Here is a 111685-nt window from a genome sequence, read left to right as displayed (position 1 = left end):
CGGTCAGGGTCTTGCCCTCACCGGTGCGCATTTCGGAGATCTTGCCGTTGTGCAGCGCCATGCCGCCGAGCAGCTGCACGTCGAAGTGCCGCATCTTCATGATGCGCTTGGAGCCCTCGCGCACGGTGGCGAAGGCTTCGGGCAGCAGGTCGTCCAAAGATTCGCCCTTGGCGGCGCGGTCCTTGAACTCCTGCGTCTTGGCGCGCAGCCCGTCGTCGCTGAGCTTCTCGAACTCGGGTTCGAGCGCATTGATGCGTTCCACCGTCTTGCGATACTGCTTGAGGAGCCGATCGTTGCGACTGCCGAAAATCTGGGTCAGGAAGTTGGTTGCCATGGGTGGAGATGGGCGGGCACCTGAGACGACAGGCACTACGACCGGATTCCCTAAGATATGGTGAGAGCAGTTGGGCGCGCCCTCTTCAAAAACAAGTTTTGAAAGCGAGCAGCCTTTTTTCCGGCGCGAACGCCGGCAAACCGGGCATTTTAGCTGTCTTGTTTCTAACCCCTGGATTACCCATGTATCGCCGCACGCCCCCCCCCATTTCGCTGCAGCAGGCAGCGGAAGGCTCGCCCACCCTGGGCAGCCTGATGGCGCGTGCCCGCGACACCGCCGAGCGGCTGAAGGCGGTGGAAGGCCTGATTCCCCCCGCCATGCGCGCCGCCATCCTGCCCGGCCCGGCGGAGGGCGACGTCTGGTGCCTGCTGGTCAAGGGCAGCGCCGCGGCGGCCAAGCTGCGTCAGCTGTCTCCCATGCTGGTGACCCGGCTGAAGAACAAGGGCTGGGACGTGGCGACGATCCGCATCAAGGTGTACACGGGCGGACGCTGACCCTGCATCGCCTTGTTTTTATTTTTCGTCTGGAAGTAGATAATATTTCCAAATGACACCTTCGCCCCTCTCGACACTTTCGACACTCCCCACGGCGCCCGCCGACGCCCAACTCTTGCTGCTCGACAAGCACCAGGTCGACGCCCTCCTCTCTCCCGACGACGTGCTCCAGGCCGTGCGCGAGGCCTTCGTGCTGCACAGCGACCGCGAAGGCCGCGTGTTTCCGGTGGTGCGCGAGCCGCTGCGCACGGGCGGCGTGTTCGGCATCAAGTCGGGTGACGTGCAGGCACAGGGCCTGCTCGGCTTCAAGGCGGCCGGCTTCTGGCCCGCCAACCGGCAGCGCGGCGGCGAGCCGCACCAGGCCACGGTGCTGCTGATCGACCCCGCCACCGGCCGGCCGCTGTGCGTGATCGACGGCAACACCGTGACCACGGTGCGCACCGGCGCCGCCGGCGGGCTCGGCCTGCGGCAGCTCGCGCGGCCCGACAGCACGCGGCTGTGCCTGTTCGGCACCGGCGTGCAGGCGCGCATTCAGCTCGACTTCGCGCTGCGCCTGATGCCCTCGCTGCGCGAGGTTCTTTATGTGAGCGCCGACGGCCGGCGCAACGCCGCCTTCGAGGCGCATTTCGCCGGCCGTTGCGCCATTGGCCCCGCAAGCGACCGCAATGCGGCCGTCGCCCAGAGCGACGTTGTCGTCACCGCCACCCCGGGCGGCGGCGCGCTGTTCGACCTGGACGCCGTGCAACCCGGCACCCACCTGAACTGCGTGGGCGCCGACACGCGCGGCAAGCGCGAACTGCCAGAGGGCCTCTTGCAGCGCGTGCGCCTGGTCGTGGACGACCGCACGCAGGCGCAGCAAATCGGCGAGACGCAGTGGGCGCCGGACACGCAGAGCCTGGAGCTCGGCGACCTGCTGAGCGGCAAGGTGCCTTTCGAGCGCGCGCCCGGCGACATCACGGTGTTCGACATGACCGGCCTCGCGCTGCAGGACCTGACCGTTGCGCGCCAGCTGCATGCGCGCGCGCTGGAGACCGGCGCGGGCACACGCATCGCGTGGCCCTGGTAAGTTGGGCGACATGAAAAAGCAGCCGAACAAGCAGTCCAACGCGCAGCTCCTTGAGATGCTGCGCACCATGGCCCAAGGCCTGGGCGAAACCTTTGCGCCCTTCTGCGAGGTGGTGGTGCACGACCTGAGCAACCCCGAGAACGCGATCTACGCCATCGAGAACAGCCTGAGCGGCCGCGAGGTCGGCCAGTCGGCCACCGAGCTGGGCCTGGCGCGCATCCGCGACCCGGAGTTTCCGGCGGTGATCGCGAACTACGCCAACACCTTTCCCGACGGACGCAAGGTCAAGAGCACGTCGATCGGCGTGAAGGACGAAAGCGGCGAGTACGTGGCCGCGCTGTGCCTGAACGTCGACCTCACGCTGTTCCAGAGCTTCCAGGGCGCCATCTCGCAGTTCACGCGCATCGACGACAAGGAGGTGCACGAGCACCTGGATGTTGGCGGCGCGCACGCGCAACGCATCCATGCGCGCATCGACGAATTCGCGGCCACGCGCGCCACCACCTCGCGCTCGCTCAGGCCGGCCGACCGCAAGCAGCTGGTGCAGGAGCTGAAGAAGGCGGGCCTGCTGGAGGTGCGCCGCGGCGCAGAGATAGCGGCGGCGCACATGGGCGTGTCGCGCGCCACCGTTTACAGCGACGCGAAGTAGCGCACGCCCCTTCGCCGAAAAAACTCAGCTGGCGCGATCAGGCCAGCTCGGGTCGCCGGCCGCGTTGGCGGTCAGCATCAGCACCACGTGCGCGTCGGGTGCAATGGCGTTGCTCTCGCGCAGCTGCTGCAGCGCGGCCAGGCCGCCGGCCGCGCACAGCTCGGCGCTGACGCCGGCCGCGGTGAGCAGCCTGCGCGCGTCACGCGCCTGCTCGTCGTTCACCACCACCGCGCCGCCGGCGGTTGCGGTGGCCGCCTGCCACTGCAGGTAGGTGACGGTGGCGCCCGCGGTGGAAAACTGCGCGGTGTGGCCCGGGTAGCTGCCGTTGATGGCACCGCCCGCGAACACGCGCGACAGCCGCGGAAACGGCTCCACCAGCCAGAGCCTGGGCAGACGCGGAATGCGCCCGGCCGCCAGCAGGTCCCGAAAGCCCGCGTAGATGCCCCAGGCCAGGTCGCCCCGTGCGGTCGGAACCACGATGTGGTCGGGCAGGCCGCCGTCGGTCACGCATTCGAGCGCAATGGGCTTGTAGCCCTCGATGGCCAGCGGCGCGCTGCCCAGCGCGGGCAGATGGTAATTGGTCAGCGCGAAGTAGCCCGGGTGCTGCGCGCGGTCGCGCACGAAGGCCCAGCGGCCCGCGTTGTCGGCAAACACGTAGCGCCGCGCGCCCAGCGCGTCCAGCTGGCGGGTGTAGGTGGCCGGCATGCCTTCGTAGGCGGCCACTTCGCAGCCCAGGCCCGCGGCCCAGGCGTAGTGCGCCGCCGACACCGCCGCATTGCCCGAGGAGGCCAGCACCACCGTGTGCGCGTCGAATTCCAGCGCCTGCGCCACGCCCATCGCGGTCATGCGGTCCTTGTGCGAGCCGGTCGGGTTGCACGACTCGTCCTTCAGCGACAGGCGCGCCACGCCGAACTGCCGGGCCAGCTCGGGCATGTCCTGCAGCGGCGTGCGGCCCTCGCCCAGCGCAAAGCCCGCGTTGTAGGGCATCGGCATCGTCTGGGCGCTGTCGGGCAGGTAGCTGGCGCGCAGGGCCACGTGAAAGCCGGCGCGCCGACAGGCCGGGCAGCCGTCGTGCGTGAGCGTGACCGGGTAGAGCGCGTCGCAGCGCAGGCACTGCAGGCCGCGCAGCAGCGGGTTGCGCAGCGGCTTGGGGGTGCGGTCCCGCACCACGCCCAGGGGATTTGCCGCAGGGTGCGCAAGCAAATCCGAAGGCGGAACGGCGAACTTGAAGTCCAGAACGGGCGATGTCGTCACAGGGTGGGTGCGGTGAGGGATTTGCCCAAATCTTAAGCAATTGCAAATAATATTCAGACGGTACAAATACTCAACCGATAAAGAAACTTATCGATGCGGTTCACAGAAATCGAAACCTTCCGGGCCTTGATGCGCGCCAGCTCCACGCGCAAGGCTGCGGCCTTGCTGCATGTGACGCAGCCGGCCATCAGCCAGTCGCTCAAGCGGCTCGAGGCGCAGGCCGGCATGCTGCTGTTCCAGCGCACCGGCGGGCGGCTGGTGCCCACGCCCGAGGCGCGCGCGCTGTGGGTGGAGGTGGAGCGGGTGTTCATCGGCATGGACGCCATCGAGCACCGCGTGCGCAGCCTGCGCGACTTCGGCGTGAGCCAGCTGGAGCTCAGCTGCTTTCCCGCCTACGGCCTGGGCTTCATGCCGCGCGCGCTGGCGCGGCTGAAGGCGCACCGCGGCGCGAGCCCCTGGCCGCAGGTGTCGCTGCAGTTGCTGAGCTCCAAGGACGTGCGCGACCGGGTGGCCATGGGCATCTCCGACTTCGGCCTGATGGCCGACGAGCTCTCGCTCGAGGGCATCGACCACTCGACCTTCTCGCGCATGAGCGGCGTGATCGTCATGCCACCCGACCACGCGCTGGCCCGCTTCAAGACCATCAAGCCCGAACAGCTGGCGGAGGCGCCCTTTCTGGCGCTCAACCCCGAAGACCCCTCGCAGCAGCGGCTGGAGGCGGCCCTGGCCCCGCATGGCGTGGCGCTGCGGGTTCTGGTGCAAACGCCCTACGGGGCCAGCGTGTGCGAGATGGCGCTGCGCGGGCTGGGGGTGGGGGTGGTCAACCCGATCACCGCGCTCGACTACGCGGAGCGCGGGCTGGTGGTGCGCAAGTTTTCAGTGGACGTGTACTTCACCTGCCTGCTGGCGCTGCCCGCGGGCAAGGCGCTGTCGGCCACGGCGCGCGACTTCATTTCGCTCATGCGCCAGCAGCTGGCCGATGACGAGAAGCGGATGCAGCACCACCTGCGCTAGCCAGCCAGCGCCCCGGCCGCTTCACTTCCAGCTGAACTCGTGGTTCAGCCCGACCACGAAGCCGCGCACGCCCTGCGGCCCGGTGCGCGAGGTGCTCAGGTCCACGCTGATCAGCGGCGTAAGGCTGAAGCGCCCGCCGATGCGCGAGGTCCACACATTCGATGCGCGGTTGCGCTCCGCAATGAGGGAGACGGTGTCGTTCAGCGCCCACTCCAGCGCCGCGCCCATGCGTGCTGTGCGCGCGCCGGTGCCGTTGGCCCAGTCGGCACCCAGGTTGGCATGGACCTGCAGGCTGTCGAAGGGCCGCCAGGTCAGGGGCACGACAAACTGCCCGCCCGCGCGCCCGCCGTGCTTCAGGTCGAACACCGCGCCCATCGACACGGCGGCGCTGAAGGGCGCGTCGGGTGCCTGTCCGTAGAAGTTCCACTTGAGCTGCGGCCCGCCGGTGACCCCATGCACGCCAGCCACCGCGGTGCGGTCGAGGTTCAAGCCCAACTCCACCGGGCCCACGCGGCAGGCGGGCCCAAAGTGAAAGCCCGTGACGGGCTCCACGCCGGTGCGGCCCCACCAGGTCTCGTACTGACACTGGCCGGGGTCGAGCGTGCTGGCATCGTCGACGTCGAAGTGCCCCGCAGCCTGCGCGCCGGTGCCCAGCAACAGACTCGCCGCGCAGCAAGCCGCTAGCACCCAGCCAGGGACTGGCGGTTTGTTTCTTGTTGTCTGTCTGTTCTTCATCGCACGCGTCCCGGGGCTCGAAACATTCTAGGGACGCGGAAAGTCGGCGCCATGACGCCACCACCAACCACCAGCCGCCCTGTCGGCGTCAGATCTCGAACTGCGGCTGCAACTCCCGGATGCGCTTGATGGCCACGCCGGCCGCGGCGGTGCGCGTTTCCACGCCCAGCTTCACGTACACCCGCTCCAGGTGCTTCTTGGCGGTGGCCGGGCTGCTGCCCAGGATCTCGCCGATGTCCTTGTTGGTCTTGCCCTTGACCACCCAGTACAGCACCTCGGCCTCGCGCGCCGTGAGCTTCAGGCTCAGGCTCATGGCCTCGATCACGCCGGTGTCTGACACCTCGCGCATGATGATCATCCACTCGTCGCCGTCGTCGTCGCTGCTGGTCTGCTGGTGCAGCCGCAGCGTGAGGCTGCCGGCGCCGTGCGCAATAGACAGTGCCGGCGGCTCGATGCCACGCTGCCGCGCGTCGGGCGTGTGGCTGCGCAGCCAGTCGAGCACCGCCGGTGGCGTCTCGGGCGCGCGCGTGTCGCAGTAGCGCTGCAGCAGGTCGCGCGCCAGCGCCGTCTGCCAGATGAGCCGCCCCTCGGGCAGGCGCACGGTGATGCTCGCGTAGCCGAAGGCGTCGAGCGCATTGCGCGCCTGGCCGGCCTGGCGCGCGTCCTGCCGCGCGCGGCGCGCGCCCTGCAGGTGCACGTTCATGCGCGCCAGCACTTCCTTCGGCTTGATGGGCTTGGTGACGTAGTCGACACCGCCGGCCTCCAGCGCGGCCACCAGGTGCTCGGTCTCGGTAAGGCCGGTCATGAACACGATGGGAATGTGCGCCGTGGCCGCGTCGGCCTTCAGCCGGCGCGCCACCTCGAAGCCGTCGATGCCCGGCATCATCGCGTCGAGCAGCACGATGTCGGGGCGGGCCTGCGCGGCGCGCTGCAGCGCCTGCTCGCCGTTGGTGGCAATGAGCACGGTGTAGCCCGACTCATCGAGCGCGTCGTGCAGCACGGCAAGGTTGTCGGGCACGTCGTCGACGATCAGCACCAGGTCGCTGTTGGCGCCCTGCTGCTCACGCAGCGTGCGGGCCAGCGGCGAGGTGTCGATGGGCGTAGGCGTCTGGGGCATCTGGGGTATCTCAGGCATTGGCGTCACGCGGCGCTTTCAACGGCCTGGGCCAGCGCGCGGCTCATGGCTTCGAACTGGAACTGGCGGGCCAGCACGCGCTGACCCTCGGACCAGCCCGCGCATTCCGGCTGCGCCGCGTCGATGGCGTCGAGCTGGTTCATGATGCCGCGGAAATACCCCAGGCTCACCGCCTCCTCGAGCGCGCGCAGGCGCTGCAGCGAAGGCGCCTGCAGAACCTTCGGCGCAGACGGAGCCGCATTGGCAGCGGTGTCGGTCCATTGCAGGCCGAGCCGGCGCTCCAGCCAGTCGAGCAGCTCGGTGTGGCGCACCGGCTTGACGAAGAAATCTTCCGGCGCAATGCCCACGTCGTTGTCGAGCCCCTTGTCGAAGGCGTTGGCCGAGACGATGGCCACCGACGCGTCGGTCAGCCCCAGCTTGCGCGCGCGGCGAATGGTTTCCCAGCCGTCGATGCCCGGCATGGCAAGGTCGACGAACATCGCGTCGGGCCGGTAGCCGGCGGCAATCAGGTCCAGCGCGTCGTGGCCGCTGGCCGCGCTGCGCAGCTCGAAGCCCAGGGGGGCGAGCACATGGCCCAGCAGGTCGCGGTCGGCCTCCTCGTTGTCGACCACCAGCAGGCGGCGGCGCGTGCCTTCGTAGCCGCGCCGCGCACGCTGCACCGGCGCCGCGCGGCGCGCGCCCGGCACGGCGTCGTGCACGCGCGGCAGGAACAGGCGCACGCAAAACAGCGAGCCCACGCCGGGCGTGCTGCTCACCTTCATTTCGCCGCCCATCAGGTCGGTCAGCATCTTGGCGATGGTCAGGCCCAGCCCCGCGCCGGGCGCAGCCGAGGCACCGGCCGAATTGCCGCGCGTGCCACGTGCGAAAGGCTCGAAGATGCGCTCGATCTCCTCGGCCGGCATGCCGGGGCCCGTGTCCTCTATTTCCACCGACGCGAACTCGCGCGCATAGGCCAGCCGCAGCGTGACCTGCCCCGCCGCCGTGAACTTGATGGCATTGCCCAGCAGGTTGATGAGAATCTGCAGCACGCGCTTTTCGTCCGCGCGCACCACCTCTGGCAGCGCACCCGCGGCCTCGAAGCGAAACTGCAGCCCCTTCTCGGCCGCCTGCAGCTCGAACATGTCGGCCAGCTCGCGCAGCGTGTCGGCAAAGCGCATCGGCTGCGCATGCAGCGTGAGCTTGCCGGCCTCGATGTGCGCAATGGCCAGCGTGCCTTCGATGAGCGACAGCAGGTGCTCCCCGCCGCGCTTGATGACCGCCACCGCCTGCCGGCGGTGCGGCGGCACCGAAGGGTCTTCGCCCATTAGCTGCGCGTAGCCCAGGATGCTGTTGAGCGGCGTGCGCAGCTCATGGCTGATGGCGCTGATGTAGCGGCTCTTGGCCTGGTTGGCCTGGTCGGCGGCCTGCTTGGCCTGCTCCGCGGCAAGCTTTGCCTGCTCCGCGATCTCGCGGGCTTCGTCCGCGCTCTGCTTGGCGGCCTGCAGCGCGCGGTCGGTCTCGTGGTGCAGCGCAATCTCGCGCACCAGCAGGTGGGTCTGGCGGTTCGACTCTTCCTGCGCCACCTTGCGGCTCTGGTGCGCCAGCACCAGCCACCACGCGACGATGCCGGCAATGACCAGCAGCGCCATGTAGGCCTTGAGAAAGCCCGAGCGCAATGCAACCTTCTGCACGCCCGCCAGAGCCGCGGCCACGTCGGCCTGCGAGGCCAGCTCCAACGCGCCTTCGCCGAAGGCACGCAGCTCCTGCTGGTAGAGCACGCCGAACACCACGGCCAGCAGCGGCACGATGACCAGCATCAGCAGCAGAAAATGCCCCAGCCCCGTGTCGAGGTAGCGCCAGCTGCGCCGCGGCAGCAGCCAGCGCAGCACGCCCGACCACTGCACCGACAGGCTTGCATGCGGCTTGCACAAGTCGCCGCAGCGCGCGTCGAGCGTGCAGCACAGCGAGCAGATCGCGCCCTGGTAGGCCGGGCAGTGGGCCATGTCGGGCCCTTCGTACTCGCGCTCGCAGATCACGCAGTGCTGCACCTTCAGGCGCTGGTAGCTGCCGGTTTCCACGCGCGCCCAGCGCACCGCGCGCGGGCCCTCGGCCGGCGCGAAGGCGACCGCGCCGTGCGCCTCGTCGGAGCCGCGCGCCAGGTAGTACTTGCCGCCCGTGGCCCAGGCCAGCAGCGGCGAAGCCACCAGCGCCGTGCCCAGCGCAATGAGTGCGGAGAACGCCTGCGCCAGTGGCCCGAACACACCCAGGTGCGCGGTGATCGACAGCACCGACGCCAGCGCCATCGCGCCCACGCCCACTGGGTTGATGTCCCACAGGTGCGCGCGCTTGAACTCGATGCCCGGCGGCGACAGCCCCAGCGGCTTGTTGATGACCAGGTCGGCCACCACGGCCATCATCCAGGCGATGGCGATGTTGGCGAACAGGCCCAGCACGTCGCCCAGCGCCTCGAACACGTTCATCTCCATCAGCATGAAGGCGATGAGCGCGTTGAACACCACCCACACCACGCGCCCCGGATGGCTGTGCGCCACGCGCGAGAAAAAGTTGCTCCAGGCCAGCGAGCCGGCATAGGCGTTGGTCACGTTGATCTTGAGCTGAGAGATCACCACGAACAGCGCCGTGGCCGCCACCGCCCAGCCGTAGTTGGGAAACACGTACTCGTAGGCCGCAAGGTACATCTGGTTCGGGTCGACCGCGCGGTCGGCCGGCACCATGTGGGTGAGCGCCAGGTAGGCCAGCAGCGCGCCGCCCAGCATCTTCAGCACGCCCAGCACCACCCAGCCCGGCCCGCCGGCCAACACCCCGGCCCACCAGCGGCGCGCGGTGGCGGGCGTGCGCGCGGGCATGAAGCGCAGGTAGTCGGCCTGCTCGCCCATCTGCGTGATCAGCGCAATGCCGACCGTCAAGGCTGCGCCAAAGAGGTGCAAATTGAAGCCCTGTGTGCCCGCACGAACCCCGTTGTAGTGCGTAATGCCGGCAAACGCACCAGGATCGCGCACCAGCACATAGCCGAACGGCACCACCAGCATCAGCAGCCACAGCGGCTGCGTCCACAGCTGCAGCCGGCTGATGGCTGACACCCCGTGCGTGACCAGCGGAATCACCACCAGCGCGCACACCAGGTAGCCCCAGACCGGCGGAATGCCCAGCGCCAGCTCCAGCGCATAGGCCATCACCGCCGCCTCCAGCGCGAAGAAGATGAAGGTGAAGCTCGCGTAGATCAGCGAGGTGAGCGTGGAGCCGATGTAGCCGAAGCCCGCGCCGCGCGTGAGCAGGTCCATGTCCACGCCGTAGCGCGCCGCGTACACGCTGATGGGCACGCCCGCCAGAAAGATGATGAGCCCGGTCGCCAGGATCGCCCAGAAGGCGTTGGCAAAGCCGTACTGCACCAGCAGCGTGGCGCCCACCGCCTCCAGGATCAGGAACGACGCCGCCCCGAAAGCCGTGTTGGCCACCCGCCATTCGGACCATTTGCGAAAGCGCTGCGGGGTGTAGCGCAGGGCGTAGTCTTCCAGCGTTTCGCTGGCCACCCAGCTGTTGTAGTCACGCCGGACCTTGACGATGCGCTGCGGGGCGTCGTCCTGGGGGGTCGGCGTGTCGGGGGGGTTCACACCGTTTCGGTGCAGCTTTCGTGCCATCCGTCGGCCCTGGAGGGGCCGAAGGCTCAAGGCAGCTTGGCGAGAAGGTTGTCCAGACGGGTAGGCGGTAGTTGAATTTCGCCGCCGAGGTAGGAATCGTCGGAGGTGTCGTAGATCAGCCACCCATCCTGCGACCAACGAAGCGCCACACCGTGCTCGGTGAACGTGCGCTGCGCGAGCAGCGTCGGGTCGCCCGTGCGGTAGAGCTTGAGCAACACCGTTTGTCCTCGGGTGAAAGCGGTCTTCGCCGTATAGGAAACACCTTCAACGGTAGCAACGTCGGTGCGCCACCTGTAGGGAGGTTCACCGGCGCGGGCCCGGTCCTGCACGTCGATGCAGTAGCTGACGCAGGAAAGAGTGACCGCGATCCCAAGCATCAAGCGAACGAGGCGGGCGCCCCCTCGTCGCACCGGGCGAACGTCGGGCATCACAAAGCCACCCGGATCGGCGTGTCGAGCTTCATCGTCAGCCTGTCGGTGTAGATGACGAAATCGCCGCCCTGGTTGTGCTTTTTTTGCCAGGCACGGAAGTCCGAGTTCTTGACCGGATAAAGCACCGCGTCTTTTGCATACAGGCTGCCCTGCACCACCGCGTAGTCGATCCATCCGATGTTCGCCAGTGCCGCTGCTTCGTGGGCTGCGACGATTGCCACGTGGTTGCGGTTCCAATGCCCGAGGTACTGCGACGCTTTTCGGATTTCGTCCGTGAATGTGAAGTTGTCTTTCACGTAAATGGAAATATGGGTGACAACGGCCGACTTGTTGCTGTGATCGAACCAGGCATAGGAGATCGCCACGTAGAGATTGAACGACCCCAGGGCGCACGTCAGATCATCCGGGAGGCCTTCGTTGAAGAGCGACTGCGTGAAGAATTGCGTCAGCTTCTGGCTCAGGGTTCCCTCGACAGGTGTTTGCTGGAACTGAAACTCCTTGTGAAAGCGAACGATGTCGCCTTGACATTCCAGCCAAGGCCAGATGTGTCGCCGGTTGCCGTAGGGGCGCAGCGCATTGGCAATCTCTCTTCGTGCGGCCGTCGTCTCAAGCTGAAGCATCAGACGGTTCAAACCTCTTTGGGCCCGGGCAAACTTCAACACCCAATCGATCTTGACGGAGGTGGTGTCGAACATGCTTGGCGGATAGGGAATGCCGTTCTGGTTCAGACCGTCGCGCTCGTCATCCGACGTCGGCGGATAGTTCAACGCCCCCGCAAACCACTTGTCCATCAAGTCCGCTCCCACTGGCGCGCCGATCTTTCGCATGGCCCCGGGAATGTCCTGGATGTCGAACGGCGGCACGGTTTGCACAGGCTTCGACTTCTCTTTCAGCGGCGGCGGCGGTGGCGGCGGTGACTTGAGCCAGCGCTGCAGGCTGGTCGCAGCACCAGCCATCGCTTCCACCGCCTTGATCGCGCCAAGCACCGTGTTGACATACGGATCTTCCTTGGCCTTCTTCCTCGCAGGCACCTCCACCGATTTCCGCTCTCCATGCGCGACGGGCTTGCCAAGCATCGACGGAGGCGCCCGACCCGTGGACAGCGCGATGTCCTCCCTGCAGATTTCACCGGTCTGAGGCGACCATGAACGCATGAAATTGTTGGACCGGTGGAAGTCGATCTTCCCGATGGCCTGTGGCTGCATTTTTTCCTCCCCTGTGTTCGAACACCGGCTCGGAGTATTTGCGCGGCGGGTGCGGGTTCAGGGCTGGCCGAGGTTCAAGCGGACGAGCGCCGCGGCCGTTTCAGTGCACTTTTTTGCCATCCGTACGACTTTTGGCGAACACGGCACGACTGTTGCAAAGAAGCCTGCCTGCCCATAATGGCCGCCTCCACCCGCCACCCGATGCCGATCCCATGGAACTGACCCCGCGCGAAAAAGACAAGCTGCTGATCTTCACCGCGGCGCTGCTGGCCGAACGCCGCAAGGCGCGCGGTCTCAAGCTCAACTACCCCGAAGCCATCGCGCTGATTTCCGCCGCCGTGATGGAAGGCGCCCGCGACGGCAAGAGCGTGGCCGAGCTCATGAGCGACGGGCGCGCCGTGCTGACCCGCGCCGACGTGATGGACGGCATCGCCGAGATGATTCCGGACATCCAGGTCGAAGCCACCTTCCCCGACGGCACCAAGCTCGTGACCGTGCACCAGCCCATCGTCTGACCTGAACCCAGAAGAAGAAAGACCTTTCATGCGCCACATCAACGTCGCCAAGACCCTGGCCCTCCCCGCCGCCTTCCTTGCCGCCGTGCTGCCCCTGGCTGCCAGCGCCCACACCGGCGTGGACGGCGGCATGCACCACGGCTTTGCCACCGGCTTTCTGCACCCGCTGACCGGCGCGGACCACCTGGCCGCCATGGTCGCGGTCGGCCTGTGGAGCGCGCTGACCGCGCGCCGCGGCACCGACCTGCTGTGGGCGCCGCTGGCCTTCGCCGGCATGCTGCTGGTGGGCGCGCTGATGGGCCTTGCCGGCATTCAACTGCCGGCCGTCGAGCCGATGATCGCGGCCTCTTTGCTGGTGCTGGGCCTGCTGGTGGTCACGCGCGTGCACCTGCCGGCTGGTGTTGCCATGGCGGTGGTCGGCGTGTTTGCCGTGTTCCACGGCGTGGCGCACGGCCACGAACTGGCGAGCGAAGACGGCGCGGCCCTTACGCTGGCCGGCATGGTCGGCGCCACGGTGCTGCTGCACGTGGCGGGCATTGCACTGGGCTGGTCGCTGCGCCATGCCAACGCCTGGCTGCCGCGCGTGGCCGGTGCCGCCGTGGTTGCGCTGGGCGCAACGCTGCTGGCCCAGGCGGTCTGAACGCCATGATTCCCGGCGAACTCTTCACCGACGACGGCGAACACACGCTCAACCCGGGCCGCCGCACCCTCACGCTGGTGGTGCAGAACACCGCCGACCGGCCGATCCAGGTCGGCTCGCACTACCACTTCGCAGAGACCAACGGCGCACTCGGCTTCGACCGCGAGGCCGCGCGCGGCATGCGGCTGAACATTGCCTCGGGCGCCGCGGTGCGCTTCGAGCCGGGCCAGCAGCGCACGGTCGAGCTGGTCGACTATTCAGGCGATCGCATCGTCTACGGCTTTCGCGGCCTCGTTCAAGGAAAGCTCTAAACATGGCCACCATCGGGCGACGCGCCTATGCGGAAATCTTCGGCCCCACGGTGGGCGACCGGGTTCGCCTGGCGGACACCGAGCTGCTGATCGAAGTAGAGGCCGACTACACCCTGCGCGCCGGCGGCTACGGGGAAGAAGTGAAGTTCGGCGGCGGCAAGACCATTCGCGACGGCATGGCGCAGTCGCAGCGCACCCGGGCGCAAGGCGCCGTCGACACGGTGCTGACCAACGCGCTCATCCTCGACCACTGGGGCATCGTGAAAGCCGACATCGGCCTGAAGGACGGGCGCATCGCCGCCATCGGCAAGGCCGGCAACCCCGACGTGCAACCGGGCGTGGACATCGTCATCGGCCCGGGCACCGAAATCATCAGCTGCGAGGGCAACATCGTCACCGCCGGCGGCATCGACAGCCACATCCACTTCATCTGCCCGCAGCAGATCGAAGAGGCGCTGTCTTCCGGCGTCACCACCATGCTGGGCGGCGGCACCGGCCCCGCCACCGGCACCTTCGCGACCACCGCCACGCCCGGCCCGTGGCACATCGAGCGCATGTTGCAGGCGGCCGACGCGTTCCCCATGAACCTGGGCTTCCTGGGCAAGGGCAATGCGAGCCTGCCCGACGCGCTGCACGAGCAGATCGACGCCGGCGTCATCGGCCTGAAGCTGCATGAAGACTGGGGCACCACGCCCGCGGCCATCAGCAACTGCCTGGACGTGGCCGACGCCACCGACACGCAGGTGGCCATTCACAGCGACACGCTGAACGAATCGGGCTTCGTGGAGAACACCATCGCGGCCGTGGGCGGGCGCGCCATCTGCGCCTTCCACACCGAAGGCGCGGGCGGCGGCCATGCGCCCGACATCCTGCGCGTGGTGGGCGAGGCCAACTTTCTGCCGTCGTCCACCAACCCCACGATGCCCTACACCGTGAACACGCTCGACGAGCACGTCGACATGCTCATGGTGTGCCACCACCTGGACGCCGGCATTGCCGAGGACCTGGCCTTTGCCGAGTCGCGCATCCGCAAGGAAACCATTGCCGCCGAAGACGTGCTGCACGACCTGGGCGCCATCAGCATGTTCAGCTCCGACAGCCAAGCCATGGGCCGTGTGGGCGAGGTCATCATCCGCACCTGGCAGACGGCGCACAAGATGAAAGTGCAACGCGGCACGCTGCCGGAGGACAGCGAGCGCAACGACAACTTCCGCGCCAGGCGCTACATCGCCAAGTACACGATCAACCCGGCCATTGCGCACGGCATTGCGCACGAGGTGGGTTCGCTCGAGGTCGGCAAGTGGGCCGACATCGTGATCTGGAAGCCGGCCTTCTTCGGCGTGAAGCCTTTCACCATTTTGAAGGGCGGCACCATCGCCATGGCTGCGATGGGCGACCCGAGCGCGTCGATACCCACGCCGCAGCCGGTGCACTTTCGTCCGATGTTCGGTGCGTATGGCGGGTCGCTCGCCCGGAGTTCGCTGACCTTCGTGTCGCAGGCCGGCCTGGCCTCGGGCATCAAGGAGCGTTACGGCCTGAGCAAGACCCTCAGCGCGGTGAAGAACATCCGCAATGTGCGCAAGCGGCACATGGTGCACAACGGCTACACGCCGAAGATGGAGATCGATGCGCAGACCTATGCGGTGCGCGCCGACGGGCACCTGCTGACCTGCGAGCCGGCGAAGTTGCTGCCGATGGCGCAGCGGTATTTTTTGTTCTAGATTGCTGCCGTCAACCGGAGCGAGCCTTCAGATGTTCGCGAATCCAGACGGCAAAGCTGCTTTCATCGATGCCACTGGCCGCGACGTCCAGCATCACGAGGGTTGCTTCGGTTTGCGTCGCCACCAGCCGCTGACCGTTCAAGGCCAAAAACAAACCTACCGCCAGAAAGGCCGCACGTTTGTTCCCGTCGACAAAGGGATGGTTCTTGGCCAGTCCGATGCCGTAGGCCGCTGCAAGGTCCGCAATATCGGGCGTTCCGTAGGCGACGAGATTGAGCGGCCGCGCCAGCGCAGACTGAAGCAGCCCTTCGTCGCGCAGACCCGGTGCTCCGCCGTGTTCAGCCAGACTTTCGTCATGCAGCAGGATCAGCGTTCGCCGGTCGATCCAGCGCCACTCGCTCATTTGGCAAGTTGGTGGAAAGTGTCCCGATACTCGCGCATGAACTCGCGACCCAGCTTGAGTTGCTCGTCCACAACCGGGTCATACGGCGTCAAGGTCACGCCGTTGGCTGCCTCGGTCAAGAACAAGGTGTCGCCCTTTTCCAGTTTCAGGCGAGCCAGCACTTCCTTGGGCAGGATCACCCCCACGGAGTTGCCGATCTGGGTCAGTTTGAGTGCCGACATTGTCGCCCTCCAAGTTATAACGATTGTTATATTATCGACGTCCCCCTGCTGAAATCAAGCCCCGCCATGCTCACCGCCAACAAACTCATGCCCCAGGGCCGCGGCCTCGCGCCCGTGTTGCTCAAGCGCGCCGCCACCATCGAGCTCGACTGGGACGTCCGCCAGAAAAGCCGTTTCGACGTCACCGACTCGCAGGGCCGCCAGATCGGCGTGTTCCTGCCGCGCGGCACGGCGGTGAGGGGTGGCGATGTGCTGGTGGCCGAAGACGGTTCGCTGGTGCGCGTGATTGCGGCGCCGCAGGCGGTGTTGCGCATCACGCATTGCACGGCCCATGGCACGCCGTTCGACCTGACGCGTGCGGCCTATCACCTGGGCAACCGGCACGTACCGATCGAGCTCAAGCCCGACCACCTGAAGATCGAGCCCGATCATGTGCTGGCCGACATGCTGCGCTCGATGCACCTGATCGTCGTGGCGGTCGACGAAGCCTTCGAGCCCGAGGGCGGTGCGTATGGTTCCCACGGCGGCGGCCACGGTCACGACCATGCGCACGACCACGGCCCTTCGCACGGCAGCAGCAAAGGGCCGAAGCCGTTGGTGCTTGCGCCTGAGCTGCTCGACGACCATGACCATTCGCACGGTCATGACCATGGGCATCACGGTCACTCGCACTGAGATGCGAGCGAATTTCTGCGTTGTGCTTGGGGTGCGCCGCTGTTCAGGGCGCGCACACGCCGACGGGGTACCTTGCTCCGCGAATGTCCCCCGGCCTGCGGCCTCCTCCTTTATTTCGCTGCGCAAGGCACCCCATCGGCGTGTGCGTTATTCGGAGCAGTCGTTGATCGTGCGAGCACTCAGAGCGTGCCCCCGTGCACAGGGCGTCGGGTACTCCCCGCAGCGAAATAAAGGAGGAGGCGAAGCCGGGGGACATTCGCGGAGGGGAGTACCCGGCGGCCTGTGCACGCGCCCTGAACAAAGCACCCCCGAACACAAGCGCCCCGAAAAGCACCGCGCAACCAACGCCTGACATGCAAGAAGCCCCAAGCCTTTTGCAGCTCATCTGGCTGGCCTCCCCCGCCCTGCCCGTAGGCGGCTTCTCGTACTCCGAAGGGGTAGAGGCCGCGGTCGAATGGGCCGGCATCGACTCCGAATCGCGCGCCGCCGAATGGCTCTCCGACCAATTGCAGCTGAGCTTCGCGCGCGGCGACCTCGCGCTCTTCGCGCAGGCCGTCGCCGCCTGGCGCGCCAACGACACACAGCGCGTGCGCCAGCTCAACCAGTGGGTCATGACCACCCGCGAATCCGCCGAATTCTTCCTGCAGACCGAACAAATGGGCCGCTCCTTCGTCGAGTGGCTCAAGCTGCACCATGCCGACACCGCCGAAGTGTTCGCCGGACTGCCCGCCACCTACCCCGTCGCCTTTGCCTTTGCAGTGAGCCGCACCGGCGCCAGCGTGCACGACGGCTGCCTGGCCTTTGCCTTCGGCTGGGCCGAGAACATGGTCGCCGCCGCCGTCAAGGCCGTGCCGCTGGGCCAGAGCGCGGGGCAACGCATTCTGGGCCGTCTCGCGGGTGAAATTCCCGACGCCGTGACCCGCGCCATGGCCCTGTCCGACGACGAACGCCAGGCGTTCGCCCCGCTGCTGGCCGTGCTTTCGGCGCGGCACGAAACGCAATACTCTCGCCTCTTCCGCAGCTGACACGCACGCGCGCGCAAGGTCTTCACAGATGCCGATGTTTCCCAAGTCCGTCGAATGGCCACCCGCAGGCACGCTGCAGGGCAAAGGCCGCTCGAAGGTATGGGAAGGCCGCATCGCGATAGCGCCGTTCGGCGAGTTCGACCTGCGCGTGCACGGGACTGCCGAAGGACCGACGCCCGCGCAAACCGGCGCGATGCAGAAAGTGCTCGCTAACACCGCCGCGCTGCGCGACACAGCAGGCGCGCCCATGGTCGAGGTGATCGTAGAAGGCGGCATCCTCCCCGACGGGCTGGCGCTCGACACCGCCTCGCTCTGGTCGCAGCTGAAGCCTTCGTTCGTGGAGGTGGCCCAGCCCGACTACGACCCGAGCGGCGCCATCGCCATCTCGCTGGGCTTCGAGATGCCTTGGTGGGACGAGCACCTGCTGCACATTCGCACCCTCGAAGGCGAATTCGACGAGGCCTATCCCGAGTAGCCCCTTCGCATCGAACCACACACGCACACACGCACTTTTTTCCGGAACCGAACCATGACCTCCGCCCTGCACCACATCCCCCATCGCACCAAAAGACTCCCCCCGCTGCGCGTGGGCATCGGCGGCCCGGTGGGCTCGGGCAAGACCACGCTGCTGGAAATGCTCTGCAAGGCGATGCGCGACAAATACGACCTGATCGCCATCACCAACGACATCTACACCAAGGAAGACCAGCGCCTGCTGACCGTGGCCGGCGCGCTGCCGGCGGAACGCATCATGGGCGTGGAAACCGGCGGCTGCCCGCACACCGCCATTCGTGAAGACGCCTCGATCAACCTCGAGGCCATCGACCGCATGCTGGGGGACTTTCCCAACGCCGACATCGTGTTCGTCGAGTCGGGCGGCGACAACCTCGCGGCCACGTTCAGTCCCGAGCTGTCGGACCTCACGATCTACGTGATCGACGTGGCTGCCGGCGAAAAAATTCCGCGCAAGGGCGGCCCCGGCATCACCAAGAGCGACCTGTTCGTCATCAACAAGATCGACCTGGCCCCCTACGTGGGCGCCAGCCTCGAAGTGATGGAACAAGACACGCAGCGCATGCGCCGCCAGCGCCCCTACGTGATGACCAACCTCAAGACCCACACCGGCGTGGCCGAGGTGGTGGCGTTCATCGAGGCACGCGGAATGCTGCTGGAAGCTTGAGGCAGGTCGAACCCGCCGCCCCCGCTCAGGGCAGCCCGAGGTAGACGCGCAGATCGTCCTTCACCGTGCCGGCAGAGGCGACGGCGGTGCGCAAGCGCTCTTCGCTCACGCCGAACCAGTGGGTCCAGTAGTCGACCTCCTTGAGGTCGGTGACATCGATGCGCTCATCGTCCTGAGGAATACGAATGTCATTGCTGTGTTCGCGCATCGTCTTCTCCTGAAGAACTGAAAGGGGATGAAGAAAAAAGAGGGGTACCGGTTGAAGCTGTGAGTCGCGGCGGAAGGGCAGTTTCCACGGCCGCCGCCCCCCGCCCGCCGGACGATTCCGACGCGCCGTGCAGGACAATTTCCATGGTGCGGCGCCACCGAAGCCACCGCAGCAACTTCCGCCAGCCTTTGGCGGCGCCGTCCTGCAAGCCCCGCCCACCCTTCGATGTTTGAATTCGAGTCACTCATATTCGATACACGGAGAAGAACATGGCGCAAGACCACCATGACCGCCAACCCCAGCTGAGCGTGGGCGTACCGGGCCTGAACGACGTGCTCGGCGGCGGCCTGGAGCCCAACCGCCTGTACCTCGTGGAAGGCTCGCCCGGCGCGGGCAAGACGACCATTGCCATGCAGTTTCTGCTCGAAGGCGTGCGCCGGGGGGAGTCGGTGCTGTACGTCACGCTGTCCGAAACCGAGGCCGAGCTGCGCGGCGTGGCCGCCTCGCACGGCTGGGACGTGGGGCCGATCCACGTGCGCGAAATGCTGCCCACGCAAGACAGCCTGCAGCCCGACGAGCAATACACCATGTTCCACCCCTCGGAGGTGGAATTGAGCGAGACCACGCTGCGCATCCTCAGCGACGTGGAACTGCTCAAGCCCTCGCGCATCGTGTTCGATTCGCTGTCGGAACTGCGGCTGCTCTCGGGCAGCTCGCTGCGTTACCGGCGTCAGATTCTTGCGCTCAAGCAGTTCTTCGCGGGGCGCCAGTGCACCGTGCTGCTGCTGGACGACATGACGGCCACCTCGCACGACCTGCAGGTGCAGAGCATCGCGCACGCCGTGTTGCGGCTGGAGCAGTCGAACTCCGACTACGGCGCCTCGCGCCGGCGCCTGGTGGTGGTGAAGTACCGCGGCCAGTCGTTTCGCGGCGGCTACCACGACTACAAGATCCATCGTGGCGGCCTGCAGGTGTTTCCGCGCCTGGTGGCGGCCGAGCACGTCAACGACATCGAGCTGGTCAAGCTGCCCAGCGGCATCACGGCGCTGGACGCGCTGCTCGGCGGCGGGCTCGAGAAGGGCACCAGCACCCTGCTGGTGGGCGCGCCCGGCACGGGCAAATCTTCCGTGGCGGCGCAGTTCGCCATTGCGGCGGCCGAACGCGGCGAAACGGCGTCGCTTTTTATCTTCGACGAAAGCGTCAACACGCTGCGCACGCGCTGCACGGGCATGGGCATGACGCTCGACCCGCATCTGCAGTCGGGCCGCATCCGCATCAAGCAGGTCGATCCGGCGGAGCTGTCGCCCGGCGAACTGGTGCACGAGATTCGCCTTGCGGTGACCGAGCACGGCGCCAAGGTGATCGTCATCGACAGCCTGAACGGCTACCTCAACGCGATGCCCGACGAGCGCTTCTTGATCGTGCAGTTGCATGAGCTGCTCACCTACCTGGGCCAGTCCGGCGTGGCCACCATTCTGGTGGGCGCGCAGCACGGCCTCATCGGCATGCAGATGCAGACCCCCGTCGACGCCAGCTACCTGGCGGACGCCGTGGTGCTGCTGCGCTACTTCGAGGCCGAGGGCGAGGTGCGCCAGGCCATCTCGGTGCTCAAGAAGCGCGGCGGCGCGCACGAGCGCTCCATCCGCGCCTTCTCGATGGACAGCGACGGCCTGCACGTGGGCGAACCGCTGCGCCACTTCCGCGGCATCCTGACCGGCGTGCCGGTGCCCGTCGACGGTGTGGCAACGCCTCCGCCATGAGCGACACCGCCGTCAACCCCCTCCCCACCGCGCCGGACCCGCAACTGCGGGTGCTGATGCGAACGGCAACGCCGCGCGACGCCGTCATGGCCTCCGCCGTGCTGTCGCACGCCGGCATCGACACCGAGGTGTGCGCCAACCTGCCCCAGCTGCTGCGCGAGATGGCACAGGGCGCCGGTGCCCTGCTGGTGTCGGAAGAAATGCTGTCGGGCAGCGGCGCCGCCGAGCTGGCCGCGGCCATTGCGGCGCAGCCCCCGTGGTCCGACCTGCCGGTGTTGATTCTTGCGCGCCAGGGTGCGGACTCGAGCGCCATCAGCTCCGCCATGGAAGGCATGGCCAACGTCACCGTGCTGGAGCGTCCGATTCGCGTGGCCTCGCTCGTGAGCGCGCTGCGCAGCGCCCTGCGCGCGCGGCGGCGGCAGTACGAGCTGCGCCGCATCCTCGAAGACCTGAACGAGGCCGACAAGCGCAAGACAGAGTTTTTGGCCACCCTGGCGCACGAGCTGCGCAACCCGATGGCACCGCTCAGCACCGCGCTGGCCATCCTCAAGCGCAAGGCGCTGGCGCCCGAGGCGGCCCTGCCCTACTACGAGCTGATGGGCCGGCAGCTGGACCACATGGTGCGGCTGGTCAGCGACCTGATGGAGGTGTCGCGCATCACGCGCGGAAAGATCGAACTGCAGCTGGGCGAGCTGGTGCTCGACCAGGTGATCCGTGGCGCGGTCGAGCTCAGCCGCCCGCTGATGGACGCGGGCAAGCACACCCTTTCGCTGCACATCGCCGACGCCTCTCTGGCGGTGAAGGGCGACGGCGTGCGGCTCACGCAGGTGTTCGCCAACCTGCTGAACAACGCCGCCAAGTACACGCCCGAGGGCGGGCGCATCGATGTGTTCCTGGAGCGCGACGACAGCGGCCATGCGGTGGTGCGCGTGAAGGACAGCGGCGCTGGCATTCCGCAGGCCATGCTGGGTGCGATCTTCGACATGTTCGTGCAGGTCAGCGGCACGGCACGCGCCGCGCAGGGCGGCCTGGGCATCGGCCTCACGCTGGTGAAGAGCCTGGTCGAGCTGCATGGCGGCACGGTCGGCGCGAAGAGCGAGGGCCAGAACCGGGGCAGCGAATTCACCGTGTCGCTGCCGCTGCTGCGGCACGAATTGCACGCGACCACCAAGGCCGACGCGCTGGAAGATTCACTCTCCGCGCAGCACCGCATCCTGGTGGTGGACGACAACCGGGACGCGGCGGAATCGCTCGCGGCGCTGCTGGGCCTGCTGGGCGCGCAGACCGCCGTGGCGTTCAGCGGGTCCGACGCACTGAACAAGGCCGAAGACTTCAGCCCCACCTTCGGCGTGCTGGACATCGGCATGCCCGGCATGGACGGCTGCGAGCTGGCGCGCCGGCTGCGCGCGCACCCGCGGCTGCACGGCATGGGGCTGATCGCGCTCACCGGATGGGGACAGGCCGACGACCGGCTGCGCATTGCGCGGGCAGGGTTCGACCACCATCTGCTGAAGCCGGTCGACGTGGTGGAGCTGTCGGCCGCATTGCGCAAGCTCGCGCTGCGCGGCACTGCATGAAGGCATGAAAGCGACGAACTGAACGAAAGGGCTGCAGGAGCCCTTCGTTCAGAGCTCGCTGCCGTCGCGCAACTGCCGCGCCTTGTACACCAGCCGCACGCTGGCGCGCCGCGGGTCGCTGACCTGCTGCACGTACACATCGGTGTCGTTGCTCACCCAGGCGGCATAGGCGCTGCCCGGGTCGCGCGAGGCAAGCTCGGTGCCGAACGATGCGCGGCCCCACTGCACCAGCGCGGCGAAGGCCGATGCGCCGTTGTCCGGCGTGGCCTGCGTGGCCTGCAAATTGGCCACGTACTCGACGCGGCGCAACTCCGAGGCGGCAAAGAAGAAGGTGGGCTCGAACAGCAGCCCGGCCATTTCGACCGGTGCGGCGCGCCAGTTGCCGACCAGGCCACCGCCCAGGCGCTGCGGCCGCGGCACGCGTTCGGCGGCGGGCAGCACTGCGTGCAGTTGCTCGGCCGACATGCCCAGGCGCACGCCCGGTGGCAGGGCCTGCGCATGCAATGCACCAGCGGCAAGAAGGGCGGCGCTCGCGGCGAGCGCGCGGAGAAAAGTCAGCAAGGCAGGGGGTCGCACGTTCGGCATCGGGAGGAAAGCGGCGGAACCATGGGACCGCGAGTATGACGCGGAGTTCCCTTGCGCCGCCGTGCATGGACTTTCTTCCAGGTGCTTTCTCCGAGCCTCATGCTTCAGCGAAAACCTCTTCCCGCTGGGCCTTGCCGAAGATCGCGGCCGGGCGCACGTCGAGAAGGTCGTTTGCCCGTGGTCGGCCGATGCCGCGCCCGGCTCTACGCCTGCAAAAGTGGCAGCCGCAACGTGAGGCCCAGCGCGCCGCCCGCGTGCGGCGCCGAATAGATGCGCCCGCCATGGTGGCCGGCAATGCGTTCGCAAGCCCGCGCACTGGCGCCTGCCGCGCTGGCGGTCGCGCTCGCGCTTGGGTTTGCGTTCGCGCTGTCGAAGAACTGCGAGAGCGGCGGCCGTGCATCCACCGCATCGAGGTCGCGCCAGTGGATCACCGCCTGCTCGCCCTCCGCATGCGCGGACACCTGCAGCGTCGCGCCCGCGCGCATCACGCTGGCCGCATAGGCCGTGACTTTGGCGACCAGCTCGCGCAGCTCGGCCTCGATGGCCAGCACAGGCACCGCGTGCTGCGGCAGTTGAATGTCGAGCCGAATGGCCTGCGCGGCCGGCTCGCCCGAAGCGGCGTCCAGCAGCGGCCGCAGGTCTTGCACGCGGCTAGCGACCAGCCGCTGGCGCTCGTCGTGCCGGGCCTGCGCGGCCAGCTCGCGCGCCTTCGCGCCCTGGCGCAGGTTGGCGATGAACAGCGAGCCCATCATGCAGACCACGCCGCCCAGCCCGAGCAGGATGACGCCCGCAATGACGGCGCCCAGATTGCCCGACTGCAGTTGGCCGCCGGTCATCAGCGGGCTCTCTGCGGTGGGGCGTCGGGTGCGCCGCGCGCGCAGCCGTTGCGCGGGCCTGCGCCAAGTTCGCCCGGTTCGCCGCGTGCATCGCGTGCATCACACATGTCCGCGCCAGGCGGGGGCCTGCGGGCGCCGTCGAAGGGCATCGGTGCGCCTTCCCCGCGAAAGCCTGGCGGCGGGCGGTGGAACATGGGCGGGGGCGGCGGCAGCACGATGCAGCCACCGAGGCTGGCGGCCATCAAGGCACCCGCGAAGAGTCTGGTTCGGTTCATTGAAAAACTCACTGCTGGAGGAACAGGCTGCGCGACGGAAAGGGGCAGTCGCCCTCTTCCTCTTTGATTTGCCGCGCAGTGCGCGCCCCGCGTCAGAACGCGTGGCGAATGCCGAAGTCGTAGCCGGTCGACGAGCGCGGCACGCCCGCAAAGCCCACGCCCGCGCTGCCGTAACCGGTGGTGCTGTCCGACACCAGGCTGCCCGTGTAGTTGGCGTCGTTGCGGTTGTTCACGCGCGCCACCGTGGCATACAGCGCGGTGCGCTTCGACAGGTTGTGCACATAGCCGATGGCCAGCTTTTGCGCGCGCGGGTCTTCACCCGTCACACCGGCGGCGCCTTCGTTGTAGCGAACCACCGAGTACGAAGCGCGGATCAGGCCCGCGCCCACCGGCACGCTCGCACCGATCAGGTAGCCGTTGTAGGTGTCGTGCGAGTTGCCCAGCGCCGTGTCGAACTTGTTCTTCACGTTCGACAGCTCACCGAACAGCTTCACCGGGCCGAAGTCGTAAGAGGCACCCAGGTTGATGGTCTGCACCTTGCGCTCCAGCGTGGTGGTGTCCACCGCCACGTTCTGGCCCACGGCCAGTGCCACGTCCAGCGGACCGTTGGCATAGCCGAAGCGCCCGCCCACGTAGCGGCCCGCGCTGCTGCTGCTGGCGGCCGTGGTGCTGGTGGCGTCGGTGGTGGTGTTCTCGTGCAGGCTGTACTGCACCTGGCCATAGAAGCCGCCCAGGTTCGGTGGCAGGAAGTAGCCCACCGAGTTGCTGGCGCGCACGTAGTTGGCGTTGTTCAGGCCGGTGCTGCTGCTCACGGTGCTGATCACGTTGGTGCCGGAGCCGTTGGTGCCGAACGGGTCGAACACGGTGTCGTTCCAGAAGGTGGCGGTGTAGTCGCGGCCCAGGCGCACTTCACCGAAGTTGCCCGACAGGCTCACGGTGGAGCGGCGCGCAAAGGTGCTGATGCCGGTGGCGCCGTCGTCGTTGGTGATGGGCGCTTCGAGCCAGAAGCTCGCGGCCAGGCCGCCGCCCAGGTCTTCGGTGCCGCGAAAGCCGATGCGGCTGGAGTTGTAGCCGGAGTTGCTCAGGCTGGTCTTGCTGGTCTTGACCGACGCACCGGTGAGGGCGTCGCGCGCGGTGGCCGATTGGTAGGTGACGCCGGCGTCGACGACACCGAACAGCGTGACGGACGATTGCGCGGCGGCCAGGCCGCTGCCGGTCAGCGCGGCAAGGGCAGCGAGTGCGGTGAGGGATTTCTTCATTGAGGGTTCTCCAGTTTCAGGCCTGATACGGCCGCTGTTCATCAAGCAGCCGACCCGCATGGTCTCGTTCAAATTCGGAGGAATCTTGTGAATGGCGTGTCTTTGCACGGGATGTTGTTTGCGTGCACGTGACCGGGTGCGCCATGCGCGGCGTATGGACACACCTCGTACGAAAAGTCTCCCAAAAGCGGCGCGATGCTCGGCGACCGAAGGAGTCGTTCATGACCATTGCCATGCAAAGCAACATCGCCTCGACGCTGGGCGTGCAGCAGCTCGCCAGCGCGTTCAGTCCTGCGTTTTCGCACTTGCGCATTCTTCGCAATCTGGTGATTCCGATGCCCGAGGGGCATGCGGCGCGCACGGCGTGCATTGATGCGGTGCTGGTGTGCGAGACGGGCATTTATCTGTTCGAGATCAAGGCGTGGCGCAATGCATTCGTCTACCGAAAAAAGTCGGACGAGTCGCCACCGCGCTGGTTCCTGCGCATGCATGGTTGCAAGAACGCGCGGGAGGTGAAGGACCCGGCGTGGCAAGGCGGGCGCAAAACGACGCAGTTGCGCAGCTTGTTGCCGGACGATCTGCGGCTGCAGTACTTCGTGCTGCTGCCGTGTGAAGGGATCGAGCTGGAGGGCGTGATGCCGGCGGCTGTCGTCACGCAGCAAGACTTGCCCTACATCGCACGGTTGGTACGCAACCATGGGCGGACTGCGCGCACGTATCGGCTGCTGGATGCACAAGGCGTTGAGCGCACTGTGGAACGGTTGCTCGAGATTCAAGGGACTACTGCGGATGTGCTGTTGCAGTAGCTGTTCTGGGCGCTCTTGTTCTTGGCGCTGTTGTTCTTGGCGCTCTTGTTCAGGGCGCTCTTGTTCAGGGCGTGTGCAAAGGCCGCCGGGTACTCCCCTCCGCGAATGTCCCCCGGGCTTCGCCCTCCTCCTTTATTTCGCTGCGGGGAGCACCCGACGCCCTTTGCACCTGGGCACGCTGCTCGTGTTCCGCTGATCAACGACTGCGCTGAACACGCTCACGCCGATGGTGGGCTTCTTTTCGCGAAACAAAGGAGGAGGTGCGGTAGCCCGAAGGCCGGGGGACATTCGAGAAAAGAAGCACACCGTCGGAGTGAGCGTCGCCCTGAACAAGAGCGCCAAAAAAGCCAAAACAAACAACGCAACGTAAAGACACAACACAGCCCCGACCCCCACAGGGAAGTCCCAAATTTCTCCGACATTGGCGAAGACCATGCGGCGATGCACTTACCGAAGTCCCTCGCAGCGGCCGCCGTGCTGCTTGCCTCGCTGGCTGCCCTCCCCGCATGGGCCACCGATCCGTTCACCGTCAGAGACATCCGCCTGGAAGGCCTGCAGCGCGTCGAACCCGGCACCGTGTTTGCCACCATCGGCCTGAAGGCCGGCGACACATACAACGACGAACGCGGCACCAACGCCATTCGCGAACTGTTCAAGCTCGGACTTTTCAAGGACGTGCGCATCGACGTCAACGGCAACGTGCTGGTGGTGGTGGTCGAAGAACGCCCCACCGTGGCCGACGTCGACTTTGTCGGCACCAAGGAGTTCGACAAGGTCGCGCTGCAAAAAGCCCTGCGCGACATCGGCCTGACCGACGGACAGGCCTACGACAAGGCGCTGGCCGACCGCGCCGAACAAGAACTCAAGCGCCAGTACATCAGCCGCAGCATGTACAACGCCCAGGTGGTCACCACCGTCACGCCGCTGGAGAACAACCGCGTGAACCTCACGTTCACCGTGACCGAAGGCGAGCCCGCGCGCATCACCGCAGTGCATGTGGTGGGCAACAAGGCCTTCAGCGAAAGCACGCTGCTCGACCTGTTCGACCAGGACAGCGGCGGCTGGCTGGCCTGGTACACCAAGTCCAACCAGTATTCGCGCACCAAGTTCAACGGCGACATGGAAACACTGCGCTCGTACTACCTCACGCGCGGCTACCTGGAGTTCCGCATCGACTCCACACAGGTGGCCATCTCACCCGACCGCCAGACGATCACGCTCACCGTGAACATCACCGAAGGCCAGAAGTTCGTGGTGGCCGGCGTGAAGCTCACGGGCGACTACATGGGCCGCGAGGACGAGTTCAAGACGCTGGTCACCATCCGCCCCGGCGCACCGTACAACGGCGAAGAGGTGGCGGCCACCACCAAGGCCTTTGCCGACTACTTCGGCACCTTCGGCTACGCCTTCGCGCGCGTGAAGGCCGAGCCGGAGATCGACCGGGAGAACAACCGCGTCACGCTGGTGCTGAAGGCCGAGGCCTCGCGCCGCGCGTATGTGCGGCGCATCAACATCGGCGGCAACGCCAAGACGCGCGACGAGGTGATTCGGCGCGAGTTCCGCCAGTACGAAGGCGCGTGGTACGACGGCAACAAGATCCGCGCCTCGCGCGACCGCATCGACCGGCTGGGCTTTTTCACCGACGTGAACGTCGACACCATCGACGTGCCCGGCTCGCCCGACCAGGTCGACCTGGCGGTAACGCTCACCGAAAAACCCACCGGCTCGCTGCAGCTGGGTGCGGGCTATTCGTCGACCGACAAGGTGTCGCTGACCTTCGGCATCACGCAGGAGAACGTGTTCGGCAGCGGCAACTACCTGGGGCTGAACGTGAACACCAGCTCGTACAACCGCACCATTTCGCTCACGGCCACCGACCCGTACTTCACCAAGGACGGCATCTCGCGCACGCTGAATGTGTTCCACACCACCACGCGGCCCTACTACCAGGCTGACGGCAACTACAAGCTGGCGAGCGACGGCGGCTCGGTGCGCTTCGGCTTTCCGGTGGGCGAGCAGGACACGGTGTACCTGGGCATCGGCGTGGAGCGCTATTCGTTCACGCCGGGCACCAACGGCTCTTACGCGCTGGTCGACGGCTCGTACGTGTACACGGCCACGCCGCAGGCCTACCTGGACTACTTTCAATGCACGGGCACCGCGCCCAGCGTGACCTGCGCCAAGTCGAGCATCGTGGGCATTCCGGCCACGCTGGGCTGGTCGCGCGACGACCGCGACAGCGCGCTGGTGCCCTCGCGCGGCAAGCTGCAAAGCGCCAGCCTGGAAGTGGGCGTGGGCAGCGAGCTGCGCTACCTCAAGTCGAACTACCAGTACCAGCAGTACTTTCCGCTGTCCAAGCAGTACACGCTGGCCATCAACGGCCAGCTGGGTTATGCGCGGGCGCTGGGCAACAGCACGTACCCGATCTTCAAGAACTTCTATGCCGGCGGGCTGGGCTCGATTCGCGGCTTCGAACAGAACTCGCTGGGGCCCACCGACGCCGTGACGGCCGGCGCGCTGGGCGGCACGCGCAAGGCGATCTTCAACATGGAATTCAGCACGCCCTTTCCCGGCGCGGGCAACGACAAGACGCTGCGCATGTACACCTTCATGGACGCGGGCAACGTGTTCGCCGACCGCACGGCCAGCATGAGCGACGCGCAATGGAAGGCGCAGAACAAGCTGCGCGCGTCGGCCGGCATCGGCATCAGCTGGATCTCCCCGCTGGGGCCACTGCGCCTGGCGTACGCGGTGCCACTGCTCTACCAGAAGGCGGACACGGCCAACAACATTGCGGCCGACCGCACGCAGCGCTTTCAGTTTCAGATCGGCACTTCTTTCTGAGCGGGAGGGCTGCAAACCATGGCGCGCATCCTGCTGGTGGAAGACGGGCGCGACAGCGCATCGCAATTGCTCGCGCACCTGCACGGCGCGGGCCACGAGGTGGAGCAAATCGGCGACGGCGCCGCGGCGCTCGAACGCATCCTGACGGCACCGCCCTCGCTCACGCTGCTGGACATCGTGCTGCCGCGCGCGGCGCACGCGCAGGGCGCGGTGCAGGACGGCATCGACGTGCTGCAACAGGTGCGCTCGCACAGCAACCACCCGATCATCATGCTGACGGCGCGCACGCAGGAGTGCGACCGGCTGCTCGCGCTGGACATGGGCGCGGACGACTATGTGTGCAAGCCCTTCTCGCCGCGCGAAGTGGTGGCGCGGGTGAACACCGTGCTGCGCCGGCACGCGCAGCGCCTGGGTGCCGAGCGGCCGTCGGGCACGGTGGACTTCGTCGGCACGCCGGGCATGCGCGGCAACGTCAGCCTGGAAGGCCGGCCGCTGGCGCTCACGCGGCGCGAGTTGCTGCTGCTGCGCGCGCTGTCGAATGACCCGGGGCGGGTGTTCACACGCTCCAAGCTGCTGGAGGCTGCGTTTCCCAAGGCGCTGGACGTGAACGAGCGCGCGGTGGACGGGCACATCAAGAACCTGCGCAAGAAGCTGGCGAACGTCGCGCCCACGCACGACTGGATCCGCTCGGTCTACGGCGTCGGCTTCAGCTTCGCGGAGCGGCCGGCGGGCTGAGCGGGCGGGCTGAGCGGGCGGATCAGCCGCCGCATCAGCCGGCCGGGCGCGGGGGCACCAGCGCCTTGACGCGCGCGGTGCCTTCCAGTGCGCGGGCATGGGGCGGGCCGCCGCCCATGGGCATGCCGGCCATGGGCATGCCACCCTGCAAGGGCCCACGCGGCAGCATGGCGCCCGGTGGCAGGCTGCCTTGCGGCGGCATGGCGCCCGGTGGCATGCCACCGAAGCGCGGCGGCCTGTCGACCACGGGCGTGGCCAGCGGGTCGACCACCAGCGCCAGCGTGGCCACATAGCGCTGGCGCTCTTCGCGCACCGCGCCCAGCACGGTGTCGCCGGCCTTCAGCGCAATGCCGTCCAGGCTGTTGAGCGTGTCGCGCAGCCGCGCGCGCTGGTAGAGCGAAACCTGGGTGTAGAGGAACTCGCTGAGCGCGTCGGGCAAGAAGAACTGCGAGGTGAGCACAGCGCGCGTGCCGTTCAGCACCTTCATGTGGATGTGCGTGGTGCGCCCCGCGTACCAGCCCGGGTAGACGGTGGCGAACGCGGCCACGCCCTCGCGGTCGGTGAACTGGCTGCCGCGAAGAAAGGTCTTGCCCTCGAAGGCGCCCGCGCCATCGTCGCCCTGCCCGCCAAAGCCCGAGTAGCGCCCCAGCGTGTCGCAATGCCAGAGGTCCACGCGCAGCCTGGGCAGCGGCTTGCCCGCCGTGTCGCACACGGTGAAGCGCACGTCCAGCGGCACGCCCTGCAGGCCTTCGGTGATGTCGCGACGAACTTGCGAAGCGTCCAGGTAGAACGGGCCTTCGGTGGTCTGGGCGGTCAGCGGCAGCGTGGGCGCGGCGGCCTGGGCCGGGCGCGCGGAGGCGGTGGCCAGGGCCGCTGCCCCAAGGGTGGTCAGCAGGCCGCGGCGGCCGATGGCGGGGGAATTCGGTGGGGTCATGGTTGCGTGTTCTCCTCGTTCGGTTCCGTGCGGGCAGTGCTGGCCGGGCCGGTTACGTGGCCCTCGGCCCACAGCACCAGCAGCGTCCAGGCCTGGGCGACGAGCCAGAAGAACACGGTGATCGCACCCAGCAACGCAAAGCTCAGTTCGGGTTTCATGGAAGGCCATGCTGCGCAGGCATCGGGGAGAAAAGATGGAGAAAGCAGTCTCCGCTCCGTCTCCCAATTTCCTCCACATTCCGACCACATCATCTGTTCTCGCCCCGGTTCCACCCCGTTTTGACCGTCCGTTCCGCCCCGGTTTCACTCCCCGTTCGCCTCCCATGCATGTCGCAGAATGCGGCCATGCCTGCCCCGTGCCCATGCCGCAACTGACCCTTTCCCGCAAGATCTTCCTGGCGCTGGCCGCGCTGCTGATCGTGCTGCTCATCAGCTTTGCGGGCCTGTCGATCATTGCGCTGCAGCGGGGCCTGGGCTCCTACGTGGCCGAAATCGAGATCCGGCGCATGGACTGGCTCGCGCAGCTGGTGCTGAAAAATTACGTGGCTCATGGCGACTGGAAGAACCTGCGCGACAACGACGACGCATGGCAGCGCCTGCAGATGGGCCGCTTTGCCAACGTGCTGGACAGCGCCGCCGCCAACGGCGAAGAGCGCCGGCTGCCGCCCTGGTACGAATACCGCGCGATGCACGCCGCGCCGCCGGACGGCGTGGCCGATGGCAGCCCGCCACCCCTGCCTGCCATACCGCCCATGCCACCCTCGGCGCAGCTCGACCTGCTGCCGCGCCGCGCGCCGGGCTTTCCCGGCATGCCGCCGCCCTGGGTGTTCCCCGACCCGCGTGGCATGCACGACGCCATCTACCAGCGCTTGGCCGTGCTCGACGCCAGCGGCGCGCGCGTGGTGGGTGCCGACATGGACCTGGCCAATGCCGCGCGCATGCCGATACGGCACAACAAGTCGGTCGTCGGCTACCTCGCGCTCGCGCCGTTGCAGGGGCTGGAGAGCGAGGCCGACCGCGCCTTCATCGCGCGCCAGTCGGGCGTGATCGTGCTCACCGGGCTGTGCGGCCTGGGCTTTGCGCTGGTGCTGTCGTGGTTGCTGGCGCGCCGCTGGTTCAAGCCCATCGACGAGCTCACGCAGGCCGCGCAGGACGTGGCGCGCGGGCGGCTGTCCACCCGCGTGGCGGTGCAGGGCACCGACGAGCTGGCGCTGCTGGGCAAGACCTTCAACGACATGGCGCAGCGCCTGGACACGGTGGAGGCCACGCGCCGCGCCTGGCTGGCCGATGCGGCGCACGAGCTGCGCACGCCGCTTGCCGCCATGCGCGCCGAAATAGAAGCGCTGCAGGACGGCGTGCGCACCTTCGACGAACGCACCGCGCTGCGGCTGCACCGCCAGGTGATCCGCCTGGGCCAACTGGTGGACGACCTGCGCAGCAGCATGCGCGAGCCGCAGAGCGACCTGCTCACGGCCACCGTGTTCCCGCTGTCGCTGCTGAAAGAAGCGCTGGATCACACGCGCGACCGCTTCGCCAAGCGCGGCGTGAAGGTCGACCGCGAGGCCGTCGACCGCATCGACAGCTTCTCGCAGCCGACCGTGGACGGCGACGCGCACCGGCTGCACCAGGTGTTCATGAACCTGCTGGAAAACACGCTGGCCTACACCGACGAAGGCGGCACGCTGCGCATCGACGTGACGGTGGAAGGCGCGTGGACCGGCAACTGCCTCACGCTGCTGTTCGACGACAGCGCGCCCGGCGTACCCGAGAGCGAACTGCCGCGCCTGTTCGACCGGCTGTTCCGCGGGGAGTCTTCGCGCAGCCGCGAACACGGCGGCTCCGGGCTGGGCCTGTCGATCTGCCGCGCCACGCTCGAGGCGCACGGCGGCACCATCGACGCGTCGGCTTCGCCGCTGGGCGGGCTGCGCGTGACCCTTACCCTTCCACTGGCCACACCGCAATGACACGCATCGTCATCGTCGAAGACGAGATCGACATCGCCTCGGTGGTGCAAGACTATTTGCGCCACGCGGGCTACGAGACCACGCATTTCACCGACGGGCAAAGCGCGCTGCAAGGCATCGTGGCCGCGCCGCCAGACCTCACGCTGCTGGACATCATGCTGCCGCGGCTGGACGGCATCGAGGTGCTGCGCCGCGCGCGCGAGCACACGGCGCACCCGATCATCATGCTCACCGCGCGCATCGAAGAGGTCGACCGCCTGCTCGGCCTGGAGCTGGGCGCGGACGACTACGTGTGCAAGCCCTTTTCGCCGCGCGAGCTGGTGGCGCGGGTGCGTGCCGTGCTGCGGCGCACCGCCGGCCCGGCGCTGGGCGGGCAGGGCAACGGCACGGCCTCGTCCGACGAAGCTCCGGGCCTGGTGCTTGACGACGTGCACTGGCGCGCGTCGCTCGAAGGCACGCCGCTGAACCTCACGCGGCGCGAGTTCGGGCTGCTGCAGGTGCTGTCGCGGCACCCGGGGCGCATCTTCTCGCGCGCCCGCCTGCTGGAGCTGGCCTACGACGACACGGTGGACGTGACGGAGCGCGCCATCGACAGCCATGTGAAGAACCTGCGCCGCAAGCTGGGCGCGGTGACGCCGGCGCACGACTGGATACGGTCGGTGTACGGCGTGGGCTTTGCGTGGGAAGCGCCGGTGCCGGCGTAGCGGCCACCCCCGGGTTGCTTCAGGGCACCGCGGGTTTCTTCTTCAGCCCCAGCGCGCCTTCGAGCATGCGCATGACGGTCTCGCGCGCCTGCTCGAAGTCTTCGGGCTCCAGCGTGGGCTTGCCCAGCAGCATGCGCATCTGCCAGGCGAAGTCGGCATAGGTCTGGGTCATGGCCCACAGCGTGAACAGCAGGTGCGCCACCGGCAGCGGCTGCACGTCGCCCTGGGCCATCCACCGGTGCAGCACGGCGGCCTCGGCGCGGAACGCGGGCACCAGCTTGGCCTGAATGTCGTCGGCGCACTGCGGCGCCTGCGAAATGATTTCCTGCGCGAACAGGCGCGAGCCCGAGGGGTGGTCGTACGAGAACTGCAGCTTCTGCGTGACGTAGCGCTCCAGCGCCGCACAGGGGTCGAGGTCGGCCGCGGCCAGGCTGTCGAGGTTGGACAGCCACGCGTCGAGCACGTCGTTGAACACGCGCCGGTACAGCGCCTTCTTCGACGGAAAGTAATACAGCAGGCTCTGCTTGGAGAGGCCTGCATCGGCCGCGATGTCGTCCACCGACACGCCGCCGTAGCCGTGCACTGCAAAGCGCTCTTGCGCCACGGCGAGGATGGCGCTCTCCAGGCTCTGGCGGCGGGCCTGGCGCTTGACGGCGGGGGGGCGCGCGGCGCTCATGCAGCAACCTCCACGCTGCGCGTTGCGGTGCGTGGAGGTTGCTTGCGGCCCGGCGCGGCGCTCATGAGCACTTCATCCGCGCGAGAAAGCGCACCAGCCGGTCGTCCCCGCACTGCGTGACGTTGAAGCGGTACCAGGCCAGGGGCTGCGGCGTGGCGCCGAAGTCGGTCGCCGCCGCCAACGGCAGGCCTTGCTTGCGCGCCTCCTGCAGCACGGCGTCGACTGTCGGGCGCGGCGCGCTGTCAGCAGGCCAGCCGGCACACAGGAACGGGCCGCCGTCGGGCACATGCAGCGCCTGCAGGCCGGCACCGGTGAGCAGCGACAGCGTGCGTTCGCCGGCCATCTTCAGCGCGGTGTTGAGCTTGAGCAGAAAGCGCGGGTAGCCCGCATCGGACAGCACCTCGCTGGCCACGCGCTCCTCGAACTCGCTCGGGCCCAGCGTGGTGTGCAGGCAGCGCAGCGCGGCATCGTCGACCCAGCGCTGCGGCAGCAGCACATGCGCGAGCCGCAGCGTGGCCGACAGCGTGGTCGACACGCCACCGATCTGCGCCACGCGCTGCAGCCCGTCCATGGCCGCGAGGCTGGGCGCCTGCACCGGCGAGAGGCCGCGCCAGGTGTCGAGCTCGATCACGCGCAGGTCGTGCCGCTCGGCCGCCTGCAAGGCTTGGTGCGCGCCTTGCGGGCTCATGCAGATGCCCAGCGGGTTGGACACGGCGGTCGACAGAAACAGCAGGCGCTGGCGGCCTTCGCACGGCAGCAGCGGCGCCAGGCCGTCGAGCGTGGGGATGTCGAGGCAGCCGCCGCGCCGAGGCACTTCGCGAATGCGCCGCCCGAGCGTGAGCACCAGGTTGCGCAGCTGGCGCGAAGCGGGCGACTCGAGCAGCACCGCGTCGCCCGGCGCGGTCCAGGCCTGCAGCAGGCACATGGCCGCGCCCAGGCTGCCGGCGGCCGTCATCACCTGCTGCGGTGCCAGCCCGGGCAGCTCGGCGCGGTGGCGCGCCGCAATGAGTTCGCGCAGGCGCGGCAGGCCGAAGCTGGGGCGTGCGCCGCCGTCCCACTCGGGCGCGGCGCGCGCCACGCGGCGCAGGGCTTCGCGCACCAGTTCGTCGCCGCGGTATTCGGCAGGGGGCGGCCGCTCCGGAGCGCACGGCGGCTCGGCGATGCGCGGCACCGCGTCGTCGGCCATGCGCGCGGGCCGGTGCAGCACGTAGTAGCCGCTGCCCGGGCGCGAGGCCAGCACGGAGCGCGCGCGCAAGGCGCTGTACGACTCGGTGACGGTGAAGGTGCTGATGCCCAGCTTGCCCGCCAGCGCGCGCACCGACGGCATCTTGGTGCCCGGTGCCAGGCGCCCGTCGCTCACACGCAATTCCACGCCCAGCACCAGGCGCTGCGCGAGGCCCAGGCCGGGGGCGGCCTCTTGCATGTCGCCCATCAGGCCTTGCATCCAGCCCTGCATCCAGCCGGCGCCGAGCGCCGCTGGTGGATGCGACGCCAGCGGATGGGGCGCAAGCGGATGCGGCGCCGGGACGTTGCTTGAACTCTGCATCGCGGTGTCTCCTTCGAAGCTCGAACGGCCCGGGTCGGCAAAAGACAGGGTTTGCCCGCAAGAACCGTGCTGGCCGGTGCACCAGACAGCACGGGCGGCGGCGGCAAACACTTTCTCGCGCGCCGCGCCAACTGTGTATGGGCGGCACCCCTTGTTTGCTGAATCATCGCGACATTCGACCACTTGGTCAAACTTCACGAGGGCTCGCTCCCTGGTGTCGCAACAGATCCCCACCACGATCCTGGAGCCTGAACGCCCATGAACAGCACGATGAATTCCGTCGCGCCCACCGCCGCCATCACCTCCGATGTGCGCGCCGGCCGCCTAGCCCCCGCGCAGTACGCCAAGAACTTCTGCGACGCCCACCCGCCGCTGAACGTGGTGCAGGCCAACATCGAGGCGGAGCGTTGCTACTACTGCTACGACGCGCCTTGCCAGACGGCCTGCCCCACGGGCATCGACATTCCCACCTTCATCCGCCGCATTGCCGACGGCAACCTGCGCGGCGCGGCGCGCACCATCCTCGAAGAGAACCCGCTGGGCGGCATGTGCGCACGCGTGTGCCCCACCGAGGTGCTGTGCGAGCAGGCCTGCGTGCGCAACACCAACGAGAGCAAGCCGGTGGAAATAGGCCTGCTGCAGCGCCACGCGACCGATGCCTTCTTCGATGCGCCCGGCAAGCCGCTGTTCGTGCGCGCGGCCGACACCGGGAGGCGCGTGGCGGTGGTGGGCGCAGGCCCCGCGGGCCTGGCGTGCGCGCACCGGCTCGCAGTGCTCGGCCACCAGGTGGTGCTGTTCGACGCGCGGCCCAAGCTGGGCGGCCTGAACGAGTACGGCCTGGCCAGCTACAAGACCGTGGACGGCTTCGCGCAGCGCGAGATCGAATGGCTGCTGTCGGTCGGCGGCATCGAAGTGCGCAACAACCACGCACTGGGCCGCGAGCTGCAGCTGGACACGCTGGCCGCCGAACACGACGCTGTGTTTCTCGGCCTCGGCCTGGCCGGCGTGAACGCGCTGGGCCTGGGCGAGCAGGCCGGCGTGCGCGACGCGGTCGACTTCATCGCCGAGCTGCGCCAGGCCGCGTCGCCGGCGGACGTGGCCATCGGCCGGCACGTGGTGGTGATCGGTGGCGGCATGACGGCGGTGGACGCCGCGGTGCAGTCGCGCAAGCTGGGCGCGGAGGACGTGAGCATCGTCTACCGGCGCGGCGCCGAAGCCATGGGCGCCTCGGTCGACGAACAGAGCTGGGCCAAGGAGAACGGCGTGCGCATCGTCCACTGGGCCGCGCCGAAAGCGCTGCGTGCCACGGGCAGCGTGCTGCGCGGCATCGACTTTGCGCGCACCGCGCTGGTCGACGGCAGGCTGGTGGAAACCGGCGAGGGCCTGGCGCTGCAGGCCGACATGGTGCTGTGCGCCATCGGCCAGAGCTTTGTGGCTACCGCGCTGGAAGACAGCGGCGTGCAACTGCAGGGCGGGCGCATCAGCACCGATGCGGAATGCCGCAGCTCGCGGCCCAAGGTGTGGGCCGGCGGGGACGCGCGCTTTGGTGGGCGCGACCTCACGGTCGAGGCGGTGGAAGACGGCAAGCAGGCCGCGCTGTCCATCGACAGGCACCTGCGCGCCGCGGCGTAGCGCAGCAAGCGCTGCGAATCCCTCCCTCTTCTTCACACATCCCCCCGTTCGCGCACCGACGCGACAGGAGCAATTCACATGGCAGACCTGAGCACCGACTTCGTGGGCATCCGCAGCCCCAACCCCTTCTGGCTTGCATCCGCGCCCCCGACCGACAAAGAGGTCAACGTGGTGCGCGCCTTCGAGGCCGGCTGGGGCGGCGTGGTGTGGAAGACCGTGGGCGAAGACCCGAACGTGGTCAACGTGCACGGCCCGCGCTACGCCGTGTCCTACGCGGCCGACCGCCGCGTGACCGGCTTCAACAACATCGAGCTGATTTCCGACCGGCCGCTGCGCACCAACCTCGAGGAAATGACCCGCGTGAAGCGCAACTGGCCCGACCGCGCGCTGGTCGCCTCGGTGATGGTGCCGTGCACCGAAGAGGCCTGGAAGGCCATCCTGCCGATGGTGGAAGACACCGGCTGCGACGGGCTGGAGCTGAACTTCGGCTGCCCGCACGGCATGAGCGAACGCGGCATGGGCGCGGCCGTGGGCCAGGTGCCCGCGTACATCCAGATGGTGGCCGAGTGGTGCAAGCACTACTCCCGGCTGCCGCTGATCGTGAAGCTCACGCCCAACGTGGCCGACATCCGCCCGGCCGCGCGCGCCGCCAAAAAGGGCGGTGCAGACGCGGTGAGCCTCATCAACACCATCAACTCGATCATGGGCGTCGACCTGGACGCCATGGCCATGATCCCCAACACCGGCGGCATGGGCTCGCACGGCGGCTACTGCGGCCCCGGCGCGAAGCCCATCGCGCTGCACATGGTGGCCGAGATTGCGCGCGACCCCGAGACCGCGGGGCTGCCCATTTCGGGCATTGGCGGCGTGTCGACCTGGCGCGACGCGGCGGAGTTCATTGCGTTGGGCAGCGGCTCGGTGCAGGTGTGCACCGCCGCCATGGTGTACGGCTTCAAGATCGTGCAGGACCTGTGCGACGGCCTGTCCAACTTCATGGACCAGAAGGGCTACGACAGCCTCGCGCAGTTGCAGGGCCGCGCCATCGGCAGCATCACCGACTGGAAGCAGCTCAACCTGAACCACGTCGACAAGGCCGTGATTCACCAGGACGCCTGCATCCAGTGCGGTCGATGCCACGTGGTGTGCGAAGACACCTCGCACCAGGCCATTACCGCCACCAAGGACGGCATGCGCTTCTTCGAGGTGAAGGAAGAAGAGTGCGTGGGCTGCAACCTGTGCGTGTCGATCTGCCCGGTGCCCGGCGCGCTCTCCATGCGCACGCTCCAGCCGGGCGAAATGGACGCGCGCACCGGCCACCCCGTGGTCGCCCACTACGCCAACTGGACCACCCACCCCAACAACCCGATGCGCGCCGACAGCCATGCCTGACCCGATGACCGAATGACCGAATGACCCAACCCGGCGCAGACCGGGCCCGCGACAGGAGGGGACCAACAACACAGCCCACGCAGGAGAAAAGCTACATGACGACCCCATCGCAGCACGGCGGCGGCCCCGCCGCCAACCTCTGGAACGAGGACCTCGCGCCCACCACGCTCGCGCAGCGAACGTGGCGCTGGTACCACTTCGCGGCCCTGTGGGTGGGCATGGTGATGTGCATTCCGGCCTACACGCTGGCGGCCAGCCTGATCGAGGGTGGCATGTCGTGGAGCCAGGCGGTGCTCACGGTGTTTCTGGGCAACGCCATCGTGCTGGTGCCGATGCTGCTCATCGGGCATGCGGGGGCGAAGTACGGCATTCCTTATGCGGTGATGGCGCGCGCCTCGTTCGGCACGCGCGGCGCGCGGCTGCCCGCGTTGCTGCGCGCCGTCGTGGCCTGCGGCTGGTACGGCATTCAGACCTGGTTTGGCGGCGAGATGATCTACACGCTGGCCGGCGTGCTCATCGGCCATCCTCTGGGTGGAGACAAGCTGCCGGTGCTGGGCATCAACGGCGCGCAGCTGGTGTGCTTTCTGCTGTTCTGGGCGATTCAGCTGTACTTTGTGGTGCACGGCATCGAGTCGATCCGCCGGCTCGAGACCTACACCGCGCCGCTGAAAATTCTGGTGTGCATCGCGCTGCTCTACTGGGCCGTGCAGCGCGCGGGCGGGCTCGGTCCCATCTTCGAGCAGCCCTCGCAGTTCGAGCCCGGCGGCAAAAAGGCGGGCTTGTTCTGGGCGGTGTTCTGGCCCTCGCTCACGGCCATGGTCGGCTTCTGGGCCACGCTGGCGCTGAACATTCCGGACTTCACGCGGTTCTCGCGCTCGCAGCGCGACCAGGTGGTGGGCCAGGTCATCGGCCTGCCCGCGCCCATGGGTCTGCTCGCGATGATGGCGGTGATGGTCACTTCCGCCACCGTGGTGATCTACGGCAAGGCGCTGTGGGACCCGGTGGACCTGGCCAGCCGCATGACGGGCGCGGCGGTGCTGATTGCGCTGCTCATTCTGCTGATCGACACCGTGAGCGTGAACCTGGCGGCCAACCTGGTGGGGCCGGCCTACGACTTCTCGGCCCTCAACCCCGAAAAAATCTCCTACCGCAAGGGCGGCTACATCACCGCCGGCATTGCCATCGTGATGATGCCGTGGAAGGTGCTGGAGACCACGCAGGGCTACATCTTCACCTGGCTCATCGGCTACTCGGCGCTGCTGGGCCCGGTGGCGGGCATCCTGATTGCCGACTACTACTTCGTGCGCCGCAAGGAGCTCGACGTCGATGCGCTGTACCGCGGCACCGGCCCCTACACCTACCGCAACGGCTGGAACATGGCGGCGGTGGCGGCCTTTGTGGTGGGCGTGCTGCCCAACATTCCGGGCTTTCTCAACGCGGCCTTTCCGCAGGCCGTGCCCTCGACGCCGGAGATCTTCAAGACGATCTACACCTATGCGTGGTTCGTCGGCGTCGCGCTGTCGGCCGTGGTGTACCTGGGGCTGATGAAAATGCACGCCCCTCGGCACCAGGGCCTGGCCACGCCCATCAAACATCTCAGCTGAAAAAAGGAACTCACGCCATGACCGTACTCATTCGCGGTGGCACGGTGGTCAACGCCGATGCCGAACACCGGGCCGACGTGCTCTGCGAAGGCGACAAGGTGGTGCAGGTCGGCACCGACCTGCAGGCCCCCGCTGGCGCGCAGGTGATCGACGCAGGCGGCGCCTACGTGATGCCCGGCGGTATCGACCCGCACACCCACATGCAGTTGCCCTTCATGGGCACGGTGGCGGCCGACGACTTCTTCAGCGGCACGGCGGCGGGGCTGGGCGGGGGCACCACCAGCATCATCGACTTCGTGATTCCCGACCCGCAGCAGTCGCTGATGGACGCCTTTCGCATGTGGCGCGGCTGGGCCGAAAAGTCGGCCGGCGACTACAGCTTTCACGTGGCCGTGACCTGGTGGAACGACAGCGTGCACCAGGACATGGGGGAGCTGGTGCGCGAGCACGGCGTGAACAGCTTCAAGCACTTCATGGCCTACAAGAACGCCATCATGGCCGACGACGAGATTCTGGTGAAGAGCTTCCAGCGCTCGCTGGAGCTTGGCGCCATGCCCACGGTGCACGCGGAAAACGGCGAGCTGGTGGCGATGCTGCAGCAGCAGTTGCTGGCGCAGGGCATCCGTGGGCCCGAAGGCCATCCGCTGTCGCGCCCGCCGATGGTGGAGGCCGAAGCGGCCAACCGCGCCATTGCCATCGCCGACGTGCTGGGCGTGCCCATCTACGTGGTGCATGTGTCGTGCGGCGAGGCGCTGGAGGCCATCACCCGCGCCCGCGCCCGCGGCCAGCGCGTGTACGGCGAGGTGCTGGCCGGCCACCTGGTGGTCGACGAAAGCGTGTACCGCGACCCCGACTTCGCGCGCGCCGCCGCCCACGTGATGAGCCCGCCCTTTCGCTCGCGCGAGAACCAGGCCATGCTGTGGCGCGGCCTGCAGGGCGGCAACCTGCACACCACGGCCACCGACCACTGCACCTTCTGCGCCGAGCAGAAGGCGGCGGGCCGCAACGACTTCACCAAAATTCCCAACGGCTGCGGCGGCGTGGAAGAACGCATGGCCGTGCTGTGGGACGCGGGCGTGAACACCGGGCGGCTCACGCCCTCGGAGTTCGTGCGCGTCACCTCCACCAACGCGGCCCAGCTGTTCAACCTGTACCCGCGCAAGGGCGTGGTTCAGGCGGGGGCCGATGCCGACATCGTGGTGTGGGACCCGACCGCCACCAAGACCCTGTCGGTGAAAACACAGCACTCGAAGAGCGACTTCAACATCTTCGAAGGCCGCCAGGTCACCGGCGTGCCCAAACACACCGTGGCCGCGGGCCGCTGGGTGTACCGCGACGGCGACCTGCGCGCCGAGCCGGGCACCGGCCGCTACCTGAAGCGCCCGCCCTTCGCGCCGATGTTCACCGCGCTGGAACGCTTCAAAAGCCAGCATGCGCCCACGGCCGTGGCGCGCTGAACCCCCAAGGAGTCATGCAGATGAATGCAGCAGTGGACAAGCAGGTACTGGCGATCGACGGCAAGCGGCTGTGGAGCGCGCTGATGGAACTCGCGCGCATCGGCGCCACGCCCAAGGGCGGCGTGAAGCGCCTGGCGCTGACCGACCTCGACAAGCAGGGCCGCGACCTCGTGGTGGCGTGGGGCAAGGAGGCGGGCCTGTCGATCACCGTCGACCAGATCGGCAATGTCTTCATGCGCCGCGAAGGCACCAACCCCGCGCTGGCGCCGGTGGTGTCGGGCAGCCACATCGACACGCAGCCCACCGGCGGCAAGTTCGACGGCAACTACGGCGTGCTGGCCGCGCTGGAGGTGGTGCGCACGCTGAACGACCGGGGCATTCGCACCGAGGCGCCGATCGAGGTGGCCTTCTGGACCAACGAGGAAGGCTCGCGCTTCGTGCCGGTGATGATGGGCTCGGGCGTGTTCTGCGGCGCCTTCAGCCTCGAACACGCCTATGCCGCGACCGACACCGAGGGCCACACGGTGCGCGACGAGCTGCAGCGCATCGGCTACGTGGGCACGCAGACGCCGGGCGACCACCCCATGGGCGCCTACTTCGAGGCGCACATCGAGCAGGGGCCGGTGCTGGAGGACGCGGGCAAGGTGATCGGCGTGGTGCCGGCCGTGCTCGGGCTTTCCTGGTACGACTGCGTGGTGACCGGCATGGAGGCCCACGCGGGCCCGACGCCCATGCACCTGCGCCGCGACGCGCTGCAGGTGGCCACGCGCATCATGCAGGAGGTGGTGGCCATCGCGCACAGCCATCCGCCCTACGGGCGCGGCACGGTCGGCATGGTGCAGGTGCACCCGAACAGCCGCAACGTGATTCCGGGGCAGGTGAAGTTCTCCATCGACCTGCGCAACGTGAACGACGAGCTGCTCGACCTGATGCATGCCGAGATCACCGCCTTCATCGATCGCACGCGGCGCGAGACCGGGCTGGGCGTGACCCTGGAGCGGGTGTCTTACATACCGCCCTGCCCGTTCCACCCCGACTGCGTGGACGCGGTGCGCCGTGCGACCGAGCGGCTGGTCTACTCGACCATGGACGTGGTGTCGGGCGCGGGGCACGACGCGATCTATGCCGCACGGCTCGCGCCGGCCGGAATGATCTTCGTGCCATGCAAGGACGGCATCAGCCACAACGAGATCGAGGACGCGCAGCCCGACCACCTCACGGCGGGCTGCAACGTGCTGCTGCACGCGATGCTCGAAAGCGCGAAGCGCGTGGACTGAGGCGCTGCTTGGGCCCCTGCCTGCGCCTGCTTGCGGCTGCTTACTGGTACGCCGCCAGCTCGTGCTTGGCAATGGCGTTGCGGTGCACCTCGTCGGGGCCGTCCGCCACGCGCAGGTGGCGCTCGTAGGCGTAGAAGTGCGTGAGCAGCGTGTCCTGGCTCAGGCCCATGGCACCGAAGGCCTGCATGGCCCAGTCGATCACCTTCACGCAGTTGTTGGGCGTGAGCACCTTGATCATCGCGATCTCCTTCGCGGCCACCTTGTTGCCCACGGTGTCCATGCGGTAGGCCGCGTTGAGCACCATCCAGCGCGACTGCTCGATCAGCATGCGCGACTCGGCAATGCGCTCGCGCCACACGCCCTGCTCCGACAGCGGCTTGTGGAACGCGGTGCGCGACACCAGCCGCTGGCACATCATCTCCAGCGCCGACTCGGCCATGCCGATGGCGCGCATGCAGTGGTGAATGCGCCCGGGGCCGAGGCGGCCCTGCGCAATCTCGAAGCCGCGGCCTTCGCCCAGCAGAATGTTCTCGACCGGCACGCGCACGTTGTCGAACACGATCTCCGGGTGGCCGAAGGGCGGGTCGTACATGCCCAGCAACTGCATGTCGCGCACGATGGTCACGCCGGGCGTGTTCTTGGGCACCAGCACCATCGACTGCTGCTTGTGGCGGTCGGCGTTGTCGGGGTCGGTCTTGCCCATGAGGATGAAGATTTCGCAGCGCTCGTTCATGGCGCCGGTGATGTACCACTTGCGCCCGTTGATGACGTACTCGTTGCCTTCGCGGCGGATGCTGCAGCGGATGTTGGTGGCGTCGCTGGAGGCCACCTCGGGCTCTGTCATGGCGAACGACGAGCGAATGTCGCCCGCCAGCAGCGGCGTGAGCCAGCGCTCCTGCTGCGCCTTGGTGCCGTAGCGCGCAAGCACTTCCATGTTGCCGGTGTCGGGCGCGGAGCAGTTGAAGATTTCAGCGCACCAGTAGCGCCGGCCCATGATTTCGCACAGCGGCGCGTACTCGACGTTGGTGAGGCCGGGGCCGTGCTCGGCCTCGGGCAGAAAGAGGTTCCACAGCCCGCGCTCGCGCGCCTTGGCCTTCAGGCCAGCCATCATGGGCAGCTCGGCGTAGGGGTGGCCGGCGCGGGCGTTGGCGGCCAGCTCTTCCTCGCGGCGCTTCTCGTTCGGGTAGACGTGTTCGTCCATGAACTTGAGCAGCTCGTCGCGCAGCGCGATCACCTTGGGTGTGAATTCGAAATGCATGTGTCTCGTCCTTCTTGTCTTTGGGTGTGCCGTGCACGATACGTCGCGATGCGTGGCGGCGCGGTCGTTCGCGCGACACGCGGCGGCGTGCGCTGTCACCTGCGCGAATCTCGCACCCGCATGCTCGGGTACGGCATCGGCCTCACACTGCAGGGTTGCACGCTAGGAAGCGCAGGAGAAAAACCATGTCACACGACGACATTCCCACGAGGGAAGACGCTTCATCGCCGCGCGGCGCGCCCGCGGGGCTCACACGGCGCGACGCCGTTCTGGCCGCTGCGGCAGTGGCCGCGCAGACCGCGCTGTTCGGCTGGCCCGGCACGGGCGGGGCGCAGACGGCACCGGCCGCTGCCACCGGTGCAGCGGCTGGCACTGCAGTTGCGACCACTGCCACCACCGCTGCAACCGGCACCGTCGATGGCGAAGCCATCGCCCGGTTCTTCGCGTTCTCCAAGGCCATCACCGGCCATGACGACATCGACCCCATCACCGCGGCGCGCATCAGAGAAGCCATGCTGCAGGGCGACGCCGCCTTCGCGCAGCAGGCCGCGTCGCTCGCGGGGCTGGTGCAGCCCGGCATCGCGCCCGACGCGCTGCTGGGCGCGGCCACCAGCGCCGGGCTGCGCGAGGCAGCGCTGTCGGTGGTCACGGCCTGGTACACGGGCACCGTGGTCGCCGGCCAGAAGACCACCGTGGTGGCCTACGAGCAAGCCCTGATGTACCGCCCCGTGGCCGACGCGCTCACGGTGCCCACCTATTGCAACGAAGGCCCGATGTGGTGGACCGCTGCGCCGCCCGAGGTGGGCGTACCCACGCCGAAGGAGGCTGAGGCGGTTCGCCCCAAGCCCCCGGCGCCGCCGGTGATGCGCACCCAATAGGCAGCAGCCGCAAGGCGCTCCCCTTTCCTTCAACGGCAACGACAACACACAGAGATCCCGATGAAGAAAGCAGTATTCGATTCCGATGGCAACGCGACCGCCGATGTGGTGGTCGTGGGCTCCGGCGTGGTCGGCGCCATGATTGCCGACCAGCTCGCGGGCCAGGGCCATGCCGTGCTCATGCTCGAGGCCGGCCCGCGCATCCAGCGCGCGCAGGCCGTGGAGAACTGGCGCAACATGCCGTTCGCCAACCGCGTGGGCTCCGACTTTCAGGGCCTGTTTCCGCAGTCGCCATTGGCGCCCGCGCCCTTGTACTTTCCGCCTAACGACTATGTCGGCCTTTCGGGGCCCGACGGCAAGGGCTTTCAGCAGGGCTACCTGCGCGTGGTGGGCGGCACCACCTGGCACTGGGCCGCGTCGAGCTGGCGCCATCTGCCGGTGGACCTGCGCATGAAGTCGACCTACGGCGTGGGCCGCGACTGGCCCATCGGCTACGACGAGCTGGAGCCGTTCTACTGCCGCGCCGAGGAGCAGATGGGCGTGGCCGGGCCGAACGATCCGGCGCAGCAGTCGCCTGCCGAACGCAGCAAGCCCTACCCGATGGACATGGTGCCGTGGAGCTACGGCGACAAGCGCTTTGCCGAGGTGGTGAACGCGCACGGCTACAACTCGGTGCCCATTCCACAGGGCCGCAGCACGCGGCCGTGGAACGGGCGGCCGACCTGCTGCGGCAACAACAACTGCCAGCCGATCTGCCCCATTGGTGCGATGTACAACGGCATTCACCATGTGCAGACGGCAGAGGCCAAGGGCACGACGCTGTTGCCCGAGGCGGTGGTCTACCGCATCGACACCGACGCCAACAACCGCATCACCGCCGTGCATTGGTACGACACGAACAAGAAGTCGCACAAGGCCACCGGCCGCCAGTTCGTGATTGCGTGCAACAGCCTGGAAACGCCGCGCCTGCTGCTGCTGGCGGCGAACGACCGCAACCCCACGGGCATTGCCAACAGCTCCGACCAGGTGGGGCGCAACATGATGGACCACTCGGGCTTTCACTGCACCTTTCTGGCCAACGAGCCGCTATGGATCGGCCGCGGGCCGGCGCAGAGCAGCTGCCTGGTGGGGCCGCGCGACGGCGCGTTCCGCAGCGAGTATTCGTCGAACAAGATGATTTTGAACAACATCACGCGCGTGGGGCCGGCCACGCAGCAGGCGCTCAAGCTCGGGCTGGTGGGCAAGGCGCTGGACGAAGAAATTCGCCGCCGCGCGGCCTTTGGCGTGGACCTGTCGATCAGCCTGGAGCCGCTGCCCGACCCCAACAACAGGCTCACGCTGAGCGCCACGCGCAAAGACCCGCTGGGCCTGGCCTGCCCGGAGATTCACTACGACGTGGGCGACTACGTGCGCAAGGGCGCGGCGGCGGCGCACAAGCAGCTGGAACACATCGGCACGCTGTTCGGCGCGACCGAGTTCAACATCACGACCGCGCTGAACGCCAACAACCACATCATGGGCGGCACCATCATGGGCGCCGACCGCAAGGACTCGGTGGTGAACGGCGACTGCCGCACCCACGACCACGACAACCTGTGGCTGCCCGGCGGCGGGCCCATTCCCTCGGCCAGCGTGGTGAACAGCACGCTGACCATGGCCGCGCTGGGGCTGAAGTCGGCCGACGCCATCGGCCGCGCACTGGCGAAGGGTTGAACGCATGAACATCGCACGTGCATGGGCGGCGGTGCTGCTCGTACTGGGAGGTGCCATCGGCAGCGGATTCGGCAGCGTGGCCATGGCGCAGAACGCGCCGGGTTCCGCGACAGTTTCTGCATCGGGTTCGCCGCCGGCCGCGCTCATCGACAAGGGCCGCCAGCTCGCCATTGCAGCCGACTGCATGGCCTGCCACACCGCGCCCGCCTCGCTCGGGCTGCCTGGCGGGGGCAAGCCGTTCGCGGGCGGCTATGCCATCGAGTCGCCTCTGGGCGCCATCTATGCGACCAACATCACGCCATCGAAAGTGGCCGGCATCGGCGACTACACCGAGGCCGAGTTTGCGCGCGCCCTGCGCCAGGGCGTGCGGCGCGACGGCAGCCACCTGTACCCGGCCATGCCGTACACCTCGTACACGCAGCTGAGCGACGACGACACCGGCGCGCTGTACGCCTACTTCATGCACGGCGTGGCGGCAGTGGATGCCGACGCCGAAAAGACCGAGCTGCCCTTTCCCTTCAGCCAGCGCTGGTCGATGGCCATCTGGAACCTGCTGTTCCTGGACAACCAGCGCTTCGTGCCCGACGCGACAAAAAGCGCCGAGTGGAACCGCGGCGCCTACCTGGCCGGCGCATTGGGCCACTGCAGCGCCTGCCACACGCCGCGCAACGCGCTGATGGCCGAGCGCGGCGGCCAGGCGTTGGCGGGCGGCGCGGTCGGTCCCTGGTACGCGCCCAACATCACGTCCGACCCGGTGAGCGGCATCGGCGCATGGAGCGAGCAGGAGCTGGTGCAGTACCTGCGCACCGGCCGCGTCGAGGGCAAGGCCCAGGCCGCGGGCGGCATGGCGGAGGCGGTGCAGAACAGCCTGCAGCATTTGCCCGAACCCGACCTGCGCGCCATTGCGGTGTACCTGAAGGGCACGCCGCCAATCCGCGACAAGGCGGACACCGGCGCGGGCGTGGGCGCTGACGGCAAACCCGCGCACGCATGGGGCGCCGCGTCGAGCACCGAGGCCACGCTGCGTGGCAGCCAGCCGTTCAACAGCGTGGCGCGGCTCAACAGCGGCGAGCATCTCTACAACGGCTACTGCGCTAGCTGCCACCAGTCCAACGGCGCGGGCAGCCGCAACCAGGCGTACCCCAGCCTGTTCCACAACACGGCCACGGGGCTGTCGAACCCGGCCAACCTGGTGGCGGCCATCCTCTATGGCGTGGACCGGCAGGTGGGCGACACGCATGTGCTGATGCCGCGCTTCGACACGCTGTCGTATGTCGACCCGCTGACCGACGTGCAGATTGCCGACATCGCCAACTACGTGCTGGGGCGCTACGGCAACGGCAGCGCGCATGTGAGCGAGGCCGACGTAGCGCTGGCGCGCGCCGGCGGGCCCCGGCCGCTGCTGGCGCAGGTGCAGCCGTACATCCTGCCGGCGATGGGTGTGGCCGTGCTGTTGTTGATTTGGCTGATGGGCGCCTGGTGGGCGCGGCGGCGGCGCGCAAAGCCGGCGGGCTGAGCCGCGTTTGCCGCGGCCGCGGCCCATGCAGCTCAGCGTGGCGTGGCATGCATCGTGCAAGATCGGGGGCATGCTTCCCCTGTCTCCCGACGCGCTGCGCCAGCGGCTGCGGTCTTTCGCTTCCCGCGCGCAGCCCGTGCGCATTCTTCTCACGCTCGGCAGCCTCATGGCGATGTGCGGCGCCACCGGCCACCCCGACGCGGTGATCCCGCTTTTTCTGGGCGCCATCGCCAGCGCGCTCGCTGAAACCGACGACAGCTGGCGCGGACGGCTGCGCGCGCAACTGGTCACGCTCGCATGCTTCGCGGCCATCGCGTTCGCGGTGGAGGCGGCCTTCGGCCTGCCGCTGCTGTTCATCGCCGGGCTGGCGCTGGCGGCCTTCGCGCTCACCATGCTGGGTGCGGTGGAGGCGCGCTACAAGGCCATTGCGTACGCCACGCTCATCCTGGCGATGTACGCCACGCTGGGCATCGAGAGCACGGCGGCGCATGGCGACAGCGCCGCACGCGGGCGCGAGCCCCTGCTGCTGCTGGCGGGCGCTGCGTGGTACGGCGTGTTCTCGGTGCTGTGGTGCGCCATGTTTCCGGCACAGCCGGTGCAGGCGCGGCTGGTGCAGCTCTTCACGGTGCTGGGCAACTTCGTGCGCTTCAAGGCCTCGCTGTTCGAGCCGCTGCGCGGCATCGACATCGAGCGCAAGCGGCTCGCGCTGGCGCAGCTCAATGCCGAGGTGGTGACGGAGCTGAACGCCGCCAAGGAAAGCATCTTCCGGCGCATTGGCGCGCGTGCGCCCACGGGGCGCCTGTCGCGCTACCGCGGCCTGTACCTCATTGCGCAGGACGTGCACGAGCGCGCCAGTTCGTCGCACGACGACTACAACGCGCTGGCCGACGCCTTCTTCCACAGCGACCTGCTGTACCGCTGCCAGCGCGTGCTGGGCCTGCAGGGGCTGGCATGCCAGCGGCTGGCCGACTCGATCGCGCGGCGCGAGCCCTTCGACGCGGGCGCGGAGACGGTGCAGGCGCTGGCCGATCTGCAGAACGCCATTGCGCACGAACGCGCCCGGGCCGCCTCGCCTGAGCGGCTGGCGCTGCTGGCGTCGGTCGAGGCGCTGGCACGCAACCTGGCGCAGCTCGACGGGCAATTGGTGGGCGCCAGCCAGCCTTCGGCGCGCGCCGGCCGCACGGAAATGGGTTTGTTCGACCGCTCGCCGCGCTCGTGGCGCGATGCGGTGGAGCGCGTGCGGCGCCAACTCACGGCGCGCTCGCCGCTGTTCCGGCATGCGCTGCGGCTGTCGCTGGCGCTGGTGGCGGGGTACGGGGTGATGCAGGTCATTCACCCGGCGCAGGGCTACTGGATCTTGCTGACCACGCTGTTCGTGTGCCAGCAGAGCTATGGCGACACCATCGCGCGCATGGGCCAGCGCATCACGGGCACCGCGCTGGGCGTGGTGGCGGGCTGGGCGCTGCTGCAGCTGTTTCCGCAGCCGCTGGTGCAGTCGGTGATCGCGGTGGCGGCCGGCGTGCTGTTCTTCGCCACACGCGCCACGCGCTACCTGCTGGCCACCGCCTCCATGACGCTGCTGGTGCTGATGTGTTTCAACCAGGTGGGCGACAGCGGCGTGCTGCTGGTGCCACGGCTGGTCGACACCGCCATCGGCAGCGTGATCGCCGGGCTGGCGGTGCTGCTGGTGCTGCCGCACTGGCAGGCCAGGCGCATCAACGAACTGGCGGCGGCGGCGCTGCGCGGCCATGCGGGCTACCTGCGGCAGATCGTCGCGCAGTACCGCACCGGCGCGCGCGACCACCTCGACTACCGGCTGGCCCGGCGCAACGACCACAACGCGGACGCGGCGCTGTCCACCGCGGTGTCGGACATGTTTCGCGAGCCGGGCTATGTGCGGCCGCGCGCGGGGGTGGCGCTGCGCTTTCTGATTCGGTCGCACACGCTGCTGAGCTACCTGTCGGCGCTGGGCGCCCACCGTTCCGCGCTGCCCGACTCGGCGCAGATGGCGGTGCTGCGCACGGCGGCCGAAGGCGCCATCGCGGCGCTGGAGGGGCTGGCCGCGGGGCTGGAAAAAGGCGATGTCGGTGGTTCTGTCGACCGTCCGGTGTATGCCGAAGCCGAAGCAAGCGCACGCGCCGCGTTGTTGCAGGCCATTGCCGACAACGGCCTGAACGGTGACAACAGCGACCCGCAGGCGCGAACTTTTCACACCGAGCTCGGTCTCATCTGGCTGCAGATAGACGCCTTGCGCACCCACGCCGGCGAATGGCTGCAGCCCCCAGGCAGCGTTTCCTCGACCGCGCCAGCCTGAGCGAAGACCCCGAGATTCGGTCGATTTGAAAAGGTTGAATTGGCGCGCGCCGGATTTGCCGCCGCGCGCCGGGTAAAATTAACCCTCATGTCCCGCTGGTTTACCGCCACTGTCCTTGCCTTCATGTTGTCCTGCTACGGCTTTGCCGTGCTCGCGCACAGCATGCTGGGTGCCGGGCATGTGCAAAGTGACCCGCAAACCAGCCAGGCCGCACATTTGCCCGTGAGCAGCGTTGCCGTCTCCGACGCGTCGCTGGCCGGCACCGATGCCGATGGCATTGCCGATGTCATTGCCGATGCCGACGCCGACGCCGCATCGGACGACTCCCTCTCCGTCGACGAAGCCGGCTCCGAACACGCCGAGCTGGTCGACGCACGCAACGGCGCACCCGCGCTGTTGCGCTTCACCGAACAGCCGCCCAAGCTGGGCCTGACCACCACCGTCGCGCCGTTCCTCGCGCGGCCCAAGCGCCCACCCCGGGCCGCTTCCTTCGTCGCCTAGGCCTTCAAAAGCCTTCGCGACCGGGAGCCGCCCTGGCTCCCGCCCCCTCGATGCAGGCCTGCCGGCCCTCCGGCCGCACCCGCATCGACACCAGCCGACAACACCCCCATTTCGGGCCGTTTGCCATCTGAACGCGTCATTCCGTCCAGCCGGTGCCGGTCCACCCCTCAAGGAATCATCACAATGAACAACAGCCCTACCGCCTTCAACCCCGCATTCGAGGCGCCCATTGCCTCGGTGCAGGAACGCAACCGCGTGTTGCGCAACACCTACTGGCTGCTCGCCCTGTCGATGGTGCCCACCGTGCTGGGCGCCTGGATCGGCGTGTCGACCGGCTTCTCGCGTGCCATGTCGCCCGGCATCGGCCTGATGGTGTTCCTCGGCGGCGCCTTCGGCTTCATGTACGCCATCGAGAAAACCAAGGAATCGGCCGCCGGCGTGCCGGTGCTGCTGGCCTTTACCTTCTTCATGGGCCTGATGCTGTCGCGCCTGGTCGGCACCGTGCTCGGCCTGCAGAACGGCGCGAGCCTGGTGATGACGGCGTTTGCCGGCACCGGCGCCATCTTCTTCGGCATGGCCACGCTGTCGTCGGTCATCAAGCGCGACCTGTCGGCCATGGGCAAGTGGCTGTTCATCGGCGCCATCCTGCTGCTGGTGGCCGGCATTGCCAACTTCTTCATCCAGTCGAGCGCGCTGATGATGACGCTGTCGGTCGCGGCCATCGGCATCTTCTCGGCCTTCATCCTGCACGACCTGAAGCGCGTGAAGGACGGCCTGGAAACCAACTACATCTCCGCCACGCTGGGCGTGTACCTCAGCATCTACAACGTCTTCCAGTCGCTGCTGGCCCTGCTGGGCATTGCCGGCGGCCGCGACGAGTAATCCCCACGAAGGAATATTTCCATGCGCCTCACCACCAAAGGCCGCTTTGCGGTCACCGCGATGATCGACATCGCCCTGCACGGCCGTTCGGGCCCCGTCACGCTGGCCTCGATCAGCCTGCGCCAGCGCGTGTCGCTGTCTTACCTGGAGCTGCTGTTCGGCAAGCTGCGCCGCGCCGACCTGGTCGAATCGACCCGCGGCCCGGGCGGCGGCTACTCGCTCAGCCGCCGCGCGGCCGACATTTCCGTGGCGGACATCGTGCTGTCGATCGAAGAGCACGACACCGACGCGCGCAACCGTGAAGCCGGCGAGCCGGGCGAAGCCGGGCGCTGCCAGATCGACGACCTGTGGGCCACCGTGAACCTGCGCGCGGTCGAGTTTTTGAAGTCGATTTCGCTGCAGACGCTGGTCGACGAGCAAAAGGCCAAGGGCGTGCAGGCCGCGACCCGGCCCGAGCCGCGCCGCGCCGCGGCCGGCGCACCGGTGCGCAAGCCCTTCATCGTCGACGCGCCGAACTCGGTGTTTGCGCTGGGACGGCGCCACCAGCAAGGCGCCAGCTAGGTCCGCGGGCGGCGCTGTCGGGTCGTTTCCACGACCCCGGCCGGCACCCCCTGCACTCCCCGCCAGCCCATGCGGCCGGGTCTGCCGCCACGCTTCGACGTGGCTGCAAACCCGCCCCCGCATGGGCTTTTTCGTTGTCGCGCGGCGGCGGCTTCAACAAGGCCTCGGCGTGGCCTCAGCGCAGCCTCAGTGCAGTCTCAGCGCGGCACCTCGAAACTCAGCGTCGCCGTGTGGCGCACTTCGTCGTACTTCTTGCCGTCGACGGTGACCGCGCCGTTCACCCGGGCCGTCACCTCCAGCACGTAGAGACCGGGGAACGGCGTGGCGAGCGACACGGTGCCGTCTTTCGCGGGCTTGAGCACGCGGCGCCAGCCTTCGGAGGTGTCGACGTTGACCTGCGTGGCCGGCACCGCATTGCCCTTCCACACCAGCTTGAAGGTGCTGCCGCCGGGCTCGGTGGGCACCAGCTCCAGGTCGTTCATGGCCTTGGTTTCGGCGCGGCCGAAGCGGGCTTGAAACTGGGTCAGCGTGGCCTTGCCGTCCTCGGTGCCGGGACGGCTGGCCACGGCGCGCAGGTCGGCTGTGGCTGGCGATGCGACGGCGACCACGGCGCGGTCGGCCTCGGGGGTCAGCGGCAGGTCTTTGCCGTCGGCCAGAAAGGCGCGTGGCGCGGTGATGCTGGCCAGTGGCAGCGGTGTCTTGTCGAGCGCGCCCACGCGCGCGATGACCGCACCGGCCGCACCGGTTGCCCCGGCAGGTGCGCCGTCGCGCGACAGCCAGAGGTAGTCGGCCTGGGCCGTGCCAGCGGCAACAAGGCAGGCAGCAGCAAAAGACAGCGAGCGAAGGCGGAACGAAAAAAGCATGTGCGAGTAAAGGATCTGTGAGGTGAAAGGTGCCCGCTCAGCGCGGCGAGCCGGTGAACGCCAAGGCCAGGCCCAGGCAGCCCGCAAGCGCGGCGCAAGCAGCGAGCCCCGCCATGCCGCGCGGGCGGTAAGGTAACAGCAGCGCGACCGGCAACGCACCGGCCGACAGCAAGCCCAGCCACGCGACCGTGCCCACGGTGGCGCCCCACGCCATCACGCACGGCACGATGGCCGCCGCCAGCAGCACGGCACCGGCCACACGCAGCGTCAAGCGATGACGCACCGGTGCTTCGCGCAGGCGCGTCAGCTGGTCGTAGTGCCGGTCCATGGCAAGGCTCAGGCCGGCCATGCCGGCGAAGGCCAGCGCCAGGCCGAGCAGCGCGGCGTACCCGGTGCTCACGCGGCGGCTCTCTTGTTCAGATGGCGCAGATGGCGCACTGCGCCAATGGCCGCAAGACCGAAGGCCACCACGCCCAGCTCGACGCCCACGCTTTCCCAGTCGCCGCGCAGCAGTTGCGCCGGCAGGTGGTCGCCCGTGGTCAGCAGGTTGAGCACCGGCAGCAGCAGGCACAGCGCGGCCAGCGCGCCCATCTGCTCGCGCCAGGCCCGCGCCGGTGAACGCACGAAGGCATGCAGCAGCGACAGCGCCCACAGCGTGAAGAACACATGCAGCTCGCGGTCGGCGCGATGCTCCAGCGCCACCGGCAGCAGCCGGTTGGCCCACAGGTAGCCCACGCAGGCCACGGCCAGCCCGGCGATGGCCGCGACGTTCAGCGCCTCCACCAGCCGGTAGACCCGCGCGGTGGCGCCGCCGAACTCGCCCAGGTGCCTGTGCCGCCGCTTGACGATGAACAGCACCGCGCCCGAGCCCATCATCGCGGTGCCCGCCAGCCCGCACAGAAAGTACAGCCACTTCATGCCCCAGCCGCCGAAGGTGGCCATGTGCAGCCCGCCCATGGCCGACTGCGCAAGCAGGGCCGCGCCGCCGTCCGCAGCACCGGGCAGGCGCACGCGCTGCACCGCACCGGTGGCGGCCGAGAACATGGCCATGCCGGTGGTGGCGCTCAGGCGGCGCGCGGATTCTTCTTCGCCGTTCCAGCCGTACACGCCGATGCGCGCGGCCGCGTCGCCCGGGTGGTCGATGACCACTGCGCGCACCGGCTGGCCCATGAGCTGCTGGCCGCGCGCGACGAAGGGTTCCAGCGCGGGCACGTCCATGGCGCGGCCGGTGCGCGCGGGCTTGTCACCGTCGCTCAGCTCGGACGCAAACCGCACCTGTGCCGCGTCGCCCGTGCCGTAGTGCAGCAGCTTGCCGGCCGGCATGAAGCTGGTGCCCGAGATCACGAGGCCGGTGTAGGCGATCATGAATTGAAAGGGCAGCGTGAGCACCGCCACCGCGTTGTGCGCGTCGAGCCAGCTGCGCTGGCCCTTCCTGGGGCGGAAGGTGAAGAAGTCCTTGAAGATGCGCTTGTGCGTGATGACGCCCGACACCAGCGCCACCAGCATCGCCATGGCGGCGATGCCCACGATCCACAGGCCGACGGTGCCCGCGTGCAGCTCGTAGTGAAAGTCGACGAAGTGGTGACCGCCCAGCGTGGCGCGCGCGGCCTGCCCGCCCTTGGCCACCAGCGGCTGGCCGGTGAACGCGTCGAGCGTGGCCGCCGCGTACTGGTTGTTGGCGTCGAACCAGTACACCTTGAGCTCGCCGCCGCCTTGGGCGTCGGACGGCCACAGCTCCCACATCGTCGCGCCGGGGTGGTGCTCTGCCATGTAGGCCATGCCCAAGGCCAGGCGCTGCGCGCGGCTGGCCGTGGACGCACCGTTTGCCGCAGCCTGCGCGGCGGCTTCCTCGGCGTGGTGCTCGGGCGTCATCCAGTGGGTGATCGGCTCGTCGAACACCGCGAGCGTGCCCGTGAGAAACACGGCGAACAGCAGCCACGAGAACCACAGCCCGCACCAGGTGTGCAGCCAGGCCTGGGCCTGGCGAAAGCCGCCCTGGGCCTTGGTTGTCTTGTCTTTCGTGGCCATGGTCAGGCACCCGCGCCGCGCAGCGCCCACCCCAGCCCGCCCAGCACCACGGTCGGCAGCAGCAGCCCGAGCACCACGCGCAGCAGCGGCACGGGCGAGAACGCCCAGATCACCGCGGCGGTGTAGACGACAAAGCTGAGCTGCATGCCCCCGATCACGGCCTCGGCGCGGCCGGTCGGCAACACCACGGGGAGAAAGGCGGCGAGAAAGACGGCCGCGGCGGCGGCCAGCGCATAGCCGCCGAACACGGCGGCCACCACGCGGCACAGAAGCAGCAGGCCCGGAGGCGGGGAAGAAAGTCGGGAGTTCATCGGGGGAAGAAAAACGGAGCGCAAAAAAACGGGGCGCAAAACGCGCCCCTTCCCCTACATGACAAACGAGATCGAAAAAAGGGTCAGGCCGGGCGCCTGATTCAGACCTTTTCAGCCCCCTTTTTTGTCAGAACTTGTAGCCCAGCGTGGCCACCGCGTTGCGCGGCGTTCCGAAGTAGGCCTGGCCGTCGATGTTGCTGTAGTACTTCTTGTCGAACAGGTTCTCGATGTTCAGCTGCAGCGACAGCCTGGGCGTGAACGCATAGCGCGCCATCAGGCTCACGACCGCGCGCGCGCCTTGCGTGTAGCGCAGGTCGACGTCGCCCACGGCGTACGGGTAGTACACGCGGTTCTGCCAGTTCACGCCGCCGCCGATGGTGAGCTGCTGCCAGCGGCCCGGCAGCCGGTAGGTGGTGAACAGCGTGGCCTGGGTGGTCGGCATGGCGGGGTTGATGCGCTTGCCGTCGCCATCGCGGCCTAGGGTGCGCGCAATGCCGGCACTCATTTGCCAGCCCTCGGCAAGTTCGCCGGACACCTGCAGCTCGATGCCCTTGCTGGTCACGCCGCGCGCGCCGTAGTAGGCGCCTTCGGCGGAGTTGGGCACAAGCAGCGTGCCGTCGCGCTGGGCCACGTTCTCCTGCCTGGCGCGGTACACGGCAATGGAGGTGTTGAGCTTGCCGTTCAGGTGCTCGCCCTTCACGCCGATTTCGTAGCTCTTGCCGGTCACCGGGTCGAGGTAGGCGCCGCTCGCGTCGCGGTAGTCCTGCGGCTGCGCCCCAGGTCGGCTCGGCGTACGAACCGTTCCACTCGTAGAAATTGCCGGTGCTCGGCAGTGCGCTGGTGCGCAGGTGGCTCGCCTCCACATAGCGCGACTGACTGTCGGTGATGCCCACCACCAGCTCGTGCTTGCGGCCCAGCAGCTCGAAGGGGCCGGTGGCCTGCAGGTCGAGGCTGTTCTGGCGGAACTCATGCTCGAAGTAGCCCGGCAACGAGCCCAGGCCGGTGCCGGTGAGGCGGTCGAGGCTGCCGTACAGGTACAGCAGCTTGGCGTTCTGCTTGCTCTCGCGGTGCGAGGCGTTGGCCTTGAGCTTCCAGCCGTTGTCCAGGCGGTGCGTGAGGTTGGCAAACACGGTGGTGCTGGTCGTGTCCCAGTGGGTCCACGGCGTGCCGATGGTCTTGGACGCATCCCAGCGGGTGGCGGTGCCGTCACTGAAGGTCAGCGGCAGGCCACCCCAGGTGGACGAGGTGGGCCGGTTGGCCTGCGAATCGATGCCCACGCTCAGCGTGGTGTCGCTCGTGAGGTCGGCGTCGACCACGACGTACAGCACGTGCTTGCGGCCGTGGTACAGGTCGACGAAGGAATCGCGGTCTTCCGTCATGCCGATGACGCGGGCGCGCACGCGCCCGTCCGCGGTGAGCGGGGTCTGCAGGTCGACCGTGGCGCGGCGCAGGTTCCACGAGCCCAGCGCCAAAGACGCGCTGCCGGCAAACACCTTGCTGTCGGCATGCTTGCGCACCAGGTTGACCGAGGCCGACGGGTTGCCCGCGCCGGTCAGCAACCCGGTGGAGCCGCGCACCACCTCGATGCGGTCGTACAGCACCGGGTCGTTGGTGGAGGCGCCGAAGAAGTCGTTGGTGACGGTGGTGGGCACGCCGTCGTACTGGTAGTTGTCGATGTAGAAGCCGCGCGCATACAGGTCGGTGCGGTCGGTGTCGGAGCTCACGGCAAACACGCCGGGCACGCTCTGCATGGCCTGGCCGAGCGACATGAGGTTCTGGTCGTCGATCTGCTGGCGCGTGACCACCGTGACCGACTGCGGCGTGTCGCGCGGCGACAGCGACAGGCCCGTGGCCGCCGCCGTGGCGCGCGTGGTGTACGCGCCGGTGCCTTCGGTGGTGCCGCTGCGGTCGGCGCCGGCCGTGACGGTGACGGGCAGCAGCGTGTCGACACCGGCCTGCGCGCCGGTGTTCGCATTCGAATCGCGGCGGCTCAGCGTGTAGCTGCCGTCGCTGCGCGCCACCACCTGCAGGCCGCTGCCGGCCAGCAGCCTGTCGATCACCTCGCGCGCGGTGTAGCGCCCCGCAACGGCCGGGCTGTTGCGCCCTTGCGTGAGCGCGGGGTCGAACGACAGCGCAATGCCGCTGCCCACGGCAAAGCCGGCGAGCGTGCGCCCGAGCGGGCCGGCAGGAATGTCGCAGGCCTTGGCGACCGGCGCGTCCAGCGAGGAGGCATCGGCCGCCAAAACAGGCAAAGTCGCGCCGGCCAGCCCGCCCAGGGCAAGCACCATCAAGGCATGGCGAAGGGCGGTGTTCAGGCGGCGCTCTGCGGGCGGGCGCGCGGCGGACGGACGGGGTGCGGACATGGAAACGGGCCTTTCGGTTGGGCAACGGTGAGTTCTTCACCTTCCTTGCCAGCCGAAACGAAAAAAAGTCTCACCCCTTGGCGGAAATATTTTTCGAGGGGGCCCGACTGTCTTGCGTGCGCTGCGTGCCTTGTGCGCTCTCGGGAGCGCGCGGCACCAGCGTGGTCCAGTAGCCGCGCAGGCGCATCACCGCGTCCACCGGGTAGGTCGACACCAGCATGCGCAGCACGCGGTCGGTGTCGTCGACAGGAAACGCGCCGGAGATGCGCAGGTCGCCCACGGCCGCGTCGCAGTTCAGCGCGCCCGGCCGGTAGCGCGACAGCTCGGCCGCAAAGTCGGCCAGGCGCATGCCATCGGCCAGCAGCATGCCCTGGGCCCTCGCTGCGCCGGCCTCGTCCGCCGGCGTAAAAGCGCCGATGCCGTCGCCGGAAAAGAGCGCCTGCTGCCCCGCCGGCAGCACGCGCGAAGCGGCTGCTCGCGGCGCGATGCGCACCGCGCCTTCGAGCACCGCGACGCGCGTGGCAGCGGCCTCCTTGCGCACGTTGAAGCGCGTGCCCAGCGCTTCCATGGTGCCGCTGGCGGTGGTCACGCGGAACGGCCGGTGCACGGCGGCCGTGTCGGGCGCGGTGCTGATCAGAATTTCGCCCGCGTGCAGCACCACCAGGCGCTGCGTGGCATCGAAGCGCACGTCGACTGCACTCGCGGTGTTGAGCGTGAGGCGGGTGCCGTCGGCCAGGCGCAGCTCGCGGCGCTCGCCGGTGGCGGTGCGGTGGTCGGCCGTCCAGCCGTGTTCGCTGGCCGACTGCCACCCTTGCCAGCCCAGCCACCCCGCCGGCACCGCGGCCAGCAGCGCGGCCAGGCGGCCGACGGCGGCGCGGCGCCCTGCATTGGGCGACGGTCTCGTGGATCTCGCGAGCGAAGGCATCGCCAGCGCCGACGGCAAGCCGCCCAGCTTGTTCATGAGCAGCTCGGCGCGCGCCCAGGCGCGGGCATGGTCGGGGTGGCTCTGGCGCCAGCGCTCGAAGGCGCGGCGGTCGGCGTCGGTCACGGCGCTGTCGTTCAGCCGCATGAGCCATTCGGCGGCGTCGTCGAGCACGCGCGGGGCGAGCGGCGGTGACTGTGGTGCCGCCGCGGCGCCCGTCATCGATGTGGTCGCGCTCATTCCATCAACGCCAGGCAACCGCGAAAGCCCTGCTGCATGTAGCGCTTGACGCTGACCAGCGACACGCCCAGTTCACGCGCAATGTCTTCGTACTTCATGCCGTCGAGCTGCGACAGCAAAAAGGCGCGTCGCGCGAGCGGCTTGAGGGCATCGAGCATGGCGTCGACTTCGTGCAGCGTCTGCAGGATGAGCAGGCGCTGCTCGGGCGACGGCGCCTCGGGCTCGGGCATGAGGGCCAGCGCCTCCAGGTAGGCACGCTCCAGCGCCTGGCGCTGATACCAGTTCACCAGAATGTTCTTGGCCACGCTCGTGAGGTAGGCGCGCGGCTGCGCAATGACCTCGGGGTTGCGCGCCGTCAGCAGTCGGGTGAAGGTGTCTTGCGCCAGGTCGGCCGCGTCGCAGGAATTGCCGAGCTTCTTGCGCAGCCACGACTGGAGCCAGCCGTGGTGGTCGCTGTAGAGGGTATGGACTTGCTGGAAGGCGGCTTCGCCGGACATGGAAGGCGGCACGGCAGCCGGGCAGCTGCTCACAAATAAGAATTATTCTCATTTTAAGCAAAGACTGCATCGGCCTTTTCCTGGCTCTGCGCCTCAAAGCTTCGGCGTGTACTTCACCGTGAACATCACGTTGCGCGGATCGCCGTAGTTGTTGTTGCCGTTGGTCTCGTTGAACGCCGGAATGTAGTAGCGCTTGTCGAAGATGTTGTTGATGTTCACCGCCAGGCTCACCTCGGGCGTGGCCTGGTAGGCCAGGCGCGCGCCCCACACCGTGAAGCCCGGCACCTTGAACGAGCGGTCATAGCCCAGCGTATGGCTCTGCACCGTGAAGCCGCCGCCCACGCTCAGCCGGCGCCATTCGCCCGGCAGCTGGTAGCTGGTCCACACGCGCAGCATGTGCCGGGGCGTCCACTGGCTGAAGACCTGGCCCTTGTTGTCCGGGTCGTCCAGGAACTTGGTGGTGTTGTAGGTGTAGCCGGCCGTGAGCTGCACGCGGGGCGCGACCTCGCCGCTGAGCTCGGCCTCGAAGCCTTCGCTGCGCACCTTGCCCGAGGACTTGTAGCAGTACCAGTCGGCGCAGGCATAGCCGTTGTCGTAGTCGGTCACGGCGCGGTTGGTGTGGTCGTAGCGAAAGACAGCCATCGACGCATTCAGCCGCCCGTCCATCAGCTCGCCCTTCAGGCCCAGCTCCAGGTTGCGCCCGGTGATGGGCTTGAGCGGCCGGTTGTCGATGGCAATTTCCGTTTGCGGCTCGAACACTTCACTCATGCTGCCGTAGGCCGACCACTGCTTGTTCAGCGCGAACACCAGGCCCAGGTAGGGCGTGACTTTGCCGTTGGTGGTCACGGTGCTGCGGGTGTCGCGCGTGAGGTCCGCGTAGAGGTAGTCGTACCAGCTCACGCGCGCGCCCACGATGGCCGTCAGCGGCTCCGCCAGCTTGGCGCGCCAGGTGCCGTACAGGCCCGACTGGCTGATGTCGTAGGAGGTGCGGCTGCTGGTGCCGCCGGCCGCAATGATGGTGTCGTAGCTCTGCGCGGGACGGTCGTGGTCGATGGCGAAGATGTTGCCCCCACCGCTGAAGCGCCGCCCGAAGCGGTCGGCCGAGGTGTACTTGGCGTAGTTCGCGCCCACCGTCACGTCGTGTTCCATCGACAGCGCCTCGAAGCGCCCGCGCAGGTACACGTCCACGCCGGCCTTTTTGGCGTCGAACAGGTTGTCCCAGTCGGCAAAGCTCAGCCCGCTGCCGTCGGGCTGCACGTCGCCGTGCATGCGCTGGTGCTGCGAGGTGTTCTTCTCGTTCATGCGCAGCACCGAGGCCTTGAGCTTCCAGTTCGCGTTGAAGCGGTGCTCCAGGTCGGCATACACCGTGGTCTGGTCGCTCTCGTGGTGGTTCCACCAGGCGCCGGTGTACACCGAGCGCGGCAGGCCGATGTCGGTGCCGTCCGGAAAGCGCGGAAACCCGCGCAGCATCGGCCGCCCGCGCCCTTCCACCCGGCTCACGCCGAAGCCGACGGTGGTGTCGGGCGACACGTCGTAGTCGATGGCACCGTAGAGCTTGCGCGTCTTGCTCCACACGTAGTCGGTGAACGAGTGGCTGTGGTCTTCGTCGATCACCACGCGCCCGCGCAGCGTGCCTTCGGCATTGAGCGGACCGCCCGCGTCGAGCTGCGCGCCGTAGTGGTCCCACGAGCCGGCCTTGCCGGTGAGCGTGAGCGTCTTCTCGGCCTGGCCGCGCTTGCGCACCATGTTCACCGCGCCGCCCGGGCTGCCCGTGCCCTGCAGCAGGCCCGCGGCGCCGCGCAGCACTTCGAGGCGGTCGTAGATCACCAGGTTCTCGGTGGCCCAGTTGCCCAGCGAATACCAGTTGCGCGGCACCGGCACGCCGTCGTACTGCCAGGCGTCGATCTGAAAGCCCCGCGCCGACAGGACCATGCCCGGCCCCACACCCTTCACGCCCACCAGGCCGGTGACGGCATTGGCCGCGTCGCGCAGGTCGACCAGGCCCTGGTCGTCCAGGCGCTGGCGCGTGAGCACGCTGACCGACTGCGGAATGTCCTTCAGCGCCTGCTCGCCCTTGCCCAGCGTGACCGCGCGCGCGGTGTACGAGCGCGAGCCTTCGGTGGTGGCGTTGCGCTCGGCCTCGGCCGTCACGGTGACGGGCGCGAGCGTGCTGCCGTCGGCGCCGCGGTCGCTATCGCCGCCACCCACGGCGGACGGGCGCAATGCATAGGCGCCGCCCGTGCCGCCGGCCGCCTCGAGCCCCGAACCAGCGAGGAGGCGCGCGAAGCCTTCGCGCACCGCATGGCTGCCCTGCAGGCCCGACGACTTGCGGCCCTGCACCAGCGCGGAGGGCATCGTGATGCTCACGCCCGCGCTGGCGGCGAAGCTGGAGAGCGCTTCGTCCAGCGGGCCCGGCGCAATGCTGTAGGCCTTGCGCGGGCCGGCTTGCGTGGCCGATGCATCGCCGGCGGCGGGCGCCTGGGCATGGGCCGTACCGGCTGCGCAGGCCATGGCCAGCAGCGCGCCATGCACCGCGCGAGAAATCTGGGAATCGAAGGGAAGCGGTCGGCGACGGGCCATGGAGTGTTCTCTCGAGAAGGGTGTGAAGTTGCTGTTCCTCAAGGCTTCACACGCGAGAAAACAAAAGGGGACACGGCAGGGCAAAAAAATGCGCGCCCGCCGCTAGCAGCGGATAACGCAGCCCGACAAAACCTCAACCGCCGGGGGCCACCACCGTCACCCAGTAGCGCGTGCGAAAGAGCACGTCCACCGGCAGCGCCTGCGGCAGGCTGTCGAGCACCGGGCCGGTGTCGCCGAGCTGAAACACGCCCGACACGCGCAGCTCGGCCACCGCCGGGTCGCAGCGCAGCACGCCCGGCCGGTAGCGACCGAGCTCGGCCAAAAAGTCGTGCAGCCGCATGTTCTTTGCGCGCAGCACGCCGCGCGACCAGTCGTCGGCCTCCGGGCCCACGGGCGTGACCTGGCCAACCGCCAGTGCCGAGAAGCCGGCCTGCTCGCCCGCGCGCAGCACCACGGCCTGGCCGCGCGCAGCGTCGGGCCGCACCTCCACCGCGCCGTCGAGCACCGCGACATGGCTGCGCCGGTCTTCCTGCTGGCGCACGACGAAGCGCGTGCCCAGCGCCCGCAGCCGGCCTTGCGCGGTCTCGACCATGAAGGGGCGGTAAGCCGGGTCGCCGGAAGCAACGCCGTCGGTCGCGGTGTCGATCAGGATCTCGCCCGCGCGCAGGCGCACCAGGCGCTGCGAGGCGTCATAGGCCACGTCGATGGCGCTGGCGGTGTTGAGCTGAATGCGCGTGCCGTCCGGCAGGCGCAGCGCGCGGCGCTCGCCGGTGGCGGTGCGGTGGTCGGCCAGCCACTCGCGCGCCGGGAACTCGGACCAGGCACGCCAGGCCAGCCAGCCCGCGGGCGCGGCCGTCAGCAGCACCGCCAGCGTCTTGACGGCGGCGCGGCGGTCGGCACGCACCGTGCGGCCCAGCGCGGGCATCGCCAGGCCGCCGGGCAGCATGCCGAACTTGCGGCTCACCTGCTCGGCCCGCTGCCAGGCCACTTCGTGCGACGGGTCGGCCGCGCGCCAGTGCGTCCAGCGCGAGCGTTCGGCGGGCGTGGCTTCGCCCGACTGAATCAGAAAGAACCACTGCGCCGCCTGCATGGCAACGCCTTCGTCCACCGCGGCGGGCAGCTGCGCGCTCATGCCATCAACAGAATGCAGCGCGCCATCGCCTCGGCCATGTAGCGCTTGACGGTGCGCTCGCTCACCGACAGCTTGAGCGCGATTTCCGCATAGCCCAGCCCTTCGAGCTGCGCCATAAGGAAGGCCTGGCGCACGGGTGCGCACAGGCCGTCGAGCATCGTGTCGATTTCTTGCAGCGTCTCCAGAATGATGGCCTGCTGCTCGGGCGAAGGTGCCTGCGGCTCGGGCCAAGCGCCCAGGGCATCCAGATAAGCCTGCTCCAGCGAGCGCCGACGGTACAGGTTGGCCAGCAGCCGCTTGGCGACCACCGTGAGGTAGGCGCGCGGCTCTTGCAACTGCCAGTGGCCCTGCTTCTCGGGCGTGTCGTCCGGCGCGCTGAGGATGCGCACGAAGGTGTCCTGCGCCAGGTCCGCCGCGTCGAAGGCATTGCCGAGCTTCTTGCGCAGCCAGCCCTGCAGCCAGCCGTGGTGGTCGCTGTAGAGGGTGTGGACGTGCGGGTGGTGAAGAGCGGAATCGGCGGCCATGGCGGACGTTGCTGAGATTGCAGAAAGTGCATTGGGGGGCAAAGCCACCCAAATAAGAACGGTTCTCATTTTAGGGGCACGGCGGTCGCGCCGCATCGGCTCGGTGCGGCCCGGCCCGGCCCGGCCTTGCCGCGCTTTGCAGGCACGCTCCGATAGCATTCCTGCCACCTCCTCGCATTCAGCCAACCGAAGGACCTCCATGCCAGACCATCCAACCGTGTCTACCCGCACCCTCACCCTCGGCACCCAGCGCATCGCCGTGCGCGAAAGCGCGGGCCGGGGCCCCGCCATCCTGCTGGTGCACGGCAACTCGTCGTCGTTGCGCGTGTGGCTGCCCACGCTGGAAGGCCCGCTCGGCAGCAAGTACCGCATCGTCGCCATCGACCTGCCCGGCCATGGGCAGTCCAGCGATGCCGGCGAGGCCGAGCGCGCCACCACGTACAGCATTCCCGGCTATGCCGATGTCATCCGCCAGGTGGTCGCGCAGCTGTCGCTGCAGCAGGCCGTGGTGGTCGGCTGGAGCCTGGGCGGCCACGCCGCGCTGGAGGCCAGCGCTCACCTGCCGCAGGCCGCGGGCTTCATGGTGTTCGGCACGCCGCCGCTGCCCTTTCCGTTGCCGGCCGACCTGGGCGGCGCGTTCCTCAAGCTCGGCCTGGGCTTCGAGAAAGACTGGACCGAGGCACAGGCCCGCGAGTACGTCGCCGACTTTCTGGTGCCCGGCGCGCAGGCCCCTGCCTTCCTGCTGGAAGACGCCGTGCGCACCGACGGCCATGCGCGCGCGCTGCTGGGCGCGAGCATCGGCACCGTCGGCTACCGCGACGAGCCCGGCATTGCCGCGACCCTTGCGCGCCCGTTGGCCATTCTTCATGGCGCGCAGGAGCAGATCGTCGGCCTGCCCTACCTGCAGGCCCTGGCGCCGTCGATGCCCACGCTGTGGCGCGGCCAAGTGCAGGTGCTCGACAACGCAGGGCATGCGCTGCAATGGGAGCAGCGCGCGGCGTTCGAGCAACTGCTCGATGCGTTCGTGCAGGACTGCCAGCGCTGATCAGCGCTGACAACTGCTGATCAGCGCCGGCGTGCAGGCCGCGCGGCCTGCGCCGCAATCAGGTCGTACAGCGCCTGCGCCGCCGGAGACAACCGCGCCGTGCGGCGCGTCATGAGCACCAGCGTGCGCGACACCCGCGGCTCCACCAGCTCGATGGTCTTCAGCCCCGGGTGTGCCCCCTTCTGCAGTGCCAGCCGCGGCACCACCGCGGCCGCCACGCGCTCGGCCACCAGCCCCACGGCCGTCGAGCTGCGCTGCACCTCGTAGAAGGCCTGCAGGCTTGCGGCGGCACTGCCCAGCGCCACGTCGAGCAGCGGCCGGTTCTCGCTCGCCTGGCCGGCAAAAATCAGCGGGTGCGCCTGCAGCTGCCGCCAGGCCACGCGCTTGCGCCCGGCCAGCGGATGCGAGGCATGGCAGATCAGCACGTAGTCGTCTTCGATCAGCGGCACGCTCGTGAGCTCGGGCGAATGCGCGCCGGCCATGCCGATGCCGAACTCCACCTCCCGGTGCAGCACCGCATGCGCCACCGCCGACGAAGAATGGTCGAGGATCTTGATGCGGTTGTGCGGATGCTTCGCCGAATAGGCCTGCATGATGCGCGGCAAAAACTGCACCCCCGCCGTCGGCACGCAGGCCATCGACACATCGCCGCGCTCGGCCTTGCCGGTCTCTCGAATCTCCAGCAGCGAATCGGCCAGCTCCACCAGCAGGCGCCGCGCGCGCGGCACAAAGTCGCGCCCAATGGTGGTGAGCGCCACCGAGCGCGTGGTGCGCTCCACCAGCGCCACGCCCAGAAACTCTTCGAGCTTGCGCAGCCGCTGCGTGATGGCGGTCTGCGTGACGTGCAGCGCATCGGCCGCGGCCTGGAAGCTGCCTTCGTCGGCAATGGCCACAAAAGCCTGGATTCCGAGGATGTCGATTTTCATCAGATTTATGAATCAATTCGAAGAATAAATTCATTTTACGAAGGCGCCCCTGCTCGGCAAACTGCGGCCACTACAGCAAAGAAAGCCCCGCGATGACCTGGTCCGCCAAGCAATACTCGACCTTCGAAGAAGAACGCACACGGCCGGTTCGCGACCTGGTCGCGGCCGTGCCACCTGGCATGCGCGCGGTGCGCTTCGCCATCGACCTGGGCTGCGGCCCGGGCAACTCCACCGAGGTGCTGGCGCAGCACTTCCCCGAAGCCGACGTGCGCGGCATCGACAGCTCCGACGACATGATCGACGCCGCCCAAAAACGCATGCCAGGCGTGGCCTTCGAGGTGGCCGACATCGCCACATGGCGCGCGGCGCAGCCGATGGATGTGATCCTTGCGAACGCGTCGCTGCAATGGCTGCCCGACCACGCCACGCTGTACCCGCACCTTGCGAGCCAGCTCGCGCCCGGCGGCCACCTGGCCATTCAGACGCCCGACAACCTGGAGGAACCCTCGCACCGGCTGGCCCGCGAGGTGGCGGCGCAAGGGCCCTGGGCCGAGCGCATCGGCGCGGTGCGCCATCCGGTGCGGCACAGCGCCATCGCGTACTACGCCATGCTGCGCCCCCACTGCAGCCGCGTGGACGTGTGGCGCACCACCTACCACCACCCGCTGGCGGGCGGCGCGGCGGCGGTGGTCGAGTGGTTCAAGGGCTCGGCGCTGCGGCCGTACCTGGCACCGCTGGATGCGGCGCAGCAGGCGGGGTTTCTTGCGCGCTACCAGGCAGCCGTTGCAGAGGCCTACCCGGCGCAGCCGGACGGCAGCGTGCTGCTGCCGTTCCCGCGGCTGTTCATCGTGGCCACGCGCTGAGGGCACGCGCGAACGAGCGACCGCACCCACGCCCTTCTTTTCTCCCAGATCGCTGCCGATCATCGGGGCCTTCCCACACACGGCCCCACCATGTCCCAGCCTCCCAAAGCCATCTACGTCGACGACCTGCACGCACCGCAGGTGTTCGCGGACGAAGTCTCGGGCTACTGGGTCAACGCGGGCTGCGTCCACATCACCCTGGATGCCAGCCGCGTCGACCACAGTTCCGACAACTGCCCCGTCAACCGCGCCGCCGTGCTGCGGCTCACGCTGCCCATTCCCATCGCGCAGGTGCTTGCCGTGAGCCTGTACGACTTTCTGAAACAGCGCGGCCTTGCGCCTGCGCCGGGCAACGGTCACTGACGCACACACCACCGCAGCAGGCCGCGGGGCCGGCGTCCCAGATTCCTCCGAGATTCACCTTGAAGATGAGAGCCATTCTTATCTACAGAGTGAGTCACTGTTGAACTCCAGACGCTACAAAACCCCCACCGGCACAGGCACCGGCACCCCATCGCTCTCCTTCAGGCGCGTCGCGTTCGGCCCCTACGCACGCGCCACCTTCCTCGTGCTGTGGGCCGCCACGCAAGCCGCCCGCGCCTCCGCGCAAGACACGCCGGCCGCGCCGGCAAAGAGCAACACCGCGCTGCCCACGGTGACCGTCACCTCCGACACGCCCGACGACACGCCGCAGCACCTCAATGCCCGCGTGAACAGCGGCGCGCTCGGTGCGCGCTCGCAGCTGGAGACACCCTTCTCCACCACCGTCGTGCGCAGCGAGGACATCGCCGAGCGCCAGGTGTCCAAGCTGGGCGACGTGTTCGCGCTCGACGCCTCGGTGTCCGACAACAGCGGCGCCTACAGCAGCTGGGCCAGCTACATCACGGTGCGCGGCCTGCCGCTGGACTGGCAGAACGGCTACCGCATCAATGGCCAGCCCTTTCTGAGCTACGCCATTACCCTGCCCTACGAGCAGTTCGAGCAGATCGAGCTGTTGAAGGGCTCCTCCGGCTTCATGTACGGCTTCGGCTCGCCGGGCGGCATCGTCAACTACGTGACCAAGAAGCCGACCGACCAGCCCGTGCGCAGCATCGAGGTCGGCTACAAAACCGCCGGCGTGTGGAGCGAGCACATCGACCTGGGCGGGCGCTTTGGCACGGACGACCGCTTCGGCTACCGGCTGAACGCCACGCATGAAGAAGGCAAGACCTACAACGACGGCAACGTGCGCCGTGATGCGGTGTCGCTCGGGCTCGACGCCAGACTCACCGACAAGCTCAGCTGGAGCTTCGATTCGCTCTACCAGAAGCGCACCTCCACCGGCCAGACGCCGTCGATCTATACCGGCGGCTACACCGGCACCCGCCTGCCCTCGACCGTGAGCGCCGACAACGCCAACCTGGTCGGCCCGGGCCAGCACCTGGCCACCGACTTCAGGTTCGTCTCGACCGGCCTGCAGTACCAGCTGTCGCCCGACTGGACGCTGGCCACCAGCTACAGCCACAGCACCGCCACGCGCAGCCGCAACGAAAGCATCGCCTACCTGCAGGACGCGAGCGGCGCCTACGACGACTACCGCTACGACGGCACCGAGAGCCACCGCTTCAACCAGTGGCAGGCCATGGCCACCGGCAAGCTGCGCACCGGCGCCTTCGAGCACCAGGTGACGCTGGGCGCGTCGTGGCAGAAACAGGTGAACGACTACAGCGCCAACAGCGTCTACCAGTTCATCGGCACCGGCAACCTGTTCGCGCAGAACACCAACGCCTACGACAGCACAACCGCCTTCACGCGCTACCGCCCCAGCGACATCACGCAGCGCGCGGTGTTCGCGAGCGACACGCTGAAGCTGTCCGACAGGTGGTCGGTACTGGGCGGCCTGCGCAGCACCAGCTACGAGCAGAACGGCTACGACACCACCGGCCTGCAAACCTCCACCTACCGCAAGAGCGGCGTGCTCACGCCCACGCTGGCACTCATGTTCAAGCCCGCGCCCGACACCACGCTGTACACCAGCTACGTGGAGTCGCTGGAGCCCGGCAGCACGGTGAGCAACCTGTACGCCAACGACGGCCAGTTGCTAAAGCCGCTGAAGAGCCGCCAGTACGAGCTGGGCCTGAAGACCGAGCGCGAGCGCTGGAGCGCCACGGCCGCGCTGTTTCGCATCGAGCGCGGCGCGGAGTACGCCAACAGCGCCAACGTGCTGGTGCAGGACGGCCAGTCGATCTACCAGGGCGCGGAGCTGGGGGCGTCCACGCGGCTGGGGTCGCAATGGCAGGTGGGTGGCAACCTGATGCTGCTCGATTCGTCTTACCAGCGCGGCAGCAGCTACGTGGGCAACCGCGTGGCCGGCGCGCCCAAGCTGGTGGCGACCGCGCAGGTGTCTTACGACGTGGCGCAGGTGCCGGGCCTGAAGCTGTCGGCCGACATGAAGTACACGGGCGGCACCATGCTCGATGCATCGAACCAGCTGAGCCTGCCGGGCTACACCATCGCCAACATCGGCGCGAGCTACACCACGCGCATCGGCGGGCGCAACACCACCTTTCGCGCGGCCATCAACAACCTGGCGAACCGGCGCTACTGGGAGTACCAGTACGACAACTACATCAAGCCCGGCGACCCGCGCACCTTCAGCCTGAGCGCCAAGCTCGATTTCTAGGGGCTTGCATGCGCTCTCTTCTTCGTTGCACTGCCGCGGGTGCGCTCTGTCTGGGCCTCGGCCTTGGAATGGGCCTTGGCTGCGCAACGGCCAGCGCGGCTGCGCAGGCCCGGGTGGTCTCCAGCACCTGGCTGCCCGGTGGCAAGTACGCGCTGGTGTACGAGTTCGAGGGCGCCGAGTACATGGCGCTCAGCGCGGATCCGCCCGGTGCGTGGGTCGCCGTGTCGCAGCCCGAGGCCATGGCACCGGCCGCTCCGCAGACAGCGCCATCAACAGCGCCATCGGCAGCGCCACCCACAGCGCCCATGGTGTCGCACGCCGACCCCTTCCCGACGTCGTCGAGCTACGTCGGCGGCTTCTTCATCGACCCGCTGTCAGCGGCCCTGCGCGCCAGCGGACTGGGCCTGCTGCTGAGCGGCAACTGGCCGCATGGCCCGCGCCGTTTCGAGCGCTGAAGTGTGCGACGACCGATGCGGCCATCGTCCATTTTTTCTCCCGTTTTGACGTTCACCATGCAGACATGAAAAGCCCTTGGCATCGCAACACATCCGGCGCTTCGCAGGCGCTGCGCTTCAACGGCCTGCGGGCCACGGCCGCTGCTGACGGCCACGTACCAGGGCTTGCAATGCACGCACGATGGAACCCGGCACGCACCGCGCAGGCTGCGCGTCCCGTGCACACGGCACTGCCCGCGCAGCCGGCATCGCACCCGCACTCGCACTCGCATGCCGAGCGTCGCGGCGCGCGCCGTTCCGCATGGAAGCCACGCCTGGCGGGCCTGCTGGCCGCGGGTGCGCTCGCCCTTGGCGTGCTGGCCGCGGGCAGCGACACGTGCGTGGCGAGTGAGAGCTCTGGCATGGGCAACTACAGCCAGTCGACCCTTGCGCCGATCACCGCTTCGCGTGCCGAGATGGTGGCCTCGGCGCGTGGCGGTGCATGCAGGCACCGGCACAAGACGGGGCGCTTCGCCCAACCGAAGACGGTGCTCTGAACGCGCGGCCCGTGCAGTCGCCAGCGCCTTTCTTCAGTGCCCTGGTCGTGCAACGCGACCTGGCAGTGAACACGTGCATGCGGCGCTACCGCAAGCGCGCGCTCAGGTCCCGGACCCAGGTGATGCTGGAGGCAGCGCGCCACGGTCTGCGCGGCTGATGTGCCCGGGCTGGCGCATGTGCCCGGGCTCGCGCATGTCCCGGGCTCGCGCGTGCGCAGCATCAGAAACGCCAGGTGCTTTGCGTCCCACGCCAAGAACATGACCAGCAGCACGGCGTCGCCCACGGCCAGCGCGATCAGGGTGCGCCAGTCCCACAGCCAGTCGAAGGGTGTCATGGGTCGGTAGGGGTAATGAATGCGAGGCGGCCAGCTTGCGACGCGCGCATTGCTCGAAGATTTCAGCATGTTGCGGCGCGCCTGCCACGCCAAGGGCCACGCGGGCTCAGGCCCGTCCCTCGCGCGGGCAGCGCGGGCTCAGGCTTCGCGTGTGCGCGTGACGGCGGGCACGAACATGTAGCCCTCGTTGCGCACGGTGCGAATCAGGTCGGCGCGCACCTCGCCCGATGCCAGCTTGCGGCGCAGGCGGCTGATCTGCACGTCGATGGCGCGGTCGTACGAGTCGCTCTCCGCACCCAGTGCGTACTGCACCAGCTGGTCGCGCGTGAGCACGCGCCGCGGGTGCTGCACCAGCGCGCGCAGCAAACGGAACTCGCCGTCGGACAGGTCCACGGGCTGGCCCTGCGGGTCGTGCAGCACGCGGGTGTCGAGGTCGATGCACCAGCCCGCGAAATACAGCAAGGTGGCCGCCGCTTCGGGCACTGCGGCCGGCGCATTCGGCGCAGCCCTGGCAGCCGGCGTGGCAGCCACGGCGGCCGCATTGGCCGTGCGCCGCAGCACGGTGCGAATGCGCGCCAGCAGCTCGCGCGGATTGCAGGGCTTGGCCAGGTAGTCTTCCGCGCCAATCTCCAGGCCCACGATGCGGTCGATGTCGGTGCCCACTGCCGACAGCATGATTACCGGCGGACCGCCCACGCGCTGCAGTTCGCGCAGCGCGCTCAGGCCGTCTTCGCCGGGCATCATCACGTCGAGGACGATGAGCGCGTAGTCGGCCTGCGCCAGGCGCTCGCGCATTTGCGCGGGGTGGCCGGCGGCGTCGACCTGGAAGCCGTGCTTTTCCAGAAAGGACGCCACCAGGCTGCGGATGCCGGCGTCGTCGTCGACGATGAGGATGCGGGTGGACAGGTTCACGTTGCGGCGGATCGGGTAGCGGATCATAGGCCGCGCATTGCCCACACCTGCGGTTGCGCGCACGCTGAAATGAACTGCAATGCGCTGCAATTCGACCGCAACATGCGCGCGCCAGACTGGGTCGCTCGCCTGCACACACAGCTGACAGCTGGCCGCCAACAATGACCACGCACAGAGGGCACCGCGCCGGCGTGACATCGCATGGCGTCCGTGCCAGCATCGCCCCATGAACACCCAAGGTAGCGCGCGCCGCTGGCCGGGCCCGCCGCTGGCTCTGCAGATCATGGGCCTGCTGCTGGGCGGCCTGGTGGTGGCACAGGGCGTCACCCTGGCGCTGACCATGCTGCTGCCGCCGCAGCCGCAGCGCCAGTGGGAGCTGGGCGACATTGCGCGCGTGCTGTCGGGCCGCGCCGCCGAAGGCCGCAACGCCGACCTGTTGCAACGCACGCTGCAGGCCCGCGCGCCAGAGCCCAAGGGCCAAGGCTGGCTCACCTCCGAACGCTCGCGGCACGACCTGGCCCAACTGCTGGCGCGTGACGAGGCCGAGGTGCGGCTGTTCTTCTTCACACCGCTGCCGTTCGCAGGCACCACCGGGCCCGTGGCCGATGCGCAAGGCACCCCGCAAGACGGGCTGCAAGACGGGCCGCAAGACAGACAGCAAGCCGGCACGCGCCGGACCGCTACGGCGGCCCTGCACGGCGGCTTCATGCGCGTGCAGGCTGGAGGCGGGGGTGCGCCCTCGATGCCTGCCATGCCATCGGGTCCGGCGGGCGCAGGGGCCGGCGGCCCGGGCTTCCCCGGCGGCATGGGCGGCTGGAATGGCGGCTTCGGCGTGGGCCGCGGATCGGGCGGCAGCCTCAGCGGCTTTCCCCAGCCGTCGCAGCCGGGCGGCGTGACCAACCCCGGCGCGGGCAACGCGCCGGCCGGTGCCTCCGCACCCACTCCGGCGCCAGGAGGCGCACCCGGTAACCCGGCGACAGCGCCTGGTGCGCCTGCAGCAGGCGCAGCCGGGCCTTCAGGTGCCGCGGGTGCGCCCGGGGTGGTGGCACCGAGTGCCGCTCCCTCGCCTGGCGCACAAGGGCAGGCAATCTCCGGCACGCCAGGCACGCTGGGCGGCCCCGGTGCCGCCACAGCCAACGCACCGGGCGCCATCGCCCACCCAGGCCCTTCGCCTGCTGGCACCGCTCCCACAGGCCCGGGCCCGCTCGCCGGCCCCGGCATGCATGCAGCACCGTCGACCTGGCCGGCCCCTGCACTCCCGCCCGCATTCGAAGCGCCCGTGCCGCGTCCGGCCCCCGGCACGACAGAGGCGCCTGCCAAGCGCTTGCCCTCGGTACCGCCGCAGCACGCCACGCCCACCTCACCGACCTTGCCCAAGGCACCTGCCGCAACGACCACGCCACCGCGCCCCATCACCGAAGCCCCACACCAGCCACGCAGCACCGACACCACGCAAGCACCCCTGGCCACCGACACCACCGCCGATGTCGAGCGCCCCGCCGCGCGCGGCCTCTTCGGCCTGGCACCGGCGCCGTTCGTCGAGGGCGACTTCATCGCCGCCGTCTACACGCGTGAAGGCAGCTGGGTGGTGGTGCAGCCGGTGCCCGAGTCGTTTCCCAACGCGTGGCAGCGCCGCGTGCTGCTGTGGTTTCTGATGGCCGCGGCCATCGTCGCGCCTGCGGGCTGGCTGTTCTCGCGCCGGCTGGTGCGCCCCATCACCGGCTTTGCGCGTGCCGCCGACCAGCTGGGCCGCGACCCCTCGGCGCCGGTACTCGCGCTGGAAGGCCCGGCAGAAATCGGCCGCGCGGCGCAGGCCTTCAACCGCATGCAGGCGCGGCTGCGCAGCTTTGTCGACGACCGCACGGTGATGATCGGCGCCATCAGCCACGATCTGCGCACGCCCCTCACGCGGCTGCGCTTTCGCATCGAGGACGTGCCCGACGACGTGCGCGCCGGCATGCTGGAAGACGTGGAAGAGATGGAGCGAATGATCGGCTCCGTTCTCAGCTTCATCCGCGACGCCTCGGTGGTCAGCGCGCGCGAGCGCATGGACTTTGCGAGCCTGGTGGAAGACGTGGTCGAGCAGGCCGTGTTCGTGGGCAAGAACGTGCTGCTGCAGCGCACCGAGCCCGCGCGCGTGGAGGTCGACGCCATGGGCATGCGCCGCGTGCTCGACAACCTGGTGGAGAACGCCGTCAAGTACGGCCACCAGGCGCGCGTGCGCCTGTTCACCGACGGCGCCGACGCGGTGGTCGAGATCAGCGACCGCGGGCCGGGCCTGCCCGCCGACGAACTGGAGCGCGTGTTCAAGCCCTTCTACCGCTCGCCGCAAGCGCTGGCGTCGCGCGCGGCGGGCAGCGGCCTGGGGCTGGCCGTGTGCCGCTCTATTGCGCGTGCGCACGGCGGCGACGTGGTGCTGAAGTCGGGCCCGCACGGCCTGCTTGCGCAGGTGCGCGTGCCGCTGGCGCTGGAGCCGGAGGCCAAGCGCCTGCTGGCACCGGCACCGGCACCTTGGCCTTCGGCTGCCGTGCACTGAAGCCCGCGCTCAGCGCATCGCAGTCCGGTCGGTGATCATCTTCGGCGTGATGAACACCAGCAGCTCGGTCTTGTTGAGGGTGCGCGTGCGCGAGCGAAACAATGCGCCCACCACCGGCAGCTCACCCAGCACCGGCACGCGCGACTCGTCGGTGTTGTCGGTCAGCTCGAAGATGCCGCCAATGACCACCGTGCCCCCGTTCTCCACCAGCACCTCGGTCTGCACATGCTTGGTGTTGATGGCGTACCCGGCGCTGGTCGACTGCCCCACCGAGTCCTTGTTCACGTCCAGCGTGAGGATGATGTTGCCTTCGGGCGTGATCTGCGGCGTCACTTCGAGCTTCAGGTTGGCCTTGCGGAACGACACCGAGGTGGCACCGCTCGAAGTGGCCGACTGGTAGGGCAGCTCGGTGCCCTGCTCTATCAATGCCTTGGTCTGGTCCGCCGTGACCACGCGCGGGCTGGCCACCACCTTGCCCTTGCCCTCGTCTTCCAGCGCGGAAATTTCCAGGTTCAGCATCTTCGACAGGCTGGAGTTGTAGAGCGACACGGAGAACGCCCCCACGCTGGAGCCGCTCGAACTGCTTGCCGGCAAATTGACGAAGTTGCTGGTCGAGTTGGCCGAGAAGGTGGTGGTGCCGTCGGTGGACGTGGGCTGCGTACCCACCGAGCTGTTGCTGCCCTTCACCGAGCCGCCCAGCTTCACACCCAGCGAGCGGCTGAAGGTGTCCGATGCCTCCACGATCCGCGCCTCGATCAGCACCTGCCGCACCGACACGTCGAGCTTCTGTATCAGCTCGGCCACCTGCGACAGGCGCGAGGGAATGTCGGTCACAAAGAGCTGGTTGGTGCGCACCTCGGCCAGCACGCTGCCGCGCGCGCTCAGCAAGCGGGTGGCGCTGCCCGAGCCACCGCCGCCACCACCGCTGCTCCCGCTGCCGGTAAGGCCCTGCGCCACCGTGGCGGCCTTCGCGTAGTTGAGCTGAAAGGACTGCGTGCGCAACTGCTCCAGCCCCTGCAGCGTGGCCTGCGCCTCGTAGCGGATCTTTTCCTTGGCATTGAGCTCGTCTTCCGGCGCAATGCGCAGCACGCTGCCGCTCTTGCGCATGCCCAGGTTCTTCGCCTCCAGAATGATCTCCAGCGCCTGGTCCCAGGGCACGTCTTTCAGCCGCAGGGTGAGCGTGCCGCTGACCGAGTCGGAGGTCACGATGTTGAAGTTGGTGAAGTCCGCAATCACCTGCAGCAGCGAGCGGATCTCGATGTTCTGAAAGTTCAGCGACAGCCGCTCGCCGTTGTAGCCGGTGCCCTGCGTGAGCTTGTCGGGGTTGTCCTTGCGCGGGCGCACCTCCACCACGAACTGGTTGTTGCTCTGGTAGGCGCTGTGCTCCCATTCGCCGCGCGGCTCGATCAGCATGCGCACGCGGTCGCCGGCCTGCTGCAGCGCCACCGTCTGCACCGGCGTGCCGAAGTCGGCCACGTCGAGCCGGCGCGCCAGGCCCTCGGGCAGGGTCGACTTGGTGAACTCCACCACCAGCCCCTTGCCCTGCTGGCGAATGTCCACGCCCACCTGGTCGTTGGGCAGCGTGACGACGATGCGGCCGGCGCCGCCGCTGCCCGTGCGAAAGTCGACATCGCGCAGCGGCAGCATGTCGCGGTTGCGGTTCTCCGAAAACTCGAACGGCAAGGACGCCGCCAGCGCGGCACCCGCGGCGGGCTGCAGCCACACCAGCAGCGACTTGCCGCGCACTTCGGTCTTGTAGGCAGTGGCCTGCTTCAGGTTGAGCACGAGCCGTGTGCGCTCTCCCGCCTGCACCACGTTCACCGAGCGCAGGTTGCCCTGGTTCACGTCGATGGCCGCGCGGCCCAGGCTGCTGCCCATGCCGGCAAAGTCGAGCGCGATGCGCGCGGGCGACTGCACGGCAAAGCCGGCAGGCACGGCGGCCAGCGGCTCGGAAAAATCGATGCGCAGCACTTCGGTGCCGGCTTGCATGGAGCCGGTGACGGACTCGATGCGATTGGATGTCTGGGGTTGCAGGGGTTGGGTTTGGGGTTGCGCCAGTGCCGCTGCAAGCGGCAGCGTGGCAACCAGCAAAAAGACGCACGCGCGCACACGGCGCGCGAACGCGAATGTCTGTTTTTTCATTTGACTGCCTTGAAACTGCGGCTTCACCTCCTCGCTGCCATGGGCTCCCTCATGAGCGCAGCGCGCCCCGCCACCGCGCGCTCCCTGCGCGGTGGCGGGCGGACAGCGCGGCACACCTGCCGCGCTGTCCCTTCACATCGTCAGCGCGTCAGAACGCGTGGCGAATGCCGAAGTCGTAGCCGGTCGACGAGCGCGGCACACCCGCAAAGCCCACGCCCGCGCTGCCGTAGCCCGTGGTGCTGTCCGACACCAGGCTGCCCGTGTAGTTGGCGTCGTTGCGGTTGTTCACGCGTGCAACGGTGGCGTACAGCGCGGTGCGCTTCGACAGGTTGTGCACATAGCCGATGGCCAGCTTCTGCGCGCGCGGGTCTTCACCCGTCACGCCGGCCGCGCCTTCGTTGTAGCGAACCACCGAGTAAGAGGCGCGGATCAAGCCCGCGCCCACCGGCACGCTCGCACCGATCAGGTAGCCGTTGTAGGTGTCGTGCGAGTTGCCCAGCGCCGTGTCGAACTTGTTCTTCACGTTCGACAGCTCACCGAACAGCTTCACCGGGCCAAAGTCGTAAGACGCACCCAGGTTGATGGTCTGCACCTTGCGCTCCAGCGTGGTGGTGTCCACCGCCACGTTCTGGCCCACGGCCAGCGCCACGTCCAGCGGGCCGTTCGCATAGCCGAAGCGCCCGCCCACGTAGCGGCCCGCGCTGCTGCTGCTGGCGGCCGTGGTGCTGGTGGCGTCGGTGGTGGTGTTCTCGTGGAAGCTGTACTGCACCTGGCCGTAGAAGCCGCCCAGGTTCGGTGGCAGGAAGTAGCCCACCGAATTGCTGGCGCGCACATAGTTGGCGTTGTTCAGGCCGGTGCTGCTGCTCACCGTGCTGATCACGTTGGTGCCGGAGCCGTTGGTGCCGAACGGGTCGAACACGGTGTCGTTCCAGAAGGTGGCGGTGTAGTCGCGGCCCAGGCGCACTTCACCGAAGTTGCCCGACAGGCTCACGGTGGAGCGGCGCGCGAAGGTGCTGATGCCGGTGGCGCCGTCGTCGTTGGTGATGGGCGCTTCGAGCCAGAAGCTCGCGGCCAGGCCGCCGCCCAGGTCTTCGGTGCCGCGAAAGCCGATGCGGCTGGAGTTGTAGCCGGAGTTGCTCAGGCTGGTCTTGCTGGTCTTGACCGACGCACCGGTGAGCGCATCGCGTGCGGTGGCCGATTGGTAGGTAACGCCGGCGTCGACGACACCAAACAGCGTGACGGACGATTGCGCGGCGGCCAGGCCGCTGCCGGTCAGCGCGGCAAGGGCAGCGAGTGCGGTGAGGGATTTCTTCATTGAGGGTTCTCCAGTTTCAGGTCTGATGCGGCCGTTCGGTATCGACCGGCTGTACGCATGGTTTCGTCCAAATCTGGAGGAATTTGGTAGATCGGTTTTATGTGGCCCGGAGTGTTGTGCGCGCACATCACAGCAATGCGTTCTCCATCGGTGCAGTGCACCGATGCGCTGCAGCAGGCCCTTGTCGAGGTCCTTCAAATTTCTCCCAATTCGCCTGAAAAGATCCACGCATGACGAAGCTGGAGATTCACAGGTGATGCGTTCACGAACATTGATGGCGGCCGTGTGCGGCGTGCTGGCCATTGCATGCGCCAGCACGAGCATTGCGATGGTTCACTCCTCTTCGGTGCTGGCCGCGGGCATGTTCGTGAACCCCACGGCGCGCGCACGCACGCCAGCGCCACCCGGCGCGCAGCCCTGGTGGGCCGGCTTCGAGGATGCGTCGATGAACCGCTTGATGACGGCGTCGCGCGGCACTGGCGCGTCGGGCGTGGCCGCGGCCTACATCGCGCTGAAGGTGAAGACGCTGGAGCTGGTGTACCTGGAGAACACGCGCGCCGCTGTTGTGCGGCAGACCGCGCTGTTGCAAGGCAGCACGCAGGCGCATGACGACTTCGCGAAGCAGCTCGCGGCGCGAGAGGCCGGCGCAAACCACACCATCACCACGCTGAAGGCGCAACGCAAGAGCTACATCGCCTACCTGGCGGCGCAATGCCAGCTGTCGGAAGCAGCGTTGAACGCACTGCTGGCCGATGCGTTGCAAGACAAGTCGCTGCCACGCTTCGCCGCCGAAGTGCCGCGCGAACTGCCGATGGCGGTGCTTTCGAACCGCAGCGACATTCACCTGGCCGCCGCGCTCTATGACGCAGACGCAGGCACGCTGCCGAACGGCACGATTTCCGGAGGCACGACCGATGCGGCAGACGCGACAGACGAAGCACCCGACATCGACATGCCCGCCCAGCCTCAGTCCGCGGAGTACGCGCAGTACGCACAGGTGGTGACGCAGGCACGCGATCAGGTCGCCGGCGCGCTGCGGCATCTGCAGATGCAGAGCGACATCGCGAACACCGCCTACGCACGCGTGGCCGATGCTCGCGCCGACTTCGAAGCCGCCAAGCAGCGCCGCGACCGTGGCGAGATTTCCGAGCTGCAGCTCATGGAGGACTTTCAGGGCCTGCTGCTCGACCTGCATGTGCTGGCCGCCGCCAACGGCGAGCTGGCCATGGCGTGGGTGGTGTTCATGGGCAGCATCGGCAACGACGCATCGATCGATGCCGTGGCCAGCGCGCAGAGCACGCCCGCCACCCAATTTCCGTTTCTGCACAAAGTCTCCCGAAAGTTGCGCAATCCTTGAAGCTCGAAGGAGCCCGACATGACCACTGCACTGCACAAAGCCCCCGCCCGCCCGCTGCTCACGCTGGCCACACGCACTCACACACTCGCGCACACGCACACGCAAACTCCGGCTCACGCGACTTCGCAGCGCGCGTGCGCCATCGACAGCGAGCACGCGAACACCACCGCCACCGCGCTGGGCATCCAGCAGCTCGCAGGCGCGTTCCAGCCCGCGTTCGGCCGCCTGCATGTGCTGCAGGACCTGGTGATTCCCATGTACGAAGGCAGCGCCGTGCCCACGGCCCGCTTCGACGCGGTGCTGGTGTGCGAGGCCGGCGTGTACCTGTTCGAGGTGAAGGGCTGGCGCAATGCGGTGGTCTACCGCAAGACCTCGGCGCGCACGCTGCCGCGCTGGTTTCTGCGCCAGCACGACCACACGCTGGCGCGCGAGGTGAAAGACCCCGCCTGGCAGTGCGGCCGCAAGACCACGCACCTGCGCAGCCTGCTGCCGACCGACCTGCGCGTGCAGTACTTCGTGCTGCTGCCGTGCGAAGGCGTCGAGCTGGAGGGCGTGATGCCGAGCGCGGTGATCACCCCGCAAGACCTGCCCTACATCGCGCGCGTGGCGCGCAACAACGGGCGCACCGATCAGGGCTACCCGCTGCTGGACGACGCCGCCATCGACCGCACGCTGCAGCTGCTGGCCGACCTGCAGGGCGACCTGACGGTGGACGACCATATGCGCAACAGCCGCGACAGGGGCGGCAAGGGCGAAAGCGGCGAGAGGGGGGCGCGCGTGGAGGTACGCCCCGCCGCTCGCCCGCCGGTGCACCCCGGCCTGCTGAAGCTGCAATGACGCGATGAGCCGGATCCTATTGGTGGAGCAGGGCCGCGAGGCCGTGTCGGCGTTGCAGGCGGCGTTGCACGAGGCCGGCCATGAGATCGAGCACATCGAGGACGGCGCGGTGGCGTTGCACCGCATGCTGACCGAGCCGCCCGCGCTCACGCTGCTCGACGTGGCGCTGCCGCATGTGAGCGGCCTGCAGATTCTGGAGAAGGTGCGCGCGCGCAGCGACCACCCCGTCATCATGCTGACCGCGCGCACCGACGAGGCCGACCGGCTGCGTGGCTTCGAGCTGGGCGCGGACGACTACGTGTGCAAGCCCTTCTCTCCGCGCGAGGTGGCGGTGCGCATCCACGTGGTGCTGCGCCGCTGCGCGCAGCGCGTGCGCGTGGCGCGCCCGCAGGTGCCGATCAGCTTTGGCGCGGTGCGCGGCTGCGCGATTCTGGACGGCCACTACCTGCCGCTGACGCGGCGCGAGTCGCTGCTGCTGCGCGCGCTGTCGCAGGAGCCCGGTCGTGTGCTCACGCGCTCCAAGCTGCTGGAGGTGGCATTTCCGGAAGCGCTGGACGTGAACGAGCGCGTGGTCGACACGCACATCAAGAACCTGCGCAAGAAGCTCGCCACCGTGTCGTCGGCGCACGACTGGATTCGCTCCGTGTACGGCGTGGGCTTTGCCTGGGAATCGCAGGCCCGCCAAGGCGCCTGAAGCGCATGAAACTACGCTGGCGCGGCGGGGCGCTGCCGTCGATGGCGCTCTCGCTCCTGCTCTTTCTGCACGCGCGCAGCGCACTGGCGCAGACCAGCTGGACCGAGGCCCCGCTGACGCTGCGGCGCACCGCGCAGCTGCCTGAGACCCTCACACCGGCGGAGCGCGGCGCGCGGCCCAGCCTGGTCGACGGAGAGCGCCTGTCGGGGCGGCCCGACCTCGAGGTGATGGTGCAAGGCGATGCCTCGCTGCGGCGCGGCGACCTGCACATCACGGCCGACCGCCTCCAATACCAACCGCCCGGCGACCTGGCCACGGCCACCGGCAACGTGCACCTGAACCAGGCCGGCAACGTGTACGAGGGGCCCGAGCTGCACTTGAAGGTGGAAAGCTTCGAGGGCTTCTTCAACCATGTGCACTACACGTTGCTGGCCACCGGCGCGCACGGCGAGGCCGAGCGCATCGACTTCGTCGACCCCAACGTGTCGGTGGCGCGGCATGCCACCTACACCACCTGCCTGCGCGAGAACTACGCGGGCTGGGTACCACCGTGGATGCTGAGCGCGCTCACGCTCACCACCGACAGCGAGACCAGCCTGGCCACCGCCACCGACGCGCAGATCAGCTTTCTGGGGCTGACCACGCCGGCCATTCCTTCTGTGAGCTTTCCGCTGAACAACGCGCGCCAGAGCGGCCTGCTGCCGCCGGTGATCGGCTTCGACAGCACCAACGGCTTCGAGTACCTGCAGCCCTACTACTGGAACATTGCGCCCAACCGCGACGCCACGCTGTACCCGGAAATATTGAGCAACCGCGGCGTGAACGTGGGCAGCGAGTTCCGCTACCTGGAGAAGACCTACAGCGGCCAGATCCGCGTGGACGAGATGCCCAGCGACAGCCTGCGAGACCGCAACCGCTGGGGCCTGTGGGCCAAGCACGACCAGCAGTTCGACCCCAAGCCCTTCGGGCTGGATTCGCTGAGCACCTCGTTCAACATCAACCGCGTGAGCGACGACGACTATTGGCGCGACTTTGCGCACACGCCCACCCTCACCTCGCGCCAGCTCACCAACGAGGCCGACCTGAACTGGCGCAAGGGCGACTGGAGCGGCCAGGCGCGCACCCTGTCCTACCAGACGCTGCAGTACGCGGCCTCGCCCATCACGCCGTCGTACAACCGCGTGCCGCAGGTCACGGCCAACTACAACCACTACGACTGGCACGGCCTGGATGTGTCGGGCACGCTGGACTACACGCGCTTTCAGGTCGACCCGACCTATGCGCCCACGCTCAACGGCATTGCGCAGCCCAACGGCGAGCGCATGGTGGGCAACCTGCAGATCAGCCGGCCGTGGGTGGCGCCGGGCGGCTTCGTCATTCCCAAACTGCTGTTGCACACGGCCTCTTACCAACTGGCATCGCCGCTGGCCGACGGACGCACCAGCATCACCAGCGTGGTGCCCACGGTGAGCCTGGACAGCGGCCTGGTGTTCGAGCGCGACGCCAACCTGTTCGGCAGCGCCTGGCGCCAGACGCTGGAGCCGCGCGCCTTCTACGTGCACACGCCCTACCGCGACCAGAGCCAGTTGCCGGTGTACGACACGGCCGCGAACGACGTGAGTTTTGCCACGCTGTACACGGAGAACGCGTTCTCTGGCAACGACCGGGTGTCGGACACCGACACGCTGACGACGGGGGTGACCACGCGGCTGCTCGACCCGACGACGGGCGCGGAGCAGGCACGTTTCGGCATTGCGCAGCGTTTTCGTTTCAGCGACCAGAACGTGACGTTGCCGGGCGGCACGGCGGTGACGGACCGCGCGGGCGATTTCATCTTCGGCGGGCAGGTTCACTGGAGTCCGAAGTGGAGTGTGGACGGGCTGGCCCAATACAACATGGACACGGGCAAGACGACGCGCGACGCGCTCACGTTGCGCTACACGCCGGCGCCGTATCACACGCTGACGGCGGCGTTTCGTTACCAGGCGGACAGCACGGCGACCGCGAACGACGGCACGAAGACGGTCGACTTGAACTGGCAGTGGCCGTTGAGTGAGTTGACGCGGGGGTTGTTCGGCGACAGGCAGGCGACGGACCCGGGGCGGTGGTATGCGGTGGGCCGGTTGAGTTACAGCCTGCACGATCGGGCGATGTCGGACAGTCTGATCGGCGCCGAGTACAACGCCTGTTGTTGGGTAGGGCGCGTGGTGCTGGAGCGGTTGGTGTCGGGGCGTGCGACGCCGGACACGCGGTTGATGTTCCAGATTCAGTTCAACGGTTTTGGGAACATCGGCTCCAACCCTACGAGCACGTTGTTGCAGAACATTCAGGGGTATCAGCCGTTGAATCAGGCCGTTCCGGCGCCCAGTCGGTTTACCAATTACGACTAGGGTGCGGTTTTTTGCGCTTGTTTCGGGCTCTTGTTCAGGGCGCGTGCACAGGCCGCCGGGTACTCCCCTCCGCGAATGTCCCCCGGGCTTCGCCCTCCTCCTTTATTTCGCTGCGGGGAGCACCCGACGCCCTGTGCACCTGGGCACGCTCTGGGTGATCGCGCGATCAACGACCGCTCTGAAAACGCTCACGAGGGTGGGGTGCCTTGCGCAGCGAAATAAAGGAGGAGGCCGCAGGCCGGGGGACATTCGCGGAGCAAGGTACCCCGCCCTCGTGAGCGCCGCCCTGAACAGCAGCGCCCCGAACAGAACACTCTGAACAGATCAAGGCAGCAGTTCGAACTTCAGTTCGGCCAACGGCATGACCTTCTCTTCGCGGACCATCTTGTATTCGGTGTTCGGCCCCAGCCACTTGGCCCAGATGCGGTCGAGTTCACCAGATTTTTCCAACGCATAGAGCGCTCCGTTGACCTTGGCCAGCAACGCCGGCTCGTCCTTCTTCATGCCGATGCCGATGGGCTGCAGAACCATCGGGTCCTTGATCATTTTCAAAGCCACACCCTCCGTCTTCGACTGGTTCACCAGCTTCGTGATCGTCATCGTGTTGGCCACCATGCCGACCGACTTGTTCTGCTGCACCGCCATGAAGGCCGAGCCCGTGTCCTGGAACGTGACGGGGTCGGAGCCGTTCATCTTGATCGACATCTCCGACGTGGAACCCTTCGTCGAACTCAGACGCTTGCCCTTGTAGTCTGCCTTGGTCATGCCAGGGTCGGAGGCCTTCACGGCCAGCATTTCCTTGGCCACGTAGTACGGGTCGCTGAACTGAATCTGCTCGCCCCGGCTCTTGGTGTAGGCCAGGTTGGCAATGGTCACGTCGACACGGCCGAGCTTGACCTCCGGCACGCGCGCCTCCACCGACAGCGGCGTGACCTTGGCGGTGAGGCCCAGCTCCTTGGCCACCGCGTTGCACAGGTCCACGTCGTGGCCCACCATCTCGCGCGTCTTCGGGTCCGGCGCGGCGAACGGGGGCACGTCGGCGAAGGTGCCGCACTTCAGTTCCTTGCGCTGGCTGATGTCGCTCCACTGGTCGGCGTGCGCCAGCAAGGAGGCTGCGCTCAGACAGGCGCCGAGGGCGACGAGGCGAAAGACGGTCTTGTTCGACATGGTGAGCTCCAGAGAGATTGCGAAAAGGTGAGGCGAAGTGACGTGAGGCGAAATGACGGGAAGCAAACGGCAAAGAAAGAAAGAAGGAAAGAAAAACCTTCAGTGCGCGCGCAGGTCCGACAGAAAGCGTTGCGCGCGCGGATGCTGCGGACTGCCGAAGAAGGTCTCGGGGTCGGCCTTCTCCAGGATGCGGCCCGCGTCCATGAACCAGACACGGTCGGCCACCTCGCGGGCGAAGTTCATCTCGTGGGTGACGCACATCATGGTCATGCCGTCATGGGCCAGGCCGCGCATCACCGACAGCACCTCGCCGACCATCTCGGGGTCGAGCGCGCTGGTGGGTTCGTCGAACAGCATGGCCGGCGGCTCCATGGCCAGCGCACGGGCAATGGCCACGCGCTGCTGCTGGCCACCCGACAGCTGCGCGGGGTAGGCGCCGGCCTTGTTCGACAGGCCCACGCGTTCGAGCAGTTGCCCGGCCTTGGCCTTGGCGTCGGCGCGCTTCACGCCCAGCACGCGCATCGGCGACAGCATGATGTTCTCCAGCACCGACAGGTGCGGAAACAGGTTGAAGCTCTGAAACACGAAGCCGATGCGGCTGCGCAAGCGGTTGAGCGCCTGGCTGCTCATGGGTGCGTGGATGTCGTGGCCGTCGAACAGCAACTGGCCCGACTTCACTTCCTCCAGCCGGTTGACGGTGCGAATGAGCGTGGACTTGCCCGAGCCCGAAGGGCCGCAGACCACCACCACCTCGCCCTTCTTCACCTCGGCGTTGATGTCGGCCAGGGCCTGGTAGTCGCCGTACCACTTGTTGATGTCGGAGAACAGGATCATGGTGTCGTCCTTGGGGGGCGCGGGCTGCCCTGAGGGGTGGGGAACGGGGGTCATGGCTGCGTTACCGCTGGCGTGGGGGCCGGGGTGGGAAGCGCCGCCGCTGGTGCATCGGCCGGCTTGGCTGGCGTGGCACCGAGCCGCTTGTGCGCGATGCGCCGCTCCAGCCACTGCGCCAGTTGCGTGAGGCTGAAGCACACGACGTAGTAGGTCAGCGCCAGAATGAAGAACACCTGAAACGGCTTGGTCAGCAACTGGTTGTTGATCTGGTTGGCCGCGAAGGTGAGTTCCTGCACGTTGATCACGTAGCCCAGCGTGGTCTCCTTGATGGTGGAGATGAACTGGCTCAGCATGCTGGGCAGCATGTTGTAGAGCGCCTGCGGCAGGATCACGAACCACATGGTTCCCAGGTGGCTGTGCCCCAGCGCACGCGCCGCCTCGCCCTGCCCCTTGGGCAGCGACTGGATGCCGGCGCGCACCACCTCCGACAGGTAGGCGCCTTCGTAGATCACCAGCGTGCACAGCATGGTGGTGAAGCCCGACACGTCGCGCCCGATGAGGATGGGCACCAAAAAGTACACCCACAGAATCACCATGAGCAACGGCACGCCGCGCACCACGTACACCAGCACCGTGGCGGGCCATCGCAGCGCGCGCCAGGGTGAGAGCCGCGCCAGCGCCAGCAGCACCGACAGCGGAAAGGCCAGCACGATGCCCAGCACCGACAGGATGAGCGTGGCGGCAATGCCGCCGAGCGGGCCGCTGGGGTACTGGCCGACCAGCAGCAGCAGCCAGTTGTCGCGAAGAATTTCGTAGACGCTGTACATCGTGTGCCTCGGTTACCTTGCACCGACGATGCGGTAGCGCCGCGCCAGCCAGCCGCCCACCGCCATGATGAGCAGCGAGCACACCAGGTACAGCACCGTGGCCACGCTGTAGGCCTCGAAGGTGCGAAAGCTCTGGCTCTCGATTTCCTTCACCGCATGCGTGAGCTCGGCCACGCCGATGGCCATCGCCAGGCTGCTGTTCTTGAACAGCGACACGCTGTGGTTCACCAGCGCCGGCACCGCGTTGCGGATGGCCTGGGGCAGCATCACGTGGCGCATGGAGCCGATGTAGCCGTGGCCCAGCGCACGCGCGGCCTCGGCCTGCCCTGGCGGAATGGCGCGCAGGCCGGAGCGCATGTCTTCGCTGAAGTAGGCGGCCTGGCACAGGCCCAGCGCCAGGATCGACAGCAGCGTCTCGGCGTTGTGCACCGACAGCCAGCCCTGCAGCGCGTCGGGCAGCAGGCTGAAGATGCCGAAGTACCAGAACATCAGCTGCACCAGCGTGGGCACGTTGCGGTGGTAGGAAACGTAGGCCGCCACCACGCGCTCCGCAATCGGGTTGGCGGTGAGCCGCACCACCAGCAGCACCACGGCCATGGCCATGGCCAGCAGCCAGGAGCCCGCGGCAATCTTCAGCGTCTCCTGCAGGCCGTGCAGCAGCATGGCGCCGAACTCGGGCTTCAGCAGGATCGCCAGCAGGTCGAAGTCCTTCATGCGCGTGGTTCCTTTTGCTTGGGCTTGCGGGGCTGGCTTGGCTGGCTGAATGGGGAGGCGCTACGCCGCTCAGGCCTGTGGCGCGTGCGGCACTTGCGGCATTTGCGGCGATTCAGGCCGCGTGGTCGACAGCCCGCCGGGCACCTGCAGCGTGGGCGTGATTTCCATGTGGCCCACGTTCACCGCAATGGGCGCGGCAATGGCGAACGCGATGGCGTTGGCAATGTCTTCGGCCTGCGGCAGCTCAAAGCCTTCGACGAAGCGCTTGTGGGTGTCTTCGGAGTCGCCGTGCACGTGCGCAAAGATGTCGGTGGCCACGCGCCCGGGGCAGATTTCGGTCACGCGCACGCGCTTGCCGAACACGTCGATGCGCAGCTGGCGCGACAGCATGCTCACCGCCGCCTTGGTCGCGTGGTAGGTGCTGTTGCCGCCGAAGTTGTAGGCCGCGGCAATGGAGCTGATGTTGACAACGTGGCCGCGGTCGCGCGCGGCCATGCCGGGCACCACCAGCCGGCACAGGTGCAGCACGGCGCGCAGGTTCACGTCCACCAGAAGGTCGATGCCTTCGGCGTCGGCCTTCAGGATGGAGCCGGGGCGGTCCACGCCGGCGTTGTTGACCAGCACGTCGAACTCGACCTCCTGCGTGAGCCGCGTCACGGCGGCAAGGTCGCTCACGTCGATGGCGTGCGGCACGCAGCCGGTGCGCGCGGCCAGCTCGGCCAGCTTGTCGGCGCTGCGTGCGAGCGCATGCACCTTCAGGCCTTCCTTGCTCAGGCGCTCGACCACGGCGGCGCCGATGCCCGAGGAGGCGCCTGTCACCAGCGCGGTCTTGTAGTCGGAAAACGGCATCTTGGGTTCTTTCGTAGGAGCGGCAGAAGACTGCCTGGAATTCACTGTATCGAGGGCCCGCGCGCGGCGCCAAGACGGATTGACTGTGGAGCGATAAGCCGCCCTTATGTCGCCGTCATGTCCGCCTCATGTCGCTTGCCATTCGTGCATATGACCGTGCACATGACCGTGCATGCGACCAAGGGTAAGCACCATGTTCGTGCCCCGGTGCATCAAACCGTTTGTCTGGAGATCGCCATCACGCGCCCCGCCTGCTCCACCACCTCACGCACGGCGCGCGCCAGCGCCACCGCGCCGGGCGTGTCGCCGTGCAGCAGGATCGAATGCACGCGCATCGGGATCTTCTTGCCGGTGTAGCTGGTGACCGTGCCGTCTTCGAGCAGCTGGCGCACGCGGGCCAGCACGGTATGGCGGTCGTGGATAACGGCGTCGGGCAGCTTGCGTGGCACCAGCAGGCCGTCGTCGCCGCAGGCGCGGTCGGCCAGAAAGGTGGTGCGCACACGCAGGCCGCAGCGTTCGGCCGCGCCTTCGATGGCGGCGCTGGCCGAGGTGCTGACGGTGAGCGAGGGGTCGAAGTCGGCCACGGCGCGCACCAGGGGTTCGGCCAGCGCGGCGTCGGCCGCGGCCATGTTGCCGAGCGCGCCATGAAAGCTCATGTGCGTCATGCGGTGGCCGGCGGTGCGCGCCATGCCGTCCAGCGCGCTCAGCTGATAAAGCACATACGCCACAAGCTCCTTGGTCTCGATCTGCATGGGCCGCCGCCCGAACCCCACGAGGTCGGGAAAGCCCACATGCGCGCCCACATCGACGCCGCGCTGGCGCGCCATCCGAACGGTGCGGTCCATGATGACGGGGTCGCCGGCGTGGAAGCCGCAGGCGACGTTGGCGGACGACACGATGTCGAGCAGTGCCTCGTCCTCGCCCATGCGCCAGGGTCCGAAGCCTTCGCCGAGGTCTGCGTTGAGGTCGATGTCCATGGGGTGCGTCCTTGGGTCGTGGGTCACAGTGGGTACAGGTCGATCAGCAGCGTGCCGTAGCCGACGGTGGTGGCATCGCCTGCGTGGATGCTGTCGACGATGCCGGGTTGCGGTGCTGTCACGGGCAGCAGCAGCGGGCCGATCTTCAGCAGGCCCAACTGTTGGCCGGCTTCCACGCGCTGGCCAGGTCGCACCAGCGGTGTGTTGGACAGGGGGTGCGCGTGCAGGAACACGCCGAGTGAAGGGGCGTGGATTGGCAGTGGCTCTTGCTCTTCTTGCTCTTCTTGGAGCTCGATGACTTCTTTGCCTTGTCGGGCCAGGCGCAGGGTTCCTTGCGGGGTGCGCAGTTCGAGCAGGCCTATGTCTGTGTCGGCCAGCAATTTCGCCAGTTCGAGGACTTGCAGGGTCATTGCTTTGGCTCCTGCGTTTGTTTCGTCAACGGACTTTCAGGGCGGGTGCACAGGCCGCCGGGTACTCCCCTCCGCGAATGTCCCCCGCTTCGCTCCTCCTTTATTTCGCTGCGTGGAGCACCCGACGCCCTGTGCACCAGGCACGCTCTGTGTGCTCGCCGATCAACTGCGGCTCTGATGACGCCCACGCCGATGGGGTGCCTTGCGCAGCGAAATAAAGGAGGAGGGGCGAAGCCCCGGGGGACATTCGCGGAGCAAGGTACCCCGTCGGCGTGGGCGCTCCCTGAACGGCTCCCGCATTCAAAGCCGTGCGAGAGGGAACGCAGTCGTGCCCCCACCCCGGCCCTCCCCCGGGAGGGGAGGGAGAAATACAAGCCAGGGACGTGCGCCATGCGGCTGCAAACAACGCCCACGCCGATGGGGTGCCTTGCGCAGCGAAATAAAGGAGGAGGGGCGCAGCCCCGGGGGACATTCGCGGAGCAAGGTACCCCGTCGGCGTGGGCGCACCCTGAACGGCTCCCGCATTCAAAGCCGTGCGAGAGGGAACGCAGTCGAGCCCCCACCCCGGCCCTCCCCCGGGAGGGGAGGGAGAAATACAACCCAGGGACGTACGTCATGCGGCTGCAAACAACGCTCACTCCGATGGGGTGCCTTGCGCAGCGAAATAAAGGAGGAGGGGCGCAGCCCCGGGGGACATTCGCCGAGCAAGGTACCCCGTCGGCGTGGGCGCGCCCTGAACAAACCCCAGAGCAACAAACAACAGCAGCAGCCATCTACGCCCCCACAGCAGCCAGAGGTGAACCACGGTGCAAGGACACCATGCGCGCCACCTTGTCCAGCCACGCACGCACTTCGTCCAGGGCGTCCAGGGCTTCGTCCCACGTGGTTTCCACAAAACGCACACGCGTACCGATAGGAGCCTGGCCAAGGCGCCACATGTCGGCCTCGATGACAGTGCCGAACTTGGGGTAGCCGCCCGACGGTTGAGCGTCGCGCATCTGCACGATCGGCTGGCCGCTGTGCGGTACCTGAATGACACCCGGAACAATGCCGTGCGAACGCAGTTCCATCGGCGCAATGGGGCGCAGCGCCTCGCCTTCCAGGCGGTAACCATAGCGGTCGCTCTGCGGGGTGATCTTCCATTCACCGGCCCAGAAGGCCTGCCGCGACGCCGGCTCGAAAGCCAGGTACTCCGCCGCCGGCAGCACCCGCACCGCCGACACGCCATCGCGCTGCAACGGCAACGCCAACGCAGGCGGCACGATGCCGAAGCCGGTTCGACAGGGTTGCCCGGCACCCGCGGCGCGCAGCACATCGCCTCGTCGCAAGGCCCTGCCCTCATGACCACCGAACGCCCCACGCAACTGCGTGCTGCGCGAGCCCAGCACCTCGGGCACGTCGATGCCGCCCGCCACGCACAACACGGCGCGGCTGCCGCGTTGCGCACCGCCCTGCGGCAAGCCCAGCGTCAGCACCTGGCCAGCGCGCGCCTGGTGCACCCACCAGGGCATGAGCGGCTGGTCGTCGAGCCGGGCGGCGCAGTCGGCGCCGGTGAGCGCAAAGGCGCAGTCCTGCGCGAAGCGCAGCTTGAACGGGAACACCGGCACCTCCACCGCCGCCGCGCCCAGCGCATTGCCCAGCAGCAAGTTGCCGGCGGCCAGCGCCAGGTTGTCCATGGCGCCAGAGGTGCCGACGCCCCAACGCAGGCTGCCGGTGCGGCCCAGGTCCTGCACCGTGGCAAGCGCCGCCGACGAAAGAATTTCGATCATCGAACGATGCCCTCCACGCGAAAACGGATCAGGTCGCCCGGCTGCAGCATGGCGGGCGGGTCTTGCGCCGGATCGAAGAACACCATCGACGTGCTGCCGATGGTGTTCCAGCCGCTCGGGCCGGCCGAGGCCGACACGCCGGTCTGCGCGCCGCCGATCGACACCGCCCCGCCCGGAATGCTCAACACCGGCACCTTGCGCCGCGGCGTGGCAATGCGTGCGTCCATACCGCCCAGGTAGCAGTAGCCGGGGTGGCTGCCCAGCGCATACACCGGGTAGAGCGGCGCGCTGTGCAGCGCGACGATGGCATCGACGCTCAGGCCGGTATGTGCCACCACGTCGGCCATGTGCGGGCCGCCCTGGCCGCCGTAGACCACGGGCAGCTCGACCACGCGGCCTTCGCGCTGCACGGCGGTGGCGCCACGCCAGGCGTTGCAAAGGCGCGCACGCAAGGCGTCGAGCTGGCGTGGTGCGCGGGTGAAGGTGAGCATCAGGTTGTTCATGCCGGGCACGGCCTCGCGCACTTCGGGCCAGGTCTCCGCCTCGTGCGCCAGCGCCCAGATGCGCTGCTGCGACGGCAGGCTCATGCCGCCGGGCGCCTCGAACAGCAGCGCGGTGGTGCCCAGCAGGCTGATGCCGGGCTCGGTGGACGACAGTGCTTGTGGGCTCACGCCGCGCTCCTTTGCTGCAGCTAGCGTTCGAGGTGATGAATGTCGACGCCGCCGGCGGCAAAGCCGCTGTCCTGCAGCAGCGCACGGTGCAGCGCCACGTTGGTGGCAATGCCGTCCACACGCGTTTCGGCCAGCGCCAGGCGCATGCGCGCGAGCGCGTCGGCACGCGTGTCGCCATGCACGATGAGCTTGGCGATCATCGAGTCGTAGTACGGCGGCACGCGGTAGCCCGCGCCCGCGTGCGAGTCGACCCGCACGCCAAAGCCGCCGGGCACCTGCCAGCCGCTGATGCGGCCCGGCGCAGGTGCGAAGGTGTCGGGGTTCTCCGCGTTGATGCGGCACTCGATGGCGTGGCCCTGGCAGCGCACGTCGGCCTGCGCGAACGACAGGCGCTCCCCACGCGCCATGCGCAACTGCTGCTGCACGATGTCGATGCCGGTGGTCATTTCGGTCACCGGGTGCTCGACCTGCAGGCGCGTGTTCATCTCGATGAAATAGAAGGCGCCCTTCTCGTAGAGAAACTCGAAGGTGCCCACGCCGCAGTAGCCGATCTGGCGGCACGCGGCGGCGCAGCGCTCGCCCACCTCGGCCATCAGCGCGTCGTCGATGCCGGGCGCGGGCGCCTCTTCGATCACCTTCTGGTGACGCCGCTGCAGCGAGCAGTCGCGGCTGCCCAGCCACACGGCCTGGCCGTGGCTGTCGGCCAGCACCTGCACCTCGACATGGCGCGGATGCAGCAAGAACTTCTCGATGTAGACCTCGGGGTTGCCGAAGGCCTGGCGCGCTTCTTCGCGTGTGAGGGCCATGGCCTGCAGCAGCGCGGCTTCTTCGTGCACCACGCGCATGCCGCGCCCGCCGCCGCCGCCCGCGGCTTTCACGATCACCGGATAGCCGATGCCGCGTGCCAGCGCCAGCACGGCGGCCGGGTCTGCCGGCAGCGGCTCGTCGGGGCCGGGCACGCAGGGCACGCCGGCTTGGCGCATGGCGCGCTTGGCCGACACCTTGTCGCCCATGGTGCGAATGCACTCGGCGCTGGGGCCGATGAAGACCAGGCCGGCCTCCTCGCAGCGCGCGGCAAAGCCCGCGTTTTCCGACAGAAAGCCGTAGCCGGGGTGAATTGCCTGCGCGCCGCTCACTTCGGCGGCGAACAGCACGGCGGACTGGTTCAGGTAGCTCAGGCCCGGCGCGGCGGGGCCGATGCACAGGGCCTGGTCGGCCTGCGCGACATACATCGCGTCGCGGTCGGCCTCGGAGTGCACGACCACGGTGCGCAGGCCCAGGCCGCGGCAGGCGCGCTGAATGCGCAGGGCGATCTCGCCGCGGTTGGCAATTAGCACGGTGTCGAACATGGCGCGGGCCTGTGTCATTCGAAGCGGAACAGGGGCTGCCCTGCTTCCACTTCTTGCGCCGAGTGCACCAGCACCTGCAACACGGTGCCCGCGCGGTCGGCGCGCACCTCGTTGAACATCTTCATGGCCTCGATCACGCACAGCAACTGGCCGGCCTCCACCGCCTGGCCCGGCTGCACGAAGGGCGGCTCGCCGGGCGCGGGCTGCAGGTGCACCACGCCGTGCAAGGGCGCGAGGCCATCGGCCTGATGCATTGGCGGTGCGCTTGCTTCTTGCATCGCGCTCGGGGCGGCCCTGCGTACGGCGGAGGGCCTTCTCGCGTCGGATGCGGCACGCGCGCCATCCATTGCCGACAGCTTCACCAGCCGCAGCGTGCTGCCGTTCTCGCTGAACTCCAGTTCCGCCAGGTCCGATGCGGCCAAAGCGTCGATGAGCGTCTTGATCTGTTCCTGCTTCATGCCCGGGGCTGTGGTGGCCGACGCGTTCCGCGAACGCGTGACGGCATGCATGAAAGGTAACGGGCCAGGGGCCGGAAGCCAAAGACGGATTGGCTGTGCCGGGATAAGGGCGGCTTATGACGTCCGCGACGCCCCTGTCACCACAGGTTCAGGGCAGCGCGCTCAGCTCGGGCTCGGGCGTGGAAGCGACCGTGGCGGCCAGGTCGACCACCAGCTCCAGCAGGATGTCTTTCACGGCCTGCGCGGGCTCCGACAGCGGCAGGTGGTCGGACTGGCACAGCGCCAGCGGCGCCTCGATCACCGGATCGACGATCGGGAACTGCCAGGCCCCGCAGCTCGCGACCACCTCGCGCGCCATCGACGCGGGCAGGATGGTGGCGCCCAGCCCGTCGGCAATGGCGGCGGTGAGCGTGAACGCCGATTCAATCTCCGCCACCACCCGCGGCACCATGCCCGCGCGCACGAAGGCCGCGTCGACCAGCTTGCGCACCACGTTGTACGGGCGCGGCAGAAAGAGCTCGATGTCGCGCAGGTCGGCCAGCTTCACGGGTTGCGAAGGTGCCGGCATCGACGCCGGCCCCACCAGGTACAGCGGCTCCTTGATGAGCGGCACGAACGCCAGGCCGTGGATGGCCTTGTCGCCGTACAGCACGGCCAGGTCCATGCGGCCGTTCATGATGAGTTCGCTCAGCGTGGTGCCGTAGTTCTCGTTCAGGTACAGCAGGATGCCCGGATGGCGTGCGCGCACGGTGCGCAGCAGCGGCAACGACAGCGCGGAAGCCGCCGTGCCCGGCGCCAGCCCCACCGACACCTGGCCCGAGAGCCCTTCGCCGGCGGCCTCCATGTCGACACGGGCCTGCTCGCACTGCCGCAGGATGATCTGCGCATGGCGGTACAGCACCTTGCCGGCTTCGGTGGGCGTCACGCCGCGCTTGGTGCGCACCAGCAATTGCTGGCGCACCTCGCCTTCGAGCGTGGCCAGTTGCTGGCTGAGCGCGGGCTGGGCGATGAAAAGAACTTCGGCGGCCTGCGTGAGGCTGCCGATGTCCACGATCTTCACGAAATATTTGAGGCGTCGCAGGTTCACGCCTTGTCCCCAAGCAAAACCCAAGCCTAGCACCGCGCTTGCGCACTGGGTATGCGGGACCACCCGGGCAACGGGTGTGGGAGCGCTCCATAAGCTGCGCCTATACGACCAGTGCAAAACCGTCTTGGCCTCGCCACGTCGATGTGCGTACCGTTCGGTCCATGCACTCTTCAGCCTCTTCGAACCAGGAAGCCATGTGACCACGTCCCGCATTGCCGCCCGCGTGCGGCGCATCAAGCCCTCGCCCAGCACCTCGGCCGCCGACCGCGCCAACGAACTGCGCCGCCAGGGCAAGTCGATCGTCAACCTGGTGGTGGGCGAACCCGACTTCGACACGCCGCCCCACATCCGCCAGGCCGCGGCCGCCGCCATCGAGCGCGGCGCCACGCGCTACACGCTGATGGCCGGCACCGTGGAGCTGCGCGAGGCCATCGTGGCCAAGCTGCAGCGCGAGAACGGCCTGCGCTACGCCATGAACGAGATCATTGCCACCAGCGGCGCCAAGAGCGCGATCTACAACGCCTTTGCCATCACGCTGGAGCCGGGCGACGAGGTGATCATTCCGGCGCCCTACTGGGTGTCGTACCCCGACATGGTGCTGGCCTGCGAAGGCGTGCCCGTGACCGTGGCCTGCCCCGAGGCCCACGGCTTCAAGCTGACGCCCGCGCAACTCGAAGCGGCCATCACGCCGCGCACGCGCTGGCTGCTGCTGAACTCGCCCAGCAACCCGACCGGCGCGAGCTACACGGCCGCCGAGTACCGCGCGCTGGCCGACGTGCTGGCGCGCCATGCGCATGTGATGGTGATGACCGACGAGATCTACGAGCACATTCGCTTCGACGGAGAGGCCACGCCGCACATCCTTGCGGTGGCACCGGGCCTGCGCGAGCGCACGCTGCTGGTGAATGGTGTTTCCAAGACCTATGCCATGACGGGCTGGCGCATCGGCTATGCGGCCGGGCCGGTCGACCTCATCAAGGCGCTGGACACGCTCCTGTCGCAGTCCACCGGCAACTGCTGCTCGGTGAGCCAGGCCGCGGCGGCCGCCGCGCTGAACGGCGACCAGAGCTTTGTGAGCGAGAGCGTGGCCGTCTACAAGCAGCGGCGCGACCGCACGCTGGCGCTCATCAACGCCATTCCTGGTCTGAGCTGCGCCACGCCGCCCGGCGCGTTCTACCTGTACGTGAACTGCGGCGGCCTCATCGGCAAGACCACGCCCGAGGGCAAGCCCCTGCAGGAAGACGGCGACGTGGTGATGTACCTGCTGGAGAGCGAAGGCGTGGCCCTGGTCGCGGGCACCGCGTACGGGCTGTCGCCCTACTTCCGTCTTTCCATTGCCACGTCGATCGAGACGCTGGAAGAAGGCTGCAAGCGCATTGCGCGTGCCGTGGCCGCAATGCGCTGAGCGCGCGCCTCAAACACATACAAGGACGACCCATGCCCTACCAAGCCATTCGCAAGAACCCGTCGGCCCCGCAAGTGTCGGCCAGCATCATTGCCGCGCTGCAAGACATTCCGGTGGCCGCGCTCAGCGACAACATGCACCGCAACATCGGCAGCGTGGGCCTGCAGCCTTACCACCGCCCCGGCGCAAAAACGATGGCCGGCACGGCCGTGACCGTGAAGACGCGCGGCGGCGACAACTTCACGATGATGCGGGCCTTCGAGTTCTGCCGGCCCGGCGACGTGCTGGTGATCGATGCGGGCGGCGACGTGACCAACGCGGTCATCGGCGGCATCCTGTCGTTCTATGCCGCGACCATCGGCACCGTGGGCGTGGTGCTGGACGGCGCCATCCGCGACGTGGCCGAAATTCGTGCGCGCGACTACCCGGTGTATGCGCGCGGCGTGAACCACCGCGGCCCGTACAAGGACGGCCCGGGAGAAATCAACGTGCCGGTGTCGGTCGGCGGCATGGTGGTGAACCCGGGCGACATCGTGGTGGGCGACCAGGACGGCCTGATGGCGTTCCCGCGCGACGAGGCCGAGCTGTTGATAGAGAAGGCGCTTGCGCACCTGCAGACCGAGGCGCGCACCATCCAGGCCATGACGGAAGGCCGCTGGGACCGTTCCTTTCTGGATGCGCTGGAAGCGCGCTGCGCCAACTGAAGCCGCTCAGGCGGCCGCGCTGCCTTTGCTGACCAGCGCCCACAGCGCCTCGGCCACCGGCGCCATGTGCGCCACTTGGCGGTACAGGCGAATGTCGACCGGCACGCGCCAGCCGCCTTCGCCCGCGTCCAACAGCGCACCGCTGCGCAGGTCGTCCGCCACCAGGCTCATCGGCAGCCAGGCCAGGCCGCGGCCTTCGAGTGCCATGGTGCGCAGCAGCGCGGCATGGTGGGCGGTGAACACCACCTGCAGCGACGCGGCGAAGTGTTTGCCGAACGCGCTGTCTTTCTCCTGCATCGCCCGCATGATCCGGCCCAGGCCGGAGGCCTCGCTGTAGGCCAGCACGGCGGGTGCTTCCACACCGCCCAGCGCGTGCAGCGGCGCGCCCTCCTTGCTGGGCGCAGACACCGGCACCAGCACGTCGCCGCTCAGGCGCTGCACGGGGTACTGCGCGTCGTCGAGCCGCCCCGGCGCGCCCGCATGGCCGTGGCACAGCACAAACTGCACGCGGCGCTGCAGCAACAGGTCTTCGCAGGCGTACGAGCTGTCTGACACGGTCTGTATCGGCCCCATCTGCAGCCCGGCCTCCACGCTGCCCAGCCAGCGCGGAAAGAAGGTGAGCGACAGCACATGCGTGGCCGCAAAGCTCAGGCTGGCGGCGTCGAGGTCGTGCGCGGCGCGGGCCTGGGTGCGCGCCGCCTGCAGGCCGGCCAGCACGTCTTGCAGCAGCGGCTGAAAGCGTTGGCCGGCGGCAGTGAGCGTGGTGGGGTGCGCGCTGCGGTCGAACAAGTCGACGCCCACCCATTCCTCCAGCGAGCGAATGTGGCGGCTGAAAGCCGGCTGCGCAATGGCGCGGGCCTGCGCGGCCCGGGAGAAATTGCCGGCCTCGGCCAGCGCCTGGAAATCTTCCAGCCATTCGAGGTCGAGCGGTCGGTTGCCGGGGCCCATGCGCGGTGCCTTTGAATAGTTGTATGCGATTCGAGTATTGGACGGTGCCGGCCCCCTCGGCCGAAGATCCGGCAACCCTTCCGCTTTCGAATTATCGCGAGCCCACGCACCCCTCCACCCATCATGAAAATCGTCAACATCCTCGAGTCCACGCGCCCCATCAAGTCGGACATTCGCAACGCCTACATCGACTTCTCCAAGATGACCCTGAGCCTGGTGGCCGTGGTGACCGACGTGGTGCGAGACGGCAAGCCCGTCATCGGCTACGGCTTCAACTCCAACGGGCGCTACGGCCAGGGCGGACTGATTCGCGAGCGCTTTCTGCCGCGCCTGCTAGAGGCCGAGCCCGCGTCGCTGCTCGACGAGACCGGCGACAACCTCGACCCCCACAAGATCTGGGCCCGCATGATGATCAACGAGAAGCCCGGCGGCCACGGCGAGCGCTCGGTGGCCGTGGGCACCATCGACATGGCCGTGTGGGACGCCACCGCCAAGATCGCGGGCAAGCCGCTCTACCAGCTGTTGGCCGAGCGCTACGGCACCGGCACACCCGACCCGCGCGTGTTCGTGTACGCGGCCGGCGGCTACTACCACCCCGGCAAGGGCCTGGAAGGCCTGCAGCGCGAGATGACCAGTTACCTGGAACGCGGCTATTCGGTGGTGAAGATGAAGATCGGCGGCGCCTCGCTGGCCGAAGACTGCGCGCGCATCGAGTCGGTGCTGAAGCTCCTCGGCCCGGGCCAACAACTGGCGGTGGACGCCAACGGCCGCTTCGACCTTCAAACGGCACTCGACTACGGCCGCGCACTCTCGCCGTACCCCCTGTTCTGGTACGAAGAAGCCGGCGACCCGCTCGACTACGAACTGCAAGCGCAGCTGGGCGAGGTGTACGCCGGCCCCATGGCCACGGGCGAGAACCTGTTCTCGATGCAGGACGCGCGCAACCTCATTCGCCACGGCGGCATGCGGCCCGACCGCGACTGGCTGCAGTTCGACTGCGCGCTGAGCTACGGCCTGGTGGAGTACCTGCGCACGCTCGACATGCTGAAGGCCCACGGCTGGTCGGCCACGCGCTGCATTCCGCACGGCGGCCACCAGATGTCGCTGGCCATTGCGGCGGGCCTGGGCCTGGGCGGCAACGAGAGCTACCCCGACCTGTTCCAGCCCTACGGCGGCTTCCCCGACGGCGTGAAGGTCGACAACGGCTACGTCACGCTGCCGCCGCTGCCGGGCATCGGCTTCGAGGGCAAGGCCGACCTCATCGCGGAGATGCGCGCCCTCGCAAGCTGATTCGACAGAAGACCAGGGATCAGGGTTGAAAGCCCGAGCGGCGCACCACCGGCTCCCATTGCTGGCGGTAGGCTTTGAGCATCTGCGCGGTCTCGGCCGCGGTGCTGACCACCGACGTGATGTAGAGCGCGTCGGCCGCCTTCTGCAGGCCCGGGTCTTTCATGACGTCGTGAATTGCGCCGGCCAGCAACTGCACCTTGGCGGGCGCCATGGTGCTGGGCGCGAAGAAGGTGTTCCAGCCGTCGGCATCGATCTTCATGCCGGCCTCGCGGAAGGTCGGAATGTTGGGCGCGAAGCTCGCGCGCTTCTTGCCCGACACGGCCAAAATGCGCACCTTGCCGGCCACGTGCTGCGCCATAAGCGAGTCGAGCGTGTCGATGGCAATGGGCAGGTTGCCGCCAATCAGGTCGGCCGACAGCGGCGCCGAACCGCCGTAGCCCTTGATCTGCGGCTGCACGCTCAGCGCGTCGCCCACCATCAGCCCGAAAAAGTGAGGCAGGCTGCCGGTGGCGGGCACGCCGAACACGGCCTCTTCCGGGTGCGCCCAGAGCCGGCCCACCAGGAACATGGCGCGGTCGAGCTGCAGCTTGTTGCCCACAGCCAGCGCAAAGTCGTAGCTGCTGACCTGGGAGACGGGCACAAAGTCTTTGTCGGGGTCGTAGCCCGCGTCCTTGAAGACCAGCGGCGCCACCACCATCACGGCGGGGTTGCCGAGCATCAGCACGTTCTGCCCGGCGGGTGCGCGCTTGACCTCCTTGGCCGCGAGGCGGCCGCCCTCGCCGGGGCGGTTTTCCACGCTCACCTTCACGCCCAGCTTGGGCGCGAGCCGCTCGGCGATCAGGCGCGCCATGCGGTCGGTGCTGCCACCGGGCGCGTAGCCGACCACCAGGGTCAGCGGGCCGTCCAGCGCGGGTGTCTGTGCCTGGGCGGCGTGCATGGCGGGGGCGCAAGCGGCCAGGGCAACGCCCCATGCCATGAGCTTTCGCCGGGAAAAGAATGCGGACATGGAATCTCCTGCGGGCCGAAGGGGTTGGGCGTTTGTTTGGGGGCGCGGTGCACAACGGGCACGTGCAGCGTCTTCAAGGCGAGAATCAGCCGCCTGATTGTTTCTTATCGTGCATATTTGTTACCGATTTATACATATGCACAAACAGTTGATCTAATCCATCACTTGCTCGCCGAGGCGGGCGGACCACACTCTGGCTACTTGTTAATCCATCCGTATGCAAGCTTTCCCCGACGCAGACGCACTGCGCGTGCCCCGCACCCTGGACGACCTGCTGCTGTACCGGCTGTCGCGTGCCGTGCGCGCGGGCAGCGGCATGGCCACGCGGCTGGTCGAGGGCGGCTTCGGCATCACGCGCCGCGAGTGGGGAATGATTGCCACGCTCGCGCAGGAAGGCGAGATGACCTCCTCCACCCTGGCCACGCACCTGCACCTGGACCGCGTGCGCACCTCGCGCGGGCTGCGCAGCCTGGTCGACAAGCAACTGGTGGAGCGCCGCCAGGATTCGGAAGACCGGCGCGAGGTGCATGTGCGCCTGAGCGCGTCTGGCCAGCAGCTTTTCGGCCGGCTGTTTCCGCGCATCGCGGGCTTGAACACCGAGCTGCTGGCGGGCATTGCGCCCGCGCACCTCGACATCTTTCTGCAATGCCTGCAGCACCTGGAGCAACGCGGCAGCGAGCTGATTGCGCAAGGCGCGGTCGCGGAGAAAGCCGACCGCAGATCGGGCGGCACGCGGCACCGGTGGCCTGAGCGCGGCTGAGCCCTGCGCGGGCGCAGCGCGGGCCGCGTGCGGTATCAGGCCTTGACGTCCAGCGTGCCGCCGATGGGCACGCCTTCGGCGTTGGTACGGAACGCGCTGGAGGACGACGTGCCGTTCGCTACCGCCTTGGCCTCCTGTGCCATTGCGGTTTTCTGCATGTCCGCCGCCTGCACCGCCTTGATCTGCGCCTGCAGCATCGCAAGCTGCGTGGTCAGCGCCTGCAGCTGCTGCTGAACGGCCCGGCGCGCATCGCCATCGGGCGTCTCGACCAGGGTCTTCTGCGTGGCGGTGATCTGCTTTTGCGTGGCGACGATCTGGCGTTGAATCTTCGCAACTTCGGCGGCGGCGCCGCTCCCTGTTGCGGCTGTGCTCGAAGCACTGATGGCGGTCAGCATGTGAGTCCTCTGAAGAGTTGTTGTGTATCGGAGGACTATCGGCAGCCTGGCGAAAAAATGAAGGGCTGCGTGCTGCCGATTTCTCCCTCTTGAAATTTGGCGGCGCAACGCCTAGATTCATGGCCGTCGGAAATTGGTCAACCGAAAAAGGAGTACTGAAATGACCATGAACTTGCTCAGGCAAATTGCGGGCTCTCGGCTGCCCGTTTCGTTCTACCGCAACGAAGACATCGACAGCGTGCGCGTGCTGCGCGCCGCCGGGTTGGTGGTGGCACTGGTGCCCTCCCCCGGCGACGCGCTCGGCATGCCGGGCACGCCTGCGTCGGCCCAGGTGCTGGCGGTCACGCAGAAGGGGCGCGAAGAGCTCGCGCGCTTCGACTACCCCTTCCAGGCCTCCCACCCCGACGCCCGAGCGCCGCGCTGGCGCTGGCGCATGCCCAGAATCAAGACGCTGAATTTCGCCCGCCGCTCGGGTGCGCCTTCGACACCGCGCGAGCCCGCCAGGCCGCAATAAAAAGCCCGCGTTTCTCGGGTGCACCCGTGGGGTCTTGAAACCCTGTGACAAGCACCTAGATCGTTCACGGACGCGCCGGTGACGCTGCCGCGCCCGCGCTCCGGTTCAACTTTCACGGAGGTTTTCGCCATGTACCGATCCTTGTTTCCTCGCGACCTGTTCGCGGAAATGGACCGCCTGCAGCGCGACGTGCAGCAGGCCTTTGACTTGTCCCCCACCATCCGCGGCTTTGCCCGCAACGGCTTTCCGGCGCTGAACGTCGGCAGCACACCCGAAGCGCTGGAGATCTACGCGTTTGCACCGGGCGTGGAGCCGTCCACGCTGGAGGTCAACCTGGAGCGCGGCCTGCTCACCATCTTAGGTGAACGCAAAAGCGCATTGCCCGAGGCCGACGACAAGGCCGCCGTGCACATCAACGAGCGCTTCGAAGGGGCCTTTCGCCGCGTGATGACCCTGCCCGACGACGCCGACCCCGACGCGGTGGATGCCAAGCTGCGCGACGGCGTGCTTCACATCACCGTGCGAAGGCGCGCGTCGGCCCAGCCGCGCCGCATCGCCATTCAGTGACCACCAGGAAGGACACACACACCATGAGCAACAACGACAACCACCGCGTTCAAAAGGCACAGGAAGAGCGCGCCCCTTACAGCGACGCCGCGCTCACGCCCGCCGTGGACGTGATCGAAGACGCCAACGGCATCACGCTCTACGCCGACCTGCCGGGCGTGAGCCGGGACAAGCTCAACCTGCACGTGGAGGCGGCCACGCTGACCATCGAGGCGCAGTCTGACCTGGCCGTGCCGCAGAGCCTGAAGTCGAGCCACACCGAAGTCGGCCTGGCCCGCTTCAGGCGCATGTTCACCCTCAGCAAGGAACTGGACACGCAGAACGTGGCGGCCGAGCTGATGCACGGCGTGCTGAAGCTGCGCATTCCCAAGACAGCGCACGCGCAGCCGCGAAGAATCGACATTCAGGTCGCATAGCGGTACAACGAAAGGGACGGCTGCGGCTGTCCCTTTTCTTCACATTGCCCGCCGTGACGCCTTAGCGTGCCAAGCGTGGGATGCGACGCGACGCGCACAGCTGCGGTCAGCGCGGCGAATAGCGCACGCATTCGGCAAAAAAATCGTCGAGCTGCGTGGACTTGTCGAACACACCGTCGGCGCCCAGCGCAAGGCACCGCGCCCTGATTTCAGCTGTCGGGTAATTGGTCAACACCAGCACATGTTGGTTCGCGCGCCTTGCTTGGCAATGGCGCAATACGGACAGCCCCGAGCCGTCTTTCAAGAAAAGGTCGACAACCGCGAGTTGCCAGGCGTCTTGATGGGCATCGAGAACCTGCTCCGCTTCGAGCGGCGACTCGGCAACCGCAACAACGTTGCACTCCGCCAATTCGACGAGTGCGGGAATCAGGTTGTCCCTGATCCTTTGGCTGTCCTCTACAAGAATGGTGATGAGGGGCATCGGAAGACGTCAACGTGCCGGGCACGGATTTTCTGGATACGATGAAAAAAACAATTTCAGGTAGCCGAATCTACGGTGCGAGAAGTCGAGCGCTGTAGTCCCACACCGCGTCATCGACGCGGTTGAAACTGAGTCGCAATAGCGCGACCGCCGAAAGAGCCCCATGCCACCACGCCGCAAGCCAGTTCCGGAGAACAAAGCTACTCCGAAGGCGGACGTCTTGAAAAAGAACAAGCAGGTTGCGCAAGAGATTAAGAAGGCCGCAGACGAGCTGGTGGTTGTGCATGCGGTGCTGGAGAAAGAGCTGGGTGAAGACCCGCACTCGGAGACGGTGGACCAGGCGGTTGCGCATACGGCGCAGATTGAGAAGCGGCTGGATCGATCGGCCAAGGAGTTGGACGAGGTCAATCGGGAGTTGGAGGGGGGTGGGGGGAAGGGGAAGCGGGAGGGCGAGTAGCTCGGATGGGCAACTTGCGGGGCTTCTTGCCCGGTTTCGTAGCGGCAATAGCTTTGGGTGTGATTTGCTGGTACAGGCCCGAAAGTGCGCGACCGATACCAGTCTGGTCGCTAGGCATCGCCAGTCCTGAGGTAGATAGCGCTGCGCCCGAAAAACCGCTCTCCGCAATGAAAAAGTCCCGCCGCAGGGACTGCGCGGGACTTTCAAAAACTGCCAGGGATCAATTCTGGCGGAGAGTGTGTCCCATAACCCTTGTCCGACCAAGTCTGATGACGTCCGTAAGCTGTTGTTTTAGCTAGATATTTTTTAAACGGCGTCCGATGCGATCCGGCCGAATCCGATAGCATCCGGCGCTTTATGTGGGCACAATGTGGGACAGAGAACTGTTGGACTCGCCACATGCCCAAGATCGCCGCTGAACTCTCCGCACGCGCCGTCGCAGCCTTCAAGGCTGACGGCCGTTATGCCGTCGGCGGCGCTCCGGGCCTGCACCTTCGAGTTGCGAACGGCCACCGCGGCTGGGTGCTTCGCATCATGGTGGGTGACCAGCGTCGCGATCTCGGACTGGGTCCATTTCCCGAGACCGGCCTCGCGGAAGCTCGTAAGAAAGCGAGGGAGATGCATCAGATGGTCCGGCAAGGCATCGACCCTTTGGTCACCAAGCGCGCCATACGCAGCACGCTGAACGCCCGGCAGGCCAGCGAGAAAAAGTTCGACTGGTGTGTCACCGAATTCATTCGCGCCAAGTCTGATGAATGGAAAAACCCAAAGCACCGTCAGCAGTGGGAAAACACTCTCGAAACCTATGCCTCCCCCTACGTTGGGAACTTGCTGGTCCAAGACATCGACCTGCAGCACGTTCTCCTTTGCCTGAACCCAATCTGGAAGACAAAGAACGAGACCGCGTCCCGCCTGCGTGGCCGGATCGAATCCGTGCTCGACTGGGCGGCGGTCTGTAAGTACCGGACAGGCGAGAATCCGGCCCGTTGGAAAGGCCACCTGGACAAGGTGCTTCCCGCACCGGCGAAGATCCAGAAGGTGCAACATCACCCTGCGGTAGCTATCGACGACATGCCCGCGTTCATCACGGCACTCCAAGAGCGTGTCGGATTGTCTGCGCGTGCGCTGGAGTTCGCCGTCTTGACAGCGGCACGATCGGGAGAGGTGCGTGGCGCTACCTGGGGGGAAATCGACATGGGCGCGAGTATCTGGACGATCCCAGGCTCACGAATGAAGGCAAAGCGCGAGCACCGAGTTCCCTTGCCCGAGGCCGCCATCAAGATCTTGAAGGAGTTGCCAAGAGTTGAGGAAATCGACGACGCCAAAGGTATCAAGGACAACGAACTCCTCTTCCCTGGATCCAAGGGAAAACCGCTTTCCGACATGAGTCTCACAGCAGTGATGCGCCGCATGGCGATCGAAGCCGTCCCGCATGGCTTCCGATCGACCTTCAGGGATTGGGCCGGCGACCGCACAGACTTCCCACGCGACCTTGCCGAGTTTGCGCTGGCTCACGCCATCGAAAGCAAGACCGAAGAAGCCTATCGCCGCGGCGATGCCTTGGAGCGTCGTCGCGTCATGATGACCGCTTGGTCGGCCTTCATCGGCTACCCTGACCCAATCGCCTCATCCGATCCGGCGGAGTCAAGCACCGTCGCTGACGATGACATATCTTCGGTCCCACCACCAGTTCAGTGAATCGATTCTTCTCATGACTGAGAGCGAAGCAACCAAATCGCCAACGCCACTGCCACTGCCGGCCATGCAAGAGCGACGGTCGTCCAAACTCCATGTGGTGGCCCTCCCCCCAGTCAACTTCATCTCGTGCGACGAGCTTGCTCAACAGATCGCTGATGCCCTTGACCGGTGGCGTTCGAACGGCCGAAGTGGATATCCAGCGCGTCGTGTTGCCTGGTCAGACGCCGCCGCCGCAGATTCTCCCTACCCTCGGTCGAAAGCCGCTCGGATGCTCGTCCAGCATCTGCGCCAATACCGCGGAGCGCCGTATTCCGCTCGATGGGACCCATCTATGGTCAGTCTCAAAGAGAGCGATCCCCACCTGGATGCGTGGCTCAACGAGGTTGGGCGCCGAACCCGTGATCTGCAGGCCTGGGTGGACAGGGGAGAGATCGCAATTTTTGACAGCAACTGGGTGAAGTGTCGGCGTGTCGGTTATGACACCTATGTGAAACGTCCGGACGCGGTTCGGTACTGTCAGCAGTCCGGGCTCGAAGTAGCTGAACACCAGCCCGCAACAAGCGGTACGCGCAGCAACCCGGCGGCGGCATCGGATTCAATGATCGGTCCCGAGCCGTTACTCCCACAGAACGCTGCTACCCCACAAACTGCGTCTCAGCCCCACATCCTTTCCGCCGCGCCCAGCGACGATAGTGAGAAAACTAATGCTCCCGCGCCGAGAGGTACCATGCTACGCCCCAAAGTAGCTATGGTGCGTACAGGGCTGGCTCGATCGACCTTTTACGAGCGCCAAAATCCCAAGAGCCGGTATTTCGACCCCAGCTTTCCAAAAGCTCGCTCTTTGGGCGAGGGATCTGTTGGCTACTTGGAAACTGAAATCGACCGTTGGATTGCGGCCCGTCCAGCGGCAAGGCGCTAGCTAAGAGCTCGTGGGCAGCCTCGCACTTTGCGCAAGCCAGTAGCGTTGGCATTCACAGCATCGGGCGAGTTCTAGAGGATAGAGCATTTCCGCTGTAAAAATTCGCATGAATGAACCCACACTTTGGCTCGATCAACTTCGTACTGATCTCCAATTTATCAGCGGCCCTTACCAATTTTCGAATCAGGGTGAGCGATATCTAGCGGTAGGGCGTTGGCATAACTACGCAGGCCTAGCCCTGGGTTTGCCGGGCTCTCCAACCTCCGACGTAGGAGAGTGGTTTGTTAAGTTGGGAGAGGCAGACGTCGCGATTTCAGCACTCACCCGCCTCCGCAATCGCCCATATCCCGTCACCGAGGTTTTGACGCCCGAAAAGCTCAAAAAAATTGTTGCACATCGCCATATCGAAGCCATCGCTGCATTGATTCCTTTGAAACTCGTACTCGACGAGACCAGCCGTGTCTGGCAAAGGCTTGAGGGCGTCCAAAATCTTCGGGGGCCGTTCGATGGCGGGTGGAGTTGGCGACCTCGGTTGGAATCTATATTGGATTTCTTTCCAGGAGGATTACCTTCGATGCTGGAACGATTGCGTGAGTTGATCCACCCCGCATCAAACGGTGGCTTTCCAAAGACAGATGCCCAGCGCGAAGAGTGCTTGGAACTTCAAAATATTCTTAATGAAACGGTTGACATATGTCGGGAGCTTTCTTTAAACAAAACTAGGCTCCCCCTTAATGCTGTTGATGGGATGAATCATCGTCAAAGGCGCCTCCTTCAAGTACGCCGCGACGAGTATGAGTGGAAACGTCAACCAAAAAAAGTATGTGACCGCTGGCTCCGCCTATCAAAATCCGTGCTCAAGCAGCACAAAAATATTTACGCGACTTACTGTGTTTTATATCTCGATAATTACGATGCGACATCGAAACCCGCCATTAATAACGGCCGCGAGCCCGAACTTGTTGCCAAACTGATTGCTCTGGCAGACGATCTGATCCGCGAGATCAAGATGATAGCGATTGGGGTTGCTTATTTTAAGAAGTTGGATTGGACACCACATCTCGGCAACTTTTATACATTGATTCTGCTTCATTCCGAAGAGTATGACCAGAGTACTGGTGCTACCATATTTCACCTCGTTGAAAATTTCTGGATACGCAATGCAGGCGCCAAAATCGCATCACACTTGGCGACACCCAGGAAAAGTCGTCCCGCCACCGACAGCCTTCGCATCAACGATGCAATCCAATTCCGCATATTTGAGCAAGTCCTCATATTTCTGACTATGAGTGCGCAGCAGGCACGTATTCGGTATGACGGAAAGTTAGAGCGATTTCGCTGTGAACGTCTGCAGATTGAGCGGCACAGTTCGTCCAAATCGCCATGGACCAAAGGACTTCTCAACGAAATTCGGATGGAGCGCGGTGGACTTGGGCGAGCGGACCCTCTTGATCCTCGAAATAAAGGCCCCTTTGTCACTGCCATTTTGATGATGATCGATCGGTGGCTGAACAAATTCATTCGCACGAATGGCAAGCCGCTTTTTGAGATATCCCATGCCAATGGTATACAAACCTTGAAGGCGGGTGGTCTTGGCCAGCAACTTATCACGTTATTCAGAGCCATTCCTCTGCTGGTCGGCAATACAGTAAACGCTAACCCCAGCCTTGGGGGTTGGTATCCACTTCATCACTCGGAATTGCAACAAGAACCAAAGACCCAATTATTTCTTACCCTCAATCATCTCTTGGACGCTCGAGGACAAACCGATCAAACAGGTTGGTATCAAGTTCATCCGGAGGTTTCCGTACCCCTGCTCAACAATTGGCTTCGCGGATTGCGGAAGATTTTCCAATTGCGATTCAAGGCAAAGATTGATTACTGGAACCAGACAGCGCATCGAACACACCGAAATTTGCATCGGGTGATGGTGAATGAGTTTTTTAAAGAACATGATAACTGCTTGATTCTGCAATTTGATCTTTCTCAATCGAGCTTGGGTCCCGTCGTCCTTCCTAGCGAGTTGACGAAGGACCATCGGCGATTTGGAGACACCCTGCAGCATTGGGTCAAACGCCTTGAAGCACAACGGCTTCCAACTGCCCGCATTGTCGTGCGTATCGACGTGGACCCTCAGACGCAAGAGTTGATTGGCAGAGGCCTCTTGCTCATGAATTCGAAAGCTAATTGGTTCGAAATCTATGCGCTTATAAGTGGCGAATGGGAGCAGGTCGAAAAATCCGTCTTGAGGGAGCCGGCCGCGCCGAGTCAGTCGAGCCCGACGACGTTCACTCTTTCACATCTTCTTCCTCCGCCGTCAGCGCCTAGGTTCAAACACTTCTATTACACCTCAAATTCTTATATCCTTGATCCGGCAGCTCGAGTTAGGCGGCGGGTAGCAATGCTTGGATTGATCCCGCAAATCGAACGTTTCAACTTTGAACATTTCGGTTGGTCCATGTTCGTATGGAATTTTGACGAAAAGGGTCGCTCACGTATCATCATGCATGCTGAGTAACCGCGCAGGGCCCCATCCGACTGAGCCACCCTTTCACTGGAGAGATTGGGCCGGACAGCCCTCACCTCACCTGCTCATCACTACGAGCCGATCGACCTTTAACTGCAGCACGGCCATGACCAAGACCTCGTACTCGAGCGCGCACAGAGAGAGCATTGCCGCATTCTTGCGCTTAGAAATTGATGTGAAAGCCAGACTTGATGAACTGTATTTTCAGAGAAGAACGGAACTTCGTACCCAAATCAATGACTTCGTTCAGTCGTTAAGAAACGGAGGCCTCAATGACGAGGAAATCAAAGGCGGCTTGGTCGAATTCTTTCGCCCCTTCGAATTGAATCTCAACCGTGGGAGGAAGTGGATATTTAGAACGGAGGATGACCAACTGTGCACCAACCCTGAAGATTCAACGCATCATTGGTGGACGGGCAAGGGTGGGCCAACACCAAGTTGGGCAACTGACGCCTATCTCAATACTGGACTGAGCTTGGCGAGAATTCGCCAGATTAAGAGCGATCGCAAAAAGAAACGCACTCGCTCCAAAAGCGGTAATTCATAGCACCTTTGACATATCGACGTTTGCACGCCGCATTCAAATAAGTAGGTGCTTCCTCTTCAGAAAGCGGGGAGTGAGAGGAGCTTCTTTATGCTTCTGAAGACGGTGCTCGGATGCTGTACGTCATCAGTACGCCAATCCGCTTACATGCTGTTGTTTGCGAAATCGGCGCCTTCTTCTTCGGACGACTTAGGTGTTTCATCTGGGGACGCCCCTCCTACGTCATCAACGCAAAGAAGCCGTCTTTAGCTGAATAGAGGTGCAGTTCGTGAATGCCATTTTTGACCGTAGCCCCCCGAAATACCACCTCCCGACCGCAGCGAATTTCTGAAGTTCCAGTCTGTACCGGACAGTAGAAATCGTGGTCAAGCATTATCTAGAACTACAGCTCTCTGATGGCCTCTCAATGTAAATTTTCGCCGTATTTCGAGATCATCTCCAAAGCGGGGCGTAGTAAGTTCAAAGTTTCTCCTCTGGAGCCTCTGCTAGCGTCAGGCGCTAGCTTGCCTAGAAGCGAACAAGACAACCTCGACGGCTGAAAAAGTGAGGTCTGGATTACTAACTTTTTTACGCTTTTGGGTGATGAGTATGGTGGAGCACCATAGATTCTCATCGGGCAAATTCTCTGCGGGAGTAATCGGCAGCGCCACCAACACTTTCGGATCTTATGCTATTAATGCAACTATTAGTGCATGTTCACCATCAATGCCAGTGTGTTAGCAGCACCCTTTAAATAGCTGCATATAGCACACGCTAGTACCGTTGGCTGAGATCCGATTCTGCAACACAGCTGTTCAATCAATTCGATTGACTAGCTGTGCTACTCACCTACTCAAGAGCGTGCAATGCAAACTGTCCCTCCTAGACCTCAGGCAATACCCTCCATAAACTTCGATGCCATCAGACGCTCCTCCAAGGACAGCACGATTCAATCACACTCGGTCGATGGGAACACCCATTACAAAATAACCGAGGACTACTCTTTGACTGATGCGCTGGGCCGCATAGAGTTTATTGCCGAGGAGTTGTTGAAAGATGACCTGCCCCTGTTTGACGTTCAGGTCACTGCTGGCAAGGCGGGCGTCTATTCCACTCCTCTTTCAACGGCTTTGATAGAGGTCCTGAAAACAGATGTGACGGTAATCCACGAACGGTTTCCGTTCTATGTGTATCATCCCTACATTGCCGTATTCATGCGGCTGGCTCAGAAGTACGACCTCTACCATTGGGCGTCTATTTATCACTCCCTCAGCAACAATGAACGGGTCGACGTCGCACGTCGAGTAAATCACATGTGCGAAGCGCTCAGGGACGAATGCAGGAGCAAGGCATTCAAGAAAAGCATGAAGGGGCATCTGGCTCTGGTTCGAAAGAACCACAAGAGCCTGCACCGCTACATCGATGCGCTGTTCGTGACCTATGCCCGTTTGCTGGTGATCCGTATTGACCTCGATTACCTCAAGGGTGCTCAGCCTGCTCGAGACTGGACTCAGGCGAGACAGCACCGCAAGCAGATAATTGTATTTATCAACAAGGAGTTGCCCCGCTTACTGCAGTCTGAATTTGCTCAGGCGGCTGGTCAAGGCTCCATAAAGGTTCCTGGGTACGTCATATGCGCTGAATACGGCGCTGACGCAGGTTGGCATTTTCATGTGACGCTTTTGCTCAATGGAAATGATTCGTGCCGTTCTGTTGACATTGCCCGCCTCGTTGGAGAGCATTGGAACAAGCAAATAGCGCAAGGGGTAGGACGCTACTACAACTGCAACGCCCATCCCTCGAAATACAAGAGCTGGGGCATTGGCGACGTCCACTGGTGGGATATGGAAAAGCGCGAGGGCCTGCGCGTAGCGATTGCCTATTTTGGCAAGGCGGACTATTACGGCAACGGCTTGATCCAGGGCAATGACCGGTTCTTAAGCAGAGGCGGAATGCCCAGGGAAAAAAAGAAGCTGGGGCGTCCTAGAAGCGCGCCGTCTCGGGTCGGTGTTCCTGAAGCGCCGGATCTGCAGGGTACGGCACTGCGGGCCGCCTTGCTACTGCCTCGGATATGGCAGACAGAAGTCCCGTTCTAGGACTTTGACCCTGCGGCACAGCCAGACGAGCTCAGGGGGCGCAGCCAAAGCCGCGCAGCGCAATCGCGCGGCGAACCCATCTCGATCCTGCCGGAACCGGTCGATAACGATCCTGTCCACATAGCAATACGTGGACGAGATGAGAGGCGAGAAGACAGCGAGCCGACGGCGGGTATAGCTGAGAGTTCAAGCATCAGGAGATGGCCGAATGCGACGTCGCCGGTGCGTCCGTAGCCAAGATGGGGATGTCACACGGCATCAACACCAATGCCGTCCACGGCTGGCGCAAATCTGCTCGTGAAGCCGGAGCCGGGGTCGTCACGATCAACGACGAGTCTCCATCTTCTTTCCTCTCGGGTGCACAACCTCTTTATGAACAACATTCAGATCGCCAGCCACCTCAGCTTCAAAACACAACCCGAGATTGATACAAAATGATACATTAGTCATCAAAAATGAGGAGCGAGCATGTTTACGTCCCCTACCGATCAGATCGTCATCATGATCGATGACGAGATCGAGAGTCTGATTCGCGATATTGAATCAGCACCCCAGTCCACGCACCGCGCGACGCTGGTGGAAGATCTCCAGTCCACCGTGCTCGACGCAGTCCTTGGCCCATTTGGCGTCAGCAGCGCCATGTTCAAGGACGTCGACGGCGGAAACATCACGACGCTCCACAACTTTGAGAAGGGCGTCACTGCAAACGAATCCGACCGTGCTCGCCACGAGGACTGGGAAGCGGCGCAAACCTCCAGTTTCGACCGAACCGACTACGACGCACAGAGCAAGGCCCAGCGAAAGCCGCAGTTCAGCGCGCACGGTCCGATTCATGATCGCTACACCGGCAAGGAGTTGCCCAAAGACGGCCAGGCGCAACGCGACCATGTGGTGAGCGCACACGAGATCGAGATGTCCTCGAAGGGCCACCTCGCGCAGGACTGTTGGCGCCGGCCGAAATTTGACCCACCTGTGAGGGTTGTGCCGCTTCAAATTTGACCCGGGTGTTCAGCCTACCCTGCTGCTTTTTTAAGCGGTGGGGTATCAGGAGTGATCACTATGGCCATGA

105 protein-coding genes and 1 pseudogene (1 of these 106 cut by a window edge) are annotated in these 111685 nt (G+C 67.0%); 57 read left to right on the top strand and 49 right to left on the bottom strand.

Annotated features, from left to right (window positions below):
• Positions 1-334, bottom strand: partial view of a preprotein translocase subunit SecA gene (gene secA / locus VLK31_RS26180; protein WP_409171392.1) — the 5' end (the start) only. Its footprint begins 2453 nt before the window's first position; the window shows 334 of its 2787 coding nt (coding positions 1-334); the start codon lies at positions 332-334; its stop codon lies off the left edge, out of view.
• 182 nt (positions 335-516) lie between these two features.
• Here secA and VLK31_RS26175 point away from each other — a divergent pair, with 182 nt between their 5' ends.
• Genes VLK31_RS26175 through VLK31_RS26165 form a run of 3 tightly spaced genes read left to right on the top strand, consistent with a single transcriptional unit; the run spans position 517 to position 2543 of the window.
• On the top strand, positions 517-828 hold the full coding sequence (locus VLK31_RS26175; RefSeq protein ID WP_409171391.1) for a hypothetical protein: 312 nt from the start codon (positions 517-519) through the stop codon (positions 826-828).
• Positions 829-880: 52 nt separating this feature from the next.
• Entirely contained in the window at positions 881-1894 is a 1014-nt protein-coding gene (locus VLK31_RS26170) for an ornithine cyclodeaminase family protein (protein WP_409171390.1), read from the top strand.
• Positions 1895-1904: 10 nt separating this feature from the next.
• The gene (locus tag VLK31_RS26165) at positions 1905-2543 is read left to right on the top strand and encodes a transcriptional regulator (RefSeq protein ID WP_409171389.1); all 639 of its coding nucleotides are present in this window, start codon (positions 1905-1907) and stop codon (positions 2541-2543) included.
• 24 nt (positions 2544-2567) lie between these two features.
• Here VLK31_RS26165 and VLK31_RS26160 read toward each other — a convergent pair whose 3' ends face one another.
• Positions 2568-3797, bottom strand: coding sequence for a pyridoxal-phosphate dependent enzyme (locus tag VLK31_RS26160; RefSeq protein WP_409171388.1), 1230 nt, complete (start codon positions 3795-3797; stop codon positions 2568-2570).
• A gap of 93 nt (positions 3798-3890) precedes the next feature.
• Between VLK31_RS26160 and VLK31_RS26155 the strand changes: the two genes are divergently transcribed.
• Positions 3891-4811 carry a LysR substrate-binding domain-containing protein gene (locus tag VLK31_RS26155; protein WP_409171387.1) on the top strand — a complete coding sequence of 307 codons (921 nt, stop codon included), beginning with the start codon at positions 3891-3893 and terminating at the stop codon, positions 4809-4811.
• Positions 4812-4832: 21 nt separating this feature from the next.
• On the opposite strand, the gene VLK31_RS26150 is transcribed toward VLK31_RS26155, so the two are convergent.
• From VLK31_RS26150 to VLK31_RS26130, 5 genes are all read right to left on the bottom strand, one after another.
• Positions 4833-5468, bottom strand: coding sequence for a hypothetical protein (locus VLK31_RS26150; RefSeq protein ID WP_409171386.1), 636 nt, complete (start codon positions 5466-5468; stop codon positions 4833-4835).
• A gap of 166 nt (positions 5469-5634) precedes the next feature.
• On the bottom strand, positions 5635-6663 hold the full coding sequence (locus VLK31_RS26145; protein ID WP_409171385.1) for a response regulator transcription factor: 1029 nt from the start codon (positions 6661-6663) through the stop codon (positions 5635-5637).
• A 23-nt stretch (positions 6664-6686) separates the two neighbouring features.
• Positions 6687-10319: an ATP-binding protein gene (locus tag VLK31_RS26140; protein WP_409171384.1), complete on the bottom strand. Its 3633-nt coding sequence runs from the start codon at positions 10317-10319 to the stop codon at positions 6687-6689.
• Between the two features lie 26 nt (positions 10320-10345).
• The gene (locus VLK31_RS26135) at positions 10346-10747 is read right to left on the bottom strand and encodes a hypothetical protein (RefSeq protein WP_409171383.1); all 402 of its coding nucleotides are present in this window, start codon (positions 10745-10747) and stop codon (positions 10346-10348) included.
• Positions 10747-11955 (bottom strand): DUF6402 family protein, encoded by a 1209-nt coding sequence (locus VLK31_RS26130; RefSeq protein WP_409171382.1) that lies wholly within the window; start codon positions 11953-11955, stop codon positions 10747-10749. The genes VLK31_RS26135 and VLK31_RS26130 overlap by 1 nt, the downstream gene beginning before the upstream one ends.
• A 212-nt stretch (positions 11956-12167) precedes the next feature.
• On the opposite strand from VLK31_RS26130, the gene VLK31_RS26125 reads away from it, so the two are divergent.
• Genes VLK31_RS26125 through ureC form a run of 4 tightly spaced genes read left to right on the top strand, consistent with a single transcriptional unit; the run spans position 12168 to position 15142 of the window.
• Entirely contained in the window at positions 12168-12470 is a 303-nt protein-coding gene (locus tag VLK31_RS26125) for an urease subunit gamma (protein ID WP_116909187.1), read from the top strand.
• 28 nt (positions 12471-12498) lie between these two features.
• Positions 12499-13110 (top strand): HupE/UreJ family protein, encoded by a 612-nt coding sequence (locus VLK31_RS26120; protein ID WP_409171381.1) that lies wholly within the window; start codon positions 12499-12501, stop codon positions 13108-13110.
• 5 nt (positions 13111-13115) lie between these two features.
• Positions 13116-13421, top strand: a complete 306-nt coding sequence (locus VLK31_RS26115) for an urease subunit beta (RefSeq protein WP_409171380.1) — start codon at positions 13116-13118, stop codon at positions 13419-13421.
• Positions 13422-13423: 2 nt separating this feature from the next.
• Positions 13424-15142 carry an urease subunit alpha gene (ureC, locus tag VLK31_RS26110; protein ID WP_409171379.1) on the top strand — a complete coding sequence of 573 codons (1719 nt, stop codon included), beginning with the start codon at positions 13424-13426 and terminating at the stop codon, positions 15140-15142.
• A 10-nt stretch (positions 15143-15152) separates the two neighbouring features.
• Here ureC and VLK31_RS26105 read toward each other — a convergent pair whose 3' ends face one another.
• Together VLK31_RS26105 and VLK31_RS26100 are read right to left on the bottom strand one after the other, a co-directional pair.
• A complete protein-coding gene (locus VLK31_RS26105) occupies positions 15153-15545 on the bottom strand; it encodes a type II toxin-antitoxin system death-on-curing family toxin (RefSeq protein WP_409171378.1) in 393 nt (130 codons plus the stop codon).
• On the bottom strand, positions 15542-15766 hold the full coding sequence (locus tag VLK31_RS26100) for an AbrB/MazE/SpoVT family DNA-binding domain-containing protein (protein ID WP_409171377.1): 225 nt from the start codon (positions 15764-15766) through the stop codon (positions 15542-15544). The genes VLK31_RS26105 and VLK31_RS26100 overlap by 4 nt, the downstream gene beginning before the upstream one ends.
• A 66-nt stretch (positions 15767-15832) precedes the next feature.
• On the opposite strand from VLK31_RS26100, the gene ureE reads away from it, so the two are divergent.
• The 4 genes from ureE (at position 15833) to ureG (ending at position 18646) form a co-directional block, all read left to right on the top strand.
• Entirely contained in the window at positions 15833-16441 is a 609-nt protein-coding gene (gene ureE, locus VLK31_RS26095) for an urease accessory protein UreE (protein ID WP_409171376.1), read from the top strand.
• Positions 16442-16794: 353 nt separating this feature from the next.
• A complete protein-coding gene (locus VLK31_RS26090) occupies positions 16795-17466 on the top strand; it encodes an urease accessory protein UreF (protein WP_409171375.1) in 672 nt (223 codons plus the stop codon).
• A gap of 28 nt (positions 17467-17494) precedes the next feature.
• A complete protein-coding gene (locus tag VLK31_RS26085) occupies positions 17495-17941 on the top strand; it encodes a hypothetical protein (protein WP_409171374.1) in 447 nt (148 codons plus the stop codon).
• A 54-nt stretch (positions 17942-17995) separates the two neighbouring features.
• Positions 17996-18646: an urease accessory protein UreG gene (gene ureG / locus VLK31_RS26080; RefSeq protein ID WP_409171373.1), complete on the top strand. Its 651-nt coding sequence runs from the start codon at positions 17996-17998 to the stop codon at positions 18644-18646.
• A 25-nt stretch (positions 18647-18671) separates the two neighbouring features.
• Here ureG and VLK31_RS26075 read toward each other — a convergent pair whose 3' ends face one another.
• Entirely contained in the window at positions 18672-18854 is a 183-nt protein-coding gene (locus VLK31_RS26075; protein ID WP_409171372.1) for a DUF3606 domain-containing protein, read from the bottom strand.
• A 269-nt stretch (positions 18855-19123) separates the two neighbouring features.
• Here VLK31_RS26075 and VLK31_RS26070 point away from each other — a divergent pair, with 269 nt between their 5' ends.
• Positions 19124-20614, top strand: a complete 1491-nt coding sequence (locus tag VLK31_RS26070) for an ATPase domain-containing protein (RefSeq protein WP_409171371.1) — start codon at positions 19124-19126, stop codon at positions 20612-20614.
• Positions 20611-22191, top strand: a complete 1581-nt coding sequence (locus VLK31_RS26065; protein ID WP_409171370.1) for an ATP-binding protein — start codon at positions 20611-20613, stop codon at positions 22189-22191. The genes VLK31_RS26070 and VLK31_RS26065 overlap by 4 nt, the downstream gene beginning before the upstream one ends.
• A gap of 48 nt (positions 22192-22239) precedes the next feature.
• On the opposite strand, the gene VLK31_RS26060 is transcribed toward VLK31_RS26065, so the two are convergent.
• The 3 genes from VLK31_RS26060 to VLK31_RS26050 all read right to left on the bottom strand — a co-directional run bounded on the left by VLK31_RS26060 (position 22240) and on the right by VLK31_RS26050 (position 25146).
• Positions 22240-22752: a hypothetical protein gene (locus VLK31_RS26060; protein ID WP_409171369.1), complete on the bottom strand. Its 513-nt coding sequence runs from the start codon at positions 22750-22752 to the stop codon at positions 22240-22242.
• A 227-nt stretch (positions 22753-22979) separates the two neighbouring features.
• Positions 22980-23612 carry an ATP-binding protein gene (locus tag VLK31_RS26055; RefSeq protein WP_409171368.1) on the bottom strand — a complete coding sequence of 211 codons (633 nt, stop codon included), beginning with the start codon at positions 23610-23612 and terminating at the stop codon, positions 22980-22982.
• Between the two features lie 367 nt (positions 23613-23979).
• Positions 23980-25146 (bottom strand): porin, encoded by a 1167-nt coding sequence (locus VLK31_RS26050; RefSeq protein WP_409171367.1) that lies wholly within the window; start codon positions 25144-25146, stop codon positions 23980-23982.
• A gap of 221 nt (positions 25147-25367) precedes the next feature.
• Between VLK31_RS26050 and VLK31_RS26045 the strand changes: the two genes are divergently transcribed.
• The 3 genes from VLK31_RS26045 (at position 25368) to VLK31_RS26035 (ending at position 29531) form a co-directional block, all read left to right on the top strand.
• Positions 25368-25952: a nuclease-related domain-containing protein gene (locus VLK31_RS26045; protein WP_409171366.1), complete on the top strand. Its 585-nt coding sequence runs from the start codon at positions 25368-25370 to the stop codon at positions 25950-25952.
• A gap of 441 nt (positions 25953-26393) precedes the next feature.
• A complete protein-coding gene (gene bamA / locus VLK31_RS26040; protein WP_409171365.1) occupies positions 26394-28796 on the top strand; it encodes an outer membrane protein assembly factor BamA in 2403 nt (800 codons plus the stop codon).
• A gap of 18 nt (positions 28797-28814) precedes the next feature.
• Positions 28815-29531: a response regulator gene (locus VLK31_RS26035; protein ID WP_409171364.1), complete on the top strand. Its 717-nt coding sequence runs from the start codon at positions 28815-28817 to the stop codon at positions 29529-29531.
• A gap of 34 nt (positions 29532-29565) precedes the next feature.
• Here VLK31_RS26035 and VLK31_RS26030 read toward each other — a convergent pair whose 3' ends face one another.
• Together VLK31_RS26030 and VLK31_RS26025 are read right to left on the bottom strand one after the other, a co-directional pair.
• Complete coding sequence (locus tag VLK31_RS26030) at positions 29566-30465, bottom strand: intradiol ring-cleavage dioxygenase (protein WP_409171363.1); 900 nt, start codon at positions 30463-30465, stop codon at positions 29566-29568.
• Entirely contained in the window at positions 30462-30623 is a 162-nt protein-coding gene (locus tag VLK31_RS26025) for a hypothetical protein (RefSeq protein ID WP_409171362.1), read from the bottom strand. The genes VLK31_RS26030 and VLK31_RS26025 overlap by 4 nt, the downstream gene beginning before the upstream one ends.
• A 203-nt stretch (positions 30624-30826) precedes the next feature.
• Between VLK31_RS26025 and VLK31_RS26020 the strand changes: the two genes are divergently transcribed.
• Positions 30827-32428 carry an ATP-binding protein gene (locus VLK31_RS26020; RefSeq protein ID WP_409171449.1) on the top strand — a complete coding sequence of 534 codons (1602 nt, stop codon included), beginning with the start codon at positions 30827-30829 and terminating at the stop codon, positions 32426-32428.
• Positions 32425-33132 (top strand): response regulator, encoded by a 708-nt coding sequence (locus VLK31_RS26015; protein ID WP_409171361.1) that lies wholly within the window; start codon positions 32425-32427, stop codon positions 33130-33132. Before VLK31_RS26020 ends, VLK31_RS26015 begins: the two co-directional genes overlap by 4 nt.
• A 19-nt stretch (positions 33133-33151) precedes the next feature.
• On the opposite strand, the gene VLK31_RS26010 is transcribed toward VLK31_RS26015, so the two are convergent.
• Positions 33152-33808, bottom strand: coding sequence for a TetR family transcriptional regulator C-terminal domain-containing protein (locus VLK31_RS26010; protein WP_409171360.1), 657 nt, complete (start codon positions 33806-33808; stop codon positions 33152-33154).
• Positions 33809-33869: 61 nt separating this feature from the next.
• A complete protein-coding gene (locus VLK31_RS26005) occupies positions 33870-35354 on the bottom strand; it encodes a PLP-dependent aminotransferase family protein (protein ID WP_409171359.1) in 1485 nt (494 codons plus the stop codon).
• A 258-nt stretch (positions 35355-35612) separates the two neighbouring features.
• Between VLK31_RS26005 and VLK31_RS26000 the strand changes: the two genes are divergently transcribed.
• From VLK31_RS26000 to VLK31_RS25980, 5 genes are all read left to right on the top strand, one after another.
• Positions 35613-36986, top strand: a complete 1374-nt coding sequence (locus tag VLK31_RS26000) for an NAD(P)-dependent oxidoreductase (RefSeq protein ID WP_409171358.1) — start codon at positions 35613-35615, stop codon at positions 36984-36986.
• A 78-nt stretch (positions 36987-37064) separates the two neighbouring features.
• The gene (preA, locus tag VLK31_RS25995; protein WP_409171357.1) at positions 37065-38375 is read left to right on the top strand and encodes an NAD-dependent dihydropyrimidine dehydrogenase subunit PreA; all 1311 of its coding nucleotides are present in this window, start codon (positions 37065-37067) and stop codon (positions 38373-38375) included.
• Between the two features lie 95 nt (positions 38376-38470).
• Complete coding sequence (locus VLK31_RS25990) at positions 38471-39979, top strand: NCS1 family nucleobase:cation symporter-1 (RefSeq protein WP_409171356.1); 1509 nt, start codon at positions 38471-38473, stop codon at positions 39977-39979.
• A gap of 17 nt (positions 39980-39996) precedes the next feature.
• Entirely contained in the window at positions 39997-41436 is a 1440-nt protein-coding gene (gene hydA, locus VLK31_RS25985; RefSeq protein WP_409171355.1) for a dihydropyrimidinase, read from the top strand.
• Positions 41437-41450: 14 nt separating this feature from the next.
• Positions 41451-42713 carry a Zn-dependent hydrolase gene (locus VLK31_RS25980; protein WP_409171354.1) on the top strand — a complete coding sequence of 421 codons (1263 nt, stop codon included), beginning with the start codon at positions 41451-41453 and terminating at the stop codon, positions 42711-42713.
• A gap of 40 nt (positions 42714-42753) precedes the next feature.
• On the opposite strand, the gene VLK31_RS25975 is transcribed toward VLK31_RS25980, so the two are convergent.
• Positions 42754-43971: an acyl-CoA dehydrogenase family protein gene (locus VLK31_RS25975; protein WP_409171353.1), complete on the bottom strand. Its 1218-nt coding sequence runs from the start codon at positions 43969-43971 to the stop codon at positions 42754-42756.
• Between the two features lie 185 nt (positions 43972-44156).
• Between VLK31_RS25975 and VLK31_RS25970 the strand changes: the two genes are divergently transcribed.
• From VLK31_RS25970 to VLK31_RS25940, 7 genes are all read left to right on the top strand, one after another.
• Complete coding sequence (locus VLK31_RS25970; RefSeq protein ID WP_409171352.1) at positions 44157-44849, top strand: sugar dehydrogenase complex small subunit; 693 nt, start codon at positions 44157-44159, stop codon at positions 44847-44849.
• 60 nt (positions 44850-44909) lie between these two features.
• Positions 44910-46562: a GMC family oxidoreductase gene (locus tag VLK31_RS25965; protein ID WP_409171351.1), complete on the top strand. Its 1653-nt coding sequence runs from the start codon at positions 44910-44912 to the stop codon at positions 46560-46562.
• Between the two features lie 4 nt (positions 46563-46566).
• Positions 46567-48078, top strand: a complete 1512-nt coding sequence (locus VLK31_RS25960; protein ID WP_409171350.1) for a c-type cytochrome — start codon at positions 46567-46569, stop codon at positions 48076-48078.
• 70 nt (positions 48079-48148) lie between these two features.
• Positions 48149-50392 (top strand): YccS family putative transporter, encoded by a 2244-nt coding sequence (yccS, locus tag VLK31_RS25955; protein ID WP_409171349.1) that lies wholly within the window; start codon positions 48149-48151, stop codon positions 50390-50392.
• Between the two features lie 87 nt (positions 50393-50479).
• A complete protein-coding gene (locus tag VLK31_RS25950) occupies positions 50480-50893 on the top strand; it encodes a hypothetical protein (RefSeq protein ID WP_409171348.1) in 414 nt (137 codons plus the stop codon).
• 183 nt (positions 50894-51076) lie between these two features.
• Positions 51077-51775, top strand: coding sequence for a Bax inhibitor-1/YccA family protein (locus VLK31_RS25945; RefSeq protein ID WP_409171347.1), 699 nt, complete (start codon positions 51077-51079; stop codon positions 51773-51775).
• A 21-nt stretch (positions 51776-51796) separates the two neighbouring features.
• Complete coding sequence (locus tag VLK31_RS25940; protein WP_409171346.1) at positions 51797-52336, top strand: Rrf2 family transcriptional regulator; 540 nt, start codon at positions 51797-51799, stop codon at positions 52334-52336.
• A gap of 197 nt (positions 52337-52533) precedes the next feature.
• On the opposite strand, the gene VLK31_RS25935 is transcribed toward VLK31_RS25940, so the two are convergent.
• The 11 genes and pseudogenes from VLK31_RS25935 to VLK31_RS25885 all read right to left on the bottom strand — a co-directional run bounded on the left by VLK31_RS25935 (position 52534) and on the right by VLK31_RS25885 (position 63796).
• Positions 52534-53199 (bottom strand): hypothetical protein, encoded by a 666-nt coding sequence (locus VLK31_RS25935; RefSeq protein ID WP_409171345.1) that lies wholly within the window; start codon positions 53197-53199, stop codon positions 52534-52536.
• A gap of 37 nt (positions 53200-53236) precedes the next feature.
• Positions 53237-53599 carry a DUF3325 domain-containing protein gene (locus VLK31_RS25930; RefSeq protein WP_409171344.1) on the bottom strand — a complete coding sequence of 121 codons (363 nt, stop codon included), beginning with the start codon at positions 53597-53599 and terminating at the stop codon, positions 53237-53239.
• Positions 53596-55227, bottom strand: a complete 1632-nt coding sequence (locus VLK31_RS25925) for a PepSY-associated TM helix domain-containing protein (protein ID WP_409171343.1) — start codon at positions 55225-55227, stop codon at positions 53596-53598. Before VLK31_RS25925 ends, VLK31_RS25930 begins: the two co-directional genes overlap by 4 nt.
• Positions 55228-55229: 2 nt before the next feature.
• On the bottom strand, positions 55230-55538 hold the full coding sequence (locus VLK31_RS25920) for a hypothetical protein (RefSeq protein WP_409171342.1): 309 nt from the start codon (positions 55536-55538) through the stop codon (positions 55230-55232).
• Between the two features lie 127 nt (positions 55539-55665).
• Positions 55666-56403, bottom strand: a complete 738-nt coding sequence (locus VLK31_RS25915) for a TonB-dependent receptor domain-containing protein (protein WP_409171448.1) — start codon at positions 56401-56403, stop codon at positions 55666-55668.
• A gap of 727 nt (positions 56404-57130) precedes the next feature.
• Positions 57131-57826, bottom strand: a pseudogene (locus VLK31_RS25910) (TonB-dependent receptor plug domain-containing protein); the annotation flags it as partial.
• Positions 57827-57971: 145 nt separating this feature from the next.
• Positions 57972-59063, bottom strand: a complete 1092-nt coding sequence (locus tag VLK31_RS25905) for a FecR domain-containing protein (protein ID WP_409171341.1) — start codon at positions 59061-59063, stop codon at positions 57972-57974.
• Positions 59060-59560: a sigma-70 family RNA polymerase sigma factor gene (locus VLK31_RS25900; RefSeq protein ID WP_409171340.1), complete on the bottom strand. Its 501-nt coding sequence runs from the start codon at positions 59558-59560 to the stop codon at positions 59060-59062. The genes VLK31_RS25905 and VLK31_RS25900 overlap by 4 nt, the downstream gene beginning before the upstream one ends.
• A gap of 93 nt (positions 59561-59653) precedes the next feature.
• A complete protein-coding gene (locus tag VLK31_RS25895) occupies positions 59654-62140 on the bottom strand; it encodes a TonB-dependent siderophore receptor (protein WP_409171339.1) in 2487 nt (828 codons plus the stop codon).
• Positions 62141-62273: 133 nt separating this feature from the next.
• Entirely contained in the window at positions 62274-63272 is a 999-nt protein-coding gene (locus VLK31_RS25890) for a FecR domain-containing protein (protein ID WP_409171338.1), read from the bottom strand.
• Complete coding sequence (locus VLK31_RS25885) at positions 63269-63796, bottom strand: sigma-70 family RNA polymerase sigma factor (protein WP_409171337.1); 528 nt, start codon at positions 63794-63796, stop codon at positions 63269-63271. Before VLK31_RS25885 ends, VLK31_RS25890 begins: the two co-directional genes overlap by 4 nt.
• Positions 63797-63995: 199 nt before the next feature.
• On the opposite strand from VLK31_RS25885, the gene VLK31_RS25880 reads away from it, so the two are divergent.
• Complete coding sequence (locus VLK31_RS25880) at positions 63996-64841, top strand: alpha/beta fold hydrolase (protein WP_409171336.1); 846 nt, start codon at positions 63996-63998, stop codon at positions 64839-64841.
• A gap of 20 nt (positions 64842-64861) precedes the next feature.
• Here the strand turns inward: VLK31_RS25880 and VLK31_RS25875 are convergent, their stop codons facing one another.
• On the bottom strand, positions 64862-65767 hold the full coding sequence (locus tag VLK31_RS25875; RefSeq protein WP_409171335.1) for a LysR family transcriptional regulator: 906 nt from the start codon (positions 65765-65767) through the stop codon (positions 64862-64864).
• Positions 65768-65859: 92 nt separating this feature from the next.
• Between VLK31_RS25875 and tam the strand changes: the two genes are divergently transcribed.
• The 5 genes from tam (at position 65860) to VLK31_RS25850 (ending at position 70283) form a co-directional block, all read left to right on the top strand.
• Complete coding sequence (gene tam / locus VLK31_RS25870) at positions 65860-66630, top strand: trans-aconitate 2-methyltransferase (RefSeq protein ID WP_409171334.1); 771 nt, start codon at positions 65860-65862, stop codon at positions 66628-66630.
• Between the two features lie 90 nt (positions 66631-66720).
• On the top strand, positions 66721-66993 hold the full coding sequence (locus VLK31_RS25865; RefSeq protein WP_409171333.1) for a hypothetical protein: 273 nt from the start codon (positions 66721-66723) through the stop codon (positions 66991-66993).
• Positions 66994-67198: 205 nt separating this feature from the next.
• Positions 67199-69292 carry a TonB-dependent siderophore receptor gene (locus tag VLK31_RS25860; RefSeq protein WP_409171447.1) on the top strand — a complete coding sequence of 698 codons (2094 nt, stop codon included), beginning with the start codon at positions 67199-67201 and terminating at the stop codon, positions 69290-69292.
• Between the two features lie 8 nt (positions 69293-69300).
• A complete protein-coding gene (locus VLK31_RS25855; protein WP_409171332.1) occupies positions 69301-69747 on the top strand; it encodes a hypothetical protein in 447 nt (148 codons plus the stop codon).
• 65 nt (positions 69748-69812) lie between these two features.
• Positions 69813-70283: a hypothetical protein gene (locus VLK31_RS25850; RefSeq protein ID WP_409171331.1), complete on the top strand. Its 471-nt coding sequence runs from the start codon at positions 69813-69815 to the stop codon at positions 70281-70283.
• Positions 70284-70756: 473 nt separating this feature from the next.
• On the opposite strand, the gene VLK31_RS25845 is transcribed toward VLK31_RS25850, so the two are convergent.
• Positions 70757-71557 carry a response regulator gene (locus VLK31_RS25845; protein ID WP_409171330.1) on the bottom strand — a complete coding sequence of 267 codons (801 nt, stop codon included), beginning with the start codon at positions 71555-71557 and terminating at the stop codon, positions 70757-70759.
• A 199-nt stretch (positions 71558-71756) separates the two neighbouring features.
• Here VLK31_RS25845 and VLK31_RS25840 point away from each other — a divergent pair, with 199 nt between their 5' ends.
• Complete coding sequence (locus tag VLK31_RS25840) at positions 71757-74066, top strand: ATP-binding protein (protein WP_409171329.1); 2310 nt, start codon at positions 71757-71759, stop codon at positions 74064-74066.
• 9 nt (positions 74067-74075) lie between these two features.
• Here VLK31_RS25840 and pilQ read toward each other — a convergent pair whose 3' ends face one another.
• Together pilQ and VLK31_RS25830 are read right to left on the bottom strand one after the other, a co-directional pair.
• On the bottom strand, positions 74076-76208 hold the full coding sequence (gene pilQ, locus VLK31_RS25835; RefSeq protein WP_409171328.1) for a type IV pilus secretin PilQ: 2133 nt from the start codon (positions 76206-76208) through the stop codon (positions 74076-74078).
• 148 nt (positions 76209-76356) lie between these two features.
• On the bottom strand, positions 76357-77523 hold the full coding sequence (locus VLK31_RS25830; protein WP_409171327.1) for a porin: 1167 nt from the start codon (positions 77521-77523) through the stop codon (positions 76357-76359).
• Between the two features lie 256 nt (positions 77524-77779).
• Here VLK31_RS25830 and VLK31_RS25825 point away from each other — a divergent pair, with 256 nt between their 5' ends.
• The 4 genes from VLK31_RS25825 to VLK31_RS25810 are packed head-to-tail and all read left to right on the top strand — an operon-like array spanning position 77780 to position 82801.
• A complete protein-coding gene (locus VLK31_RS25825; RefSeq protein ID WP_409171326.1) occupies positions 77780-78880 on the top strand; it encodes a hypothetical protein in 1101 nt (366 codons plus the stop codon).
• Positions 78881-78898: 18 nt separating this feature from the next.
• The gene (locus VLK31_RS25820; RefSeq protein ID WP_409171325.1) at positions 78899-79717 is read left to right on the top strand and encodes a nuclease-related domain-containing protein; all 819 of its coding nucleotides are present in this window, start codon (positions 78899-78901) and stop codon (positions 79715-79717) included.
• Between the two features lie 4 nt (positions 79718-79721).
• A complete protein-coding gene (locus VLK31_RS25815; RefSeq protein WP_409171324.1) occupies positions 79722-80411 on the top strand; it encodes a response regulator in 690 nt (229 codons plus the stop codon).
• A 5-nt stretch (positions 80412-80416) separates the two neighbouring features.
• On the top strand, positions 80417-82801 hold the full coding sequence (locus VLK31_RS25810) for an LPS-assembly protein LptD (RefSeq protein ID WP_409171323.1): 2385 nt from the start codon (positions 80417-80419) through the stop codon (positions 82799-82801).
• A 324-nt stretch (positions 82802-83125) separates the two neighbouring features.
• Here VLK31_RS25810 and VLK31_RS25805 read toward each other — a convergent pair whose 3' ends face one another.
• From VLK31_RS25805 to nac, 12 genes are all read right to left on the bottom strand, one after another.
• Positions 83126-83968: an ABC transporter substrate-binding protein gene (locus VLK31_RS25805; RefSeq protein WP_409171322.1), complete on the bottom strand. Its 843-nt coding sequence runs from the start codon at positions 83966-83968 to the stop codon at positions 83126-83128.
• A gap of 99 nt (positions 83969-84067) precedes the next feature.
• Positions 84068-84802 (bottom strand): amino acid ABC transporter ATP-binding protein, encoded by a 735-nt coding sequence (locus VLK31_RS25800; RefSeq protein ID WP_409171446.1) that lies wholly within the window; start codon positions 84800-84802, stop codon positions 84068-84070.
• Between the two features lie 50 nt (positions 84803-84852).
• A complete protein-coding gene (locus VLK31_RS25795) occupies positions 84853-85626 on the bottom strand; it encodes an amino acid ABC transporter permease (RefSeq protein WP_409171321.1) in 774 nt (257 codons plus the stop codon).
• A gap of 12 nt (positions 85627-85638) precedes the next feature.
• On the bottom strand, positions 85639-86340 hold the full coding sequence (locus VLK31_RS25790) for an amino acid ABC transporter permease (protein ID WP_409171320.1): 702 nt from the start codon (positions 86338-86340) through the stop codon (positions 85639-85641).
• Between the two features lie 69 nt (positions 86341-86409).
• A complete protein-coding gene (locus tag VLK31_RS25785; RefSeq protein ID WP_409171319.1) occupies positions 86410-87189 on the bottom strand; it encodes an SDR family oxidoreductase in 780 nt (259 codons plus the stop codon).
• 212 nt (positions 87190-87401) lie between these two features.
• The gene (locus tag VLK31_RS25780; RefSeq protein WP_409171318.1) at positions 87402-88166 is read right to left on the bottom strand and encodes a LamB/YcsF family protein; all 765 of its coding nucleotides are present in this window, start codon (positions 88164-88166) and stop codon (positions 87402-87404) included.
• A 23-nt stretch (positions 88167-88189) separates the two neighbouring features.
• Complete coding sequence (locus VLK31_RS25775; protein WP_409171317.1) at positions 88190-88576, bottom strand: acetyl-CoA carboxylase biotin carboxyl carrier protein; 387 nt, start codon at positions 88574-88576, stop codon at positions 88190-88192.
• A gap of 773 nt (positions 88577-89349) precedes the next feature.
• Positions 89350-90345, bottom strand: a complete 996-nt coding sequence (locus tag VLK31_RS25770; protein WP_409171316.1) for a biotin-dependent carboxyltransferase family protein — start codon at positions 90343-90345, stop codon at positions 89350-89352.
• Positions 90342-91016: a 5-oxoprolinase subunit PxpB gene (pxpB, locus tag VLK31_RS25765; RefSeq protein WP_409171315.1), complete on the bottom strand. Its 675-nt coding sequence runs from the start codon at positions 91014-91016 to the stop codon at positions 90342-90344. The genes VLK31_RS25770 and pxpB overlap by 4 nt, the downstream gene beginning before the upstream one ends.
• A 20-nt stretch (positions 91017-91036) precedes the next feature.
• Positions 91037-92365 carry an acetyl-CoA carboxylase biotin carboxylase subunit gene (gene accC, locus VLK31_RS25760; protein WP_409171314.1) on the bottom strand — a complete coding sequence of 443 codons (1329 nt, stop codon included), beginning with the start codon at positions 92363-92365 and terminating at the stop codon, positions 91037-91039.
• A gap of 14 nt (positions 92366-92379) precedes the next feature.
• Positions 92380-92823 (bottom strand): acetyl-CoA carboxylase biotin carboxyl carrier protein, encoded by a 444-nt coding sequence (locus tag VLK31_RS25755; RefSeq protein ID WP_409171313.1) that lies wholly within the window; start codon positions 92821-92823, stop codon positions 92380-92382.
• A gap of 148 nt (positions 92824-92971) precedes the next feature.
• Positions 92972-93910: a nitrogen assimilation transcriptional regulator NAC gene (gene nac, locus VLK31_RS25750; RefSeq protein ID WP_409171312.1), complete on the bottom strand. Its 939-nt coding sequence runs from the start codon at positions 93908-93910 to the stop codon at positions 92972-92974.
• A 196-nt stretch (positions 93911-94106) separates the two neighbouring features.
• Between nac and VLK31_RS25745 the strand changes: the two genes are divergently transcribed.
• A complete protein-coding gene (locus VLK31_RS25745; protein WP_409171311.1) occupies positions 94107-95315 on the top strand; it encodes an aspartate transaminase in 1209 nt (402 codons plus the stop codon).
• 32 nt (positions 95316-95347) lie between these two features.
• The gene (locus VLK31_RS25740; RefSeq protein ID WP_409171310.1) at positions 95348-96019 is read left to right on the top strand and encodes an RraA family protein; all 672 of its coding nucleotides are present in this window, start codon (positions 95348-95350) and stop codon (positions 96017-96019) included.
• A 6-nt stretch (positions 96020-96025) separates the two neighbouring features.
• On the opposite strand, the gene VLK31_RS25735 is transcribed toward VLK31_RS25740, so the two are convergent.
• Complete coding sequence (locus tag VLK31_RS25735; RefSeq protein WP_409171309.1) at positions 96026-96967, bottom strand: LysR family transcriptional regulator; 942 nt, start codon at positions 96965-96967, stop codon at positions 96026-96028.
• 123 nt (positions 96968-97090) lie between these two features.
• On the opposite strand from VLK31_RS25735, the gene VLK31_RS25730 reads away from it, so the two are divergent.
• Positions 97091-98257: a mandelate racemase/muconate lactonizing enzyme family protein gene (locus VLK31_RS25730; RefSeq protein WP_409171308.1), complete on the top strand. Its 1167-nt coding sequence runs from the start codon at positions 97091-97093 to the stop codon at positions 98255-98257.
• A gap of 19 nt (positions 98258-98276) precedes the next feature.
• On the opposite strand, the gene VLK31_RS25725 is transcribed toward VLK31_RS25730, so the two are convergent.
• Positions 98277-99263, bottom strand: a complete 987-nt coding sequence (locus VLK31_RS25725; RefSeq protein ID WP_409171307.1) for a tripartite tricarboxylate transporter substrate-binding protein — start codon at positions 99261-99263, stop codon at positions 98277-98279.
• Between the two features lie 217 nt (positions 99264-99480).
• Here VLK31_RS25725 and VLK31_RS25720 point away from each other — a divergent pair, with 217 nt between their 5' ends.
• On the top strand, positions 99481-100023 hold the full coding sequence (locus VLK31_RS25720) for a MarR family winged helix-turn-helix transcriptional regulator (RefSeq protein WP_409171306.1): 543 nt from the start codon (positions 99481-99483) through the stop codon (positions 100021-100023).
• A gap of 35 nt (positions 100024-100058) precedes the next feature.
• Here VLK31_RS25720 and VLK31_RS25715 read toward each other — a convergent pair whose 3' ends face one another.
• On the bottom strand, positions 100059-100418 hold the full coding sequence (locus VLK31_RS25715; protein ID WP_409171305.1) for a FlxA-like family protein: 360 nt from the start codon (positions 100416-100418) through the stop codon (positions 100059-100061).
• Positions 100419-100578: 160 nt separating this feature from the next.
• On the opposite strand from VLK31_RS25715, the gene VLK31_RS25710 reads away from it, so the two are divergent.
• The 3 genes from VLK31_RS25710 (at position 100579) to VLK31_RS25700 (ending at position 101915) form a co-directional block, all read left to right on the top strand.
• On the top strand, positions 100579-100932 hold the full coding sequence (locus VLK31_RS25710; RefSeq protein WP_409171304.1) for a hypothetical protein: 354 nt from the start codon (positions 100579-100581) through the stop codon (positions 100930-100932).
• A 129-nt stretch (positions 100933-101061) separates the two neighbouring features.
• Positions 101062-101499, top strand: a complete 438-nt coding sequence (locus VLK31_RS25705; RefSeq protein WP_409171303.1) for an Hsp20/alpha crystallin family protein — start codon at positions 101062-101064, stop codon at positions 101497-101499.
• Between the two features lie 23 nt (positions 101500-101522).
• Entirely contained in the window at positions 101523-101915 is a 393-nt protein-coding gene (locus tag VLK31_RS25700; protein WP_409171302.1) for an Hsp20/alpha crystallin family protein, read from the top strand.
• A 106-nt stretch (positions 101916-102021) separates the two neighbouring features.
• Here the strand turns inward: VLK31_RS25700 and VLK31_RS25695 are convergent, their stop codons facing one another.
• Positions 102022-102396, bottom strand: a complete 375-nt coding sequence (locus VLK31_RS25695; protein WP_409171301.1) for a response regulator — start codon at positions 102394-102396, stop codon at positions 102022-102024.
• 220 nt (positions 102397-102616) lie between these two features.
• Here VLK31_RS25695 and VLK31_RS25690 point away from each other — a divergent pair, with 220 nt between their 5' ends.
• From VLK31_RS25690 to VLK31_RS25655, 8 genes are all read left to right on the top strand, one after another.
• The gene (locus tag VLK31_RS25690; RefSeq protein WP_409171300.1) at positions 102617-102853 is read left to right on the top strand and encodes a hypothetical protein; all 237 of its coding nucleotides are present in this window, start codon (positions 102617-102619) and stop codon (positions 102851-102853) included.
• A gap of 399 nt (positions 102854-103252) precedes the next feature.
• On the top strand, positions 103253-104551 hold the full coding sequence (locus tag VLK31_RS25685) for a tyrosine-type recombinase/integrase (protein WP_409171299.1): 1299 nt from the start codon (positions 103253-103255) through the stop codon (positions 104549-104551).
• Complete coding sequence (locus VLK31_RS25680) at positions 104517-105470, top strand: helix-turn-helix transcriptional regulator (RefSeq protein WP_409171298.1); 954 nt, start codon at positions 104517-104519, stop codon at positions 105468-105470. Before VLK31_RS25685 ends, VLK31_RS25680 begins: the two co-directional genes overlap by 35 nt.
• A gap of 106 nt (positions 105471-105576) precedes the next feature.
• Entirely contained in the window at positions 105577-107988 is a 2412-nt protein-coding gene (locus VLK31_RS25675) for a hypothetical protein (protein WP_409171297.1), read from the top strand.
• A 115-nt stretch (positions 107989-108103) separates the two neighbouring features.
• Positions 108104-108544 carry a hypothetical protein gene (locus tag VLK31_RS25670; RefSeq protein ID WP_409171296.1) on the top strand — a complete coding sequence of 147 codons (441 nt, stop codon included), beginning with the start codon at positions 108104-108106 and terminating at the stop codon, positions 108542-108544.
• 842 nt (positions 108545-109386) lie between these two features.
• The gene (locus VLK31_RS25665; protein WP_409171295.1) at positions 109387-110616 is read left to right on the top strand and encodes a hypothetical protein; all 1230 of its coding nucleotides are present in this window, start codon (positions 109387-109389) and stop codon (positions 110614-110616) included.
• A gap of 200 nt (positions 110617-110816) precedes the next feature.
• Positions 110817-111044 (top strand): hypothetical protein, encoded by a 228-nt coding sequence (locus VLK31_RS25660; RefSeq protein WP_409171294.1) that lies wholly within the window; start codon positions 110817-110819, stop codon positions 111042-111044.
• A 40-nt stretch (positions 111045-111084) separates the two neighbouring features.
• Positions 111085-111615: a hypothetical protein gene (locus VLK31_RS25655; protein WP_409171293.1), complete on the top strand. Its 531-nt coding sequence runs from the start codon at positions 111085-111087 to the stop codon at positions 111613-111615.
• The last annotated feature ends 70 nt before the right edge of the window (positions 111616-111685 follow it).

Source organism: Variovorax sp. H27-G14, from assembly GCF_046156345.1.
Lineage (GTDB): Bacteria > Pseudomonadota > Gammaproteobacteria > Burkholderiales > Burkholderiaceae_C > Variovorax.
This window is presented reverse-complemented; position numbering and strand designations above follow the sequence as displayed.

Excerpts from the sequence above, each read along its gene's own strand:
- VLK31_RS26175 (WP_409171391.1), top strand. The coding sequence starts at position 517 with ATGTATCGCCGCACGCCCCCCCCCATTTCGCTGCAGCAGGCAGCGGAA.
- VLK31_RS26170 (WP_409171390.1), top strand. The coding sequence starts at position 881 with ATGACACCTTCGCCCCTCTCGACACTTTCGACACTCCCCACGGCGCCC.
- VLK31_RS26165 (WP_409171389.1), top strand. The coding sequence starts at position 1,905 with ATGAAAAAGCAGCCGAACAAGCAGTCCAACGCGCAGCTCCTTGAGATG.
- VLK31_RS26155 (WP_409171387.1), top strand. The coding sequence starts at position 3,891 with ATGCGGTTCACAGAAATCGAAACCTTCCGGGCCTTGATGCGCGCCAGC.
- VLK31_RS26145 (WP_409171385.1), bottom strand. The coding sequence starts at position 6,663 with ATGCCCCAGACGCCTACGCCCATCGACACCTCGCCGCTGGCCCGCACG.
- VLK31_RS26140 (WP_409171384.1), bottom strand. The coding sequence starts at position 10,319 with ATGGCACGAAAGCTGCACCGAAACGGTGTGAACCCCCCCGACACGCCG.
- VLK31_RS26135 (WP_409171383.1), bottom strand. The coding sequence starts at position 10,747 with ATGCCCGACGTTCGCCCGGTGCGACGAGGGGGCGCCCGCCTCGTTCGC.
- VLK31_RS26130 (WP_409171382.1), bottom strand. The coding sequence starts at position 11,955 with ATGCAGCCACAGGCCATCGGGAAGATCGACTTCCACCGGTCCAACAAT.
- VLK31_RS26125 (WP_116909187.1), top strand. The coding sequence starts at position 12,168 with ATGGAACTGACCCCGCGCGAAAAAGACAAGCTGCTGATCTTCACCGCG.
- VLK31_RS26120 (WP_409171381.1), top strand. The coding sequence starts at position 12,499 with ATGCGCCACATCAACGTCGCCAAGACCCTGGCCCTCCCCGCCGCCTTC.
- VLK31_RS26115 (WP_409171380.1), top strand. The coding sequence starts at position 13,116 with ATGATTCCCGGCGAACTCTTCACCGACGACGGCGAACACACGCTCAAC.
- ureC (WP_409171379.1), top strand. The coding sequence starts at position 13,424 with ATGGCCACCATCGGGCGACGCGCCTATGCGGAAATCTTCGGCCCCACG.
- VLK31_RS26105 (WP_409171378.1), bottom strand. The coding sequence starts at position 15,545 with ATGAGCGAGTGGCGCTGGATCGACCGGCGAACGCTGATCCTGCTGCAT.
- VLK31_RS26100 (WP_409171377.1), bottom strand. The coding sequence starts at position 15,766 with ATGTCGGCACTCAAACTGACCCAGATCGGCAACTCCGTGGGGGTGATC.
- ureE (WP_409171376.1), top strand. The coding sequence starts at position 15,833 with ATGCTCACCGCCAACAAACTCATGCCCCAGGGCCGCGGCCTCGCGCCC.
- VLK31_RS26090 (WP_409171375.1), top strand. The coding sequence starts at position 16,795 with ATGCAAGAAGCCCCAAGCCTTTTGCAGCTCATCTGGCTGGCCTCCCCC.
- VLK31_RS26085 (WP_409171374.1), top strand. The coding sequence starts at position 17,495 with ATGCCGATGTTTCCCAAGTCCGTCGAATGGCCACCCGCAGGCACGCTG.
- ureG (WP_409171373.1), top strand. The coding sequence starts at position 17,996 with ATGACCTCCGCCCTGCACCACATCCCCCATCGCACCAAAAGACTCCCC.
- VLK31_RS26075 (WP_409171372.1), bottom strand. The coding sequence starts at position 18,854 with ATGCGCGAACACAGCAATGACATTCGTATTCCTCAGGACGATGAGCGC.
- VLK31_RS26070 (WP_409171371.1), top strand. The coding sequence starts at position 19,124 with ATGGCGCAAGACCACCATGACCGCCAACCCCAGCTGAGCGTGGGCGTA.
- VLK31_RS26065 (WP_409171370.1), top strand. The coding sequence starts at position 20,611 with ATGAGCGACACCGCCGTCAACCCCCTCCCCACCGCGCCGGACCCGCAA.
- VLK31_RS26055 (WP_409171368.1), bottom strand. The coding sequence starts at position 23,612 with ATGACCGGCGGCCAACTGCAGTCGGGCAATCTGGGCGCCGTCATTGCG.
- VLK31_RS26050 (WP_409171367.1), bottom strand. The coding sequence starts at position 25,146 with ATGAAGAAATCCCTCACCGCACTCGCTGCCCTTGCCGCGCTGACCGGC.
- VLK31_RS26045 (WP_409171366.1), top strand. The coding sequence starts at position 25,368 with ATGACCATTGCCATGCAAAGCAACATCGCCTCGACGCTGGGCGTGCAG.
- bamA (WP_409171365.1), top strand. The coding sequence starts at position 26,394 with ATGCACTTACCGAAGTCCCTCGCAGCGGCCGCCGTGCTGCTTGCCTCG.
- VLK31_RS26035 (WP_409171364.1), top strand. The coding sequence starts at position 28,815 with ATGGCGCGCATCCTGCTGGTGGAAGACGGGCGCGACAGCGCATCGCAA.
- VLK31_RS26030 (WP_409171363.1), bottom strand. The coding sequence starts at position 30,465 with ATGACCCCACCGAATTCCCCCGCCATCGGCCGCCGCGGCCTGCTGACC.
- VLK31_RS26025 (WP_409171362.1), bottom strand. The coding sequence starts at position 30,623 with ATGAAACCCGAACTGAGCTTTGCGTTGCTGGGTGCGATCACCGTGTTC.
- VLK31_RS26020 (WP_409171449.1), top strand. The coding sequence starts at position 30,827 with ATGCCGCAACTGACCCTTTCCCGCAAGATCTTCCTGGCGCTGGCCGCG.
- VLK31_RS26015 (WP_409171361.1), top strand. The coding sequence starts at position 32,425 with ATGACACGCATCGTCATCGTCGAAGACGAGATCGACATCGCCTCGGTG.
- VLK31_RS26010 (WP_409171360.1), bottom strand. The coding sequence starts at position 33,808 with ATGAGCGCCGCGCGCCCCCCCGCCGTCAAGCGCCAGGCCCGCCGCCAG.
- VLK31_RS26005 (WP_409171359.1), bottom strand. The coding sequence starts at position 35,354 with ATGCAGAGTTCAAGCAACGTCCCGGCGCCGCATCCGCTTGCGCCCCAT.
- VLK31_RS26000 (WP_409171358.1), top strand. The coding sequence starts at position 35,613 with ATGAACAGCACGATGAATTCCGTCGCGCCCACCGCCGCCATCACCTCC.
- preA (WP_409171357.1), top strand. The coding sequence starts at position 37,065 with ATGGCAGACCTGAGCACCGACTTCGTGGGCATCCGCAGCCCCAACCCC.
- VLK31_RS25990 (WP_409171356.1), top strand. The coding sequence starts at position 38,471 with ATGACGACCCCATCGCAGCACGGCGGCGGCCCCGCCGCCAACCTCTGG.
- hydA (WP_409171355.1), top strand. The coding sequence starts at position 39,997 with ATGACCGTACTCATTCGCGGTGGCACGGTGGTCAACGCCGATGCCGAA.
- VLK31_RS25980 (WP_409171354.1), top strand. The coding sequence starts at position 41,451 with ATGCAGATGAATGCAGCAGTGGACAAGCAGGTACTGGCGATCGACGGC.
- VLK31_RS25975 (WP_409171353.1), bottom strand. The coding sequence starts at position 43,971 with ATGCATTTCGAATTCACACCCAAGGTGATCGCGCTGCGCGACGAGCTG.
- VLK31_RS25970 (WP_409171352.1), top strand. The coding sequence starts at position 44,157 with ATGTCACACGACGACATTCCCACGAGGGAAGACGCTTCATCGCCGCGC.
- VLK31_RS25965 (WP_409171351.1), top strand. The coding sequence starts at position 44,910 with ATGAAGAAAGCAGTATTCGATTCCGATGGCAACGCGACCGCCGATGTG.
- VLK31_RS25960 (WP_409171350.1), top strand. The coding sequence starts at position 46,567 with ATGAACATCGCACGTGCATGGGCGGCGGTGCTGCTCGTACTGGGAGGT.
- yccS (WP_409171349.1), top strand. The coding sequence starts at position 48,149 with ATGCTTCCCCTGTCTCCCGACGCGCTGCGCCAGCGGCTGCGGTCTTTC.
- VLK31_RS25950 (WP_409171348.1), top strand. The coding sequence starts at position 50,480 with ATGTCCCGCTGGTTTACCGCCACTGTCCTTGCCTTCATGTTGTCCTGC.
- VLK31_RS25945 (WP_409171347.1), top strand. The coding sequence starts at position 51,077 with ATGAACAACAGCCCTACCGCCTTCAACCCCGCATTCGAGGCGCCCATT.
- VLK31_RS25940 (WP_409171346.1), top strand. The coding sequence starts at position 51,797 with ATGCGCCTCACCACCAAAGGCCGCTTTGCGGTCACCGCGATGATCGAC.
- VLK31_RS25935 (WP_409171345.1), bottom strand. The coding sequence starts at position 53,199 with ATGCTTTTTTCGTTCCGCCTTCGCTCGCTGTCTTTTGCTGCTGCCTGC.
- VLK31_RS25925 (WP_409171343.1), bottom strand. The coding sequence starts at position 55,227 with ATGGCCACGAAAGACAAGACAACCAAGGCCCAGGGCGGCTTTCGCCAG.
- VLK31_RS25920 (WP_409171342.1), bottom strand. The coding sequence starts at position 55,538 with ATGAACTCCCGACTTTCTTCCCCGCCTCCGGGCCTGCTGCTTCTGTGC.
- VLK31_RS25915 (WP_409171448.1), bottom strand. The coding sequence starts at position 56,403 with ATGTGGAGGCGAGCCACCTGCGCACCAGCGCACTGCCGAGCACCGGCA.
- VLK31_RS25905 (WP_409171341.1), bottom strand. The coding sequence starts at position 59,063 with ATGAGCGCGACCACATCGATGACGGGCGCCGCGGCGGCACCACAGTCA.
- VLK31_RS25900 (WP_409171340.1), bottom strand. The coding sequence starts at position 59,560 with ATGTCCGGCGAAGCCGCCTTCCAGCAAGTCCATACCCTCTACAGCGAC.
- VLK31_RS25895 (WP_409171339.1), bottom strand. The coding sequence starts at position 62,140 with ATGGCCCGTCGCCGACCGCTTCCCTTCGATTCCCAGATTTCTCGCGCG.
- VLK31_RS25890 (WP_409171338.1), bottom strand. The coding sequence starts at position 63,272 with ATGAGCGCGCAGCTGCCCGCCGCGGTGGACGAAGGCGTTGCCATGCAG.
- VLK31_RS25885 (WP_409171337.1), bottom strand. The coding sequence starts at position 63,796 with ATGGCCGCCGATTCCGCTCTTCACCACCCGCACGTCCACACCCTCTAC.
- VLK31_RS25880 (WP_409171336.1), top strand. The coding sequence starts at position 63,996 with ATGCCAGACCATCCAACCGTGTCTACCCGCACCCTCACCCTCGGCACC.
- VLK31_RS25875 (WP_409171335.1), bottom strand. The coding sequence starts at position 65,767 with ATGAAAATCGACATCCTCGGAATCCAGGCTTTTGTGGCCATTGCCGAC.
- tam (WP_409171334.1), top strand. The coding sequence starts at position 65,860 with ATGACCTGGTCCGCCAAGCAATACTCGACCTTCGAAGAAGAACGCACA.
- VLK31_RS25865 (WP_409171333.1), top strand. The coding sequence starts at position 66,721 with ATGTCCCAGCCTCCCAAAGCCATCTACGTCGACGACCTGCACGCACCG.
- VLK31_RS25855 (WP_409171332.1), top strand. The coding sequence starts at position 69,301 with ATGCGCTCTCTTCTTCGTTGCACTGCCGCGGGTGCGCTCTGTCTGGGC.
- VLK31_RS25850 (WP_409171331.1), top strand. The coding sequence starts at position 69,813 with ATGAAAAGCCCTTGGCATCGCAACACATCCGGCGCTTCGCAGGCGCTG.
- VLK31_RS25845 (WP_409171330.1), bottom strand. The coding sequence starts at position 71,557 with ATGATCCGCTACCCGATCCGCCGCAACGTGAACCTGTCCACCCGCATC.
- VLK31_RS25840 (WP_409171329.1), top strand. The coding sequence starts at position 71,757 with ATGAACACCCAAGGTAGCGCGCGCCGCTGGCCGGGCCCGCCGCTGGCT.
- pilQ (WP_409171328.1), bottom strand. The coding sequence starts at position 76,208 with ATGAAAAAACAGACATTCGCGTTCGCGCGCCGTGTGCGCGCGTGCGTC.
- VLK31_RS25830 (WP_409171327.1), bottom strand. The coding sequence starts at position 77,523 with ATGAAGAAATCCCTCACCGCACTCGCTGCCCTTGCCGCGCTGACCGGC.
- VLK31_RS25825 (WP_409171326.1), top strand. The coding sequence starts at position 77,780 with ATGCGTTCACGAACATTGATGGCGGCCGTGTGCGGCGTGCTGGCCATT.
- VLK31_RS25820 (WP_409171325.1), top strand. The coding sequence starts at position 78,899 with ATGACCACTGCACTGCACAAAGCCCCCGCCCGCCCGCTGCTCACGCTG.
- VLK31_RS25815 (WP_409171324.1), top strand. The coding sequence starts at position 79,722 with ATGAGCCGGATCCTATTGGTGGAGCAGGGCCGCGAGGCCGTGTCGGCG.
- VLK31_RS25810 (WP_409171323.1), top strand. The coding sequence starts at position 80,417 with ATGAAACTACGCTGGCGCGGCGGGGCGCTGCCGTCGATGGCGCTCTCG.
- VLK31_RS25805 (WP_409171322.1), bottom strand. The coding sequence starts at position 83,968 with ATGTCGAACAAGACCGTCTTTCGCCTCGTCGCCCTCGGCGCCTGTCTG.
- VLK31_RS25800 (WP_409171446.1), bottom strand. The coding sequence starts at position 84,802 with ATGATCCTGTTCTCCGACATCAACAAGTGGTACGGCGACTACCAGGCC.
- VLK31_RS25795 (WP_409171321.1), bottom strand. The coding sequence starts at position 85,626 with ATGTACAGCGTCTACGAAATTCTTCGCGACAACTGGCTGCTGCTGCTG.
- VLK31_RS25790 (WP_409171320.1), bottom strand. The coding sequence starts at position 86,340 with ATGAAGGACTTCGACCTGCTGGCGATCCTGCTGAAGCCCGAGTTCGGC.
- VLK31_RS25785 (WP_409171319.1), bottom strand. The coding sequence starts at position 87,189 with ATGCCGTTTTCCGACTACAAGACCGCGCTGGTGACAGGCGCCTCCTCG.
- VLK31_RS25780 (WP_409171318.1), bottom strand. The coding sequence starts at position 88,166 with ATGGACATCGACCTCAACGCAGACCTCGGCGAAGGCTTCGGACCCTGG.
- VLK31_RS25775 (WP_409171317.1), bottom strand. The coding sequence starts at position 88,576 with ATGACCCTGCAAGTCCTCGAACTGGCGAAATTGCTGGCCGACACAGAC.
- VLK31_RS25770 (WP_409171316.1), bottom strand. The coding sequence starts at position 90,345 with ATGATCGAAATTCTTTCGTCGGCGGCGCTTGCCACGGTGCAGGACCTG.
- accC (WP_409171314.1), bottom strand. The coding sequence starts at position 92,365 with ATGTTCGACACCGTGCTAATTGCCAACCGCGGCGAGATCGCCCTGCGC.
- VLK31_RS25755 (WP_409171313.1), bottom strand. The coding sequence starts at position 92,823 with ATGAAGCAGGAACAGATCAAGACGCTCATCGACGCTTTGGCCGCATCG.
- VLK31_RS25740 (WP_409171310.1), top strand. The coding sequence starts at position 95,348 with ATGCCCTACCAAGCCATTCGCAAGAACCCGTCGGCCCCGCAAGTGTCG.
- VLK31_RS25735 (WP_409171309.1), bottom strand. The coding sequence starts at position 96,967 with ATGGGCCCCGGCAACCGACCGCTCGACCTCGAATGGCTGGAAGATTTC.
- VLK31_RS25730 (WP_409171308.1), top strand. The coding sequence starts at position 97,091 with ATGAAAATCGTCAACATCCTCGAGTCCACGCGCCCCATCAAGTCGGAC.
- VLK31_RS25725 (WP_409171307.1), bottom strand. The coding sequence starts at position 99,263 with ATGTCCGCATTCTTTTCCCGGCGAAAGCTCATGGCATGGGGCGTTGCC.
- VLK31_RS25720 (WP_409171306.1), top strand. The coding sequence starts at position 99,481 with ATGCAAGCTTTCCCCGACGCAGACGCACTGCGCGTGCCCCGCACCCTG.
- VLK31_RS25715 (WP_409171305.1), bottom strand. The coding sequence starts at position 100,418 with ATGCTGACCGCCATCAGTGCTTCGAGCACAGCCGCAACAGGGAGCGGC.
- VLK31_RS25710 (WP_409171304.1), top strand. The coding sequence starts at position 100,579 with ATGACCATGAACTTGCTCAGGCAAATTGCGGGCTCTCGGCTGCCCGTT.
- VLK31_RS25705 (WP_409171303.1), top strand. The coding sequence starts at position 101,062 with ATGTACCGATCCTTGTTTCCTCGCGACCTGTTCGCGGAAATGGACCGC.
- VLK31_RS25700 (WP_409171302.1), top strand. The coding sequence starts at position 101,523 with ATGAGCAACAACGACAACCACCGCGTTCAAAAGGCACAGGAAGAGCGC.
- VLK31_RS25695 (WP_409171301.1), bottom strand. The coding sequence starts at position 102,396 with ATGCCCCTCATCACCATTCTTGTAGAGGACAGCCAAAGGATCAGGGAC.
- VLK31_RS25685 (WP_409171299.1), top strand. The coding sequence starts at position 103,253 with ATGCCCAAGATCGCCGCTGAACTCTCCGCACGCGCCGTCGCAGCCTTC.
- VLK31_RS25680 (WP_409171298.1), top strand. The coding sequence starts at position 104,517 with ATGACATATCTTCGGTCCCACCACCAGTTCAGTGAATCGATTCTTCTC.
- VLK31_RS25675 (WP_409171297.1), top strand. The coding sequence starts at position 105,577 with ATGAATGAACCCACACTTTGGCTCGATCAACTTCGTACTGATCTCCAA.
- VLK31_RS25670 (WP_409171296.1), top strand. The coding sequence starts at position 108,104 with ATGACCAAGACCTCGTACTCGAGCGCGCACAGAGAGAGCATTGCCGCA.
- VLK31_RS25665 (WP_409171295.1), top strand. The coding sequence starts at position 109,387 with ATGCAAACTGTCCCTCCTAGACCTCAGGCAATACCCTCCATAAACTTC.
- VLK31_RS25660 (WP_409171294.1), top strand. The coding sequence starts at position 110,817 with ATGGCCGAATGCGACGTCGCCGGTGCGTCCGTAGCCAAGATGGGGATG.
- VLK31_RS25655 (WP_409171293.1), top strand. The coding sequence starts at position 111,085 with ATGTTTACGTCCCCTACCGATCAGATCGTCATCATGATCGATGACGAG.